Here is a 115,343-nt window from a genome sequence, read left to right on the forward strand (position 1 = left end):
TCGCGCGATCGTTCTGCGAATAACGAAATACGAGCGCACTCGGTCGATAGCTTCCTTCCAATCCAATCGGTATATCTTCAAAAGGAATCTGGTCCGCGGTCATCTGAACCTTGGTCATCTGCGGATACGTCTCCAGAAAACGTCGACTTACCAGTGCAAGAAATCCTTCCACCGTTGCCCCTGTGTATTCCGCTGCATGTGTGAGAATGAAATTCTTCATCGAATCGGTCGCCACCACCAGCGAATTATCCCCTTCTGCAAAAGAAGGCAAGAATTCATCGCCCTGCACAGCGACCTTAATGTTCAATCCAAACAGAATATTACTGCGTCCCATGAACGGAGATTCCGGGATCGACTGTATGCCCGTCAGCGGCTTGGCGTAGGAACGATACATCCACACATCCCCTTTGCCGTAATACATGGTCCGCTGCTGCACTGCGGCTGGCTTGCTCACGAACTCATGTTCATGACCGATCTGTGCGAGCCACTGCTCCAAGCGAATGCCTGCAATTTTGAATACTTCCTTCAAGGCAGTCTCGAATTCTTCTTCCCTGCTTCGGCGATGACGTTGCCGCATGGATTCGAGGATGGAACTTGCGGTATGGCCTTTGACGGCCAATATGAATGGAAAGCCAAATTGGCTTGTATATGCTTTGTTTAATTGTTGAAGTTCGTTGAATTGTTCCTGTGAAAGTGAATTTAGCCCTGCACCAGCTTGTTCCTGTACGGAATTGCTGCTCATGCTGATTCGCGCCCCAAGATCCGGGTGATTTCGAAGCAGTTGCAATTTCACCTGGTCATCCGATGCCTGAACCACACTCGTCATAACATGCATCATCTGTTCAAACGAATCGAAAGGTCGTGAAAGCCCGGAACGCTCAGCTACCCACGGTGATTCCTCAAATAAGCCGCCAAACGTATGCACGAACTGTGTGATAGACCAGTTGTTAACAAGTTTAATTAAGTCGCTCATGTTAGAACCTCCGGTCTGTTGTGGATTATTGTTCTTCATTCTAAGTGTCGTTCAATGTCGCGACAACAATATTTACGCAATTTTGTAATATAACATAACATCAGAGTTGCGATTTGTTTGCTATGCACGGCAAGGACATCTTTCGTTATCCTCAAACATAAAGAAACCGCACTCCATCAAGGGAATGCGGTTCTTGGGGGTCTGACCCGTAGTATTGTCATGTTGCACAATGTGCGGTCTAGAGTTGGACATTGTGCGGTCTTGCAGCGGCTTTATCCCGAACAAACTTGCGGAAGGTGAATACCAGCTTCAACTTCAGCAGATCATTTGTCTTCTTAAAGTCCATTTGCAGCAAGCTGCCAACTTTCTCCATACGATAAGTGACCGTGTTGCGATGCACAAACAACTGCTTGGCAGCTTCATTGATGAGTCCGTCATTCTCGATAAAGGACTCCAATGTATTCATCAGCACCTGATTGGGATCACCATCCCTGGCAAGTAACGGCTCAAGTACTTTATTGCAGTAGTTCTCCATGATGTTATCCGGTACGTGTTGGAACACGTAGGCAAATTCGAGCATTTCAAATTGTAGCGCACGATCTTTCATGCCGAACCGGCGAGCCAGTTGTCGTGTATCCAGGCACTCCTGGTACGCTTCACGGAGCGACTTGGGCTCATGTTTCATTTTGCTGATCCAGAACCGCGGAGCCGGTGCTCCTTTCGCTTCTTGCGCTGCCAGAACATCACCGAACCGGCTCAACAGAAAACTTGACAGCTCCTCTCCATAATCTCGCCCTGTTGGACAGGTGTAGATGGACAGAATGCCATCCTCGATCTGAAAATGCTGTGAGGCCGTGAATTGCATCAGCGGATTGTATTGCAATTCGCGATGAATCTGTTTAAGTAGCTTTCCCTCGGCAAATACAGTGGGTTCAAGCGTGATCAGCACACACTGATAGGTTCCCTGGAACAGATGGACACCTTTGTTCTCACTCATGGTGGTTAATTCCTGAACGGTCATTTTGTTATCCAAATACTGTGTAAGCAGTGTGCGCATCTCATCCTGCACGGTCGGATTAATGTGCTCACGATAGGTCATATCCATATAGAAGGCCAGTACATCGGCAGCCTGCTGGAACAATTCTTCTTCTGCTCGAAGCGATAGGGCTGAATCCGTAAATACAAGCAACGATCCGTATTCTTCATCATTTTGCTTAATCGGTACGCGGTGACAGCTTCCTTGATTCCATTTCACGCGATGCATGACGGATTTCCATGGCCATCCCTGAGTTACCGCACCCCCTGCAATGCCTTCACTGCCATAGAGCACATGTCCACGAGAACCAATGACTGCAAGCGGATAGTTCAACACTGTGGCAAGTTCGGCAAACACATTCCGGTGGGGTTGCTGTTGCAGCGCAAACTGCATTAATTTCTTCTGCTTCTGCACGACCTCATGCAGCAATCGGTTACTGCGTTCATGCTCAGCCTTGAACAAGGCATTCATCTGGTCGGAGAAGGTAAATTGAAAGGGAAGTTCAAGGAGCGGCAATCGAAGTCGATCGGCTTCCTCGACAATACCTTGGGGAATGGACTGCCAGAAACGTCCCAGCTTAATGCCGAGTCCTGCACAGCCGCGTTCATTCAAGCGTCGCATCAAACGTAATGCATCCGTCTCACTGTCTTTCATAATAAAAGCGGTGGTGAATAGCATCTCTCCGGATTTGATCCAATCCGCGATATCAGGAGCGTCCATGACATTAACGGATTTCATCATCCGTGAAGTCCCTTCTCCACCCGCAACCAGTTTGGCCTCTGACAACGGGTATACCTGTAAAGCCTCTTTAACCGTAAGTTGCATGGACACTACCTCCCATATATATAACACAACATCGTGTTATTGTCGTTTCCACAGCTTAATTCTGGATTTTATTTCTAATTAAATCTATATTCAACCATTCAACTTTGTTGATTGTTAAGTATTATAACATCAAATTTCAGAATAAAGCTTACACGACAAAAAAATAAAACCTATGACCTAATTACAGCGCACCTCCTGTAATCGGCATAGGTTTTTATAATTTTGTTTCTGCAGGAGATCTGATTTAGTTCAACTACGATCAGATCTCCAATGTTTCGTGATTCATCCATAATTTCATGCGGGATAATACTTCTTTGATATTCAGCGGTTTGCTGAGATAGTCTGAAGCACCTGCTGCAATACATTTTTCCCGATCCTCTTTCATGGCCTTGGCTGTCAGCGCAATAATCGGAAGCTGGGTCATGCCAAGTCGTTCACGGATCTGGCGAGTGGTCTCATAGCCATCCAGTTCCGGCATCATGATATCCATCATGATGAGATCAGGCGTTGCTCCTCCGCGCTCCAACAGTTCCAGACACTCGTATCCGTTCTGCGCTGAAATAACATTCATGCCGTATTGCTCAAGAGCGTTAGCTAGGGCGTATACATTACGTATATCATCATCAACGACAAGCACTTGGCGTCCGCTCAGCAACGCTTCTTCCAGAGGTGTTAATAACACATCCGATGGAGCCGTGGTCAATGAAGGGAGTTTGTTGATTTCCGGGGTGGTGCTAGCCACCTCATTCAGGAACAACCGGGATGTGTGCATGGTCTCAGGCTCATCCATTCTCAGTGGCAGGAACAGCGTGAATACACTGCCATGCCCTTCACGGCTTGTTGCTGAGATAGAACCCCCCAGCAGAGTCGCAAGCGATTGAGAGATGGACAAGCCGAGCCCTGTCCCCCCGTATTTACGAGCTGTTGCTCCGTCCGCCTGCTTGAAGGCATCGAAGATCTGCAAGAGTTTGTCATCCGCAATCCCGATACCCGTATCACTAACGGAGAAAGCAATCACATCTGTCTCTTGGCCTTTGGCTTCCGGATGAGCCAGACTCATGCTGGAGATCGTTAAGGCAACTTCACCCTCACTGGTGAACTTAAATGCGTTGGAGAGCAGATTTCGAAGAATCTGGTGCAATCTCATCTCATCAGTCACGATCGTTTCCGGCAAAGGACTTTGGAGCTGAATTCGGAAATCTATTCTTTTCTGCTCCGCTGTTTTCAAGAAATACTGATTCATGACTTCTGGCAGACTACCCAGATAGACATCATCGAAATCCACTTCCATCTGCCCGGCTTCCACCTTGGATAGATCCAGAATATCATTGATCAGATTCAGCAGGTCTTTACCTGACTTGTGAATGACTGAAGCATAGTTCTGCTCTTCATTATTCAGGTTTTGATTTTTATTTTCAGACAATATTTCGGATAAAATCAACATGCTGTTAAGCGGAGTCCGCAGTTCATGGGACATGTTGGCCAAGAATTCGGATTTGTACCCTGAACTAGTTCGCAGCTGATTTGCTACAACCGAGAGTTCATTGGCTGAGGTCTCTGCAGCATTCTTCTGTAATTCCAGGCGTTCATTAAGCATATGAAGTTCTTCGGTCTGCATTTGCAGCTCCTCCGTCTGAGACAGCATCTCTTCGGTCTGAGCCTGAAGTTTCTCCGATTGTGCCTGTAATTCTTCATTCAGAACTTGTGACTCGTCATACAAATGCTGTAACTCCATACGAGTGACGGTGGAGTGTAGTGAAACACCAAAAATCTCCGTCAGTTCTTGCATCAACTTCATGTCTTTCTCTTGCAGCGGATTCATTGATGCAAGTTCAATTACCGCAATCGTTCTGCCTTCGAACAGGACCGGCACAACAGTAAGTGATGTGGCAGATGCATGTCCAAGACCCGATGAGATTTGGATATAGTTTTGAGGCAGATCATTCATGCGCAAGACTCGCTTCTCGACAGCACTTTGTCCGACAAGTCCCTCACCCGGGGCAAGCGACACTTTTCCGAGCGAACGTTCTTTCTCTCCATCCGCAGCATATGCAGCTACCCGAAGCAGTCGATTGTCTTTCCAGTAATATAGAACGCTATAAGGCACTTCAAACTGGATGGCAAGTTCGTTCAGGAACAAACGTGACAATCCCTCCAGATTGGTCGGGTTCTGCAAGAGTGTAGCGATCCCCGTAATTTGATCCTTGATGCGATTCTGTTCCTGCACTTCATCCAGCAACTTGTTGGTTTCATGCCCCAGATCACCCACTTCATCATGGGTTCGCACCTGAATTCGCTGTTTCAGGTTCCCACCCTTGGAAATATCACTGATCGTTTGCATAACATCACGTAACGTTTTGACAATATTGCCTGAAATTACTAACGCGGCGGTGATTGATAATGCTGCAATTATCCCCCATAACGTATACATTATCGTCAGTAGTGTGGAACTTCGTCTGGCGAGATCGGTTACTCTTGCTTCCGTCAGAGCAATTTCTGTGTTACGGAAGCTCGTAAGCTGAGATCTCAGCAGATCGATTTCCGTTTTACCCGGGTCAGATTGGAAGAACGCAATAACCTCGGCTTGATCACCTTGCTTTTTTAAGTTGACCGACGGTTCCCCAGCGATCTCAATCCAGCGTGTAATATGTGCTTTGATATTCTCCAGACTCTGCTGCTGTGAAGGATTGTCACTAATGAGAACATTCAACTGATCATAGTTGGAATTCCACTGGGAGAGGCCTTGGGAATAAGGCTCCAGGTAGCTTTCATTGCCTGTAATCATGAATCCACGCTGTCCTGTTTCCATGTTCAAGACATTTTTTTCAATCGCGTTGGTCAGATTATGTACTTCCAGATCATGATGACTGATAAAATCATTTTCCTTCTGCAAGACATTAATTTGGGCCGTAAGAACCAGCAAGACAGCACCAAATAAAACCACAACAACAAGATAGCCCAAGAGAATTTTGGAGCGTATCGTAAATCTTCTCGTTTTTGACAACGCGGAAACCTCCAAATATATACGAATCCTATTCAATTTCAATACACCTGTTGCATATGTAGTTTATATGTATACGTATAGCCTGACAAGCTTTAAGTTCATCGATTTGCATTAGAAAAACGACCTGCTTATGCAGGTCGTCTTCATCAATGATTTTTATTCCTCATTTAGGCTGATTTTAGGCCTTTGGAGCGATCATTTTGGCTGGATCGACATACTGATCAAATTGCTCTTCGGTAAGCAGGCCCGTTTGTAACGTTGCCTGTTTTAAAGACAAGCCTTCTTTATGTGCAAGCTTCGCGATTTTGGCTGCATTCTCATAACCAATGTGCGGATTGAGCGCTGTAACCAGCATAAGCGAATTGTTCAGATTATGTTCAATCTGATCCAGGTTAGGCTCGATGCCTACCGCACACTTGTCATTAAACGCAATTATGGAGTCCGCCAGCAGTTGCACGGATTGCAGGAAGTTATAGATGATAACCGGTTTGAATACATTCAGTTCAAAATTACCCTGGCTTGCCGCGAAACCAATCGCTGCATCATTCCCCATGACCTGCGTCACCACCATGGTGATTGCTTCGCTCTGAGTTGGGTTAACTTTACCTGGCATAATGGAGCTGCCTGGCTCATTCTCCGGAATCCGGATCTCTCCCAATCCACTGCGAGGACCACTGGCTAACCAGCGTACGTCGTTGGCGATTTTCATCAAATCTGCTGCAAGCGCTTTAACGGCACCGTGCGCATATACAACTTCATCATGACTTGTAAGTGCGTGGAATTTGTTGGGTGCAGATACGAAATCTTTACCTGTATGCTTGCCAATCTCCTTGGCAGTGAAATCCCCAAAGTCAGGATGTGCATTGATTCCGGTTCCGACAGCTGTACCGCCGATCGCGAGCTCCTTCAGATACTGCACACTTTCACGAATCATGCGCTCGCTCTTGCCCAGCATGGCTTCCCAACCACTGATCTCCTGGCCCAGAGTAATCGGTGTAGCATCCTGAAGGTGAGTACGTCCAATTTTGATAATATCCTTGAATGCATCCGACTTGTCTGCAAAAGTGGCTTTCAATACCGCAATGGCCGGCAAGAGTTGATCTTCAACAGCCAAAACACCTGCGACATGCAGAGCTGTTGGGAATGTGTCGTTGGAGCTCTGGGACATGTTCACGTCATCATTTGGATGCAAACGCTCTTCCTTGCCCTTCTGCTCCAGCAGTTGGTTACCCAGATTAGCAATGACCTCGTTCACATTCATATTGGATTGCGTTCCGCTACCGGTCTGCCACACAACCAGAGGGAAATGGTCATCAATTCGACCTGCAATAATCTCGTCTGCTGCATAAGCAATCGCATCTGATTTGGCCGCAGATAATTTACCTAATTTATGGTTACTGGCCGCAGCACTTTTTTTCAAAATGGCAAGAGCACGTATAACTTCCATCGGCATATGTTCACGGCCAATCGGAAAGTTCTCCTTACTGCGCTGCGTCTGAGCTCCCCACAGCCTGTCAGCTGGTACTTTCATTTCGCCTAACGTATCTCTCTCAATGCGGTATTCCACTTGCTTGTCCTCCTCCAAAAAAATGGTTTGGGTCTCTACAAAGCTTGTGTATCTCGTCATATTATACATGATTTACGAGCAGGTTTTCACCTTTTCGACAAAATTGTAAGCGCAACGCAAAACGAGCGTGAATTTATTTTTGTGACGCAATTGGATACAGTCGGCTTGTCTGTTCGAACAATTCGCCTGGCTCCAGACCAATCAAACCGATTTCTTCCGCCGGGATGCCTTCAACATTCGGGGCATTAACCAGGTTCATCTGAGGTTCTGGACAGAAGAAATCACCACCCATGTTATTGTTCCAGATCATCCAGTGCTTGTAAGATGTACCCACATCATATATAAGTTTGTCTCCAGTACGATGATCCGTAAGTTCCATATAGTTACGTCCATTCTGAGGCTCTGCGGTGTAATGATTATCCATAGCTGCAAAGAACGGACTAACTCCATCTTTCTTCAACTGTTCTTCTTCTGGTGAAAGCGGTTGAAATTGTCCTGTTGGCAGGGAACGCTCATTCAATTCACGACGTTGTCCAATCGTAATTTTGGCCGTGTAATCCGAGGATTGGCTATCCGGTGCAAATGGTACAGCAATCGCGGTGTGGAATGCAAACAGATTAGGCATGTATTCCTTCCCGTTGTTACGAACGATCAATTGCTGCTGAAGTCCTTGGCTGCTCAAAGAGTAACGAAGCGTTACCGTGAACGTAAACGGCAGGTACTGATGGAATGTATGTCCTTCCTTCACGTCCTGGCTAAGCAGCACATAACTCTCCAGCTGGTCCGATCCATATCCTTCTACCTTCCACTCGGCATCATGTAAGAACCCATGCAAATGGTTGCCTGTTGCAGGTTCGTTCACTGGCAGTTGATAGACTTTACCATTCCAAGGAAAACGTCCATCTTCATAACGGTTCGGTGGAGAAAGAATCGGAATTCCATAGACCGCAGGTGCAGCCATAAACTCATCCATTTGATCCTGATCCGGCTCTCTCAAGTAACGGAATCCTTTTTCTGTATCACGGAAAGCGACGAGGTTGGCACCCACGCTTGGAATAACTGCCGCTTCAAATTGATTAAAACGAAGCCAAACGGCCGGAATCCCTCCAAATTGTTCTTCAAATGCTGCATTTTGCTGTGTCATCGTTATATGTACCTCCTGCATACTAAGGTTATATTATACGGCTCGACTATATCATGCCCGAGCACAAAATACCAATCTATGATAGAGAACAAATTCATGATGGAAACACAAAAAAGGCTGAAAAAAGACAGCTGCAATCCGCTGCGGCTGTCTCGGGTACCATTCATATCAGGGTTCAATCAATCCACATATTTGCCGTGTTCCGGGACCGTGCTCTCTTCAAAGTCCAGATCAAGCTGCTTCAGGGATTCACTCAGCATATCACCGCTTAAAGCATGCCCATGCCCGGTAATCACAAGTTTCGGCTCGAGATGCCTTATATGCTGAACCGATTGATGAGCAGCATGCCAATCGGTGGTGAAATAGGACGGTGGGCCGTGCAACTGTTTGTCCTGAAGCAACACACTCCACAGCGATTCCTGCTTCACTGTGATGATCGCATCTCCCGCAATCAGCAAACGATCAGCTTCCCGAAAAAGCGACACATGTCCAGGGGTATGACCTGGCGTATGAACCCATTCCCATCCGGATACGCCAGGGACGGAATGATCTTTGGGTAAGCTGAATATCCGATCATCCAGATTGATTGCCTCATTGGGATAAGCGAATGACAACCTGGACATTAGACCTCCACCTACAGAAGGGTCCGCTGGCGGGTAGTCTTTTAACCCCGTTAAATACGGAATTTCAAGCGGGTGAGCATACACAGGCACACCCCAGAATTGTTCCAGTTCGATAACGGTTCCTACATGGTCGAAGTGACCATGAGTCAATATGATCGCAGACGGTGGACCTTGAAAACGTTCTGCTGCAATCTGAACAATATGATCAGTGAATTTCGCCATTCCGGTGTCCACGAGGACCCAGTTCCTGCTTCCTGGCTCTCCGATGAACACGACATTAACGAATAGTGTGCGCAGACTCAGGATATCGGGCGCGACTTCTTCAAGCCCCGTCAACCCTTCTGTTATCAGATTGTCAGATGCCATTCACGGTTACCTCCCATTAGGCGGATTGTCTCTCTGGTTCCATTCATCTCGTAGACTTCCCTTTTCTGGATCATCTATTCAACATTTCCAATAAAATAGACGGTATACACCCTGTTTCGGGCATACACCGTCTAGTATAGTCATCGACACGCCACAATAGAACAAGAACATCTCGGCCTGTTAAGCCGGATATGCTTCCAATGCAGCATCGAGCAATTGATTGTACAAGTCGTCATCATTCTCAAGCAGCTCGTCCATACGCATCAGTTCATCTTCATCTCCGGATTGTTCCGTGAAATGCAAGCTATAGTCCCAGTCTTTTCCGTTCTTGCTCATGAAGGTAATTTCATACACTGACTTTTCGCCTTCTGTACGGAAAACAGTATTCCCCACAAAACTTTTTTCATCTTCACGGCGCATTTCAGCACTTATAATCTCAATATTCACAATCATTCTCTCCTTTAATCTCTCATCTACAGTGGTTCTCCAACATTTTTGGTAAACCTAGTTTGGTAATTATTATTGGTTAATTGTACAATATATATCGTAGCAACGTATACCTTATTCAATGAAGGAACCCTTCTGAGTCCTTACATAGTTGTAATGAGGATTATAATACGTGTTTGAACAACATCTATAATAGCCAACAAGCTACGATATTATTATCACATTGGAGGAAAAAATAGCATGAATACTTTCGAAACGAATCTGCAGCAATATGCTGAACTGGCTGTTCAAGTCGGTGTCAATGTCCACCCTGGACAGACGCTCGTGGTTAACGCTCCAATCTCGGCAGCACATTTTGTAAGACTAATCGTCAAAGCCGCTTACGGTAAAGGCGCCAAATTGGTTAAAGTAAACTGGAGCGACGAATCGGTTACCCGTCTTCATTACGATCTTGCCCCTGATGAAGCTTTCTCCATTGAACCGAAATGGTTTGCAGCTGAAATGACTGAACTCGTTGAAGAAGGCGCCGCAGTACTGCACGTCATCGCTGAGAATCCGGATCTGCTGAATGGTGTTGCTCAGGAACGGATCATTACTAGCCAGAAAGTGCGCGGCAAAGCGCTTGAAAAATATCGTTCTTATCAGATGGCTGACAAATTCAGCTGGTCTATCGTGGCCGTTCCTTCTCCTGAATGGGCAGCCAAAGTGTTCCCGGATCTACCGGAAGCACAGCAAGTGGATCGTCTGTGGGATGTTATTTTCAAAACGGTACGGATCGGTGAGCAGGATGCTGTTGCCGAATGGAAAACCCATTTGCAAAACCTGGATTCACGCGCTGACCTGCTGAATAACAAGAAATACAAAAAGCTTCACTATACAGCTCCAGGCACAGACCTGACCATCGAACTTCCAGAAGGCCATATCTGGGTATCCGGTGGAAGTGTGAATGAGCAAGGACATGTCTTTATTGCCAATATGCCTACGGAAGAAGTATTCACAGCTCCACTGAAAACCGGTGTTAACGGCACAGTGCGCAGCACGAAACCACTGAGCTACGGCGGCAACCTGATTGACGGATTCTCCCTCACATTTGAGAACGGTCGAATTGTAGATTACACCGCTGAGCAGGGACTGGATGCGCTTAAAAACTTGATCGAGATGGATGAAGGTGCACACTATCTGGGTGAGGTAGCCCTCGTTCCACATCAATCACCAATTTCCGATACGAATATTTTGTTCTACAATACCCTGTTTGATGAAAATGCCTCCAACCATTTGGCTATTGGTAATGCCTATGCCTTCTGTCTGGAAGGTGGCAAAACGATGTCCAAAGAAGAGTTGATTGAACGTGGTATGAACTCCAGTCTCACTCATGTAGACTTCATGATTGGATCCGGAGAAATGAACATCCACGGCGTGACCTCCGAAGGCGCGGAAGAGCCGATCTTCCTGCAAGGAAACTGGGCATTTTAAAACGGTTTGATGTGATTAGGAGAGAGGAGTTTTTACTCCTCTCTTTTCCTGCGTCAACAGATCGAAATTCAATCATTGGAGGGAACTCATATGTTAAGTTTTGAACAAAAACTGGATCGTTACGCTGAACTTGCTGTAAGAGTAGGGGCTAACGTTCAGCCCGGGCAAGTATTTGTTATCAGTGCGATGATTGATACCGCTGAATTCGTACGCTTGCTGGTGCGCAAGGGATACGAAGCTGGCGCCAAGCAGGTTATTGTAAAATACGGAGATGAAACCGTAAATCGCTTACGGTTTGAAATGGCTCCTGAGGAATCATTCCAAGAGCCACCCAAATGGCATGCGGCGGAGCTTGAAGAACTGGCAGCCAATAATGCAGCCTTCCTGACGGTATTATCATCCAGTCCGGACCTGATGAAAGGGATTGACCCAGAGCGAATCTCGACCCATCAGCGTACATTTGGTCAGGCGATGACCAAGTACCGTCAGTATCAACAGGCAGATAAAATGAGCTGGACGGGTGTGGCCTGCCCTTCGCCCGATTGGGCAGCCAAAGTATTCCCGGATCTCCCGGCAGCTGAGCAGGTTAGCCAGTTGTGGGAAGCCATTTTTGCTGCGGTGAGAGCCGATCTGGAGGACCCTGTAGCGGCTTGGGAACAGCACATTGAACGACTGGAGACCAAAGCCGTTGCACTGAATAACAAAAAGTACCAGGCACTGCACTTCCTCTCCCCGGGGACGGATCTTACTGTCGAGCTTCCTGAAGGTCATATCTGGGCGCAGGCGGGTAGTGTGAATGAGCAAGGTACACCTTTTGTTGCCAATATCCCGACAGAGGAAGTATTCACCGCCCCAGCCAAGCACGGCGTTAACGGTAAGGTGTCCAGCACCAAACCGCTCAGTTATGGCGGCAGTATCATTGATCGTTTTTCACTCACATTCGAGAACGGACGCATCATCGATTTTCATGCTGAAGAAGGTCAGGATACGCTGGAAAGACTTATCTCCATGGATGAAGGGTCGCACTATCTTGGCGAAGTTGCTTTGGTTCCCTTCCATTCCCCGATCTCCGAGAGCGGCATCCTGTATTACACTACATTGTATGATGAGAATGCGTCGTGCCACCTTGCGATCGGCAGTTCCTATGCATTCAATATCGAAGGTGGCAAAACGATGTCTCCGGAAGAACTTGCAGCTCGTGGCATGAACACCAGCATCACTCATGTGGACTTCATGATGGGCTCTCCCGAGACAGACATCTACGGCATCACGGCAAACGGCGAACGTGAAGCTATCTTCCTTAAGGGAGACTGGGCATTCTAACGGTTACGGATGAGTTCTTTCCCGTAATGTATTTTCACTGAACATTTTGTAAAGGCTGTCTGGCAACCATGTGTTCACGGTTGGCAAGACAGCCTTTTATTAATTTTCTGCAAACTGTCCCCGAGGCTACACGTACTCTCCTCATCTGTTTTTTCTCGGACCAACCTCCCATTGTATCGTTTCCATATTATGTTGTAAAATGTAATGATACCAATGTTTGTGGACTGTTCACCAGAAAGGAGAACAAAATGGCCAATCGGCTCCAGTTACTACTCGCCTCGGATTTCCATAATTTAGGCTCTGCACTTCAGGAAGAAGTGTATTATGAATATTATAATATGGTACATGGTCTTATCGTTTATATCATCAAGGAACGTGCTGCAGCAGAAGATATTATTCAGGAAGCTTTTATCAAAATCATCAAAAACAAACCCCTCTTCGAAGACGAGGTCAAACTGAAAGCTTGGCTCAAGGTCGTCACGCGGAACACGGCTATTAATTATCTGAGAAAAAATAAAAATAACCGTAACCAATTGGACACGGATAGTGTTTTTATAGATATGGAGACGATGAATCAGACAGCAGCTTCCGTAGAAAGCATGGTGGAGACGCAGATGATGGAAGAGTCCATTGAATATTATCTCGGACAGCTCAAACCGGAATATCGTGTATTGGTGGAGTTACGGTGGAAACAAGGTCTCTCCTACCGGGAGATGGCCGAGCTGCTGGACACCTCCGAAGACATTGTGAAGCAACGCTTGTTCAGAGCCCGCGGCAGTATCAAGAAGAAATTACATAAGGAATGGGGTGGAAGCATTGAGCAACGGCAAGTCCGATAAGCATGTGGAGCGATTTGATTCAGAGCTGGAAGACGAATATTTCGACGCTGCGTTTGACTTGGCTTTTGACGAAGCTTTCCATCAGGCTGTCTCTGCCCCTTCCGCTTCCCATACCGAATCTATGAAGCAATCGTGGCAGAAGGTACACAAGGAAATTAACAGAATCGGTTTACGTAAAAAAAGAATACGTACTTTACGACTGTCTGTCGTAGTCGCTGCATCTGTAATGATCGGAGCGGTCATATTCAGTTTGCCTTCTGGAACACAAGCCGTTTCCCCTTTTGTGCAATCCATCAAGGATTGGGGCAATGGCATGAAATCCATTATCATCGAGGATCGCACTACCCATCTGGGGGCTGATCCGTCAACAGCCAAAACGCCTCCACCACCGGAAACCAGCTTAGACGACATTCTTAAAGCACAAGAAGAAGAGGCTCTTAATACACCTTCGTATGAGTTATCGAGCCACCTGCTTCGTCCAGTACTTGTTACGGAAGAGATCGCACGCGAAGGGTTCATGGGTGACTTTCTGTTATCCAAGGCCATTCCCGAGCGATTCAACAAGGTCAAATTCGAACTCGTGCTCGATACGGAAAACCCTGTGAATCCAGACGATTATTATGAGTCCACACAAATGAGAGTTCAATATACCAGTGAAGGCAAGAGCATAGAGGATGAGATCATCCAGTTTGATTATGTCTATGTCATGCCTGGGGAGAAAATTGAAGGGGCCATGCTACGTGATATGAGCACCGTAAAGCTGGCGGACGGCACGGAAGCACTGATGTATATCGGCCCACCCTATAACTCCTTTCAGTGGATGATGGGTTCCAACAATATGAGTCTGTTTGGCACTCTTTCGGAAAAAGAAATGACTGCTATTGCCAACGATTTTCAAGAGCAGAAGTTTCCCGGCAGCACCCGTCGATAAGATCAAAATAACACGGTGCCAGAGACATGTTTGCTTGTATCCGTGGTACTTCCATCATACGCTGTATGAATACTGGTAACGCGATAATAATATCCTGGCATAACGGTCCAATCCGATGTGGCATTCAGTAAGTTTGTTTTCGTTGCAGTGTTGGAATTGGTTTTGAAAGTTACCCATGCTGTTCCTGTCCAGCGCTCCAATCGATAATCTACAGAAAGTGTCTTCATTGCTGTATATGTCGTGGTCTTTGTATTGACAATGGCGGACAGTCCTCCTCCAGGGATGACTGCACCGACCGCCTGATAGATATGTCCTCGTTCCCGAGTGGTAGCAAACGATTGGATGGATGGTTCTGGCGGCGGTGGAGGTGTAAGTGCACCAGAGGACACGTTAATAACCGGACTTGCAACGGCTGATTCGGCCGTAGATATAGCCAGGATCGCTGGCACCATTAACAAGGCAGCAAGGGTTATTCTTAGTATAGATGATGCACTCTTCGTTTTCATTTTCCGCATATTGATCCATCCTCCGCTTCCATACTTGATTTTGTGTAAGGGTATAAACGGACGGATCGGGTGACAGGTTTCAAAAAAATTTAGACGCTCCGATATTTCTGTCGGAAGCGTCTTTTGTCTTTTTTATACATCTCCAGCATTGTGGAACCTAAATTATTCCAGTCCGTATGTATTGGGTAATGTATGCACGGAAGCATGTTAACCAACGAGACCTGCAAATGAGGTGTATAACTTGAGTAAACTTCAATCCAAATCCAGAAGGCATCGTCACAGCTCCAATGCAAATGAATTACACATCGAAGTTTCCAGCTCGTTCAAACGTCGGCTTGTTATTCTGATGAGTGTGCTTACCGTCGGGACCTTAATATATTTCTTAGCTACAGCCCGAGAAAGCTGGATAAGCATGGGGATTGACCGCTATGTATTGCCCTTTATGATCTGGGGACTTGTACTGTCCCCCATCCTTGCTTTTCTTTTCCTCAAAAAGAGTGGGCGAACCCTCTCCCATGTCAAAACCTTACGTGTGTTCGGGATTGCTTTCTTCCTTCTGCCTCTGGCACTTCTGTTTTATGTGTTACCCGTAATCTACTCGAAAAAAATTGAATATCCAGCATGATCTCGCTCCTGGAGAGAATGTTTACGTCACTTATAAACGAATTTATATTAAGAATAGTTTTGTCACAGAGAACCGTTACGCCGATGTTGTCATTCATGCCCCCAAAGATTCATGAGCATGCAAAGAAGCTGTACGATGACATTGCGTCACCATACAGCTTCATTCATTACAATTTCGATCTGGCTAAGCGCCTTCCTCTTCAACCAACAGTTCAAGCTTAATCACATTGACACGAGAAATTCGCTTATGCTCTGTCTCTTGAATGACAAATACATACCCACCATACTCAACTGATTGACCGATCTGGGGTGGGATCGCATCTACTCTAGAGTATAGCCAGCCTCCAATGGTATCGTAATCGGCACGATCCATCTCCAGTCCGAATCGTTCGCTGACTTCTTCAATCAACATCAATCCATCAATGGAGTATTCCATCTCATCCACTTGCTCGATGACAGGTCGCTCCTGATCGAACTCATCCTGAATCTCGCCTACAATCTCTTCCATGATATCTTCCAGTGTGACAAGCCCGGAAGTTCCCCCATATTCATCAATCAGTATAGCAATCTGTGTCTTGCTACGCTGCATACGCTTGAGCAGATCACTGATCAGCGTGGTATCTGGCACAGCCAGAATGGGCCGGATTACGGAGATGGTATCCGTAAGTTGGGATCGCATCAGATCTTTAATGTGGATAAAGCCGATAATATGATCCTTGTCTCCGTTATATACCGGATACCGGGTTCTCATGCTTTCACTGGCAATCTCCAGATTCTCCAGCATGGACTGATTGGCATTCAGACAGATCATTTCCGTCCGCGGAATCATAATTTCACGGGCGGTTGTATCCGTAAAATCAAATATATTATCAACAAGTGCTAATTCAGTGTTGTCAATTAAACCGCTCTTATTGCTTTCTTTCATCAGAATACGTATTTCATCTTCGCTATGCGCATCGTCAACCTCCGAAGCAGGTGCCATTCGGAACATTCTCAGCAAGCCATTAGCCATACCGTTCAGTGCCCATATGAATGGATACATTAACTTATAGAAGAACGTTAGCAGGGCTGCAGACCACAGCGTGATTGTCTCAGACTTGCGAATCGCCATCGTCTTGGGAGCAAGTTCGCCCAGTACAATATGCAAGATTGTAATAATTACAAATGCAATGGCAATGGATATCCCATGTACATAGACCGGACCCAATCCCAATGCGGTAAACATAGGTTCTAACAGGTGTGCAATCGCCGGTTCACCCAGCCACCCAAGTCCCAGTGATGCCAGAGTTATACCTAATTGACAAGCAGACAAGTACGCATCCAGATTGCGTACGATATTGGAAGCATAGATGGCATTTTTGTTGCCTGTTTCCACCAAAGCCTCAATCCGGCTTCCACGAACCTTCACCATCGCGAATTCCGCCGACACAAAGAAACCATTCATTAATACAAGTAAACCAATTAATACTAAATTCATAATACTCGGTAAGGGGTCACTCAAATTGTCATCCTATTCGCCGTCATTCTTCGGCAAATAGGTCCACCTCCTTCGAAAATGTAGGATATTTGCCATTCTGCCGTTCATATGCAGTTTCAACTTCCCAATGCTTCCACCTCCACCGTGTTCTGTCGAATAACAAAGATATGCTTCTTTTATTATATAATTCTACACTACACAGTCAATCCGTGTCCTATGACAACGAAATGGCACAAACGCCTTATTTCTTTTACAAAAGTCTCGATTACGCTGTTTTTTTAACATTTTAGAAACAAAGTAACGGATTTCTCACCTTAGGTTTTAATCACATGTCTTGAGATCCAATCCATTCATCAGTATCAAGGGCTCACTTGCTCTAAGAATGCCGCTAGTGCTCAACGAAAAAGGAGCAGCCTATCAACCTTTAGACTGCTCCACGATTTTCGTACTCCTGTTTCCCTTAGATGAACACATGATTTCTGTACTCAGTTGCCGTAAGTGATTACTCTTTGAGGTTAATTCTCCATTCTTCATCCGGATTTTTTGTAGTGTAGTTCCATACGTACAGATCTAGATCTTTGCCCTTAAAATCTTTGTACATCTCGATATGCTTATTGTCCGAGTCAGTGAAATATAGCGGTATTAAGTAGTGCTTTTCTTCCCTATCAAGAAAATAAGTTTGGTTAATCCCGCCGAAATTGGTATCTGGACTTTTAGATTCTACGTACAGGTTGCCGTCCTTAATATAATAGGTCCAGATTAAAGGATACCCTTCATAATTGCTTGTAACGGTCTGTGAATGCGTAGAAATATCCGTTAGACGAATAGAAGCCTTACTTCCTGCATGCTCATCCACTCGATCCTTAGCGATTAGAGTCATCGGTTTTCCTGATAGAGAGCTTACATCCATGAGAATGGAATCCGACTGCTCAAACCGCAGTTCTGTTCGATTCGGATCCATCTTACCATCAAGAGAAACATAGCCATCCATAATCTCGCCGTTGACTTCCAATTGATAAGTCCGGTAAGGCAACCTATAATAGTCTTCCTGATGATCAATCGTTACTCGAATTTGTGTTGGTGTTACTACCAACCCACTTATACTTGCCTCCTCCGGTAAAGAATGCAATGGAATATCCATCTTCTCCTTATATGTGCCCGTATCCATCTGTTGACGTGATAAGGATAGATTCAAGCTCCATGTGCCTTCCGTCCGTTCTTTTTCATGAGTATATGCGAAGGTGAAACGGTCCCCTTTTTTAAACTGCTGTTCGTTAAATATCTGTCTGCTAGAGTACTCACTCGATGCCCCCCCTGTACCATAGACAGGACTTTCTATTTCCTTTATAACGTCTTCTTTTTGATCATAAGCCATGATTCTTGCCCAGGTCTGTCCTTTCATCTCTGGATCTGTGAAGGTTACTGCGGAATTAATCATAATTTGACCTTCAGCATATTCAAAAGATTGAACTTCTACTGCTTCTATCCCATTTTTTTGTATATTAAACTTCTGCGTGCTCGAATCTTGAGAATTTAGGGTAATCTCCTCCTGAAGATCTTGCAAGTACCGAACATCTGTAATGGAGAACTGAAGGTCAGATTGTTTCTCTTCCATAACCCAGTCTGTCTCGAAATATCCTTGAAACACGCCCTGCTCTTCGTTCCATTGCTGATAGTAGTGCCCTTCGATAGGCGTTCCATGGCTATCCTTAAGGACCATTTGATCATATCTGATCTCTTGTCCTTCTGTTTTTAATTCTGGTTTCACTGTATACAGGAGTACGGTCCGGTTATCATCTACAAACGCGTTATGTACCGTCAATGTAACTCCGTGAGCTGTTACGCTTTGTTCAATGAGCTGGCCATACCCAGCTTGAAGAGACGTATTAATACCTGACTTGTTGGACAAGACATCACTCCAATCGTATTGGAAGGCTGCATATACGGGAGTTGCCATGACAGCTACAGATACACCCAAGACGATCGCTGCCTTCATGTTCCGTCGTTGCGGCCTATTAGTAATCTCATCGATTAGTCTCGGCTCTCCCATTTGAATACTGTTGAACATTTTATCGAAATCCGGATACTCCAATGGATTAGAATGCTTCATATGATTTTTAACTTTATATTCTATTGAATTCATAAGTACTATCTCCTCTCATTTTAACCTTCTCGTAGTTCTCCAGTTTTTTTCGCATCAGCTTAAGAGCCTTGTGCAGTCTTGTCCGAACAGTACCTTGACGTATCTTTAAAGTCTCTGCAATCTCGGCAATAGTGAGATCACCAATATATCGCAAGATTACTACACTAAGCAGCTTGTCTGGTAATTTCTGTAACTGTTCCTCCAATTCAGCAAATGAAAGCTTAGCCATCACGATCGTATCAACCGGATCTGTGGTAAGGACTTTTTGTTCATGCAGCAATTGTAGCTTGTTTCGGTTCTCATTTTTTACTTTGTTCTTTCGAATGATGTTAAGACAATGATTCATGGCGATACGCATAATCCAAGTTTTTAGATACGTTACATTTCTCCAATCCTGACGGAATACAGTAATAAACACATCATGACATACATCCTCTGCATCTTGGATGTTCTTCAGCATATACAGACAAGTGCGATATACATCTTTGTTATAGTTATGGAATAGTTCATGCTCGGTCACCCCCGGCACTCCTTTCTTGTTGAGATATATTATAGACACATTAGAATGGACAATTATTCACTTTTTTTTAATCGTGTCTATTCTAACTCGCTAGACTCCAGTTAAATACAAAAAGAGAGCTTATTGGCTACCTTCTAATTTATATATGAAAGTAACCGAAAGAGAGTATCCCACGCATGCTTCATCATGGCGGGATACTCTCTTTTTTTGTGAAACTGTTCTTATGCCTCTTATCTCTATTCCTCTATATTGACTCCATCTCCACTACGCTCTCCGAAGCTGGATTCCAGCGCCAGCGGGCTTGTCTGCCACCTTCAATATGCAACCCGCCGATCCATAACTCTTCCTGCTTCAGCAGAGCCCAATCGACTTCTTCATCCAATACCTGAATACCGATTTCCGTCAGCTCAAAGACGGCTTCACCAAATTTTTCATCATGCTGTATGAAGCTTGGGAAAGTGGTTTTCCCAGTTAACCGAAGCAGGGCTTGAGGTCCTTCTGTCATCCTCCTGAGATGTGCCCAGTATTCAAGGTCGCCCATTCCGAGAATATGCAGCTTGTCCCCTACCTCACGAAACAAAGGATGTGGACGATCTACACCCGCTCTAATGGTCTCCAGTGTCGTCTGCTCAATGACTCCTAGGCCATTCGACACAGATGGCAGACGGGACAAGTGGGCCTTGAATGCTGCATCTGCAAAGGGAAGTACCGTATTATCTGCTCGCAAGTAATCCAGATGCTGCCGGATATCATTAGACGTATAGGCCTCCCAGAACTGTGCACCTGCTTGTAGCTCGTCTGTGTCAATCACATGCCAGCTTCCGGACAGGCTTCCGATCTGTGTCGAGGTAAGTTGACCCAGTCCCCTAAAGTGCTCGATCTCTGGATACGAGTCAATGCAGAGCAGATTAAGTTTCGTATTCTGAAGCGCTTGTCCTTTGAAATAATGCAATAGGTAAGATAACATCGTCTGATCATAGAGATCGTATTCGAACCATAAGACAATTTCCTTATATTGTTGAAACGAATGTAACTTGCGTTCAAGCTCCTCGATCTGCAAATATTCTATCTGTGGGATGCCCAACTGTTGCTCTAGCACGGATGCCCGGTTTTTCCTCTTCTTCGCAACCGACATATCTTTGGCAACCGGGCCGAACGTATACAACTCTCTCCACACCAGGATGTCTCCCTGAATTCCACTCTCTCTTAAACGATTGGCGGCGTGATCCCCATTCATAATGTGCAGCATACCTTTTCCCCCTTCATACAAATCGTTAAACATAGAGACCAAATTCCTCACTGGCATAGAGCGCTTGAGTTTGGAACGTGCATCGAACATTCTCTTCTTTAATGCAGCTACGTTGACACCTAGAAATTCTGATATTTCCTTCAGCGAGTATCCCTCTAAATAAAACAGTTCAACAGCAATTCGCATCGATGATGGCAGCGCTGCAATAGAATCACGCAGCGTACGATGCATTTCGTTTTGCATCGCTTGTTCTTCTGGATTATGCGCCTGATCCTCTTCCTGGAATACATGCTCCAGCTCCTGAACGGGAATCGTGGTATGCTGCTTGCGCCTTAGCCAGCGATAACACTGCCTCTCCACGATCACCTTGAACCATCCAGGAAAAGCCTCCGGGACCTCCAGCTTGGACAGATTGCCAAAGGCTTCAGTAAAAGCCTCCTGTACGACATCTTCAGCCCAAAATGTATCTCCTAAACGATTGTAGGCAACAGCAAGAGCCATCCCGCGATATTGGGATACCAGTTGTTCGTATGCTTCGGGTTCGCCTTTCATTGCTGCTTCAATCCATGACTTCAATGCTATGGACTCCTTTCATATAGACATGCTGCTTGTTCCATTCATATATAAGTGCCATGTTATTATCCAAAGGTTACGTATGACTTAATCATTTATGTAAAAAGCCGTCCCGTCTGTGGAATACCTCCACATTCAGGACAGCTCGTAGTTCATTATGTGTTATCCATATCAAATATCAATCAAAATGATGAGGCGCCAATGATCATCTGCTTGGAGCTTGTGGGTAATTGCCTATCACTCCTGGATATTGATACAACAATGGCTCATCAAATGTAGCATAATCGAAGTTGACCATCAACAGCATGATCCGTCTTCCTGTCTTCGGGTCGCTGATGATAATATGGTCACGGCCCGCTGCTTCAATAATACCTTGGAATATGCGAGCATTCCACTCTTTGTTGCCTTCATATGTCATGTAGAATGTACCGAATTTCCCGAGATTCAGTCGCAAAATATTCTCAATGTATGACTGCTCAAACTGTGGAGCCGTTGTCGTAATCACTGCACCCGTCGGTGTCATTGGGCTTCCACTGGATACGAGTGGGGGTACACTTGTGGAGCTGGGTGATACCATCCCTGGCGTTGGTGACATGGCAGGCATTCCGTTACCGATTTTGTAAGACGTACCTTGAACCTGAGAATTGGCTTGTTGACCCAGAACAGAATTCGCTTGCTGACCCAACGTTTGAGTCATAGGTTGATAAGGCTGATTAATCATGGTGATTCCTCCCAAAATTTAATATACTTCCGGACAGTCTTCGCCTGTCGGACTGAAGAAACAATGCGCTTTGAAACGTCCTGTATTTGGCTGGTCATACCACGTTGGTGGGCAGTCGCCCACAGGTCGGAAAAACCACAATGAATTGCTCGCTGGCCAGATGCGCTCTCCATTGATCACCCGTTGTGCGAGACGAATCTCGGACTGTCTTGCCCGTTGGTAAAAGTACCCCTTCTGTGTGGACTCGTAGCCTCCTGGATTCTGGAATACCATACGATTGATATCGCGAATATCCTTAAAGTCCAGACAATCCACCAGCACCCGGTTCACACCTACATTGCCCACAAGCAACATACCCTGTTCGCCGTCACCTTCAGCCTCTGCCCTCATGAGCCTAGCCAATAACTTGACATCCTCTGAGTTGGCTTTAATAACAGCCATAGTCGTTACCTCCCTTGTTTCAGCTGTTCATCACCGTACATCGTATTGTGCAGGAGCCCATTTGGTGACACGATCCATCTTTTTTCCATAAAAAAAAGCCCGGAACCTCACTCAAAGTGGGGTCCCGTAGCAAGTTATTTCTTATATTACTCGCCTGTTCAAGGCTTGGCTTCAATCCAGTAATCATAGGCATGTACAATATTGCCTTGGTATGCCTGATATTCAGCCAGCAGATCCGGAAGCTTGGCAAGTTGAAGTTCCATCTCTGCCGCCCCCTTCTCATAAAATGAAATATGAGGACCTTCGTGGTTCTCCTTCATTTCCACCGAAATCATCAACCTTTTACCCAGACGATCGGCGATCTCCATCTCCTGACCCACTATAGCAGCAATGCCATTGGAACCTTCCGCTTGGTTACGGAATGCCATCATCGACACATGATCGAGTGTATCAATCATAAACTCCGTCACTGACATATCTTTACCCGGCAACGGGAAAGTATCTAGCCATACAGCAAGATCTGCACTCGTTTCGAGATCACTATCCTTCTTCGTCTCTTCCTGGAAAAATGTAATATTGGCAGCCCAATCGGTCAACAGGGTATCCCGATTGCTCTCCCATTCCGGCAAGGTGTAAGGCTCAATATCCAGATGGATTCCTTCAAATTGTTCATCCGGCTCGGATTCAGCGTTGTAATTTTTCACATAATCAATCAAGCGCTGTATCCGTGGACGATTCTCCTTTTTACCCCAGATCGGGTGTCCCCCCATCGCGTGTATTTCAATACCTTGGGCTTTTGCCCGCTTCACAAAACCGCGGTAACTGGAATAGGGTTGATCCAGATCCAACCGGACATACAGCCAGTTTATGTTCTGCTCTCTCGCAAACTCTAGTATGTGTTCCCCTCCGTCATTCGTCACCTGAGAGGCCTCCCAGATATATGTTCCCCGAATCTCTGGCTGATTGGATGGAATCTCCGGTGATGGTAGTTCTGTCGGTTCCAGTTGTCCCCAGTATACAATGTCATGTACAGCTGAACCGGCGTAGGAAGTATGCTCGCCAAATGCGGAGGCAACTTCTCCAATGACAGCTTCCAGTTGCGTTGCACCTTTACCAGCAAATGTCGTGAACTCTTCACCAGGCATAGGTTTCGTGTTCAAACCCACCGTGACACTCGTATTGCTCGCATCCGCCCAGTTCATTTCCTGTTCAATTAAACGAATGATACCATTGTTCCCTTTCGCGTTATCACGGTAAGCCAGTAAAGTGACATGATCCACTCGATCAATAAACCAACGTGACAATGATTCGTTATCTGCATCCTCAGAAGTTCTATTACCTGTGACGGTGTACGAATCAAGCCAAAATGGCAGGTCAACATTCACTGCAACTGCACCATCCTGCCTCACTTGATCAAATAACAGATTCATATTGGCCACCCAGGATTGAACCAGCGGCTTGGCATCTTCTTTCCAGGCTGGTAACACATAGGGCTTGATATCCAGATGTATGGCCTCAAATCGCTCATTGGACTCCACAGCCTGATTGTACTCACTTACCCATGAGGCTAACATGAGCATGGGGCCTTCACGCCCATTGACCGCCCAGGATGGATCGCCGCCCAGCGCTTCAACTGCAATACCCGCACGACTTGCTTTGGATATAAACGTCTTGTATACCTCCTTGGACAGCGTCATGTCCACATTCACGTACAGCCGATTGATCTTATGTTTAGCTGCGTTCTCCAGCAGCTCGTCTCCGTTGCTAACAGACTGCGCCTGCCATACCCAGGCCGCCCGTATATCCGCGCCGTCAGCTTCAGCAGGTGACTCGTTCCCTGTCATTATCATCCCTCCGATCAGCAGTAACAGCCAAAATACTTTCCGGGATTGTTTCCCGAACATATACTCCCTCCATTCTTATACTGTTGTAAAATCACATTTATTATAGCAACCGGGTTATTAAAAACAAATAAGCCCAAGTGCTTAACTTGGGCTTATTACTCTTAAATTGGGACATCGTGGAGCTCGCCCGGCTCTATCCCGGTTCTAGTCCTCATATATCATTTTTCGGGTCATGCCTCCATCAATAACGAGGTTGGTCCCTGTGACAAAGGTATTGCTTGGGTCAGATAAATATAGACAAGCACGGGAGATATCTGAAGGAACACCCACACGACCGGATGGATGCTGTTCATGATCCTCCTTTTTCAGTTTCTCCACGTCTCCTGTCTCAATCCATCCCGGACTGATACAATTGACCCGAATTTGGTCTTTGCCCAGTGAGACTGCCAGCGCATGCGTCAGGGCTACAATCGCCCCTTTGGATGCAGCATAGGCTTCGGTATCCGGCTCGGACATCAGCGCACGGGTAGAGGCCATGTTGATAATGGCACCCCCATGTTCATTGCTTTTCATATGTTTGGCCGCTTCCCGACTCGCCAAAAAGCAACTTCTCACATTGGTATTGAGCACATCGTCCCATTCTTCCAGCGTTAATTCATAGGGAGACTTCCATTTTGCTAGTCCTGCGTTATTCACCAGAACATCGATTTGCTTGAATTCCTCCACAGTCGTACGAAAAAGATTCGTAATATCCTGCTCACTCCGAACGTCACATTGAACAAAGATGGCTTCTCCACCTTCATTGCGAATGGAAGCTGCGGCTGCAGCACCCTCGGCTTCCTTGTGGTCGGCAAGTACAACTTTAGCTCCAGCGACCGCATAAGCCTCGGCCACACTTCGTCCTATTCCCTGAGCGGCACCGGTTACAACAACGACCTGATCTGTAAATGACATATTGTTTGCCTCCTCTATAGTAATGATCTTCGATCATAATCTCTTTAAGCCTCTTCTTATATAAAAACACGTTAGGACCATTTAGAAACGCTTGTCCGATAAAGAATCAAAAAAAGCTCACGCCTTCCTGGCGCAAGCTGCTCAGTTTACCCGCGTAGGCGTTCGGAATACAAGCGATTGTATCGCTCGAAGCCTATGTAACGCGTCCCTTTGAATGAGAGCCGTCCTTCATCCCCCTCAGCGCACAAACCATATTCTTCGCCATTGACTTTGAATTCGAGCCGATCTCCGCTCTCGACTTCAAAGGTGACGTAATATAGTGTTCGTGCTGTACTGCCTGATTCAGATTGCGACTGACTCATCTTCATCCGTCTGCTGGTGATTCGGGAGGGTACGGTCAGCAGCGGCTCGGAGTTATTGCGCCCCCACCTCCATATCTCTTTTCCCACTGACAGAAGGACAATGCCTATGATTAGAACAAATACAACCGGAAAGACTGTTCCAAACAAATCAAACATCCAGGATGATTCAATGCCCATGTCTCTCCCTCCGTTCATACAACTTAGGACAGCCGGAGTCTTGACCCGTCTCCTGTAATGTATATGCGGACGAACACGAAACTTGTTATCCGGATTCATGCCCGAATAGCATGAACGAAGATCTATATGTAAGCACATCTTCTATCACACTCTTCATAACATTATCGGCTCCGACTGAGATGACCGCCTTATTGAAAGACGGTTATCTCAGTCTAATCGCCAATGTTTGCTTCTGGAAGCAACGGATTTATTAAGTCAGAAGGCAACCCGAATCGTATTTAACAGATCTTATGCTAGTTGAGTAATAACAAGATGAGCCGATACAGGTCTTGTTCCTCCTGCAAGAGGTGTGATTGTTAATGCAGTCGCATTACCAGCCGGGTTTCGTACAGTTAAGATCGAATTGATGACGGTTGTTTGTACCAAGGCAATGCCTACAATCTGAGATGTTCCAGTTGCTCGCCCAACTACTGTTGGAGCCAAATCAGCTCCATTAAGAGTTAAAATTAGTTGACCCGCTTCATTAATGCTCACTTGGAACAAAATCTGATACGTACCGATCGCTGCCAGATTGAATGCACTAGGTCCAGTGCGGGCAATAGTTGTTCCACTTGTTGGTCCATTCTGAGGGAAGCTGACATCTGTGCCTGGAGCAACCGTTGCAGCATTATCAGGTGGCATCAGCGCGAAAAAGTCAGCAAATCCCAGTACGCCTCCCGCTGTTCCTGTGGCACCTGTCGGGCCTACTGCTCCAGCTGGACCTACCGCTCCTGTTGCACCTGCTGGGCCTGCCGGGCCTGCCGGGCCTACTGCTCCAGCGGGGCCTACCGCTCCTGTTGCACCTGCCGGGCCTGCCGGGCCTACTGCTCCAGCGGGGCCTACCGCTCCTGTTGCACCTGCTGGGCCTGCCGGGCCTACTGCTCCAGCGGGGCCTACTGCACCTGTTGCACCTGCTGGGCCTGCCGGGCCTACTGCTCCAGCGGGGCCTACCGCTCCTGTTGCACCTGCTGGGCCGGAGAAACCTTGCGGTCCGATGGCACCTGCAGGACCTGGATTACCTTGCGGACCTTGTGGCCCTACGGCACCTGCTTCTCCCGGAATCCCCTGAGCTCCCATGGGTCCAGCGGGTCCCACCGGTCCTTGAGAGCCTACTGCTCCAGCGGGACCGGGCTGTCCTTGAGGCCCTTGTGGTCCAGGTGGTCCCCCCGCTGGTCCTTGAGCTCCAGGTGGCCCTTCCACCCCTTGTTTACCTTGAATACCCTGTACGCCTTGTAAACCTTGTGGTCCTGTTGGTCCAACAACAGTAGGAGTAGATATATTCACTTCTGGAGGCGGACATTTTACTTGAACGAACTTTTTAACCACTTTCAATCGGCGTTCTTTTCTTTTAACTTTGCATGGATACACTGTTGCCTTTTTTCTCTTCATACGCTTCTTCACTTCTGAATGGCTCACGGTGTGGACACCTCCCTATAGACATAGTTTAACGTACGTATGTGATGGGTTAAATGCATGGACGAACAACCAATTCCCCCCTAAAGTGAAACCCATTTTCATGAAAAAGGGCGAATAACATCGTAGAATAGCCTTTATTTGAATGCTACAAACTAAAAAAACTCTATCGGCGCTGGCCTACAGAGCTTAGTTGTTTATATTTATTGGTTCTACATTCCAACTTAAATTGAAAGTGTGATGTACTTACCAGTTCTTCAAGATCCATTCTTTAATTTGATCAGCTACTTCTTTTGCTGATAATTCTGAAGTATCAATTGTTGGCATTTCCGGATCAAATGCAGTTTTCGAATTTTGGAGTAACCAATTAGCAAAATTCTTGTGATCTTCGATTGAATTCTCATCCCACCCCCGTGATTTCAACCTCGTCTCACGTGTGACATCATTACAATGTAAGTTCATATATAGAATCCGATCAAATCGATCTTTGTAGTCGGACGATGCAATGTTTTCTGGCACCATCGTTCCACATAAAACAGTCCCTCGTCCACTTAGCGATATACTATACGCAATCCTCAACCAATTCTCTTTGGCAATCTGCCAATCCACATTATTGATGATATCCATATCAAAGACGTCAAAATCCGGGAGTAGCTTGCGAACATGTGACGAGACCGTTGTTTTCCCTGTTCCACTTGCGCCTGTCACTATAAATAAAGGTAATTTATTCATGGATGTCCTCCTTGTTAAAAAGTCAGCTTTTAAAGTTTTCTCGCTTTGATGACAAAGGTTACAGGTAACATCTTCGCTCTTTTAAGGAGATTATCGCTATGATCATGTAATTGCATGATAGCCTCATCGGATTCTTCTATCATTTGTTCAATAACAAACCCTGCTTTCGCTAACGCATTGACATAGGTTGATATTTGACGATCAGCTAAAACTAATTCTCCCTGACAAAAATCAGGAGACACCGCATACCAAGATTCATCAGAATAAGGTTTTTTAAATACAAATCTATTGTTTTCTTCAACAACATTTCGATGAATTGGATGAGACCAACTGAAAATGAAAATACCATCATTCTTTAAATAAGAAGCGATCTGGCGGAAAGTACCTCAAGATCGGTTGTCCAACCTATGGCATAAATCGAATACACAGCGTCAAAATAATTCTTAGGAATACCACATTCCTCTTCCATGGGTGAACAAATCAATGTTGCCGAAAGACCACACGTGGTGAGATGTTGCGCTGCCTTTTCAATTTGTTTCTCGGAGATATCCATTCCCCACAGTTCACCTGCTTTGCGATCCCCATGATATTGCAGGGATTGACCATTTCCACAGCCTACCTCTAACATCTTTAATCCTGAGACATCACCAAAAAGTTGGTGTTTCTCTTCTGTAACAAATGCTCCATAATGAGGAAGCACGATTGCTCTTAAAAATTCATTTCCTTTTATACCCCAATAGAAGCTGTTTGTTTCGTATACACTGTGCTTATTCACCGTAATGCCCCCAATTAAAAATGTATACCACTACCTCCAGAACATCACTTGTTACCCTCGTTGAAATATGTAATCTCATTGCCACCAAGTAAGCTTTTAAAGCCATTCTTATAATAAGGCATTAGTTCATCTGCCTGTTCTATATCCAACCATGCAATCTCAGAGATTTCGTCTGGTCTTGATATCTCTTCTCTTCCTCCGACGATTTCCGCTCTGAATGTGGTGAAAATGACATGCTCTTTGATTTCTTCAAACTTACACTCATTGATTGCTACAATGCCATGAACGGTAACATCCAGTCCTGTTTCTTCATAGGCTTCTCGAATAGCTGCTTGTTCCCATGATTCATCGGTTTCAACAGCTCCCCCAGGCAGCGACCAGCTTGAACGCCCTACATTTCTTACGGCAAGCACTTTAGATTTGGATGGATTCGTTAGTAATGAGTAAACAACATCGACTCGTTTCATTGAATGAACTTCCTTTCTGGAAACTTTTAAATATTATTCTTATCACTAAACTCAATACAAAAAGGTTGCAGCTCAGGCTTTAAGCAATACTCTATTCTTTCTCTAAAGTTTTTCCATTCGACTTTTAAAAGTGCTTCTTCGATCGGAAAGAAACCAGACTCTAGGCTCTCCGATGTTGTCGTTAATTCTCCTCCTATTGGTCTTGCTAAAAATAACGTGTTACATATTGAATTTTCGATATTTTGAAATATTCCACAGAATTTGATGATTTCAATGTCGATTTCAGACTCCTCTTTGGTTTCTCTGATTGCAGCTTGACTTAGGGATTCTCCTTCTTCTACTTGACCACCTTGCATTTCCCATCCTCTTCGTGGTCCTCTAATAAGTAATAATTCATTTTTTTCATTGATCACGATTGCAGCGGCAGATACGATATGTTTTGGAGGGCTCATTTTTTCGACTCCTTCTATAGAAATTGGATATTAGTTTGAATAGCATGATTCAAAACCAGACTAAAAGAAGTTATATATCCCGTCTTCAAAATAATTGTATTCTTCATCCGTTATTCTTGACTTTCCATATCCGTTATAAAATATTTCTCGATCTCTTTCATTATCGAAAGCATTATGTTTCGGTCTAATAGCTAACGCTACATCATATCTTGGATCCCCGTATGCTGCTCCTGCCCAATCAATAACTCCAACAATATTGCAATCATTAACAAGTACATTATCTATGGTAAAATCACCATGAATGAAAGTGTTAGCGATTGGTTCTGGTCTTCCTTCTTTCAACTGTTGAAGTAGTTCTGCTGATCCGTCTACAGCAAAGTGAGTTAGATTATATTCTGCTTTACTAAGCATTGTATCTAACCAAGGACTGTCATTGTTCAATAATTCAACAGGACAAGAGCATTCATGTATTTTCTTTAAACAACGCCCAAAGTTAAAAATCGCTTTTTCTTTACTTTGAAGATCAGGCATCATAGAGAGAAATTCTCTTAAACTTATTCCATCAATATAATCCATCAAAAGCCATCTCGATCTATCCTCAATATGAAATGAATATGTCTTCGGAACAGGGAGTCCCGTATGGTAGAGGTATTGAAGCACCTTATATTCATCGGATAACCATTCATTATAAAGATCGTTTTCTGTCTTCTTGATGATGTACTGTTTATCGAGCGTATCCAGAATAGCTACAGTAGAAGTATGACCTTGCTTAGGAAAAGTGATGTTCTGGACTTTCCCTATCTGTTCTATTATCTCAATTGGGAGATCCTGAATATTCATGTTTTCATCCTTTCTACTATTTCGTGTCCTTTCTGAGGAAGTCCTCTATGAAAATATCAGCTCTTATGCCAATAGAACGTATAATGTGAATGCTGTTGAAAACCTAATGAAGTATAGAAATGGTTATCAGAAATAACATATGCTTTGTTCGCACCTAAGGAGCGACCTCTTTTCAAAGCTTCTAAAACCACTGCTTTGCCCAGGCCCTTATTCCGATAATCCGGAATTGTACATACAGGTTCAATATAAACATAATCTGTTTTCGAGCTATACCATAAGCCGCAGTAAGCTACATATTCCCCATCTTCATTTTCAGCAACAACATGTAGGAATGAATTCAGATGCGCTGCCGACAACATCTCCTTCTGTTTACTCAACGTAGTTTCATCAACAGGTACAGGTCCTTCGTTTTCAAATGCCCTCCAAAGCATATGATGAAGTCTATATACGTCATTCTGTATATCTATATTTTTTAGTGCGATGCCTTCAGGAATGGTGTAATCCAGGCTAACATTGTTCATTGTAAGTTCCAGGATATTTTCAGTCAGATCATTCTTCACGAAATGGTTATTGTGCAACAAATCTAGAGTCTCAGTATCCCTATCATTCACCGCAATTCCAAGACCATTTTCATTACTGAACGTTGCAATGGCGTATTCTACTATATCTTTATTTAGTTCTCCAAACCCTTGTTTAGTCGCAAAAAATGCTTCGCCGAAATAGTGGTCATACGTTGCAATACCTACTAACTCGTCTTTACAATACCACAAGCCAATCTTGTCCATTAATTCGCGATTAAACTCAGGATGGAAAAACATCCACTCCCACCTTGCCCAATTCCAATTAATATGACGACGGTTATCTGCGGATATTTCAATCAAGAAATCACAAACTTGTTCATAATAAGAATCATCAAAATTTCTAAATTCAATTTTCATTGATATCCTCCATATATTACAGTTGATTGTAACGCCAAAAGAATTTTAACTTTCCTAACCTTCTAAAAGTACAAATCCCATCCCACAATAAAAGCAGCAAGCAGGAAAGCTGACATGCCAGACATGATGTATACCGCCTTTTGCTTGTTACTGTAACTTCTCTTCAGAAGTTTGTAGAACATCAAGACAAGGTACGCCACAGCTATAATGACATAAACCAGGTTTAAGAGGAGATGTATGCGTAATGAAGAATAGGGGGAGAAGCCTAAGGCGCGCATGAACAATAGGATCGTATTCAAAATTAATGCCAGACTGGCAATATTAATGGCAATATGATATTTATCAAATCCTGTGCCGGGTCTTTCCCAGTTTTTTAATTTGTATTTGGATACCCGAATAAAATAACCAATTGTAGCTCTCAAACTGAGTAGGATGGCTACTGCAAGAGCAATAAAAGATGCTTTGATCCAGTTTATCGTTAAGTTGGATACGGGCAAAAAGTCATTATAAGACATAGAGACCTTCTCAACAGTGCCGTTACGTTCAACAACATTTGCAAAATTACTAAGGTCAAATGTTGTATACTTCTGCAGACTTAACATCGAATATGCCTTCGTAAAACCGGAAACGACCCGTCGCGCAGGCAGATAATGTCCTCCACTCTCAGATGTAACTGAATTCGTGCTGAAACTACTTCCAAACACCTTCTGGACAAGACCAACGCTATAAGCCATTTCATTTGACTAGTTTGTCATGACCACCAACCCAAAATTAGACTCCGGATCAAAAACAAATCTACTTGAAAATCCCGCCGTACTTCCAGCGTGTTCCAGTGCAGGCACCCAGTACTCAACTTCAAAGAAGCCATGCGCAATTCGAGGAGTAGAAGTTCCATCATAATATAGACTGGTTGAAAGCATCTCGTCTAACGTGTCCTTGTTTGCGAATAATAAATTGCTACGATCCACAGGCATTAAGGCTGCAAGGAATTTAGCTGCATCCTCTGCTGTGCCAATGGCCCCCGCCGCAGGGTACAAGCTTATGTATGCTCTGTTATTAGGGATGAGTTTCAGATTCGTAGTGTATCCTTGAATCTCATTTCTCCTTTTTAAGACGTCTAGATTATCATACTGTGACGGGTGAATCGAAGTGTCTTTCATATTCAGCGGTTTAAAAATATGTTCATTGACATATTTGTAAAAGGGTTGTCCGCTTTGCACCTCAACGATATAAGCAGCCATAGCCGTACCATAGTTTGAATAAGCAACGACACTCCCAGGTTTATCGATCTGCCTCGGTTCAAATTTTTGTAAAGCTTCTTCTAAATCCACAATGTCTTTCTCGGATGAATACCATAAATCGATCAATCTATCCTCCCATCCTGCGTTATGATGCATAAGGTTCATTAGAGTAATGGGAGTATCGTATTCAAGCTTCTTTAGAAATCCTTCCGGCAAATATTCCTGAATATCGGTATCCAAATCAAGCTTCCCCTGCTCGACAAGTTGCATAACACTCGTCCAGACCAATAGTTTAGAGGTTGAACCCCATTCAAATACAGTAGAGGTGTCTGCCCTTCTCTGTTGCTCAAGATCTGCGTATCCATAGGCCTTATTCACAATGGTCTCACCGTTCTTGATAGCTACAACCGAAACGGCAGCGGTGTTCTTCTGATTCGTAGCCACATATGAATCTATCGTTTCCTCTAGCGAAGACAACGCAATCCTGGAGGGCGTAGTCTCCACATTCTCTACCTCAGCGTACACAGGTACCGCACATGTCACAATGATTAATGCGAGCACCAGAACACCAACGATTACTTTATTAAGACCGCGATATCTTAAATTGATCTGCATTAGCCACTCTCCTTATCTTTCTCCTATAGTTTTCGTGCCTTTATCACAAAGGTTACAGGGAGCATCTTTGCTTTATTGGCAAAATCATCATTTTGCAGTTGTATCAATTCATCATCAGATTCCTCAATCAATTGCTCATAAAGATAAATACACCGTCCTACAATTTGATTTTCCGATAGGTCCGTCCCCATAGTTCAGTAGCCACCTATCATGTTTGTTCTAACTGGAGAACTCTTCTCCATGTCATGATCCTCCTAACTAAGATTCAATTTAAATTAATTCCACATTTTGAGTAAATTACCTTAATTATTTCTATAATAACCCATGCTGCAATATTTGCGAAGTACATTTAAAAGCGCATACATTTCACTCCAAATCAAAAAGAACCCTCCCGCAGGAGCGTTCTCCGTGAATGATTAGCCTATGCGTACATCAGATCCATAAAGCCGCGAGTTACGTCTCCGCCTTCGGCTGGTTCGGGCTGGTCTGCCTGTGCGTGTTCTGCCATGCAAGCCTTCACTGCTTCCTCTGTTGTACAACGATTGGCATCGTCACATGTGTAGCATAATTGAAGCATATATCTGGTTAATTCGTCCGCCTGCGTGAATTGAGTCTGACCGTTGGTTCTCATCTTCATCACTCCCATCTCTTGTTGAGTTAAATATATCACCTTCTAGTGAATTTATTTGTGATTTATTTCACAAACTAATTAAAAAAGAAAAGGAACCCTCCGGCTCCTCTACTTTCCTATCTATTCACATCTATACACATTACTCTTAAAGTACTTTCCAATGTACACCGCCGTCTACCGTTTGCAGTAACAACGACCTTTTGGCATCCGTATTTTCAACCAATATCCAGCCAAGCTTGGACGTAACCATCTGAATCTTCACAATCTCCGGATATTCCTCGAGAATTTTCTCCAGTACACTGCTTGCAGGAAGTGCGCTCCATGTTTTGCCTGCATCCTTGGTGTGGTAGGTTATCCCCTTTTGCATCGCCCAACCTTCTGATGCGTTCAGGAATACTGGTGCAAGATTGCGATTCGTACCCGTTTGTTTGTTCAAACTGAAGTTGGACAGCTTCCAGCTCTTTCCGCCATCTGTTGTGAAGAAGCCATTGAAAGTCGTGCTCTCCCCTTGGGAACAGGACATTGACATCCAGGCAGACTGTACTTCACGTCCAAAAAATTGTGGTGAACTGACACTGAAATTACCACACCCGTTGAATTTGTTTCGATCAAAGAAAGATGGTCCAGTGTCCCAGTTCTCTCCCCCGTCCGACGTTACATACAACTTCGGTGTGCCGAACTCAAGCGCTGTTAAGAAACCATGCTTCGGATCTGAGAAAGTCATCCCTGTTGTGTATCCACGTTTGGAAATCTCTTCTGCTTCCTGTTTGCCGTCTTCATCACTGGATGACATCCGATTCCAGGTGATTCCACCATCCTCGGTAAAGTAAAGTTTCTTCTCCTGTTTACCAATAGCGGTATCCACGGTGGTAAGAATCCAGCCTTTTTCAGGAGATACAAATGAGATCGCAGTCACTTTATCCGTTTTGGACAGAGAAGACAGACTCCAACTTACGCCTCCATTGTTGGTACGAAGCACCATGGTATCTGTTCCACCCATGCCTTCACGAACAATCCAACCGTGCGCACGATCTACAAAATAAATGCTTTGTCCATATTTAGGGTTAGCCGGAAACTGTACATTTTCCGAAGGTGAAATATTGATCCAGGTCTTTCCCTGATCCTGCGTGTAGTACAGACGCAGCGCATTTCGTGTTACCCCCCATGCCAATCCTCCGTTGTCATTGAGCAACTGAAAATCAGTCAAACGGGTCTGTATTTGGTACTTGGCCATATCCGCAGATTCCGTACTGTTCACCGGGGGAACGACGGTTAACGTCTGTCCTGTATTCCCAGCGTCCTCCTGCTGTTGTGGAGGTTCTGCTTCTGGCGGTTGATCTGAGTCGGTGCAGGCAGCCAATAAGGCTACTATACCTATAGACAGCAATGCTGTCTGCGCGATTTTAATCCCTTGCCAACGCAAGTGGGTTCCACCTCTCTCATCCAATATACAGGCGCGCATGCCTGTCCTATGGCGTTTTATTTACGATTCATCAGAATCCACTGCTCCTATTCTACCACAAACCATGTGTAAAAGGCTCATTGCCCACTCATAGCCTGCGCTTCATCCCTTTTCATCCTATTATGTTTTTCGACGGAATAATTGGTAAAAAGACATGAAATGTGAACTATTTTATAGACAACACTCGCTTTATGTTCTCTAATCCCTTAATATGGATGGGAGTATAACCCAAAAGGAGTGGATATGAACATGACAAACAGTGCAGCTCTGAAACCAAGTCGTGTCGTGATTGTAGGCATGGGTGCGGTGGGAACAACAACGGGATACACGCTAATGTTGAGACAGCGTTCGTCCGAGTTGGTATTTGTGGATGTGAATCATGATAAGGCAACCGGCGAAATGCTGGATATGAACCACGGTCTTCCGTTTACGGGTGGCGTGAAAGTGTGGGCTGGCGATTACTCCGACTGCAAAGATGCGGATATCATTATTATTACAGCGGGTGCCTCCCAGAAACCAGGCGAGACCCGGATTGATCTGCTGAAGAAAAATGCAAGCATTTTCAAAGATATTATTGAGCGTATTACTGAAGTGAATTCTCATGGTATTTTGCTGATTGCGACCAATCCTGTAGATATTCTGTCCTATACTTCATGGAAACAAAGCGGATGGCCTGCTTCCCGTGTGATCGGTTCGGGTACATTGCTTGATAGCGCACGTTTCCGTTACCTGATTGGTAAAAATAAAGGAATCGATCCGCGTAGTATTCACGCCCACATTATTGGTGAGCATGGCGATTCCGAAGTTCCGGTATGGAGCCTGGCTAACGTTGCAGGAACAGATCTGGAACTGGATGAAGAAACACAACAGGATATCTTCGACCGTACCAAAAATGCAGCGTATGAGATTATTAATGCCAAAGGCGCGACTTCCTATGCAATCGCTCTTGCTCTGGACCGCATTGTAGCTGCAATTCTCGGCAACGAAGGCTCCGTTCTGAACGTGTCGACGTTCCTTGAAGATTACAATGGCGTCTCGGATGTCTACTTGGGCGTTCCATGTGTGGTAGACCGCAACGGTGTGCGTGAAATTCTCCCTCTTCCGTTGAATGAAACCGAGAAGGTGGCTTTCCAGGCATCTGCTAACAAATTAAAAGAACAGATCGCTGGACTGGAATAATCCAACCAAGCAATCATTCATGTCGTGAACAATTCAGCACGTTAAACGTTGTTCATTAAGATATTTTTCATAGCCAAAAGGGCCATTTGTTTCTTCTAGAGAGAAGAGACGGATGGTCCTTTTGGCTATGATATTCAGATTACTATTCTCATGGGAAGATGGATTTAAGATTTCATTTAAAGCATGTTCAATCTATTGGTTTACATAATAAATATTACGTAATATTTATTTTCTTTTTGTAACATTATTCTATATTTCTGTTATTTCCTTTTTTCAACTTATCTTTTAATAAATAACTGGAAATGTATGAAGAGTCCAAATAGTTCACAAAAAAGAGAGGATGAATCCTTGGATTCTACCCTCTCTTTCCTTTTTCGAGACCTCTCGGCCACCCTAAATGGACTCTATTAGCATACCTCCGACAATCCCTGCTACAACAATGACCCAGGGTGGACATTTCCAGAAGGTAAGCATGATAAACAATATGCTTAGTAACGAGAAATCAGCTGGGGTGATGATCGCTGTCGTCCACAATGGTTGATATAGCGCAGCCAGCAAAATGCCTACAACGGCTGCATTGACCCCAGTCAGAGCTCCTTGAATATGCGGATTTTTACGCAGAGCACTCCAGAAAGGCAGCGTTCCGATGATGAGTAAAAAGGCGGGCAAAAAAATCGCTATAGTAGCAACGATTGCACCTGTAATCCCCATTGTTATGGCACCAAGATAAGAAGCAAACGTAAAAAGTGGACCTGGCACAGCTTGAGTAGCTCCATAACCAGCCAGAAAATCATCTTTGCTTAACAACCCTCTGGGTACCAATTCCTGTTCCAGTAGAGGTAGAACGACATGTCCTCCACCAAATACCAGTGAACCCGATCGATACATATAATCGAATAAGGATAACCACTCGACCCCCGTAACTTGACGCAATACCGGGAGTGCCATAAAGAGGCCGAAAAAGGTGATCAAACACAGCACGGCAACGGTTCGGCTTATCGGAACTACAAGATCAGGAACCTCTGAAGCGGGTGATTTTCGATAGAGCCACCACCCAACTAATCCTGCTAACAGAATGAGTACCACTTGACTGTATATGGCTGTCCATAATAAAGCAACAGCAGCTGTTATTACAGCAAGTGTAACTCTCACTTTATCAGGTGTGAGTTTCTGTCCCATTCCAAGGATCGCATGAGCAACAATAGCTACAGCTACAATTTTCAATCCGCTAAGCCATCCGGCGTTGCCGATATCATATCCTTTTAATAGGAAAGCGAATATCACCAAAGCAATCACGGATGGAAGCGTAAATCCGATCCAGGCGATAAGCCCTCCAGTAATACCAGCACGAATGATGCCAATGCCCATGCCAACCTGGCTACTCGCCGGTCCAGGGAGGAACTGACACAGCCCCACAAGATCCGCATAGCTTCGCTCATCCATCCATTTCCTTTTGCGTATATATTCATTGTGAAAGTAACCCAAGTGTGCAGTCGGTCCCCCAAAGGACGTTAAGCCGAGCTTTGTTGATACCAAGAACACCTCCCATAGGGAGTGTATTCTCGAAGGTGGGGTATCTGGCACCAAACTCTGCTTCTCCTCTTCCATACTGATGCATCTCTCCTAATCATGAAGTAGTTGTGTCATCACCTTGCGTTCGGAAGTTTAACGTCCAGCAAAGCCATAGCCTCTTCTTTCTCCCTACTGGTGACGTGAGTGTAAACGGTTGTCGTTTGAATCGACGCGTGACCAAGCAGCTCCTGCACCGTACGCAAGTCGGCTCCACGCCGTAACATCATGGTTGCGAAGGAGTGACGCAGCTTATGACTTGAATAGTTTTGGCGTTGATTAGCTGGTGATTCCTGCTGGAAGCGATCAAAGGTCTCGGTCGATATAAGCTGGATGCTACGAATCGAAAGTCTCTTCCCTTTTTGCGAGACAAATAACGCTTCCTCTTTCGGCCGCCAAGGGTCCAATCGCTCAGCCATAGCTTGAGATAACACGTCTGCCACGGTTTCCGGTACAGGAAGTGAACGCCACTTCCGGCCTTTACCGAAGACATCTAGTGTACGCCGCTCCGCATTATAGTCTTTGCAATTCAAGGCATGCACTTCTCCCACCCGTAATCCCATATACCCCATCAGTAGAAAAACAGCCAGATTGCGTGTCCGATACTTGCCATCTACCGACTCCAGAAAACGCGTTAGGCCATTTTCATCGAGGAAAACCGGTGCACGGTTTTTCTCGGTTTTGGATTTCTTAATCCCAAAAGCCGGATTATTCGTTAATACTTCAAGTTCAATGAGGGACTTGTAAAAACAGTTCACCGCCGCATGTTTGCGATTTCTCGTGGCATCACTAACCCCACGCTCCCGGGCACGGGATAGAAAAGACAACACATGCAGCTTTTTGACCTGCTCCAATGACTTGCCTTGAATGGAGACCAGGAATTCTACCACGTCACCTGTGTATGATTTTACAGTATGTCCTGTATATCCGGCGTCCTTCATCCATATGTGAAAAGCTTCAAGCTCGTCCGCATATTGCTCCTGGATCTCCTCGGTTATCATCTGTCTACGTCACCTCGATTCAGTTCTTTATAAGTTGACTAAATTTTTTACACTGACACTGCGATGACAGAACAAGCTTACTAAGCTGAACAGAGAACTTATTCCTCATCCACTATAACAACGTCAATCAGCGGAATAATCGCCTCGGGCTTGCCCTGACTGCGGGTAAGTACAAACGATGGCAATGGATTCTCGTGCAGCCCATTCACGGATTCACAGATCTGAGTATACAAATTCATATGCAACGTCTCGCCTTCACCCGCCACATCAATAACAGGCCAATCGTTCTGAACACAGGCAGGCCAATAAGCCAGTTCGTTCGCCGGTACGATACTTAACTGCTGAATGGATGGATCAATATGGTAGATACCTTTCCGTTCAGGTTCATCGCCCAGCTTGTCCACGGCAAGCATTCGAGCGGATGGCTGGTCTGGTGCAGAATAGAGTGAGTAACACCAGGGAGTCACGCCCCAGGCGATCGCCATTAGACCTTCTTCCAGCAACGTATCCGACAGTTCCCCTTCAGCAAATTGTTCGATCAGATTATGGTTACCTGGTCCAATCAATTCCTCCACACGCTTAGCGAGCCGAGGCAGGTCAGCGAGAATGAAACCTCCTCTGCCATAGGAATCAAATACATGATGGTTCCTAGTCCATACAGGTTGAGATGGCAAAGCTAACGACGCTGTTTCTGCCGGGAAAAGTGATATATATACGGTGATAACCTGCGCATACTTAACCATTGCAAGTTGTTCAGGTTCGAGCGCACCCTCAGCAATACGAGGTGTTTTCATATGCAGAGAGATTCGAAGTTCGTATTCCCCTTCTGCCAATGCTGACCAACCCAGATTAACAGGCTGTTCCACGCCTTCGATAGAAGCAATCGAAATCGTGCTATCCTTTTTCAGGTCAACAGCATATTGTACATATGCCAGCTCCTGACCATAGATGATATTGGCATCTTGACGATCGACGGGTGATTCTAACGGTTGTGCAATGACAGATACTTTACGACCATCCTTCATGAGACGCTGCGGATCAATATCCAACTGTAGGTCATCTGCACCTCCTGGTTGTGAAACAAGTAATTTCGCCTCTGCTAGTACGGATGAGTCAGCTAGTGCAAATCCAAAAGCTGCATTTTGATGATCTGAATTCGTATGTAATGGTGTGTTCATGATACATCCCCTCTCTTATGTCTGATGGCATGTCACAACCCCAAATATATTTCATATTTGGCTTAGCCGCAACCCCGGCTCCTTAATTATATCGGTACATACCCCTTATTACTTACCCATATAAGAAGAAAATTCCAACCTTCCTCTGCTGTTATCCCCCTTATCTTTCTATATAAAAAAATTTCCCCATCCCGCCTCGCCTGAGCGATACGAAATGAGGAAAATGGATAATATTCTCGGATGAAGATGTTCTCGTCTTGTCTACTTATCCTTCGATCGGAAAGCACTGGAGATCCGGCGTGCCGGATTTAGATGACTGTAATGACGTCCATACGCAAAGTAGATGATCAATCCGATGATCAACCAAGCAAAGAATGTAATCCATGTCAGCGCTGCAAGGCGTGTCATCAAGTATACACAACCCAAGGCACTCAGGATTGGAATCAGTGGCACGAGTGGAACGCGGAAGCCGCGTTTGAGATCCGGGTTATTTTTGCGCAACACGATAATGCCCAGACTTACGACTGCAAAAGCAAACAACGTTCCGATGTTCGTGAGCTCCGCCAGATGTCCCAGTGAGATGAACCCGGAGAACAGAGCCACAATAATGCCTGCAACCCATGTTCCAACCGCTGGTGTTTGGCTATTACCACTAATTTTGGAGAAGACCGGAGACAGCAATCCGTCACGAGACATGGAATAGAGCAGACGTGTCTGACCATACATCATGACAAGCAATACCGTCGTAATACCCGTAATCGCTCCAAGGGACACAATCCATGACAATCCCTTCAATTGAACAAATTCAAATGCAAACGCCACCGGATCACTTACGTTCAACATGTTATACGGCACGATGCCTGTGAGGATCAACGATACAACGATGTAGAGAACCGTACAGATTGCCAGTGACGCGATGATGCCAATTGGCAAATCCCGTTGTGGCCGCTTAACCTCTTCTGCCGCAGTGGAGACCGCATCAAATCCGATGTAGGCAAAAAATACTGTCGCTGCTCCTGCAGTTACACCGGAGATGCCAAAAGGCAAGAAAGGCTGCCAGTTGGTTGGCTCTACATAGAAGACACCTACACCAATGAAGATCAATACCACGATAATTTTAATCGCTACCATGATGCCGTTCGCACGAGCCGCTTCTTTCACCCCTCGGGTGAGCAAGAAAGTAATGATTAGAGTAATGACCGCAGCCGTGATGTCAAAATAGGTTCCCTTTTCCCGGCTGAACGCACTCGTTAGCGCATGGGGTAACTCCAAGCTGAATCCGGATAATAACGTTTGAAAATAGCCTGACCATCCGCTGGCTACCGCCGCACTCGCGAATCCATATTCCAATATCAGATCCCATCCCAGAATCCAAGCAATCACTTCGCCAAATGCCGTATAACTGTACGTGTACGCACTACCCGATGCCGGTATGCTTGATGCAAATTCCGAGTAACATAATGCCGCGAATGCACATATGATACCTGCCAGCAAAAAGGACAGTACAAGTCCCGGGCCAGCATACGTTGCAGCAGCTACTCCCGTCAGCACGAAAATCCCTGTACCAATTATGGCACCTACCCCGAGTGTGGTTAAGTCCAATGGACCAAGCGCCCGTTTCAACGCACTGTTGTTATCACCCCCAGAGGCAATTGGTTTTTTACGAAATAATGAAGATCGCGGTTCGTTGTTACGCATGGTCATGTTCCTCTCGTCATGAATCTTGAATGTGTTATGGATGTAAATGGAGATTGGATGGTTTTCCATCTGTTCTATGAGAAAGTCATTTGTTCTATCTTATCGATCACCTATAAAAACCTAGCGAATTCTACACGTTATCGCGTTGCTTGGTTAAATTTATTTTGAGAGATCACTTATTTTGTTCTTTTTTCGCGAATATTATCATGATCTGTTGCACGTGGATGAATATGAAAATGGATTTAAAACAAAACTGCGTATAATTTATATTATGCGCAGTTTTTATGAGTCTTAATTTCTAAGAATAAGCTCCTTAATTCTCTGTTATATGAAGTCAAGCAAATGAGAGCTCTTTTCGTCTTTTTCCGCTGTCCCTTTCTACCTTATCCTGTCTAATTCGACGATACGAAGGCACGTTAAAGAGCCACATAGCTTATGCGGCCCTTCATTTCGTAATATTTGTGGTGTATGTGAGAACAATTCACGAAAAAGTAATTCTCTCCGCGTCTGACATCCGGTATTGGGATAACAAATAATCTTTGCTCTGCATCGCAGTACGGCGGATTGCATCCAGATCAACATGCAACAGTTTGCCCTCTCGCTTCACGAGCCTGCCTGCCACAAACACCGTATCCACATTGGATGGATTGGCAAATTGCACGACAGCACCGATCGGATCATGAACGGGGAACAGATTCAGATCGGTGGTACGAATCATGATCAGATCTGCTTCCTTTCCTGGGGTCAGCGTTCCAACCTTCTGCTCTAGTCCCAATGCTTGAGCACCAGCTGAAGTTGCAAATCTCAGTACTTGGCTGGACTGCAAATTCAACTCACCAGGCATCTCACCCTGCTGCAGAAGTTGTTCATTGGCTCTAGATCGTTCCGCCTGAAGTGCAAACTTCATCTGGGAAAACATATCTCCGCCTGTGGACGTCACCACATCTACACCAAGTGTAGGTGTTCCTCCATGTTCGAGAAAATAGCCAGTTGCCGGATATCCATGTCCCATCATCATTTCAACCTCAGGTGTGACCGACAGAGAAGCGCCGCTATCGGCCAACATTTTATATTCATCCATGCCCATGGTGTTACCATGAACGATATTCACTCGTGGACTTAACAGCCCTGCTTCATACAAGTGACTAATGGAACGATCCACCGATCCCCAACTACCAAATCCGGCATGCATGGAACAGATTGCATCCAGTTCTTGGGCCAGCTCGATCTCCTTCACCGTTGTATCCCAATGACTGAACTCCGGACCACGAATGGCAAGTCCATAGGTAAGCAATTGATCCCGTGATGAAAAATACCGTTCTTTGACCCTTCTCACATCATTCGAATACGTGAGTTGGCTATCCCTATTCCAGTAGTTCGTCTCACCAGGTACTCCATGAGCAAATACCGCCCGAATCCCAGCATCCTGAAGTCCACGAATCAATTCATCCGTGTGCTCGGGAGAATACGGCATGCTCCAATCCAACACTGTCGTCACTCCTGCGTTAAGCGCTTCCAAGGAACCGAGCAGATTGGCAATATAACTATCTTCTGGACGGAGCTTGCTTCCCATTGCACCATAATAGAGATTTTGCAAATAGACTGGCAACGACCAGTTGGTTCCCGCTGTTTTGACAAGTGATTCCCACACATGCCGATGCGTGTCCACCAGCCCAGGCATAATAATCATGGATGAAGCATCAATGACCTCCGCATCTGGAAGATCAAGGTTGGGCTGGACCGCCGTGATCAGTGAATCCTGAATCAGGACATCCGCCCTTTTATACTGTCCAATTCGAGCATCCATCGACAACACACAGCCATTTTTCAACAGATAACTTGTCCGCACAAGACACATCTCCCATCTTATTTGGTTTGAAAGACGATCATATTATGCATACGAATCCGAACGGCTTCTGACTGTTTTTTCGCTAGTATATATACATTATATAGTTATTGTTAATATTTATCAATTTTGGGTTTTTCGTTTCGCTCGAAATCTTCTGACCTTCATCAAGTTCCCGCACATCTTATCATCACAATACTTCTGTGTTCTGCTTCGGGTATCATCATAAAACATCCAGCGGCAATCCGAATTATCACAGATCCGAATCCTGCCCGCTTCTCCCTCCACCAAAGTCACAGCAAAATCAGCAGCTACCTCAGCCATAACCTGATGCCAATGAACTTCTGTCGGAACAAGTTGAATTTGTAATTCCTGATTCATTGAGGTCAATCTTCTTCTTATCGTTCCTGCTTCCATAACAGAGTTCAACCATTGTCTTTCCTCATCTGTTAATGATACTCCGGAAGAGAGTCGAGCTCCCAGGGTCAGTAATCCATCCCTGAAATTTCTGATCTCCAATTCATCCTCAAAGGATGCGGGTACAGGAGCTTGCAGCTTCCATCTAGCCAGAAAGTCTCGCTGCCAGTCTGCCTGCCCCAGCCTGTCCTCCGATCGATCTCCCCCACGCCAATCGTGATAATCACTGTTTACAAAATCGGTCCATAGTCTGTCCATATGTGCCTCCGTTTATGTAACCACCTTAAATCGAAAAAGATAGTTACACTCATTCGTTGTTGTGTTATATTAAGTGTAACCTCAATAAGCAATTTTAGCTAGTTACACCAACCATAATAGCATTCAAGGAGGAATAAAGGCATGACGAAAACTACAGCATTAGATGTGTTACTTATTCAAAAAGATGAAACCTGGGATCAGTGTAATTGGATTGTACCTTTGTCCAAATCCCTGGAAGGTCTTACAGCAGAACAAGCAGCCTGGATTCCGCCTTCAGGAGGATTAAGCATCTGGCAGTTGGTTAACCATATGTATTATTACAACCATCGCTTATTATGTCGCATGCAAGGTAAGGAACCCACCCTTCCCGCTGTAGAATCCAATGAATACACGTTTGGGAATTCTGGAGATGCAACGGACACAGAAGGATGGAATACACTGCAACAGGGTACAACTCGATTAGCTCAACAGTTGCGAGATCAATTGGCGGCGCTGCAGGAGTCAGATCTGGAAGCTACCTATATGGACTCTGAAGAGAAGTGGGCACACGAACTTGCCCGCTGGGTACTCCATGATGCGTATCACGCAGGTCAGATCGTGCTTCTTCGCAGACAGCAAGGGAGCTGGAATATCATTTTCTGAAAAAAATGCTTGAACTGCTAGCGCTTACAGGAATAAGATGAACTTATTAATGTTACAGCTTGTTCAACACACTATATAATTGAATAGGATCTTCGGGGTAGGGTGCAATTCCCAACCGGCGGTGATGTTCTTCGGAACCAGCCCGCGACTCGCTATTTGTTCTTAACGAAGGACATATAGCGACTGACTTGGTGTGAATCCAAGGCCGACGGTACAGTCCGGATGAGAGAAGATCAACACATTGACATGCCGTTCACGGGAAGGCCTCTTTCCTGACGCATGTCCTTGGATGAGCCCCCGTTTATTTGGTATATACCAAAACGGGGGCTTTTGTCGATTTTGCCAACTGAAGATTCCGTGTTCTGACGAAGGAGTCCTGAATATGGAAAAGACATCATCAGCATCAACGGTTTACCGCAAGGAACGAAGTAATACCGGATTCTGGCTTGTTGTTCTCGGCGCCGCCCTATGGGGTGTGGATCCACTCTTCCGCATTATTTTGCTTAATACAATGACATCCACGCAGATTGTACTGGTGGAGCATATCATCGTCAGTCTTATAGCCATTCCCGTGCTATGGAAATTCCGGGCGGATCTGAAGAACTTGCGCGCTCGCCACTGGATTGCCGTGATCTTTATCTCATGGGGTGGTTCAGCACTCGCAACGGTATTGTTCACCATGGCACTTACACATAACGATCCCAACACGGTACTTTTATTGCAAAAAATGCAGCCACTCTTCGCTATCGTTCTGGCTAAGCTGTTATTGAAAGAGACATTGCCTCGTCGCTTTGGCGGACTGTTCTTCATTGCACTTGCAGGAACATATTTGCTTACTTTCGGCTTTACACTGCCACTAGGTAACTGGGACAACTGGATTCATGCAGGTAGCCTCTTATCCCTTGGGGCTGCCGCCTTATGGGGAGGTTCAACCGTAATGGGCCGATTGATGCTGGGACAGGCGCGTTATGAAACTGTCACCTCTCTTCGCTTCGTCGTTGCTCTCCCGCTCCTGATCGTTATGACGTGGAACGAAGGTGCGGCATGGACATTTCCATCCGGAACGGGTGAACAGACTGCTGTTATCCTCAATATTCTCGGTCAGGCATTGTTACCAGGTTTGCTAAGTCTTCTGTTGTATTACAAAGGTCTGTCGTCAACCAAAGCATCTGTTGCAACACTCGCAGAACTTAGCTTCCCGATGGCGGGTGTGTTGGTGAACTGGATTGCTTTCCGTACACTGATTACATGGGAGCAGCTGCTTGGTTTTATCCTGATCTGGGTGGCCCTCTTCGCTATTTCCAGACAGCAGGAACGATCATCAACGGCGTCCGATGCGGCACCGAAGCTTCGTACAGAGTAAGTGGATGTTTTATTAAAGGTTTATCAAAGGATCAAATATAAACATGAAAGCACTGCACATCGAATTCGATGAGTAGTGCTTTTTTTCTCTTCATTACTCGATACTCGATCATTTTTGTCTTTTATCTATTCCGGTGGTACGATGACATATGGAATAACAGATGAACTATATTCAGAGAGGAACGATCATCATGTCTTCATTCTCATATACCTCCTACGATGCCGTAGGTTTGGCTGAACTGATCCGATCCCGGGAAGTATCTCCGGTTGAATTGCTGGAGGCGGCATTTGCACGTCTTGAAGAAGTAAATCCGCAGCTTAATGCAGTTATTCGTACATATGAAGCTCGTGCGCGGCAAGAAGCGGGCTTGGTTCGCCCTGGAGAACAACCTTTTGCCGGTGTTCCCCTGCTTCTGAAAGATATTTCCCAATCCTTGGAAGGTGAATTTCTGACCTCTGGCTCACGCCTGTTCAGCGAGCATCGTGCATTGCGCAGTTCTAATTTTGTCTCTCGACTGCGTGATGCAGGCTTTATCATTATAGGCCATACCAATACGCCAGAATTTGGTTTAAAAAATATTACCGAGCCCCGTCTTCATGGTCCAACTCGCAATCCATGGAATATCAATCACTCCCCAGGTGGGTCAAGTGGCGGCGCTGCCGCGGCAGTAGCTTCAGGGATTGTCCCGCTTGCCGGAGCCAGTGACGGAGGCGGTTCGATTCGTATCCCGGCTTCCTTTAGCGGCTTGTTTGGATTAAAACCAACGCGCGGACGGACACCTGTGGGGCCTGGAGTTGGTCGTCAATGGCAAGGCGCATCCATTGATTTTGCCCTGTCCCGCTCGGTTCGGGACAGCGCCGCCCTCCTCGATACTTTGCAAGTCATTCAGCCTGAAGCTGCGTTTCATGCTCCACTATTTCCAGGCAGTTACTTGGCAGATATGAGCTATCCTCATCAACGCAAACTGAAAATTGCGTACACAACAGATTCACCTGTAGGTACACCCGTCAGCGCAGAAGCCAAAGAATCTGTGCACAAACTCGTTCGCTGGTTGGAAGACCAAGGGCATCTTGTTGATGAAAAGCTGAGTCCGGTTAACGGAGTCCGGTTGATGGAGAACTACTATATGATGAACAGTGGAGAAATGGCGGCAATGATCTCTTCCATGGAACGTTCCATGGGCCGAATTCTTACCTCAGATGATATGGAGATTGAATCCTGGGTTCTGGCTGAAGCTGGCAAAAAGGTGTCCGCTGCGGAATTCGTGCATAGTCTGGCTGAATGGGATGTAGCCGCTGCTCAGATGTCCACTTTGTTTGAGCGTTACGACTTCTACGTCACACCCGTTAATGCATTTTCTGCGCCCAAAATTGGAGAGTTAACACCTCATGATGAACAGATCCGTAACCTGATGCGCATCAGCGAACTGGACAAGACCCAGCAGCAACAACTCATCTATGAAATGTTTGAGCCAAGCCTTACGTATACTCCGTTCACCCAACTCGCGAATTTAACAGGCCAACCTGCGATTAGTGTGCCTCTTCATATGACACCAGAAGGTTTGCCAATGGGTGTTCAGGTGATGGCAACCAAGGGACGTGAAGATTGGTTATTACATCTGGCTGGACAGCTTGAAAAGTCAGAATTATGGATCGGGATGAATGGTAACCCACTTTTTCCAGTCTAAAAATATATGTTGCACTCCCACCAGCAGACCTGTTCTGCTGGTTTTTCCTTTTTGAATAACAAGATAAAATAGTTTAGCTTCGTTTTGGTTTACATAATAAATATGATGTTAATCTATATAACACCCTCCATTCCCTGTTCAGTGCATAATTTTATAGAATACAGGCGATCATAAGTTGGTGGTAAATTAACATACTGGAGGGAAATCAAATCATGGGTATTCTAAGTGGCAACCCCAAGAACGAGCCGATGCATTATGGTGAAATCTTTAGTGTATGGCAATGTTCCACAATAGCCAAAGGCGCTGTGTCTTGCTATCAAGCTTATATGAGTCATGCAGGAGATAAAGATTTAAAGAAAATCTTGGAAGATCTGCTGGACCAAGCCAAACTCGAAATTAAAGAATGCGATACACTATTGACTGAAAATGGTATTGCCCCTGCACCAACACTGCCGGAAAGACCACATGTTGAGTTTGAGGATATCCCGGCTGGCGGAAGATTCACAGATCCTGAGATTGCTGCAAAAGTAACAGCCGATACCGCCATGGGTCTGGTTGCTGCAAGCCAAACGATTGGGCAATCGATCAGAGAAGATATTGGCGCGCTATTTGCTAAATATCATGCAACCAAAACAGCTCTAGGCCTCCGAATTCTTCAAATGAACAAAGAAAAAGGCTGGCTCATTCCCCCACCGCTTCAAGTCAAAAGACCGGATTCAGAATAGAGTTCATTGGACGACGTCTAACCATATGTTGTAGTGAAATGATGAGACAAGGCAGGAGAAGCTTCCATTCTCCTGCTTTGTCTTTTTGTTGTTTTGTTGTTTAATTTCCAATAGACAGGTTAATAAAATTTTGAATTTATCAGAATTTTAAGACATCTTTATTGGAGGGATTCACATGTTTCGACATCAGAAAGAGTTGCAATTTGAAGTCAAAGTAGATCGTCCCGATCCCGTGCTTGCACGTCAGGTTCAAGAAGTGTTGGGAGGACAATTTGGCGAAATGACCGTCATGATGCAGTACCTTTTTCAGGGATTTAATTGCCGAGGTGAAGAGAAATATAAAGATATGCTCATGGATATTGGCACCGAAGAAATTGGACATGTCGAGATGCTCTGCTCATTGATCAGTCAGTTGCTGGATGGTGCTACTCCTGAGGAACAACAACAAGCCGCTGAGGATCCTGTGACAGCTGCAATTATGGGCGGTATTAATCCGCAACATCTGCTCGTCAGTGGTCTTGGTGGCTTACCAACCAACTCAAACGGTGTTCCGTGGAATGGTTCGTATATCGTGGCAAGTGGTAACTTGCTTGCAGACATGCGTTCTAATCTGCATGCCGAGAGTCAGGGTCGCCTTCAGGTAGCAAGACTGTACCATATGACAACAGATGAAGGCGTACGGGCTACTTTTCGTAAAATGTTAGCACGTGACCGTTATCACCAGTATCAATGGATGGCAGCTATTCAGGAACTGGAGGAAAAAAACGGAGTCGTTGTTCCAGCTTCTTTCCCTCCAGAAGCCGAGCAAGAATCTCAGCCGCAGGCCTATGAATTCTGGAATCTCTCCGAGGGAACTGAATCCGCCGAAGGTTTATGGGCTACAGGAAGTGCACCTGATGGAAGCGGAGACTATGTATATATCTCGAGCCCTGTTCCAAAGGGACAGATACATGAGCCCGTCAACCCTGCCACAGAACTTCACCACGACCTGGATACAAAAACAACAGACAAATAAAGTATTAATTTCTATTTTTTAAAATATTTTGAATTAATCCTGTTTATATGCTTTATAGCAGGGTACTAACATAATAGAATAATCAATTCTTGGAGGTGCTTAATGATGGCAACTAAGGAACTTGCATTACATGAGAAACTCGAAGTACATGAACTGCTAACCCTCAAAACTTCGTGTGCCACCAAAGCCGTAACGATGCTGGAACTCGTAAAAGACGACACACTAAAATCCTTAATCGAAGAAGATTTGGACAACTCTTCCAAAGCTATTGAGGGATTAAAATCCCTATTAAAATAAGGAGGTTGCTCTTATGACTACAACCAAAACGAAAGAAATGCTCGTTAAAGCCGTTGCTCCAATGGATGATTTGGCCATTGCCACCGATATGCTCCTCTCTGCTAAGTCAGCGGTACGTACCTATGCGATAGCTCTTACCGAAACTGCAACCCCCCGAGTTCGGAAAGTCCTTAAAGCTCAATTGGATACTGCAATCGAAACCCACCAAAAGATCGCAGACTATATGATCAAAAATGAGATGTATCATCCCTATAGTATAGAAGAGCAAGTTGAACACGATTTGCAGAAGTCAGACATGGCGTTAAAATTGTTGGATGATAACTAAGGGTTAACGCTTAAAAACGACTCAGTTTACGACTGAGTCGTTTTTTGATTCCAGAGCATATTGCACTCATATTTTCCACTAGTTTTTTTCGTTTTTCTGCATACCTTTCTTTCTCAATAGGATGACAACCAATAGTAAAACGGGTAAAAAGATCTGAAATACAGGAGAACTATAATTCAACGTGAATCCTCGCCCTATCTCAATATGTTCTGTAAATGTCGGTGATAAAAAAGACAACCCATATAGAACAAGCCCTACTGGAAACACCCATTTCCTATAGTTCGCTCCCGTTATTCTTTCGAGTCCAATCACGGCTCCATGGAAAAATGCAGCCATTTTAATACCCAATCCGAGGAAAAGGAGTAAAGTGAACAAGGCATCCATCCGTTCAAACACTTCAGTCAAATTGATTAACTGTACTGTCTCCAAAAGCGGGAGTGTACTATAGGCAGCAATCTGAGGACCCAAGACAAAAATGATAAGTTGATTGATAAATGTTAAAGCGAGAGCCGTTAGGATATAGGCGATGATCACCGCTCTATTAAGATTCCTGCCTTTCCGAGCATAGGGATAAAAGACCAGGAATAAGACAACCTGCCCAAATGGAAAGGATACGATCTCCGGAAAAGCAGCTTGAAAAATCGGCTTCCACCCATTCTCCATCACGGGCAAGGCCAGATCTGAGTGAAAAAGACCTGTCGTTGGGATTAAGAAACTGATTAACGCATAGCCCAGTGCCATGAGTGGAAACAGAATCATACACATGAGAAACAGTACACGATATCCATATCGTACGGTGTTGGATACAACGATAATGGTGATCATGCTGATGATCCACATCGACGTTCTGTTTAGTAAGGTCAATTCAGTGACTTCACTGATGTCACGTAGATTTCGTGAAGCTTCATAAGCAAAATAACCTACAAATGAAAGGCTTACGATTGTCCCTAATATTTTCCCCATATAGCGGCGACACAGTAGAAACAAATCCAATTCAGGTTCCTGATGATGAATAGCCAGATGAAGGAGTAGTAACACCAAGCCACCAGCAGCCCCGGCGAGCATGGCTAACCATGCATCCTGTTTGGCATCTCCACCTATCAGAAACAAGGTTGTACTGCCAACTTCAAATAAGGAAAGACAAACAGCCAATTCGGATACGCGAAGCTCCCTAGACAATTTCATGATTGAACCTCTCCTTGGTGTTAGTCTTTCTGTTCGCCAAGCAACTTGCTGAAAGAATCTTGAAGCAGACCTACTCGTTTCAAAGTTACGTTTACGTTTATGTTAATATCCATCTGTGCCAATTCACTAGACCAGTTTTCTTTTAGAACTTTCCACTCTTTGGGATGTCTTTGATGTATTTTGTTCGCGATCCCCAACATATCGACATGAAGCCGCTGGTTCCCTCTCCATCCGTCCAATATCTGTGCTTGAATGACTTGTTCAGCCTGTCGCTGCAATTCATGAATGGTATGTGTTCTAACTATATCCTCACCAGATGTGCTCTCATCCAGCTCAGCGTCGACCTTTGCATCTACCTGAACAGCATAATGAAGCCCCTTTTTCACAGGAACGACCTTAACTTTTGCTTTTCGCACAAGAAAAGAGTTAACCTCCCCCTTTGCGCCTTTATAGGTCAAGTTGGTCCAGTTCACCCTGTCTGTCAGCCAGACGATCCCCATACTTTCTTTTTGGTTCAGAACTCCGATCTTTTTGTCTTTGAGAAATACACTTAATCCTTGAAGTCTTAAATTCCCGGGTATTGATGTCTCCTTAAAAATATCAATTGAACTCTGTTTGTTATCGCCCAGTGTATCTGTTGTAACACCAGGAATTCCGGCCGATCCACTGTCTGAAGTGATTTTCAGACCAACTTCATGTATGTTCATCACGGGATAGTACGACCCTTTTTCATTATTCCGTACCAAAATCTCGGATAAAGCACGGCCAGGCTGTTTTTCTGGAGGAATCAATTTTTCGAGATACTCCCTTGCTTGACCATCTGCAATAATAAGTTTGGCAGATTCCCGAGAACCAATATTTCGATAATAGTGATCCATGATCTCCGCAATCCCGTATCTTGCCGCTTCTTCACCAATCAGAACGACATTGGTATGTGCAAAATATAATCTTTTGGGATTCTCTACGCTGCTTTGGGCAACAGCTTCCCGAATCGTTTTGCCTTCTGATGAAAATGTGTTCACAGGCGATTGAGATCCACCAGACGACGATCCGATTGAACTACTCGCTGGCGGTACAATAATCTGATAGGTAATGATCCACTTTCCGTTTTTTCGGTCAAATCCTGTTGCTGTTGCGATGCCCAGATCATTTAATTCTGTGCGATTTCCACAACCAGCAGTGATCAGTCCGACCATGAGTAAGATTAATATGGACTGCAAGCGAATCATATAAATCGCTCCTTATTCGTTCTCAGCTTCATTAATACGGTCTACAATGTTATCCGATCCTGACGGATATTGATGAGGGGCTTGTCTCGTCTTATTCGTATTCGACTTCTCATCAGGTCTAGTCTTCATAGCCCACCAGGGTACTCTCAACCACAGATCCTTCATATTTGACTTGAAAAACGGACTGTATGGCATCAGATAGTCAACGCCAAATGACTTCAGAGATACCAGGTGTGCAAGTAATGGGACGGCTCCGGCCAATATGCCGTACAGCCCCAGCGTACCTGCCAGTACCATAAACGGAAAACGTAATAGCCTTACTGCTGTGGCCATACTGAAATAGGGTATAGCAAAATTCGCTATTGCTGTAAAGGAAACCACAATGACCATCGCTCCTGAGACCAATCCCGCCTCTACCGCAGCTTGTCCGATGACCAATGCACCAACAATGGAGATTGCAGGTCCAATGGCTCGCGGCATTCGCACTCCAGCTTCACGAATGACCTCGAACGTAATTTCCATAAGCAAAGCCTCAAGTAATGCCGGAAAAGGGACCCCTTCCCGTTGTGCGGCCAAGGTGACCAGTAACGTAGTTGGTATCATTTCCTGCTGGAATGTAGTTAGTGCGATGAAAGTCGAAGGTAGCAACAAAGATACGAGGAAGCAGATCAACCGTATAATCCGCAGAAAGGTAGAGATATCATAACGTTGATAATAATCCTCGGGCGTTTGAAAGAAATTAAAAAAAGTAACAGGTGCAATCAAGGCAAATGGCGTACCATCTACCATAATGGCTACTTGACCATCCAATAGACTGCCTGCAACCGTATCTGGGCGCTCCGTATTGATCATGGTCGGAAAAGGCGTAAGCGGTGCATCCTGAATAAATTCTTCTATGTAACCACTTTCGAGTATACTATCAGTGTTGATAGCATTTAAACGTCTGGTAACTTCTTCAATGACTTGTGGCTTTGCAATACCCTGGATGTAAGCCAGTGCAACCACTGTCTGGGTGTACTCTCCAATGGTATGCATCTGGAATTTTAAATCAGGAGTTCGTATTTTTCGTCGAACAAGAGTAATGTTAGTCGTTAGTTCCTCTGTGAATCCTTCCTTTGGTCCTCTGACCACCGTTTGGGACGTGGGTTCCTCTACAGATCTTCTGGCTCCTCCGGCGATCGGCACTGCAAGAACATTCTTTACACCATCAATAAGTATAACGACGTGGCCTGTTAATAAAGCTTCATAGATAAGTTGCGACGAATCTAAATTTCGGATATTCCCGGAGGGTAAGATTCTTTTCACTAACACATCTTTAGGCTGATCTCCCGGAAGCAGATCCGTATTCATCCATTGAATGATATTGTCCATAAGTTCAACCAACAGCGTAGAATCTGTTAATCCTTCCATGTAACATACAGCTAGAGCAGTACCCTTCTCCTCTAACATAGGGAACTCACGAGCCACAAAATCAGGACTGTACTCAAATGCCTGGATAATACTGCTAAGTTTATCTTCTAGCACAATATCCAGACTTTGAGAATGCTGTGTTCGTTTATTTAATGTTTCTCCTTTCTTTTGTGATGTGAAAATTTCCTTTATCCAACGCATAAGCACACAATCACCCCCTTTATTTTCCGACTAATATGAATCATTTGTTCAAAAAGTATACATCCACGAATAATCATGTCCTATAAAACCAATGTGAAGAATATGCTGTTACAGTATGGGAAGGAGGACAATCTTATTTATATTATGTTAGGTTATGTGATCCTGGGGCTATCACTTTCAGCCCCTATTGGACCCATCAATGCTGCTCAATTGGACAAGGGTATTCGAGGTGGGTTCATGCCTGCCTGGTTTGTTGGACTAGGAGCCATCGCAGCTGATATCATTTACATGCTGCTGGTGTATTTCGGCATTGTACATCTGCTTGAACTTCCGTTTGTAAGGGTATTCCTCTGGATGTTTGGTTGTTTTGTACTGATCTATACGGGTGTGGAAAGTATTAAAAATGCAGGAACCCTTGCCCCTTCTCAAATGAGAGGAGATGATTCGGAGCTTGCCAAGTCATTTCTTCAAGGATTCCTGATGTCTCTGTTTAACCCTCTTTCCATCATGTTCTGGCTAGGCATTTACGGCTCTGTTCTGGCGAAGGCTGTAAATGACTCTCCTATGGATCAATTGTTGATCTATAGTGGAGCTATCATCTTTGGCGTACTTCTGTGGGATCTATTCATGGCGACTGCCGCGAGTTTTTTTCGCAAATATCTCACTTCTACTGTGCTTAAAGGAATTGCTCTCATTTCCGGACTGTCTTTAGTCGGTTTTGGCTGTTACTTTGGATTTAAAGCCATACAATTTCTCTTCTTTATTTGAGTTTGTTTTTTTTGCGTAGCCGAATACCCGTGATGTTATAACTGCTTATATCCATAGAACGCTGCTCATTTTCTTGACTTTCATCCTTCTCGTCATTTGATGATGTATTGGTCGCAGGCTTCTTCTTGCGAATCCGTTGTACAATGACGTCACTAATGGCAATGAGAGAGACAAGCAATAAGCTAATATAGAACCCTGGTCTGCTGAGCGCATGAAAAAGCGTTCCTGTGACTGCAGTAGCGATCAACAATAAGCCAATCCAGCGTTTGATCACATCGAACTTGCCTGATTTCAACAATTTACCGGAGGATAACAAAATAAACGACCAGTTGTACAGAAGCATCAGACCAGCTGCAGTCGTGATGTATTCATATACTTTGCCTGGGAGTAAGAGAGACATGATGATCGTACCAACTAACCCACAACCAATGAGGGACAAGGCAAATAACGGATACTTCGTTTTCCACTTTCGAGAAAATAACTGCGGGGCGTCTCCCTCCTGAGCGAGGGTAATAATCATAGACGTCACCGCATAGAGCGAAGCTGTCATCGTTGAAAATCCGGCTACAATGAGCACCCCGTTGAACAAATGTGGGACAAAAGCAAGGTGATCACTACTGAGTGCCAGTACAAATGGACTCTCCTTGGGATTGAATGCATTTAAAGGAACCATAATTAAAGCGAGTCCAATGGATACAACATATACGGTGGATAGCGCAATGAGCATGACTTTTCCTGCCTTTGGGGCATCCTCCGGTTTTTGAAGCCGATATGACATAATGCCAAGCACTTCAATACCTCCATAAGCATAGAACGCAAAAAGAAACGCAGACCACAATCCGATGCCACCCTTTGGAAAAATCGCTGCCATATCCAGCGGTACTTTGTGTTCATACTTGGTTCCCCCAATCCATCCTGCGAGAAGAGCGATGGCAAGCACCAAGAACATGATGATAGCTGCAATTTTAATGATAGCCAGTACATTTTCAACCCGGTCAAATCCCTTGTTACCGAAGAATACAATACAAAGACCCACAATTCCGAATCCTGCAGCAAAGATCCAGAGCGGAACAGCCGGAAACCAAAACCTGGAGAAAATGGACAATGCGGTTAGCTGACTCCCCATAATGAGCAACTCCGAAAACCAATAGAACCATCCGCTTGCAAAGCCTGCCCAACTTCCAAAGGCTTTTTTAGCATATGAACGAAAAGATCCTTGTTCCGGATGGTCCGCTGTCATTCTCGCGAGCGCATCAAAAACTACATATGTACCCAAGGCCGCCAAGATATAGGCCAGCAGCACAGCTGGACCACCAATCGATATCGCAATGCTGGAACCCAGGAAATACCCTGTACCAATTGTTCCTGCCACACCTAGCAGACTCAATTGCCACCATTTCAGTTTCTTTTCTTCTGTAGCGTTAGTCGATGCTTTACTCATGTTGTCATTCCTTTTCTGTATCATTTTAGGTCACTAAAGGTAGCCTTCCCAATCCACAGCGAATCATGTTCATAAATTAATCCTTATTTCAAATAAACTGGATATATTGAATAATTCTTGAGACCTCATTAAATAATACACAAGTACATCAAAACACATAGGAGGTTTTACACTTGAATCAGTTCTCTCAATCGCAGCAAATAACGCAGTTGGCTCAACAACTTACACAACAAACACAACAGGCTTCGATGCAATACCAACAACTACTTAGACAAGAACAAAGCAACGCTCAACAACTGGAGCAATTGGCACAACGCGAGCAACAAGCTGCACATATGATCCAGACCGCACTACAAGGACATCAAACCGCTATCCAGCAATTACAACAAATCTCCAATCTTGCACAACAACTTGCACACTCATCTTCACAGCACGTATCTTATTTGGAGCAGCCATATAACACTCCTAATATCTCAACTAATGGTCAATCCTTTGGTTCGTATTCGAATCAAAACCGCCCGCAATAACATTTTCATGTAAACATAAAGGAACCCAGCATTGGGTTCCTTTTTTGTTCGTTCTTACCATGAGTTTCATATCCGTCCTATACTATAGAGTGCTTGTTCATACTTTAGGCATTAAGATCATGTATTCCTGGGCTATGCTCATTTGGAAGTTCAGGCATATAAGGAAGTGGATATCCTTGTGGGGGATCGATTACCTGCAGTTCCCCACCATTACGACTTGGCGTTTGACCACTGAAAATCTCAGCAATGCGTGTATTATCTAAACGGAAATTAAACTGCGCATTGTGGAAGCCCATATCTACATATTTCCGGCATTCGGGATATTTATTAATATCATAGTTGGGAATCGGGAATATTTTGCCCCAATTCACACCCAGGGTCTCCAGTGCTTTGGCAAATGCATTTTGATGCGCATTATCACGAACAATCAGGAAACCCAGCGTTTCACGGAATGCTTTGTTGGTACTCATTTCATATATTCTTGATTTTTGCAACACACCCGTAGACTCCAACACAATATTATCAAGTAAGTTGCTTACCAGATTCCCATGATCGTACACATAATTCCCAAGCCATGGATTACCTGCAGCATCAACAGGCAATGAGCTCTGAGCCCCCATGATGTAATGATGCGGGTTGGCATGTTTAATCGCTTCATCCAATGGAGCACCGTCGACCCCTGCATTTCCCGCGCCCTCTGCACCGGCCCCCGTTAATAACTGATTAATGGTTTGTTGCACCAGTTCAATATGGCTTAATTCCTCAATAAATACACCACGGATCAGGTCTCTATACTGCGTAGCATTCCCCCGAAAATTACTGCTTTGAAAGAAGAATTGCATCATCGTCCGCATTTCACCAAATTGGCCGCCAAGCGTCTCTTGCAATACTTTTGCTGCCGCGGGATCAGGCTTGTCTGGTACGATCATATTGATCAGATCTTCACGATAAAAAAACATGGTTGTCCTCCATTCTGAATTAACTTACTATTCTAGTTTTTACGATCTTCCTGTTATTATGTAATCGCCTGTTTGTCAAACCTTGGTTAGAACATCTCTATTACAAAAATAAGTTGAACTGTCACCATTTTATCCTTGGGTTATATCCTATAGATAAAGGAGGACTGTTCATGTCGTTGTTGTTTTCATCTTCTGATATTGAGAATGAGGAGATCCCTCTCGAAGCCTGGAAAAGAGATGCTTACCGTTTATTCTCTTTCAAAATGAGTGAACGGGAGGCTCGATTCCCCTGTATTCCGGCTACACAGGCCTTTGCCCTGGGTCACCTCCGATACGGCTTTGTTTCTAATTTGGGAGACGAGTCTGCAGAACGTAATGTATCAGACATACTCAAGGAATATGGAGATTCCTCTCGTTCATTCGGAGAATACTCTTCATTGATTTTATTTTTTGATAAGGAAAAAGAGATCCGGGATGTATTGGCCTATGAAAAAGCCTTCTGGGATTTATTAAGCCAGATTAGACACTTGGATAATAAGCCTTGGCCAACAGATATTCCAGAAGATCCGGAGCACCCCATGTGGGAGTTTTGTTACAATGACGAACGGTATTTTGTCTATTGCGGGACGCCCGCCCACATGTCACGACAAAGTCGCAACTTTCCTTATTTCATGTTAGCTCTAACACCGCGCTGGGTACTCGATATATGGAACGCACAATCTCAGAAAGCTGCAGCGATTGCACCGAGAATCCGCGCACGCTTGGCTGCCTACGATACCATACCGGCACATCCTGAATTAAAGCAATATGGATCACAAGGCAATCTGGAGTATAAACAATATTTTTTGCGCGATGACGATACCGCTCCTTCCAAATGCCCGTTTCTTCGATCCCTTCAGCAGGACAAAGTAAAGGAATAGCTTAAGTCGATTCTAAAAATACTCTCCTCCGAATAAACTCTATACCACCCATTTATAGGAGGAGAGCCCTGTGCTCCATACTCGCTACAACTACATAAGCAACTGGACAAGCCCTATCGAAATAAGAATTCATAACAGACGGAAAGGAAATGACAATGGAAATCTATATTAAGTTCGTCCTGATTGGTCTCGCCATTGCCATGCCAGTGGGAGCAATTACTGTAGAGATGACCAAGCAGGGATTGAGAAATGGGTTTATCCATGGATGGGCTGTGGGTCTTGGAGGCATGACAATTGATGCTGGTTTGATCCTGGCGATGTACTTCGGATTTGCTTCCGTCTTATCTCTTCCTTATGTACAAATTCCACTATGGCTTGCGGGAGCTGGATTTCTGGCCTTTCTGGGATACGATTCGATCCGGAACTCAGATCTGGATATGGCAACATCAGATAATACGAACGGAAAAATCAAAAAATCGTTCTGGAGGACATACCGCAATGGCTTATTGGTAGCTGTCTCCCCTGGTAATCTTATTTTTTGGATATCTGTTTTTGGTGTTGTATTGTCCGATTCATACCAATCTACCGGTAAGCTGAGTTTTATCATTGCAGCATTTGGCGTACTGTGTGGAATTCTCATTCATGACCTGGGTCTGCTCTCCATTGTATCTGTGACACGAAAAGTAATGAGCAAAAAAATGATACAAGCAGTCTCTGCCATGGCTGGAGTCCTTTTGCTGGGTTTCTCGTTCTACTTTTTATATAAATTTATATTGGCCCTGTGGCTTCTATTTCAGTAGATTTTTTCGAGAAATTAAGGTTGTTCCTTCTGAAAAAGGGACAACCTTTTCTTTGATTCCTTTCACATACGCTGCTGCAGGTACTTTCCTGGAATATCCAATTTTTTTGTTAATCAGAAATCATTTGACTTTCACAGTGAAGGATGGCAGTTCATTTAGTCGTGGGGCGTGCTGAATCGTAACTAAAAGGTAGGTAGTAACAGCGGTATGTGTTCTTTTCTATTGTGAATTTTTCATATGTTGAAATATTATAGCGGTGACGAATTAACTTTTAATGCCAACACAGTTATCGTTTATCGTTGTCTCAAAATTAAAGTAGTTTGCTTAAGATGATTTGGACATTTTACGAAATAGTTAGAATGTTTAGTTATTGTGAATTTTTCATATGTTGAAAATATAAGGTTGATGATAAAAAGAAAGCTGCCTATAGGCAGCTTCGCAAAATTAAATCCATTTGGTAAATGCAAAGAATCAGGTCCGGCCAGTCCAGTCTGGTCCGGCGATTTCTTTCCATCGAGCTCTAATCTCATCATACAGTTCCTGTGGAAGTGTGCCTTTAGCAATAAGGTCCGCATTTTGCTGCCAGCGATTTGGCTTGGCTGTTCCTACAATCGCGGTGTCTACGCCTTCTGTACTTAGCGTAAACCGCAGTGCTGTTTCCACCGCTGCCTGAGCATCTTCACCCAGGAAACCATAGTTTAGTTCACTTAAGCGTTTCCAGTAAATGAAGGGGTAAGCCTCTTCCGAAAGTGTTTCATACGTCCAGGCCGCATTGGCAATAGGTCTTTTGGCGATTACACCCATGTTTCGCTTTCTCGCCTCAGGCAAAGTCAGTTCAATCGCTTCCTGATCTGCGATATTTAGGGACGTCTCCAGACTGTCAAATACTCCGGTCTGAATCGCATATAGCGCATCCGTTGTATCCCCACTGTATCCGATAAATCTGGTTTTCCCTGCTTCCTTGGCACGCTGGAGCACTTCAATAACTGCTCCTTGTCGAAGTACTTCTTCTGAACAACTATGCAAATGGATAACATCCACATAGTCCGTTTTCAACCGTTTCAGGCTACGGTCAATCGTTTGCTCCAGCACTTTGGCATCCCAATCCGGACCTTCGATCCCGGCAGCATGTCCACATTTGGTGAACAAATAGTAGTCATCACGCCGATGTGACAGCACCTCACCAATTAACTCCTCGCTGTCACCGTAACATTCAGCCGTGTCAATTACGTTTAATCCCGCATCCAAAGCACTATTCAGCAATGTCTCTACATCCGATTTGGATACATTTTTGCCTATTTCCGCTCCGCCGAATCCAAGTGTACTTACGTTCATGCCCGTGTTTCCGTAAATGCGCGTTTCCATGGTTATCTTCCTCCAAGTTCAGTGAATTGGGTACAGATAAATAGAAATACAGATTAACATCCCTTATGTTATTACCCATGTGTTGGTAATGCCACCCACTTTTTCAATCCACTCATTTAAAATCCATAGATGGACATTCCACCGTCAACCAATAACGTCTGACCCGTTATGTATCCTGCTGCATCTGATGCCAGGAATACGACCGGCCCCACCACTTCTTCCAGTTCTCCCACTCGCTGAAGCGGTGTACGACTTACAATCTCCTGCAGATACTGGGGATCATCCAGCAGTTTTTCGGTCAGAGGTGTTCGGAAATACCATGGTCCTACTGAATTGACACGGATTCCATACTTGCCCCATTCCAGTGCGAGCACTTTGGTCATATGAATTAATGCAGCTTTGGTTGCACCATATACAACCCCTGTCCGCAAAGCCGTATGCCCGCCTACCGAGGAGATGTTGATGATCTTCCCAGCCCCACGTTCTTTCATGTGCTGACCCGCCAACTGGGAAGCAACGAATGCCGACTTCAGATTCGTCTGCATGATCGTCTCCCACTGCTCATCCGTAACTTCAAGTGCTGGTGTCCGGATGTTCATTCCCGCGTTATTCACCAGGATGTCCAGGCTGCCCATCTCCGAGATTGCCTCTCGAAACGTCTCTTCCAGTTGTTCTCTTGATGTCACATCCGCAGTTAGAGCGAGCGCTTTACGCCCTGTTTGTTCATAGATGTAGGCAGCTGTCTCCTCAATTTCTCTCATCGTTCGGGATACAAGTACAACGTCACTGCCTGACTGGGCAAATCCAATCGCGATTGCTTTTCCGATCCCTCTTCCTGCACCTGTCACCAGTGCTGTCTGTCCATCGAGATGGAATGTAGGTACGTTCATGTTACTCACTCCTTCTTCAGATTCTTTATTCTATATAAGTTGAACTAAAGATTATTTACACTGACACTGCGATGACAGAATAACCTTCCAATCGCTGTTATCCCCAGATTTTTTGATTCCCTTTTCCGAAGGGGAAAATCCGGAGATAGCTTATGCTTCCGATGCAGCTTTCTTTCAGAAAGCTTTTAGGCGAACGCTTCACTTTTTCAGGTTTTTTCTGTCCTCTCCGTTATCGTGTAAATGATTAGTTCAACTTATATCGCAATCATGCAAATGCTTATATGTAAGTGAAGCCCCAATCGGAATCAGGTTACAAAATACTGGCTTGGATTGCCCAGCTCCGGATGGAACTTCTCTCGAAAGCGTCCTCCCGTATATTCCCCTATAATTTTTCGCCAGAACGCCTGGGCAATGACATTGTTCCGAACCTGAGTCACTTTCCATCTCCCAGGAAAACGTTTAAACAATTCATATGCTGCCTGAGTGCCCACTCCACTGCGCCGATATTTTTGCATCACAAAAAATTCAGTCAAATAGTAATCATTATCCTTACTTCCAGGCTCCATTTTCTCCACCAGAGCAAATCCTGCAGGTGCTCCATCACTTGTAATCAAAAAAGGGAACTTACGGTCCTCCTCTGTCCAAAAAGCTTCCAGACCGGGATATTCGGGGAAAATACCGTTGCGATCTACATCAATATTTAGATACTTGGTAAAATCATATAGATAAAATTGCATTAAATGCCGAATCACCTGACTGCGTTCCCGGGGAACCAGTTCTATTTGCATATTCATCCGGTTCACCTCCTCTGTTCTACGTATACTGATTACTTTAAAGGTTTACACGCTGAAGGGCAAGAAAGCGTCCGCTACCTTTTTCCTACTTCAGTGAACAAGCTGTGAGCATGTAAATTATGGTACACTAGAGCATAGAATATTAATTTCATATGTTTTTCACATGGAGGTGCCGAACTTGACCAACGTGCAAAAAGAGATCGATCGACGCAAGCTGGATGACAAGCTACCTTCCATGCCTTGGTTCGTTCAGCAATTTATGGACTATAAGCTGCCTGATCTGTCCCCCTCTACTCTGCTCGAATATATAAGAGATTACGAAGCTTTCTTCGGTTGGTTGCGAGCAGAAGGGCTGTCCGAGGCAAGCTCTAATAAAGAAGTTACGTTGTCTGAACTGGAAGTCCTTCGCATGGATTCAGTTACTGCCTATCGGTTATTTCTCACAACCAAGCGAGAAGGAACCAATTCGAGAGTTACCGTCTCTCGCAAGCTCTCTTCCCTCCGCTCCCTTTTTCATTACCTGAGCCAGATTGCGGAAGATGAAGATTTCTACCCTCTGCTGAAACGAAATATTATGGCCAAAATTGAGATCAAGCGTACCCATAAACCCAAGGACACTGCTGCCAAACTCAAAGGCAAAATTCTGGAGGAAGAGGAACTTCTCGAATTTATCGGATACATCCTTGAAGGTTACGCTGTCGATATGGAGAAGAACAAGCAGGCGCTGTATTCTCATGAACTCAACAAAGAACGTGATGCCTGTATTGCCAGCCTGATTCTCAATTCAGGTTTACGGGTGTCGGAAGTCGTGAATCTAAACGTCGATGACCTCGATCTGAATAATAAGCTCTTGTATGTCTATCGCAAAGGTAACAATGATGAAACGTACAAAACACCTGTATATTTCAGGGAACAGGCCAAGGATGAGCTCGCGACCTATATGAATCTGCGGCAATCACGTTACCGTACGCCCAAGCGGGAGAAGGGTCTGTTCATTGCATTGCGAAACGGAGATTCAGAAGGTAGCCGAATGACCAAAAGAGCGATCCAGGCCATGATCATGAAATACGCCAAACGTTTTGGCAAACCTTATCTGACCGTGCATAAATTACGCCACTCATTCGCTACTGACTATTATCTGCAAAATGATATCTATAAAACGAAAGAGCAGCTTGGACACGCTTCTACGGAAACGACCGAGATCTATGCTCACCTTACCGATAAAACGATGTCCGAAGCCATCGAACGTCGTACAGAAGACGGGATGTAACACGCTGAACGAACGAAAAGCAGCAAACCGCATCAAGGATTTCGATCCGAGAAAGGTCTGCTGCTTTTTTTATGGATTCTTAAGGAGATAGAATGATATCTGTCGCCAAAGCAATGCTATAAACAATTTAAGTTTACATAATATAAATTATGTTTATCATGTTAAGTCTATCATCAACATTAAGTACTTACTTACCCTTGTCCATCTCTAACAAGGATTTAGCTATGTGTTCGGGTTCATGAACCGAGAACCACGTTATGTCTCTGCTTACAATGCCCGGCTCCATTACTTGATCTGAAGGTAACCATGAGATCATCCCCACTACCCCTTCAAGGCGGTCAATTAGGTTCAGGTCTTTTTCTTCTCGAACCATCACGAATTTGGGATAAGAAGCCTCTTTGAATCCTTCAATAATAATCCAATCATACCCGGACAGATGGCTTAGCATATCCTCCAGCCTGGTTGCCTGTCGTTCCATAATTGCTGTTCGTTTCTCCGACATGACAACGACCGCCGAGGCCCCTGCCTCCCCAAAACGATACGAATCCGTTCCTTCTTGATCCATCTCAAAGTGGTCGTGTCCATCATGCTTAATCGCCGCTACCTTAAGTCCCATAGAGGAAAAATGCCCGATTATCGCGGCAGTCATGGTCGTTTTGCCTGTGTTCTTGTAACCAACAATCTGTATAATATGTGGTTTTGTTTCACTCCATATACTCATCTATCAACTACCTCACATGACCCGAGGGCAGTTTGAGGATTCGCACTTGTTCACCTGCAGGAATACCTTTTTTCTCAGGTGGAATAACAATCAGACAATCACTGTCCTTAATGGTAATCATCACGCTCGATTCATCTACACGGGCAGCAGCGGGTATCGCGTACACCATGCCGTTGCGGATTGTAGTGCGTCCACGTACGAATCGTGTAAAATTGTTTACTTTGGTGTAGCCTTCTTCCAAAATCGCAGTCCATTCTTCCAAATAAGGATGGGCATCCGCTTGCATGGAACGAATAGTAGGACGAACAAATAGACCAAAACCCACAAAACAAGCACCCGGATTACCCGAAAGCGCAAAAAGCAATTTGTCTTTGTACACAGCTGCTGTGGTTACACTGCCTGGTCGCATCGTCACTTTGTTAAACAACATCTCCACATGTTCTTCCAGAACAAGTTCCCCCATAATATCATAATCCCCGACGGATACACCGCCTGTGGTCACTACGATATCATTATCTTGAATGGCTTCTTCCAGTTTGGCCCTGGCTGTATTCACATCGTCTGCAATGGAACCGTACATCACCGGCTCTCCTCCCGCTTCTACGACCAATGAACGCAGCATGTAACTATTGCTGTTTCGAATCCGACCTGGTTGCAGGGGCTCGTCTACATCAAGCAATTCCGTGCCTGTTGCGAATATCGCTACCTTAGGACGTTGAAATACGGGGACTTCTGCAATGCCAAAAGTAGCCAACACCGACTGCTCTCCCGCTCTGATGATCGTTCCTGCTTCAAGCAGTTGCTGACCCTCCTGAACTTCCAGTCCAATGGGTGTAATATTAGCACCAGACATTATCTGGCGTTTCAATGCAATCCACTGTTCTCCGTTCTCTTCTTTGCTCTCGGTCATCTCCATCATGACCACCGCATCCGCACCTTCTGGAACCTGTGCACCCGTCATGATGCGAGCAGTCGTACCTGATACAATGGTGTGGTCCGAGGTATATCCACAGGGAATTTCATCAATTACACGAAACCAGATTTGTTGCTCACTTGATGCATCTGTAGTATCTGTACTTATAATCGCAAAGCCATCCATGCCCGATCTCCGGAAGAACGGATACGGGTGAGGTGCCTGAATAGTCTCCGCAAGTGTACGTCCATGGGCAGATTCAAGGCGAACTTTCTCTATGGGACCCGAAGTCACGCGTGCAGCTATTTTGGCTTGGGCATCCGGTACCTGTACAGCTGTACGATTGAACTTGGCAGTTGTCATATCATGTGAATGTGAGTTCAGTTTCAAAAGTGTTCTTACCTCCTAGGGACATCTTATCGTTTAAGAAAGTGTAGCCCGAAAGCTGCTCGATGACAAGTACATCGCTCACTGACTCCTGTCACAAGATTTTAATTCTTACGGATGCAGCAGTTCAAAGGCCTACATCCAACATGAAAGCCAGCGCATTTGCTCATAATATCATTGATACAAGGAGGCGAGAACCATGAGTGACCAATGTGAATTATGCGGAAGAGAACCTGTAGACACGACCATCCATCATCTGACACCCAAAGAAATGGGCGGAACATTCCTGCCAACAGCCAACCTGTGCATACCCTGTCACAAACAGATTCATTCGCTATACACCAATCGTGACATTGTAACCCTTGGTCTCACTGACCTCCAATCCTTGAGACAAGATGAACGAATGATTCCATTTATCCGCTGGATTCGCAAACAGCCTGCTTCAACGATTCCCCGCGTACGCAAGTCCAATCATGTTCGCAAATCGTAAACCAAAAAGAACAGCTCCAAGGTAATGTGCCGGCAGAGGTGAATCCGCCTTCCCTTGTCACTGTTCTTAAATGAACTTTGCGTTTAGCAGCCACGCTTATGATTAGATGCTTATTATCTTCGCCTCTTAATCCGGCCGCCGCCCACTCTGGTTTTCGGTTTTTTGTAGGATTTCTTAGGTGAATCAAACAACCCACCACTGCTCTTGTTGCGATCAATGGTTCCCTTGCTCTGATCTTTGTTCCGGTTGAATAATCCGCCGCCAGATCCCACACTAGAATCTTTATCGCTTCCGCGCCTTGTAATCGTACCTTTCCGATCCACTGTAATGGGTGGAGCAACTTTCTTGTCATTACTCGTTGGTGTACGGTAAGATCCTGCACTCGGTTTATACGTATCTTTATTGGTATATCCCCGATATTTACCATACCCCCGCCCGCCAAAAGAATCGAACAGATTACCGATTAACGTAGCGGTCAGATAACCTTGTAAAAAAGATGAATCGTAGTTCTGTCGAACATATTCCTTTGAGTCCACCTCAACCAAGGTATCCTCCGGTTTGTTCGGATCTTGTTGCAGATGATAATAATCGTCCTGATACACCAGGAACATACGCTCCGTATTCTCTGCCGAGATCTGATCCGGTTGCCTTTGCTCAGACAATTCCTGAGCCACTTCCGGAACCGTACGGTCCGAAGCCCGGTACACATAGGACGTTGAGTTACCACTGCCACTAACCGATTCAAGCGGATATGTGTCCTGAACAGAAGGTGCTCCGCACGCGGACAACAGAGACATCACAAGGCTGAGGACCAGCATTAATTTTAATCCATGTGCCAAGCGTTTTTTCATTGGAACCTCTCCTAGCTCGAACGAATCACTTTGATATCCGCAGGAAGAATGGACTCACCCTCATACAGTGTAAATCTTCTGTCTTGCCACTCCACGCGGAGAAGCATATTATCATCAGACTGATACTGCCATACCAATTGTTCTCCAGCCTGGCCATAGGGAGTTCTGCCTGCCGTCGATACCATGCCTCCATATTCTTCCTCCAGATGATATGCACGGCCATCCAGGTCGAGTAATGTAGGCACCTCATCAGGTGCATCAAGCCTGCCGTCAATCGGTGTGTATAAGGCATAACGGGTGATTTCCCGTTCTTCAATATGCAAATATCGAAAAGCGGTACCATCCTGCAGCGTAAGCACAACTGCATTTCGAGCGCGATTTTGTACCCGACCAACGACTTCATAAGTGACGAGAGAAACCTCACAGATATCACCAGGTGCAAGCTGTAGCATGGTTTTCTCTGCCTGCGGTGGTTCAGGTTTCGTTAGTATTCCTTTAATACGTTTCCATACACTCATGATAATTACTCCTGTTCCTTATCTTATAAACAAGCTGCAATAATCAGTGCGCCCACGATATGTAAAGCGCCAGAGAACAACCCGTATCCTGTCTTCCCTTGCTGAATTCCGGTATCCAGATCCAGAGTGGCCCATTTGCGAATCATAAAGTGTACGACACTCTCCAGAATCAACAAAATGATAAAGGATACAACGGAGACCAACAGTGCTTCTCCCAGATGACCAGCCGTAGAAATGGACGTAGCGAGTACATACCCTTGCGCAAATAATTTCATCACCATACGTGTAGTAACGGCCATATTGCCAGCCTTAACTTCAGCAAAATCCTTATATTTCGTGAACAGTGAATCAACATACATCAAAACAAACAGCAAAACCGCACCAGATCCGGTCCAGACCAGCATCGCCAAAATGTTCAAATCCATTTACACAGCCCCCACATATCAACATGAACCGCATTTAAAAGCGAAGGAGAAACGCTCTTCTCCTCCGCTGGTTAACCCTGCTGACAACCAAGGTGTTAGTTTTTATTATCGTATTGTTTCATCAATGCTGCGAGTTCGTCTTCAACAGCCTGATCTTTACCCAACTTCTCGAACTCTTCATCAAGCGACTTGTCTTTGGATGACATCTCGTTGCTTGCTTCAGCTTGAGCTTCCATTTGCATCATTTTCTCTTCCATACGCTTCATGCCGGCACTTGCCGTATCCGAGCCAAATCCATTCAACGCTTTGTTGATTTCCGTTTGGGCTTTTGCTGCATTGTAGCGGGCTACCAATGTTTCGCGTTTGTTCTTCATTTGAGTCAACTGCTTACGCATCTCATCGAGCTTGCCACGCAGGTTATCTGCAGAAGCCTTGTTCTGATCATAGCTGGTTTTGTACTCAGCCATCTTCTCTTCAGCAACCTTTTTCTCTTCAAGAGCCCGGCGAGCCAAGTCCAGGTTCTGAGCACGTGCCGCCGTGTGCGCCTGTTCTTCACGTTTCTTCACAAGAGCTTCCTGCTCTTCGAACAACTGCTTGAATTTCTTCTCAATGGCGATCTGTGCGGCTACTGCTTTCTCCGCATCCTCCAGGTCCTCTTGCATGTCACGGATATATTGGTCCGTCATCTTGATTGGATCTTCTGCCTTGTCAATAATGGCATTAATGTTAGACATCGTTAAATCACGCAATCGTTTGAAAATGGACATTATGGTATTCCTCCTAGTCGATATTACATCGTATATATTTATACATACGTAACAATCTACAACTCGTTTCAATTTTAGCAAATAAAATCAAAACATGCGATTGCTCTTACGTCAGGAAGATTGTTTATCCTTATTCAGATGATCCTCCATCAACCTCTCTGCAGTCTGCACGATTTCGTCGATCTGCATCCGTGTAATGGAATCAAAATGGATACCCATAATTACCGTAACGGTTACTTTCAGCTGCAGGGCAGCCTTTCGGGCAAGCCGCTCACAGAGCTCTTGTTCCTTATGACCCGGAATATGTACCGTAGTCCCACTAACCCGCTCATGATCCACATAGAACGTGGCTACAGCGCCAATATGCGCCTTTCCTCCAGTAACGAGAAAAACCTTATCCTCTCCTGCTTCAATCACCTGTAAACGTATCGATTTCAAATCATATGTACTCATAGCCATCCACCTATCCTTCTCTATATGTTATATATGGAGGAATTATGGCTTTCATGAGCTACATCGGCAATGAAAATTCTCACACTACGCATAACTTATGGATACCCCGGGCATACCAAAGAGAACGTCATTTTGGAAAAGGAGGCCGTTATTATGCGCGTACGCCTCATTATGCTGATGGTTATCGTTATTTTTCTCGGAGGATATCATGCTCCAGTTGTTTCATCGCGGGATGCTTCAAGCCCGCCAAGTGAGTCGGTATCAGGTTCAGATTCCGCGGAAGAAGAACAACTGACATTGGGACAATTACGTCAAAAATATGCCGATACGTTCAAAACCAATGGTCCTTCAACCAAGCAGGTTGCACTGACTTTTGATGATGTGCCCGATCCACGATTTACTCCGCAAGTGCTGGATGTATTGAAAAAATACAAAGTCAGAGCTACCTTCTTCATCGTGGGTAGTCGTGCTGAGAAACATCCAGATCTGGTAAAACGCATGGTTAAGGAAGGACATATCGTTGGCAATCACAGCTACAATCATCCGGAATTCAGTAAGCTGTCGATGAATGCCTTTCGCAAACAAATTTTACATACCGGCGATATTATTCATCACCTCACGGGACATACCCCCAAAATGATACGGCCACCTTATGGTGACATTAATGAGGAACAGCTGAAATGGGCTGCCAGACAGCATTATAGCATTGTGAACTGGAATGTGGATTCGTTGGACTGGAAAGGCCTCTCCAAGGAAAAGGTGAAAGATAATATCCTATCTGCCGTGAAACCTGGTTCCATCGTTCTGCAGCATGCAGGAGGCGGTGTGGGATCTAACCTGAACGGTACTATTGAGGCTCTGCCCGAAGTCATTGAGGAACTGCGTCACCGCGGATATGAACTGGTCACGTTGGACGAAATGTTGGGATTGCCTAAGGCCAAAGATTAGAATGTCCATAATCCGTGTTGGGAAATGATTGCGAATGTTAAAAGGTGCCTGTTCAATCGCAAGTTAGCGACTGACAGACACCCTGTTTGAATTCATTAGATGTAATTTACTTTCTACTTCAGAATGAAGAGCTCGATATCCTGAAAACCAAATGTGCTTACGGACTGCTTGCTACCCGGAATGAAGATATCAATCCGGTGACCCTTGATTGCACCGCCCACATCACGTGCTGTGGCTACAAAAGCCTGTTTGGGCAATCCCGGATGGCTGTGACCTGTGACCAATACTTTGGTTCCGAGCGGAATCACACTTGGATCAACTGCAATCGTACCCAGTTCAAGATCATTGCCGAAGTAATCCACAGGACCCCAACCTCCATTTTCGGACGGATCTGCAGAGTATGCCGTTGCTTTCACATTGACTGCTTTACTGTAATCAAACGTTTTGCCCCAGGCTTGAACCACTTTGTTATCTGCGTTAACGTCCAAGCTTGCTGTGGTAATCGTCTTCGCTTGAGCCTTGCTTTCCGTAGCGACAGCAGCAACTTTGTTTGCTTTGCCGGGGATTGTAATTTTCAAACCACCATAAATGTTGTAAGGCGAAATGTCGTTATTTGCTTTAACCAACGTGTTAAGTGCTATTCCATATTGTTTCGATAAGGTGTAGAAGGTATCCCCCTCTTTGGCCACATGAACTGAATCTGCGTGAGCCGGAACGGCTTGAATAAGCATTGCTGTTGTCAATAATGCTACTGCTGTTTGGGCTATACGTTTCTTGTTAATCATGGTCTTCCTCCCTCATTTTGCCTGCGAAGTTAGTTGTCGGATTCGGATGAGGAGCCACCCTATAGGTTCTTCGTTACATTCGGAAACATTATGTACCCCTAATTCACCCCAAGCAGTGTGCCGTAGATCTTCCCCCTGCACGATCTGCATTGTTACATCCCCCGCACTCCCTGTCCGGAAGTTTCGGCAGAGTTCAATATATCACAATTTTGTAACCTGAACTTGTAGTAATTCTTACCAAATGATTTTCAATCATCTGTAAGAATACTGGATAATTTCGAGATGTTGGATGCACCGATTCCTTAATATTAAGTTACAGAAAAGTTACTTTTCGACTCTGTTAATGTTTATTACGCATAAAAAAATAGCGTTACCGACATGAAGTCAGCAACGCTATTCGATCCATGAATTTAGAGTACTTTAGCAAGAAAATCACGTGTCCGTGAATGTTTCGGTGCTCCGAACACCTCGTCTGGTGTTCCCTCTTCCACAATAACCCCGCCATCCATGAACAGGATCCGGTCTCCCACTTCACGTGCAAAACCCATCTCATGCGTCACGATGACCATGGTCATCCCGCCTTCTGCAAGACGTTTCATGACATCCAATACTTCACCGACCATCTCAGGGTCCAGTGCCGAAGTAGGCTCGTCAAACAGCATGACATGCGGTTGCATGGCCAATGCTCTTGCAATGGCGATCCGCTGCTTCTGTCCACCGGACAGCTGATTCGGGAATGTATCTTTCTTATCGTACAAGCCCACAGTGTTAAGCAGATCAGCAGCAATTTTCTCCGCTTCCTGCGTGGATTGCTTCTTCACTTTGATTGGGGCAATTGTAATGTTTTGCTGCACCGTTTTGTGTGGGAACAGGTTAAAATGCTGGAACACCATCCCCATTTTTTCACGAGTCGCGTTAATGTTGTGCTTGGGGTCCGTAATTGACACACCTTCAAAATCGATTTCACCTGATGTAGGTTGTTCCAAGAGGTTCAGACAACGCAAGAATGTACTTTTACCTGAACCGGAAGGACCGATGACCACGACAACCTCGCCTTTGCCAATCGTCACGTTAATGCCCTTAAGCACATCGTTATTTCCATAAGATTTGTGTAATTGTCTAACGTCTATCACTTGCACTCAACTTCCTTTCCAGTCGTCCCAGCAGCTTGGACAAAATGAACGTCAATACAAAGTAAATGGCTGCCGCAATGACAAACGGACTCATTCCTTGGTACGTAATGTTTTTGACAACACTTGCCTGATACATAATGTCCACCATACCGATAACAGAGATAATGGAGGATTCCTTGATGATCGTTATGAATTCATTACCAATTGCTGGCAATACGGCCTTGAAAGCCTGTGGCAATATGATGTAACGCATGGCTGCACCTCTGCCCATTCCGAGGGAGCGAGCTGCTTCCAACTGGCCACGATCCACCCCTTGAATACCTGCACGGAAAATTTCCGCAAGATAGGCACCACTATTGATGGAAAGTGTGATAATACCCGCTTGAAGGGGACTAAAATTAATACCAAATGTCAGGGCCAATCCGTAATAGATTATCATCAATTGCACTAGCATCGGAGTACCCCGAATGACTTCGACATACGCTGTTCCAATCCAACGCAGAATGGCTACATCATGCAGACGGAACAAACAGATGATCAGTCCGATGATAACCCCAAATATTACACCAAGTGCAGATAACAGGAGCGTGTATCCTATACCTGTTGCATAGAAGCTCTTGTATTGCCAGAACACTTCAAATATATTTTGTGATTTGTTCACTTTATCAGCCATCAGGAGACTGGCGTCTGTGACCATTTGTTCGATCTTATTTTCACTTTTCAATCGCTCGAGCGTTCCATTTACCGCACTTAGCAACTCTGTATTACCTTTACGGATTCCAATTGCTGCTTCTACCTGTTCTTCATCAGGAACAGCAGGAGCAAGTGCAATCACATCGTCCAGATATCCCGCAGCAACGGTATCTTCAACGATTGCTGCATTTATACGATTCGTTTGCAACTGCAACACAATATCAGAAATTTTATCGAGCGCAGTAAGCTTCGCTCCTGGGATATTCTGTCCAATCGTCTCTTGAATGGAACCCTTCTGCACCCCTATTTTTTCATTCTCCAGTTCTGCCATCGTCGGATATTTGTCTTTATCCGCACTGCGAACCATGATTACTTGTTTGGACTTGTAATAGGTGTCGGAAAAATCAATACTTTGCTTCCGCTCATCGGTTGGTGTCATGCCCGAGATGACCAGATCCACACGACCGCTCTGCAATGCAGGCAGGAGTCCGTCGAAGCCCATATCTTCAATGACAAGCTCAGCGCCAAGGTCTTTGGCAATTTCTTTGGCAATGGCAATATCAAAACCAACAATTTGATCTTTGCCATCGATCACTTTATGGAATTCATAGGGTGCAAAATCGGCACTTGTACCGAGCACCAGCTTTTTACTGCTTGAATTGTCTGTAGTCCCACTTGCAAGTGCCACAGGAACGGCAGCCGTCAGCAGAACGACAAAGGTCAACAGCATCATAGTGTAACGACTTATCAATTTCAACCTTGTTCTCTCCCCTTACAATACTTTGTATGCTTCTCATGTTGATGACTGAGTCATTATAAAGTACAATGCATGATTATGCAATGCATTTTGACATTACAAATCTTGACTTGTTTCTGAAAAAATGAAGCAAACATGATATAATCAATGAATTATTTTCATTTTTGTATAAGGAGTTTACTAATGACATCTAACAAATCACAGATCCTGAAGCTTATTGATCAATATGCTTCCCGTTTTAAAGCCATTTCATCATATATCGGTGCCAACCCCGAACTGGGAAATGAAGAGTTCCTTGCTTCTGCTCGTCTAAAAGAAGAACTGGTCTATCACGGGTTCGCTGTAGAGGCTCCAATCCTTGGACTGGACACAGCTTTTATTGGAACCTATTCAGCCGCCAAACCCGGCCCTACCATCGCATTACTGTGTGAGTATGACGCGTTGCCGGAGATCGGTCACGCTTGTGGTCACCATCTGATCTGCATGATGAGTCTTGGGGCTGCTGTTGGGCTAAAATCCATTCTGGATGAAGTCGGCGGAACAATTAAAGTGTTTGGTACACCCGCTGAGGAGACACGTGGTGCCAAAGTTCCTATGGCTGAAGCAGGCTTGTTCGATGACTGCGATGTCGCTCTGATGGCGCATCCATATTATGCCTATGAAAAATCAGGCAGTTCACTGGCTATTGATGCTGTACAATTTGAATTCCATGGCAGATCTTCACATGCTGCTGCAAGTCCACATGAAGGCATTAACGCACTTGATGCCGTTATTCAAACGTTCAATGGAATCAATGCATTCCGGCAACAAGTGAAAAGCACCGTTCGTATCCACGGTGTGATCAACAACGGGGGTCAAGCGGCAAACATCATTCCTGACTATGCTTCCGCGCAATTTTATGTACGTGCAGCAACCAGAAAAGAGCTGAATATCCTCACGGAACGTGTGATTCAGATCGCTGAAGGCTCTGCTCTCCAGACAGGCTGCAAGCTGGTGACGTCCAACTATGAAACGTCCTATGACGAGATGGTCACCAATGAAGCATTCTCAGCTGCATTTAGTCAAAATCTGATGGAACTGGGCATCCCTCAAGAAGAGATTGTGAGTGGTAACGATCATGGCTCCATGGACATCGGTAACGTTTCCCTGAAATGTCCTGCCATCCATCCTTACATTCGTGTTGTAGACGAGGTGCACACACTGCACTCCATAGCCTTCCGTGATCTTGCACTCCAAGAGCGCGCCCTGGACGGGATGATTCTGGGAGCCAAGGCACTCGCTACAACAGCCTACGACGTCCTGAGCCAGCCGGAACTGCTTCAATCCATCCGTACTGAGTTCGAGCAAGCTATTCGTTAACATTTGTTTCAGCACGTTGCATAGGGGTACCCTGAGAGGGCTTGAATTTCAAGCTTGTTCCGGGTACCCCTTTTCGTAATAATCTGTAAGTATATCCAGTAAGAAGCTGGATATGCTATGAAAAAAAGCCTTGAAAACACTGAAAATAATACATTTTATTACAGCAAATATGGTTCATTTGCTGGCTAACTTGGTTATATATTGCTATAACTTATCCTATATTCAGGAGGTGCTGTCATGCTGCTCGAAGCCATGTATCATGTCCCTCGTGACAAGTGGGCTTACGCCTATAATTCGTCTACCATACATCTGCGCGTAAGAACCAAGCGCAATGATGTGCAATACGTGACTGCACTGACCGGAGATAAGTACAATTGGAACGGAACCTACAAGGAAATTCAACTGGAGAAAGCTGCTTCCGATCGCATGTTTGATTATTGGGAGGCTGCCGTCAAGCCACAATTCAAACGTCTCACCTATATATTTCGGATAACCGCCGGTTCAGAGGATGTGTTTCTTGCGGATAATGGAATTCATTATGAGACCCCCTATCCCACCGGAGGATACTATGAGTTCTCTTATATACACGAGATCGATGTGTTTAAGGTGCCCGAATGGGCCAAAGAAGCCGTCTTTTATCAGATCATGACTGAACGATTTGCCAATGGAGATCCCAAACTGAATCCACAAGGAATACATGACTGGGGTGGCAAACCTGAGTTGGACAATTATTTTGGTGGAGATCTGCAAGGTGTGCTGGATCATCTGTATGACTTGACTGAACTTGGCGTGAACGCCATTTACTTTACCCCGTTATTTCAGGCTAATTCCTACCACAAATACGACACCATCGACTATAAAAAGGTAGACCCCCATTTCGGTGATAACGCCATGCTCAAACAAGTGACAGAAGAATGCCATCGCCTGGGTATACGTGTCATGCTTGACGCGGTGTTTAACCATTGCAGCGAAGACTTCCCTCCTTTTCAAGACGTACTCCAACATGGAAAAAACTCAAAGTATGCTGATTGGTTCCACATCAATGAATATCCGTTGCAGATTAAGGACGGTATACCTACCTACGATACGTTCGGGTTCTATGGCAACATGCCCAAATTCAATACAGCCAACCCAGAGGTTAAGGCCTATCTACTCGATGTAGCTGAGTACTGGATCAAGGAGATCAAGCTGGATGGCTGGCGATTGGATGTAGCGAATGAAGTGGACAATCATTTCTGGCGTGATTTCCGCAAGGTTGTTAAGGCAGCGAATCCCGAAGCCTATATTGTAGGTGAAGTATGGAGCGATTCCTTGACCTGGCTTATGGGAGATCAATTCGATTCCGTCATGAATTATCCTTTTGCCGACAAAGTGCTTCAGTTCTTCTGTGGTTCAATGGATGGGTATAATTTTGCCAACGAGATGGGTTCATTGATTATGCGCTATCCGCAACAAACCAACGAAGTAATCTTCAATATGCTCTGCAGCCATGATACCCCTCGCCTGCTCACCCGGTTAGGAGAAGACAAACGCCGATTAAAGTTATCGGTTGTATTTCTCTTCACCTATATTGGCACACCTTGTATCTTCTATGGAGATGAGGTTGGAATTAGTGGTGGTGCTGACCCGGATTGCCGAAAATGCATGGAATGGGACCCTGCTAAACAAGACAGAGAACTCTACGATTTCTATCGTCTGATGATCGATTTACGCAAAAGCAATGAAGCCCTGCGCAAAGGACGCTTCCGTTTCCTCAAAGCTGATCATAACGATCCCTGTATCGTGTACGAACGTGTAGATGACAACCTCCACTTTACTGTATGGATGAATAATACTTCTCAAGATCGTACGCTCTCTCATCCCATGGAAACCAAAGACTGGAAGGATGCTTTAACGGAAGAGTCTGTGTATCCAACCGATGGCATGATGAATGTTAAGCTTGACCCCTACGGGTACCGGATTTTGTACAGGCAGCTTGATCCGGCGACCATTCATTTTAAAATCTAAGTCAAAACATGCTCATTACAAAAGAAAACACTTCTACCGCCTCAGATGAATGTAGTGCGTTCATTCTGAAGTTTCGAAGTGTTTTCTTTTGCGTAAAAAAGCCACAGCATCATATGCCGTGGCTCATTGACAACTGCATCAATTTGCAGGTGCGAGTGTAATTCGACGGTAAATATCCATATATTCCTCAGCAGAAACATTCCAGCTGTATTCTCCGCTCATTGCATTTCTCACAATCTTCTTCCAGTGTTCTGGCTGTTTGTAGATCTCCTCCGCACGTCGAATGGTATTCATCATGTCATGCGCGTTAAAGCTTGTGAATGAGAAGCCATTTCCTTCACCGGTAAACTCGTTATATGCCTGCACAGTATCGTTCAGACCACCTGTTTCTCTTACAAGAGGCACACTGCCGTACCGTAGAGCCAGTAACTGACTAATGCCACACGGCTCGAACCTGGATGGCATCAGGAAGATATCACTGCCTGCATAGAACCGACGGGATAACCCATCGTTGAACTTGATCTGGGCAGACATTTTGAGTGGATAACGATTCGCGGCTTCACGGAACCAGTGTTCATAGGAATGCTCCCCTGTTCCAAGTACAGCGAATTGAATGTCATCATAATACAACAATTCATCCAGGATACGGCAGACCAGATCAAGTCCTTTAGAATCCACGAGCCTTGTGACCATGACCATAAGAGGTGCATCTGGTCGAACAGGCAATCCAAGTTCCTTTTGCAGCTCGATTTTGTTTTCCGTTTTCTTGGACAGACTTGTTCTGTATTTCACCGGGATCTTAGTGTCTGTAGCCGGGTTGTAGCTCTTGGTATCAATGCCATTTACAATCCCGCTGAATCGATCTCCAAGTGAACTGAGCAGTCCGTCCAGCCCGTATCCGTAATAAGATGTTTTCACTTCCTGTGCGTAAGTTGGACTAACGGTTGTCACATGGTCAGCGTACACAATTCCAGCCTTCAGGAAGTTGACATTACCGTAATACTCGGCTCCATCCACGGTGAAATATCGATCGTCAAGCTCCAGGATTTCACTGAATAACTGATGCGGGAATACCCCTTGATACAACAAGTTATGTATGGTGAATACCGTTCGCATATCACTGTAGAATGAATCGTGTCTGTAGTGTGCTTCGAGCAGCAAAGGAATCATCCCTGCATGCCAGTCATGACTGTGCAGCACGTCAGGCTTGAACTCAATCTGTGGCAACACTTCGAGCACTGCACGGTTGAAGAAGGCGAAGCGCTCGCCATCATCCATATATCCATACACCCCATCACGCCCAAAATAATACTCATTATCCACAAAATACACTGGAATCCCATCATGAACCATCATTTCTACTCCACAATAAGGTCTCCGCCAGCCAAGAGGCACATCCGTTGTAATTACGGGCTGTAACGCGTCTTTATATTCATCGGGAATCCCCTTATATTTAGGCATAATCACCCGCACATCTGCCCCGCTCTTCTTCAATGCAAGCGGGAGAGCACCGATTACGTCGGCAAGGCCTCCTGTTTTGATAAATGGATGTACTTCAGCAGCAGCAAATAGAATATTCATGCCTTTGTCCTCCTTTTCGGTTTGAGCGTATTACTTTCATTCTTATTCTTCGTTTTTGAACTGACGGAAGTTATACTCGCAGGCGATTCATCCGTTTTCCGACGCGTGTTCTTTTTTAGAATCACGATGCTCAGCGGAGGTAAAACCAATTCGAGACTATGTGGATGCCCATGAAAAGGAATCTTTTCGGTAGGTAGCTGCATATCATTAGTAATGCCTGAACCGCCGTAAACGGAATGGTCACTGTTCAGAACTTCGGTATACATACCGGGACGCATGACACCAATTCGGTAACGCTCACGCTTGACCGGCTGAAAGTTAATGAGCACAAGGAGTGTATCCGCAGGTTTTTTTCCTTTGCGTACATATGAAATGACACTCTGGTCCTGATCATCCGGAGTGATCCATTCATAACCGTCCAAGGAATGATCAAGCTCCCACAAAGCTTTTTCACTCAAGTACAGGTTCGACAGTTCACGCTCAAACTTATGCAAATTGCGGTGACTGTCATAGTCCAGCAAGAACCAGTCCAGTTGATCCTCATCTTTCCACTCAATGAACTGGCCAAAGTCCCCACCCATAAACAACAGTTTTTTCCCTGGGAAAGTCATAAAATAGCCCAGAAAAGCACGCATGCCGGCAAATTTCTGTTCATAGGTTCCTGGCATCTTGTCGAGGAGCGACTTTTTGCCATGAACAACCTCGTCATGAGACAGAGGTAGCACATAATTTTCAGCAAAGGAGTATACGACCGGGAAAGTCAGCAAATGATGTTTGGAAGGACGCTCATGAAAATCAGATTCCATGTAATCAAGCGTATCGTTCATCCAGCCCATGTTCCATTTGTAATTGAAACCCAGACCGCCTTCATCTACAGGTAACGTTACCATTGGCCATGCACTGGATTCTTCAGCCATCATCAATGCATAAGGGAAATACTTGAACACCGTCTCATTCAGTTGCTGCAAAAAGGCTACAGCTTCCTTGTTCTCAAGACCCCCTTCATCATTGGTTCGGTATTGTCCTGGCTGCTTCTCAAAATCAAGCCGAAGCATACTCGTAACCGCATCAACACGGAGTCCGTCAAAATGATACATCTCCATCCAATACAATGCGTTGGAGATCAGAAATGAACGAATCCCGGGTTTCGAGTAGTCAAAGCTAAGTGTACCCCAGCCTGGCTTCTCTGCTAACATCGGGTCTGCATACTCATACAAAGGCGTACCATCAAACATACGCAATCCATGAGCGTCTTTGGCAAAATGCGCGGGCACCCAATCCAGCAGAACACCAATTCCAGCCTGATGTAGTGTATCCACCAGATACATCAGATCTTTGGGCTGTCCGTAACGGCTTGTTGGCGCGTAAAATCCAGTGTTTTGGTATCCCCACGAAAGGTCATAAGGATGCTCACTAAGAGGCATCATCTCAACATGGGTATATTTCATTTCTAATAAGTAAGGAACGAGCAAGTCAGCCATCTCGCGGTAACTATAAAGGCTGCCATCTTCTTTGCGCTTCCAGGTTCCCATATGCATTTCATAAATATGTAGAGGTTTGTTATACAGCCCACGTTGTTTGCGTCTCCAAGCTCCATCATTCCATTTGTAACCTTCGATTGAACTGGTGACAGAGGCTGTCTGAGGTCGAACCTCCGCATGAAACGCATAAGGGTCCGCTTTGAGCAATTCTGTTCCATCTTCCGTTAATATACGGAACTTGTATAAAGTTCCTTCACTAATTTCCGGAAAAAAACGACTCCAAAATCCTGATTCGGGTATCTTATATAAAGGTTCCTTTTCGCCTTTCCATTCATTACGGTCCAGAGCCAATCCTACTTCTGCGGCATTTGGTGCCCACACGGTAAAGCGATACCCCTGACGGCCATCGCAGATCTCAGGCTGTGCGCCCAAAATTCGATAACTGTGATGAAGGTTACCTTCATGAAATAAATAAATATGCTCCGGCGATATGTCCGGGCGTGCCAACGGTTGAATGGCCAAGAGATCACCTTCTTCTCAAGAAAATAGATATAACAGTAACCATTACCCCATTCTAGCCAAGTTGAAAAGAAAAATGCGGTGCGTTAGAAAATGTTGTCTTTTTTCTGAATTTTTACAGTAACAATCGTTTCATCTGCTCTACTTTGCGTTAATGATGTACTACAATGCACAATATTTTGGGAGGGAAACGATTATGTTTAATAAAGATTGCATCGCTATGCTGTTGGCGGGAGGAGAAGGGAAGCGATTAGCCCCTTTAACCTCAAGTATCGCAAAACCCGCTGTACCGTTTGGCGGGCACTACCGGATCATCGATTTTCCTCTCAGTAACTGCGTAAACTCAGGGATCGATACTGTAGGAGTATTAACGCAGTACCAAGCGGAATCTTTGCATGATCACATTGGTCAAGGAGAACCATGGGGACATGGTAACTCAAGTCAGGCAGGAATTTCCTTACTTCCATCTTATCATACAGGAAATGACGAATACTTGGGAACGGCGGATGCTATTTATAAAAATATTGACTATATTGATCAGCAAAACCCCGAAAATGTTCTAATTTTGTCGGGTGATCATATTTATCATATGAATTATCGTGAAATGTTAGAGGCTCACCAGGCCAACAATGCGGCAGCAACCATTTCGGTGATGGAAGTTCCGTGGGATGAAGCACATCGCTTCGGAATTATGGCTGCTGATGCTAATTTACGTGTAACCGAGTTTGCCGAGAAACCAGCTGAACCAAAAAGTAATCTGGCTTCAATGGGCATTTACATGTTCAAGTGGGATTATCTGAAACGCCATCTCTTGGAAGATGCAGCCAACCCTGAATCCAGCCACGACTTCGGCAAAGATGTTATTCCTCAAATGTTAAACGAGAATAATCCCCTCTTTGTTTATAACTTTAATGGTTATTGGAAAGATGTAGGCACGGTTAAGAGCCTTTGGGATGCACATATGGATTTGTTGCACAACGATGAAGACTGGAGTCTTCAAAAAGAGAACTGGCCGATGTTTACCCGCGACTGGCGCTCTAAGCCAAGTGCTTACAAGGCTAGACACGCGAAGATTGAACATGTGGCTTCCATGATTCACGACTCTTGCGCCATTGAAGGTCGTGCTGAACGTTCTGTGATCTTCTGCGGTGCTGAAGTAGGTAAGGGTTCAGAGGTAAAAGACAGTGTTGTTATGCCGAACGCACGCGTAGGTCGTGGAGTTCACATCGAGCGCGCCATCATCGGTGAAGGTGCGATCATTAAAGACGGTGCAATCGTTAAAGGTACGGCAGATGAAATTGTTGTCGTTGGTCCTAACGAGATTGTCTCTGCCAGACCGGCTGTCCGTACACAACCTGTTCGTATGTTGAAAGAAGCTTATGAAAAAAGTGGGCGCTTGCGCGCTGGTGAACTTTCTTCATAATCATAGACCAAAAAAGGCGAGCCATTGTGGCTCGCCTTTTTTGGTCTTATACAACCTTAAGACTTTTCTGGATCCAATTTTACATCGGTCGCTTCTCTTACTTCAGTATCATCAGGCTGCGTTACAGATTCCTCTGTACCCATCTCTTCTGCCACAGCCGGTAACGTGACCGTAACCGTTGTACCAGAGCCGAGTTCACTCTGCATTGTAATGGTGCCCTCATGCAGTTCTACCAGTTCCTGCGTAATCGCAAGCCCCAGCCCAGTTCCCCCATTTTGATGATTTACCTGGAAGAAGCGATCTCTTACTTTGATTAGGTGTTCCTCACTGATTCCAATACCGGTGTCCTGAACAGCTGCAATGATCTGACCATTCTCCTCTTTGACGGACAAGAAGATCCATGAATTCTCATGTGAAAATTTGATTGCATTATCCACAACGTTCAGGAAAACTTGTTTCAATCTGTTCCCGTCTCCATGGACATTATAAGCACGAGTCTCGTCCGTTTCCAACTTGAGATGAACCTGTTTTTGTTCCGCTTTGGCCCAGACATTCAACATCGTTTCCTGCACAATTTCACGTATGTTGACGGTTCCTTTGACCAGCTTCATCTGATTCTGCTGTAATTTGGAGAAATCCAGCATTTCCTCAACAAGTCCAATCAGTCGTTCAGTTTCCTTGGAGATAATACCCATTCCGATGCGGGTTTCTTCCGGATCATAACCACCTGAATCCAGTGTCTCACTCCAGCCCTTAATACTGGTCAAAGGTGTTCTTAATTCATGTGAGATCGAAGAGATAAAATCATCCTTGATCTGATTACTGCGCACGATTTCATGTGCCATGAAGTTAAGCGTCGAAGCCAATTCGCCCAGTTCGTGCTTATAGTTTCCTTTAACCCTGACATCCAGCCGTCCTCTGGCCATCTGAGCCGATACAGCAGTGATGTTGTTGATTGGACGCACAATGGAATTCGCCATACCAATACTGATAATCAGAACAATCGCAAGCACGGCAACACCGACGGCAGCGGCAAGTAGTCCCATCACTAGCAATTTGGAATTAACCAGGTCAAGAGAAGTCAAATATCTTACAATGTAAGTATTCTCTCCTCCGAGGTCCAATTTATGGGATACTGCCATCACTTGCTCTCCTGTAATTGGTTGTCTCCCAACCCAGCGACCTACATTTCCGTTCATTGCCTGCGATATATCACTAGTCTGAAGAACGGCATGCTCTGACTCAAATGCCGTGGAACTGGCCAGTACTCTTCCATTCAAATCGAGAATTTGTAGCTCTGTATTATCAAGTTGAAGATTTACAAGCAAATACGATAGATTATTGCCATCTTCTGCCCCATTCACGAGAGACAACGGTTCTTTAAAATCATTTGTCATCGTAATCCGCTGATTTATAGTGTTATAAATGCTTTCATAGTAGTATCTCTGCACTGCAAGCATAAATATGAATTCAACCAGTACCAGAGCAAGAAATACTACGATGAAGTAGTGTAATACAATCTGTCGCGTAATGCCTTTTTTAATCATTGATCCCGGCCCTTCCATTTGTATCCGTGACCCCATACGGTTTGCAGGTATTCCGGCTCGGAAGGGTTGTTCTCAATTTTTTGGCGCAAGCGACGAATATTTACGTCTACGATCTTAGGATCACCCATGTACTCTTTGCCCCAGACGTGATCTAGCAACACATCACGGCTGAGCGGAGTATTTTCTTTTTCCAGGAAAAATTGAATTAATGAAAATTCCGTTGGGGTTAACTCGATCGCTTCATGCTGTTTCTTAAATTGCTTCGAGATCAGATCTAATGAAAATGGCCCTGATTGGAAAGTAACCTTCGCTGCCGTTTCCCGATGTACGTTCACACGGCGTAACAACGACTGAATACGCGCAATCAACTCTGTTGGACTGAATGGCTTGCTTACGTGATCATCTGCACCAACGGAGAGTGCGTATACTTTATCCTGTTCCTGAACTTTGGCAGTCAAGAAGATGATACCCAGACGTTCATTGGTTTCACGAATCCGTCGACATACCTCGAAACCATCAATACCGGGTACCATAACATCCAGCAGAGCCAGATCAATGTCCGGTACGGTTTGCAGTATGCGAAGCGCTTCATGCCCGTCTCCAGCTTCAAGCACTTCAAATCCGTTTCTTTTCAAATTGATTACGATAAAACTGCGGATGGATTCTTCATCCTCAAGAATAAGTACTTTACTCATTAAGTTCTTCCTTTCTATTTGTCTGCGATAAATTTTCTAGCAGTCCAGGGTTCGCATCGAGTTGAGAACCACGTGAAGCAATAATATGATCATTGTTCCGGGTTATTTCTTTCCAACTCTTCCCCTTCTCCTGTTCCCACTGCGAAAGAGTGAAATATTTAATTTCACCAACCGTTTCATCGGTGTCAATCTTTTTAAAGCGAATATACTTTTCTTTTTCTGATTTAGTATCAATAGTTATTTTCCCATACCAATCCGCTTTGAGATTTAGGTGGAATGAATTTGCATCGTCTCGATACTGAAAAGAGACAAATTTCTTCCCATCTTTTCCATCCCATTGGTAAAAAGTATAGAACCACATTCGCTCATCAAAAACATAATGCTCCCAGCCTTTGGGTGTTTCTTTTAATCCAAACTCAATAATATCATCATTATTGACATCACTACTTAAAATTTTGTCATCTCTATATGTTTGATCGGGTGATTTGAAAGCATTTATTAATTTATCGTCTTTTACATACATGATCTGCGAAAACGTACTTCGATCGTCTAACTCAGCATCCAATATAATCCCCATTTTGTTCTCGGCAATTTGTCCGCCAAGTGCGCTATATATTTCTTTCACAGTATAGTCAGTCTGTATGCGATCTGCTTCTTTAAAACTACCCTCATTAAATTGATATAAGGCAACTGAGGCAAAACCACTCGTATTTAATGTCACTATCACAAAATCACTTTCGTTGTCCCCATTTAAATCCAGCGCGTTTCCTTGAATATCGTCAATAATAAATTGATTGTAGGGCACACCACCCATTACCTGTTCTAGGGCACCTCCTTTATAGGAGTAGGCCATTAAGGCTTTCTGGGCTTCAACACTGACCCCCAGAACAATGTCTGGATTTCCGTCATTTGTAATATCCAATAATTTAAACGATTGCAAGCTATTCCCTGGAACATCAAATGTAAGTTTTTTCACCCATGTATCGCCCTGTTCCTCTAAGAGCATTCCATGAATCCTCACATTCTCATTAGGGGTTTCATAGAAGACAATAGCCTCACGGGTACCATCACCATTCAGATCCGCAACACGAATCATGCTTGTATTATTCAGGTCTTTGGGCCTAATTAGCTTACTCTCCGGTGGTTGCTCCTTCTGTACAATCGTATATAATTTTTCCTTGTCCATGGACATCATAGGTTGCTTCATTAGAAGCTTTGGGTCACTTATGACTGTGCATCCGCTTAGAACAGAACCAAGCATAATCGCCATTGTTCCTGCTGCTACAAAGCGTCCCCACCGTGAATTAAACAATCTCATCACTCTTTTCAATAGTTTAAATCTGGTTTTTTTCTTGCTGTGTCAATCTTCGTCCACGAATATCAAAAGCAATCTTGCCGTCTGCCAATCCCCAGATTCGCGTGGCATGTTTCTCAGCAAGTTCAATAGGCAATACTGCAATGACTGTTGCACGTTCTTCTTCACATAATTTGCGCAGGGTTTCCAGCACGGAATCTGCTGTGTGAGGGTCAAGACCAATTACAGGTTCATCGGCCAGAACCACTTTGGCACCATGAGCCAGCGCTCTTGCAATGGCAACCCGCTGCTTCTCTCCACCACTCAGCTTCTCTGCTATTTGATGTGCTTTATCAAGTAATCCCAATCCTTCGAGATAGTCCATAGCACCCATATAATCATCGGAACGTACCATACCGGTTACCATTCTCCATACGGGAGTCTGACCCGATCGTCCGATTAATACATTTTTAAGAGCCGTACGTCTAGGAAATAATTCTGGATTTTGTTCCAAGTATGCCCATTCCCGTTTGATTTTCCGTTTTCCGGACCAGCCTTCTTTCAAAATCTCGGCGCCATCCACCGTAAATCGGCCTGAATCCCATTTCTCCATCATAGCCAGACATTTGAGCAGCATGCTTTTTCCGCTACCGCTTGAGCCAACTACAGCTATCATCTCACCTTGTTGCATATCAAAACGAATATCCCGTAGAACGGGAACGCGGTCCACGCCAACGGATTTACTCAAGTTCTCTACTCTGATCATCGCGATGTCTCCTCTTGTCCATGTTTTTCCCTACCACTAGTGTACTCGGAAATGGACATCAATTTCCATGCGAACACCAGCTTCTATTTTAACACAGATTCCAACTCCGGTTTACGACGAAATAATATACCTGCCGCACCGAATAGAAGGTACATGACTCCCAGTAAGGTAAACATGCTTCCGGGCGAAATCCAGTTAATCATCTGACCGCCCAGATTCGGTCCGATAATGCTTCCAATCGTGAAATGAAAGGAAGCCACAACGTTCGCTGCAGGCAGCAACACTTTAGGTAAAATATCTGCGGCATAGGCAAGGCCCAATGAGAAAAAGGAGCCGACCAGGCCACCAGCGATCGTTAACAATACAAGCGTCCACCAGAAATGCGTACCTGCGACTGGAACCAGCATGAAGATGATTCCCCCGCTGATGCCCGCAAACATCAATATCTTTTTACGCCCGTATCGGTCACTCAACATCCCCAGAGGCAATTGAAGGAACAAACCTCCAATACCGATAAAGGGAAGCAGCGACGAAATCTGATCGGTGTCGAACCCAATACGCAGGCCATACACGGGGAAGTTACTATTCATGCCGGCCTCCATATACCCGTATAAAAGAGCAGGTAACAGTGCGTACCAAGCCCATGCCAGACTACGACGGAAGCGCCGTTCAGGCAGCTGGCCATGCTGTGCTTTTTCCGGATTCGTATTCGGAAGCTTCATTAATACCAACAAAAGTACTGCTCCCATACATACGAACAATACCCAGAAAGGGACAGCATCACCGAATCCAAGCAACTTGATTCCCAGCGGACCAATGCTGAATCCCAGACCGTAGGACATGCCATATAACGATATGTAGCGTCCACGTTTCTCAGGTGCCGTAACAAGCAGCACCCAGAGCTGAGCCGCGTAATGCAGTGCGCTGTCTCCTATTCCAACGATCAGACGCAAAATGAACCATATTTTAATATCTGGTAAATACGGAAATAGTATTAAAGGGACCATGACCAATATCAGGCCACCCACAATCAATTTTTTGAACCCGAGTGCTCCTAATAGTCGTTCCGCAACTAGAGTCATGGCAAAAGAGCCAATGTACAATGCAGCAGCGTTTAATCCGTTTAAACCTGGTGAAACCCCTTTTTGCTCCAAAAAAATCGAAAGCACAGGCAGCAAAAGCCCCTGACTAATTCCAGCTACCACAATAACCGTAATCAAAATCAGATAATTGGCTGTCGAGTGTGATAGTTTGGGGCGAGTAATCGATGACAAGAATTCATTCCTCCTGCGAGCACACAAAGAAAAATCGCCATCGCTGACGACTTTCGTATGGTATACATATGGTTTTGAACTGCTATTCTTGAATCAGGGCTTTGCCCCGGACTTGAACATTATAGTGGACAACGCCCTGCAAAACAAGCCATAATAGTACTTAAGTCGCTGCGTACACTTAGATGTGACGGGAGGATTCTGCAACAATATGACTTATCATGTTAAAATTGATGTTTCACCGATATATGAAATGCTCAACAGCTTTCTGGTTTATGTTACGAAAAAATGGATTCAGCATTTGGATATAGGTCCTGAATGGATTCTGGAAGTGGAAGGCAAACTAAGTTCCAATGTACGGGCTGCGCTCGCACCTGCTGCCACTTGGCCTTTTGATGATTTTGATGTCCTGTTTGCATGGGCTGCGTATCAAAATGATACGAAGGAGAATCGTGAATTTCTGGACATGCTTGCCGGAATGACAGCGGATGACCTGTATGCACGTGTGTCTCCTCTTCTGCCCGCCCTTACTATAGAAGAATCTACGCGTATTCGGAACAGCTATGTCCCATTATTGCGACTATGGGATCAACACTACTGTCAGAATATGAGTGAAGATCAGCGTGTATGGCTGGAAGAAGATGCTGAAGAAAAACGCGTTTTGCTTGATAAAATGGGATCTGAACTGCTTATTGAATATGCTACAGCAGGCGTTCTTGTTGAACCAATGCCTGGATTGAACGAAGTTATCCTGTTTCCAACGGTGCACAATCGCCCTATTAATATGTACTGCTTCTATGAGGGGATGATGATCATGCAGTATCCCGTAGATGCACCTGAAGAGAACGAAGACCAGCCGCCAACATGCCTTTTACGTTTCACCCATGCACTGGCTGATCCCGAAAGACTTCGCCTGCTTCGTTACGTATCGGATGAACCCAAATCCCTCGCTGAAATGTGTGAAGAATTGGATAAAGACGAAGACACTGTCAAAGATCAGGTGATGGCGCTACGCATCGCAGGTCTTCTACGGACTCATCTGCTCGGAAGTAACCGCAAAGAGAAATACAGTATTCGGCCGGATGGCGTATCTGAATTGAATATGTTCCTGGAATCCTACATTCGCATTTAATTTAGTTGAACCATTGTGGAGTTACTGGCTACAAGGAGTGAGTTAGATCATGAAAATAATGAAACAACATATTTTGTTTGACCTTGATGATACACTCGTATATTGCAACAAGTATTTTAACCTGATTTTGGGAGAATTTTTTGAGAATATGCAGGAGTGGTTTGACGGACATTCACTAACGACGCAAGAGATCCGCGAAAAACAACTGGAGATTGATGTAACCGGCGTGAACAAGCTTGGCTTCGCTAGTCATCACTTCCCGCAATCCCTGATTGATACCTATCGTTACTTTTCCCGGAAGTTCGCCAGATCAACTTCTCCCAGAGAAGAAAATTATCTGAGCAAGTTGGGCATGAGTGTGTACGATCAGGAGGTTGAACCCTACCCTCATATGGTCGAAACGCTTGAGAACCTCAAAGGTGCTGGACATTCCCTCTACTTATATACAGGTGGAGAAACCGTGATTCAGCAGCGCAAGATTGATCAGATGAAACTCTCGGCTTATTTTGATGATCGGATCTATATCCGACAACACAAAAACATCGAGGCCCTGGAAGGAATTCTATCTAACGGTCCATTTGATCGTCGAACAACATGGATGATTGGCAACTCTCTTCGGACAGATATTATGCCCGCAGTAAAAGCCGGAATTCACAGCATATACATCAAACAGCCAAACGAATGGCAATACAACATTGTAGAACTTCAGCCTAATCCGGAAACATCGATGTACACCATCACTGCATTGGAAGAGGTACCGAAGGTCATACACGAAAATATACAACAGCAGCAACAGAAAAGGACCCTTGGTTAAGGGTCCTTTTTACTTTTATGTTAACTAAGTTCACGCATCCTGCTTCTCACCAGATAACTTGCCTGTTACCACGTCCTGCAAAATAATACGTGCTTTCACCGTACTTCCGTCTTTCCGTTTGAAAGACAGTACTTGCGTACTCCCCTTCTCAATCAGCGATTTTAACATCGTACTGGTGATTTTTTTGCCGGCATACTCTTTCCAGACTACAAACGAGCAGCCTTCCTTGAAACGTGAACATCCATAGCCCTTCTTGCCCTCTATGATCTGGCCTGTACAGCCGGGCGAAGGACAGGGTGCCAGTAACTCTCTCACTCCTGATTGGTTCGCAGTTGAAGATGGCGCCTTGGTAGCAGTACTTGTCCTACTGCTCGATCTTGACGAAGATGCCGAAGACGGACGTGACGTCTTTACAGCTGAACCGCCACTAGTTGTCTTGGCAGATGTCCTCGTATTGCCAGCCTGGCTTTTGGCTCCTTTGCCTTTCCCCCTGCCTGCACGCGAATCTTCTCCAAAAGCATCTGCTGGCGCTGGAGCTTGCACACGTACTTTCTCAATGATGGACAAGGTGAATTTCTTGACGTTCTCCATGAACTTGTCCTGACCCGCCTCACCTTTGGAAATCTGATATAATCTTCTTTCCCATTGACCTGTCATCTCAGGTGAAGTTAACAGATCCACGCCTGCTCGGCGAATCAATTCAATCGCTGTTCTGCCTTTGAGGGTTAACTGCATTTTCTTCCCCTGCAGCGTAATGTAACCTACGTTTTTAAGGCGCTCAATCGTAGCCGCACGTGTAGCCGGGGTACCCAGGCCACTGTCCTTCATCGCGTCTCGCAGCTCTTCATTCTCGATCTGCTTGCCTGCACTTTCCATCGCTTTCAGAAGCGTTCCCTCTGTATAACTCTTGGGGGGCTGGGTCGCCTTTTCCTTAAACTCACTCTTCGTACATTGAACAGGTAAGTCAGGCTGTACGGCAAAAGCCTTGTCCGTCCATTCCTCGGCTTCCTCTTCTTCATTACTGTTCTTTTTAGTCTTCTTCTTGCCTGCGCCACCCTGTTCCTGATCTCCAGAACCGAGCACCACTTTCCATCCGAGGGACAGCAGCTCTTTGACAGATGTCTTAAACTGATGCTTCTCCACTTCGGTGAGCACCGTATGCTGCTTATACTCCGCCGGAGGATAGAAGTGAGACAAGAAGCGTCTTACAATCAAATCATAAATGTTCTGTTCATCCTTGGATAACGTACCCGGTCGCTTCAACGTTGGCAAGATTGCATGGTGATCCTCAACTCTGCTTGGATTACATACCCCTTTATTGTTCTTATGAACAAGCTCCGGCTTGGCCCCTTGTGCAAGCTCACTATACGTCCCATTCTTGAGTAAGTTCAGCGTTTTGTGCATACCTTCAATATTCTGTTCTGTAACATAGTTGGAGTTCGTCCGTGGATACGAAATCACCTTGTGTTTTTCATACAAGGCCTGCGCGATATCCAGTGTTTTTTTGGCACCATAACCGAACTTGGCATTGGCTTCACGCTGTAAAAGGGTCAGGTCATACAAACGGTACGGATACTCCTTCGTTTGCTTCGCTTCGTATTTGGCAATCTGCCCTGTCTTGCCTTTCACACTGGCTGCAATGGCTTCTGCTGCCTCGGCATCAGTCAGCTTATCACCTTGACGCAACCCCCGGTACTCGACACCTTCCTGCCTAAACCAGGCGGCCGCTTCATAAAAGGTCTGCGACTGGAATGCTTCAATCTCTATTTCCCGATCGTAGATTAGCGCCAGTACTGGCGTCTGCACACGGCCTACAGACAGCAAAGCATTATGTCGAGTAGTAAATGCGCGTGAAGCATTCATACCAATCAGCCAATCAGCTTCACTTCTGGCGCGAGCTGCATGGGTTAAATTTTCAAATTCAGATGCATCCTTCAGACCATCAAAACCTCGTCTGATACTCTCAGCCGTCAAATCCGATATCCATAGACGCTTTACAGGCTGACGCAGCTTCAACTGCTGTTGAATGAGGGCGAAGATATACTGCCCTTCTCTCCCTGCATCGCAAGCATTAACGATCGCTGAAGCCCGTTTCGCCAGTTCTCCAATCATTTTGAGCTGATCTTTCGTTCTCGGATTGGGTACAATCTTGAACTGATCAGGTATGATTGGCAGGTCCGCTATATTCCAGCGCTTGTACTTCGTATCATAGGCATCCGGTTCAGCCAGTCCAAGCAAATGCCCAATCGCCCAAGTGATGATGTAATGTTCACCCTCCAGATACGTGCGATTGTTCTTGGCCTTTGGTTCTATGACGGCGGCAATGGTTCGACCCATGTCGGGTTTTTCCGCTATAACCAGTGTCTTCATCCGTCCATCTCTCCTCCTTCACCGTCCGCATGACGGCAAAAAGGGGCCTTCCGCCGACGGAAGCCCCTTGCTTCTGAAACTTATTATATCAGATTTTGGATTCGGGAGCACCCTCCCAGAATGAATTAACCTGCTGCCTGTTCTTTCAGTACATGCTTTTGTCTGCACTCTTTGCATACACCCTGGAAATCCAGACGATGATCTGTGACAGCAAAGCCATACTGACGCTCGATTTGTTGTTCCAAACGTAGCAGGCCATCTTCCATGATCTCTTCTACTTTTCCACATTCTGTACAGATCAAGTGATGGTGGTGATGAGACCCGTCCGTACTCCGTAGATCGAAGCGAGCAGCGCCATCGCCAAAGTTAATCTTTTCAACGACCTGAAGATCACTCAGCAGTTCGAGCGTTCGATATACGGTAGCCAAGCCGATCTCAGGAAATTGCTCTTTAACCAGCAGAAATACTTCCTCTGCACTAAAATGATCCTTCTCATGTTCAAGCAACACACGTACGGTAACTTCCCGTTGTTGTGTTAACTTATATCCTTTTTCAACCAATTGATTTTTAATGTGAAATATCTGTTCTGAAATGGACTTGTCCCGGTTACTTGCCATAGCAGGTCGCACCTCCGGTTTATTATTCATTAAATTTTACTTTTAACGTACGAATTTCTTGGTTTCAGTAAATCCTTATTTATAATCATTATAATATAATAATAAATCTTTATCACTTAAAAAGCAATGCTATTGCTCACACTTACGTGAAATATGTAGTCTTTTCTATTCAATAGACAACAAACAACCCTCGCTGAACGCGAGGGCTGTCATTTATAATCTTATTACAGTTATGAATGTTTAGTATTCGTATTAATCCGCTCTTTTTGTACCTCGTTACACCAGAACCGAAGCACCCATCAAGTATTTGTCCACTTCACGAGCAGCCTCACGGCCTTCATTAATTGCCCATACAACCAAGCTTTGACCACGACGCATGTCACCTGCTGCAAATACTTTATCCACATTGGTATTGTATTTGCCGTAACGTGCCTTAACGTTTGTACGACGATCTGTTGCAAGACCCAGTTGCTCTACCAACGTTTGTTCAGGTCCATCAAATCCAATCGCAATCATGGCCATCTGAGCCGGGAATACACGCTCTGTACCTGGAATTGGCTGATAAATCTTGCGACCAGTCTCATCCACAATACGCTCGATCTGTACCGTGTGCAATTCTTTGAGGTTACCCTCATCGTCTCCGACAAATTTGGTTGTCATGATCGAGAATTCACGCGGATCTTGACCAAATAACGCTTTGGCTTCCTCTTGTGCATAATCAAGTGTGTACACGTTCGGGAATTGCGGCCAAGGGTTGTTGATGCGATCCCGCTCCATAGGCGCTTGTGTATGCGTACCGAATTGAGTGACAGTACGACAACCATGACGCAGCGATGTAGCTACACAGTCAGATCCTGTGTCACCACCACCAATGACGATAATATCTTTATCCTTAGCGGACAGATATTGACCATCTTCCAGATTGGAGTCCAGATAGCTCTTGATGCTGCCATTGAGGAAATCCATGGCGTAATGAACGCCTTTCAAGTCGCTGCCTTCAATATTGAATTCACGCGGCTTGGTTGCACCACCGCACAATACAACAGCATCATAATCATCCACCAGTTGTTGTGCTGCAATATCTTTACCAATCTCGGTGTTCGTAATGAATTGGATACCTTCTGCTTCAAGCAGATCAACACGACGTTGAACTACCTTCTTATCCAATTTCATCGTCGGGATACCGTACATCAGCAATCCGCCGACACGGTCCGAACGCTCATATACTGTAACCGAGTGCCCTGCTTTATTCAACTGAGCCGCAGTAGCCAATCCCGCTGGACCTGAGCCTACCACAGCAACACGTTTACCCGTACGTTTTTCAGGAGGTTGGGGAACGACCCATCCTTCTTCGAAACCTTTTTCAATAATTGCTTCTTCAATGGTTTTGATGGTTACAGGCTGACCGATTAAGCCAACTGTACACGATCCTTCGCAAGGAGCAGGACAGACTCGACCTGTAAACTCTGGGAAATTATTCGTTTTGTGAAGGCGCTCAAGAGCTTCTCTCCACAGTCCGCGATATACAAGATTATTCCATTCCGGAATCAGGTTATGCACGGGGCAACCTGACGTGCCGCCAATCATATCTATACCTGTATGGCAATACGGGGTACCACAATCCATGCATCGTGCACCTTGTGTTCTGAGCTCTTCTTCTGCCATATGTTTATGAAACTCTTCCCAATCCTTAATCCGCTCCGCTGGCTCTCGATCCGCTGGCAGTTGACGTTTGTATTCCATAAATCCAGTAGGTGTAGACATCTTACGTTTTCCCCCATCCGTTCTTGTCTTAATCCCTTCATGTGCATGGTTCTATATGAAATGGATTACTCATTACCTGAGTTTTTGTCTATTGTATCACAAAATCTTCTCGAAGATATTTCAATTATAGTAGCATTTACTGTGCTGAATATTAAATGGATTATCCGCATAATTATTTGTATTTTATACATCATATCGTTCAAGTCTACCTATGGTCAATACCCTTATTTTGGTCTCAAATGTGCTTTTTCACTGCGAAATCTGGCAAGAGTTGAAGGAATAAAAGGTCGAAACGTTATATAAATGTCAGATAATTTGTCATCATCCCCAACAATTTTGCTACAAACCGCTCTAAAACCCGAATATTAGACCTGTTTTAGGACTTCACAACGTTAAAACCCCAAATCTTTTACACTTTTTTACTATTACAAGCTAGTTAACGTGCATAATATACATACATGTCAATCCAACATGTCATATTAATGTAATATGCGCTACATTCCCAAATAAGTGACTCATTTTTTCATAAAAAAAAGACGCTGTTCACGAATAATTCGCAATCAGCGCCACTCCTATACCAGTAAAAACTCAGCCAATATTTAATTATGAAGGATTTACCGTTTACGTTCGTAAAATTCGAATGTATACGCGTGAACATTTTTTTCATCCTGTTCGCCTTCAATCTGTTCGATCAGTTCCCATTCAGACCAATTCACCTCAGGGAAAAACGTATCTCCCTCAAAATTCTCATGAATTTTGGTCACCACAAGACGATCTGCAAGTGGCAAGAACTCACGATACACTTGGGAACCTCCTATTACGCACAGTTCCTCACCTTTGGTTACGCTCAGTCCTTCTTCAATCGTATGCACAATTTCAGCTTGTTCCACCTTATAGTTCAGATCTCTTGTCACTACGATATTACGGCGCTGAGGAAGCGGCTTACCGCCAAAAGATTCCCACGTGTTACGCCCCATGATAATCGTTTTGTTCAGCGTACGTTGTTTAAAAAAGGCCATATCTTTGGGTAAACGCCATGGAATCGAATTGTTTAATCCGATCACACCATTCTCCCCCATTGCCCACACAAGTTCAATACTCAAGGGTAATACACTCCTTCAATCCAAGTCTCTTCTAGAGGTTGAACACGTAATTAGACTGCAATTGGAGCTTTAATGCCCGGGTGATGCTGGTAGTTTTCAAACTCGAAGTCCTCGAACTTATAATCGAAAATAGAATCCGGCTTACGTTTGATTATTAGCTTAGGTAAAGCATAGGGTTCACGCTCCAGCTGCGTTTTAACCTGGTCCACATGGTTGGAGTAGATGTGAACATCCCCTCCAGACCAGATGAAATCGCCCACCTCCAGATCACATTGCTGAGCAATCATATGAGTCAAGAGCGCATAACTCGCGATGTTAAACGGCAACCCGAGGAACGTATCTACGGAACGCATCGTAAGCATACATGATAATTTACCCTCTGCAACGTAAAATTGAAACGCGAAATGACAAGGTGGGAGCTTCATATTATTGATTTCTGCCACATTCCATGCACTGACAAGATGACGACGTGAATCCGGATTATTTTTAATCGAATCAATTACTGCAGAGATCTGATCAATTTTTTCTCCGTTTGGTGCTTCCCATGTACGCCACTGCGAGCCGTATACCGGTCCGAGATCCCCATTTTCGTCCGCCCAGTCGTCCCAGATCTTCACACCGTTTTCTTTCAAATAAGATATATTGGTATCGCCACTCAAAAACCACAACAGTTCATGAATAACCGATTTGAGATGAATTCGTTTGGTTGTTACCAGCGGAAATCCTTCGGAGAGATCATAACGGAGTTGTCTGCCGAATACGGATTGTGTTCCTGTTCCGGTACGGTCTCCCTTATGCACGCCGTTGTTCAGAATATCCTGTAATAAATCGAGATAGTTTTTCATGTTGTTATCTCCTCGCACTCTTATTTCATACTAAACCAAAGAATATTTACACTTACCACTGCGATGACAGAACAACCTTCCGATCGCTGTTATCCCCAGATTTTTTTGATTTCCTTTTCCAAAGGTAAAATCCGGGGATAAAGGCGAACACTCCGCTTCTTCAGGTTTTTTCTGTCCTCTACGTTCTCGTGTAAAAGGTTAGTTTAACTTAAATACTAAATATATAGACCGTAATTGGCTTAGAGCCACATCATGACTGATCATTACTACAGTGTACCACAATTAAGTTGTTGGATAAAATCAATTCACTGAAACTTATAAGCGTGTAACTTTTCATCATATACATACACGTGTATCTTAAATTTCTCGGCTCTTGCTCAGAAAAAAGAGACGAATAACGCGTTAGCGTCACTCGTCTCTTCTGATTTACGTATAATGCCGGACGAATCCGAAGCTTAGATGATCTTAACGGGAGATGATGTGGATCGGATGACCCATAACCAATTCCGCAGCTTCCATCACGATTTCGCCCAAAGTTGGGTGAGCGTGAATAGTCAGAGCCAGATCTTCCAAAGTAGCGCCCATCTCAATTGCCAAACCAAGCTCAGCAATCAGGTTGGAAGCTTCCAGACCAACGATTTGGCAACCCAATACGAGGCCGCTTTCTTCGTCAGCTACGATTTTCACAAAGCCTTCAGCGTGGTTCAAAGATACAGCACGGCCGTTACCCGCATAAGGGAATTTACCTGCTTTTACTTTGTGTCCTTTTTCTTTAGCTTCTTTTTCAGTGTAACCTACGCTGGAACACTCTGGATCTGTGAACACAACAGCCGGCATACATTTGTAGTCAACTACAGATGGTTGTCCTGCGATTGCTTCAGCAGCCACTTTACCTTCATAAGAAGCTTTGTGTGCCAGAGCCAAGCCAGATACGATGTCACCGATAGCAAAGATGTGAGGAATGCTGGTACGACCTTGGTGGTCAACTTTGACAAATCCACGCTCGTCAACGTCAACACCAATCATGTCGAGACCAAGTTCTCCATCCGTGTTTGGACGACGTCCAACAGTTACCAGCAAGTAATCTGCAGTAACTTCTTTGGATTCACCATTAACGGAATATTTAACAGTTACGTCTTTGTCCGTTTGCTCAGCACTTTCTGCTTTTGCACCCGTAACGATTTCGATACCTGTTTTCTTCATGTTTTTAGCCACGAGGCTAGTCATGTCTTTATCGAAACCTGGCAGTACTGTATCCAAACCTTCGATGATTGTTACTTTCGCACCGAATTTGGAGTACATTTGACCAAGCTCAGCACCGATATATCCGCCACCGATAACGATCATGCTTTTTGGTACTTCAGGCAAGTTCAAAGCTTCTGTCGAAGACAGAATGCGTCCGCCAAACGGGAAAGGCTTCAGTTCGATTGGACGGGAACCTGTTGCAATAATTGCATTTTTAAATTTGTAACGCGGAGACTCGTGGTCATTGAATACACGAGCTTCGTTTTCGTTAATGAACATGCACTCACCGTTGAAAACTTCAACTTTGTTGCCTTTGAGCAAACCAGCTACGCCGCCAGTCATTTTCTTAACAACGCCGTTTTTGAATTCTTGAGTTTTGCTGAAGTCCACTTTTACGTTCTCAGCAGAGATACCAAAAGCTTCACCGTGAAGTGCAGACTCATATTGGTGTGCAGCAGAGATCAGGGCTTTGGATGGAATACATCCACGGTTCAAACAAACACCGCCCAGTTCGGATTTGTCTACGATCAATACGCTTTGGCCCAGTTGAGCAGCGCGGATGGCAGCTACATAGCCGCCAGGACCCGCACCAATTACTAATGTGTCGATATTGAGAGAAGCGTCGCCTACTACCATATCTTACACCTCCATAACAAGCAGCTCAGGGTTAGCGAGCAGCTGTTTAATGTAATTCATAAAGTTTTGTGCTGTTGCGCCATCGATGATACGGTGGTCAAAGCTCAGGGAGAGAGCCATTACAGGTGCTGCAACGACTTCACCGTTTTTGATCACTGCTTTTTCGCTGATGCGTCCTGTTCCGAGAATAGCAACTTCAGGGAAGTTGATGATTGGTGTGAAGAACATACCGCCAGCAGAACCGATGTTACTGATGGAGATTGTGCTTCCTCTCATTTCGTTCGCGCTCAATTTGCCATCGCGGCCACGAGCTGCGAGATCACGGATAGAATCAGCGATGATCCAGATGGATTTACGATCAGCATCTTTGATAACAGGAACGATCAAGCCGTTGTCTGTATCTGTAGCGATACCGATGTTGTAGTATTTTTTGTAAACAATTTCGTTAGCTTCTTCGTCAATCATAGCGTTCAGAGCCGGGAATTGGCGGGAAGCCGCAACCAGGGCTTTAACGATGAATGGCAGATAAGTAACTTTTGTTCCTTTTTTCTCTGCAATTGGTTTCATGCGAGTACGGAAAGCAACCAACTCAGTTACGTCCACTTCGTCCATGATTGTAACGTGAGGTGCTGTGTAAGCTGATTTAACCATTGCATTAGAGATTGCTTTACGAATACCTTTGAATGGTACGCGCTCTTCTTCAACGTGTTGATTAGCTGCAGCCGCTGCTGGAGCTGCGGATTTTTTCTCTTCTTGAGCCGGAGCTTCGGAAGATGCCGCTGCGGAAGAACCGCCACCGTTTTTGAAGGATTCAACATCTTCTTTGGTAACTTTACCGTTGTTGCCAGTACCGTTAACCTGAGCGATGTCTACACCTTGTTCACGAGCGAATTTGCGCACGCTTGGTGTTGCCAGAACGTCTTTGGAAGGTACTGCCGGAACGCTGTTGTTGCCGCCTTCTTTAGCTGCATCCGAGCTGGAAGCTGCTGCAGAAGAACCGCTTGTGTCGGCTCCGCCTTGAGCTGCATCTTTCTCTTGCTCGCCTTGATCGCCAGCAGGAGCGTCGTCTTGCTCAGGAAGTTCGCCTTCTGCATCAATGATGGCTACAACTTCGCCAACGTGGCAGATTTGACCATCTTTAGCGAATACTTCTGTAACTGTTCCGTTAACCGGACAAGGTACTTCAACCACCGCTTTGTCGTTCTGTACTTCCATGATGATGTCGTCGTCAGTTACTTTGTCACCGACTTTGATGTGCATCTTGATGATTTCGCCTTCGTGTAGGCCTTCGCCCAATTCAGGGAATTTATATTCAAATTTAGCCAACTGAAAAACCTCCTTGATTATGTGCTCAATCCTGAAAACAACCCTTAACTCCAAGAAACAACTGTTACTGCTAATGCAAATAACTGTTACTCAAGGGGCTAATGGCTGTTTACAGTGCAGCTTGCGCTGCGGTGTGAATCACCATACTGCGCCTTGCGGCATGTCAGATGATTAAATTAGAAATTTACGACTTTATTAACCGCAGCAACGATACGTGCCGGGTTAGGCAGCCAAGAATCTTCGATTTGTGCAAAAGGATATACAGTATCCGGACCAGCTACACGCAGAACCGGTGCTTCCAAGTGCAGGATTGCTTTTTCATTGATTTGTGCAATGACTTCAGCTGCAACACCTGCGCTCTTTTGAGCTTCCTGTACAACAATCGCACGGTTTGTTTTCTTAATAGAAGCAACGATGGTATCGATGTCGATCGGGCTAACCGTACGAAGGTCGATAACTTCAACTTTGATTCCTTGTTTTTCAAGTTCATCTGCTGCTTTCACAGAAGTGTGAACCATCATACCGTAAGTAATGATCGTTACATCGGAACCTTCACGAACAACGTTCGCTTTGCCCAACTCAACAACGTAATCTTCTTCAGGCACTTCTGCACGGAAAGCATGGTACAGGTTCAAGTGCTCCATGAAGAATACAGGGTCGTTATCGCGAATAGAAGCGATCATCAAACCTTTTGCATCATAAGGGTTAGAAGGAACAACTACTTTGATACCTGGTGTTTGCGTAAGCAGACCTTCCAGGGAATCTGTATGCAATTCTGCCGCTTTTACGCCACCACCGAATGGTGTACGGAATACGATTGGAGAATTGTATTTTCCACCGGAGCGGAAACGCATACGAGCAGCTTGCACGACCATTTGGTCAAGGGCTTCGAAGATAAAACCAACGAATTGGATCTCAGCAACCGGACGGAAGCCTTGTACACCCAGACCTACAGCCAGACCACCAATAGCGGACTCAGCCAGTGGTGTATCAAATACACGCTCTTCGCCAAACTCTTTTTGCAGACCTTCCGTCACACGGAAAACGCCGCCTACATTACCTACGTCTTCACCGAAAAGCAGAACGTTAGGATCACGTTTCAACTCCACGCGAAGCGCATCACGGATTGCTTCTTTCATGTTCATTTGTGCCATTTGCTTCATTTCCTCCTTAAACATTGACAGTTCACATTTGAATTCGTACATGTATACCGGGACATTCAAGTCGCGGATGTTTATGCTTTATCGGAAAAAACTTATTGGAAATCAGCTTTTTGCTCTTCCAAGTGCTTAGGCGTTTGTTCGAACATGCTGTCGATCAAGCCTGAAATCGTCATTTTCTCGGTTTTTTCCGCTTTTTTGATCTCTTCATTTACTTTAGCTTTTGCTTCTTCTTTCACACGTGCTGTATCTTCTTCAGTCCAAAGACCTTTTTTCTCCAGATATTTAGCGAAACGCGCGATAGGATCTTTAGCAGACCATTCTGCCTCTTCTTCTTTAGTACGATACTTGGAAGCATCATCCGAAAGGGAGTGAGGACGGAAACGGTATGTTACTGCTTCGATCAATGTTGCGCCTTCTCCGTTACGTCCACGCTCAGCAGCTTCCTGAACAGCTTTGATAACAGCGAAGATGTCCATACCGTCAACTTTAACACCTTTGATACCTGCTGCTACCGCTTTGTGAGCGATGGAAAGAGCTGCAGTTTGTTTAGCAAAAGGAGTAGTGATGGCATAACCATTGTTTTGCACGAAGAAGATAACAGGCAGTTTGTATACACCAGCGTAGTTCAGACCTTCATAGAAGTCACCTTCAGAAGAACCACCATCACCTGTGTACGTGATAACAACTTGTTTTTGTTTCTTCAATTTGTAACCCATTGCGATACCCATTGCGTGCAGAATTTGTGCACCAATGATGATTTGTGGCATCAATACATTAACGCCATCTGGAATTTGTCCACCATGCTGGTGTCCACGGGAGTACAAGAATGCTTGATAAAGAGGAAGTCCATGCCATACGAGTTGCGGAATGTCACGATAGCCAGGACATACAAAGTCTTCTTTTTCAATTGCAAATTCACTACCAACCATTGTAGCTTCTTGACCAGATACTGGAGCATAGAAACCAAGACGACCTTGACGGCCCAGGTTTACTGCACGGTCATCCCAAGTACGGGTAAATACCATGCGGTACATAATTTCTTTTAATTGATCATCGGAAAGTGTAGGCATCATGTCTTTGTTAACAATTTCGCCGTCAGGAGACAGCACGGACAGAGCTTCTACATCCTCTGTATACACTTCATAAGGAACCTTGCTCATTTTTTTCTTCACCTCAACAAAAAATTTGAATATCAAGTTCCGCTGTTATAATATTATTATACACCTGTTTCACTCCATACGTCAAAGAAATCCGTAATTTTTTTATGTTTCCTGCCGGATTGTATGTATAACAGGGGTTTAATATTGGTATAACAGCATAATACATGTTTGCGTGTTTGACCTAACCCCGCACAAGGGTAATCTTACCGTATTGCGCGGTCGAATGCAAAAAATTAACCGAGAAAGGTGACGTTTTATGACGGATTCCCGCTATTTGAAACGCACGATTGTGAAGGAAGAGATTGAAAGTCGCTACCTCGGAGAGAAGCGAACGCTCCGTATTTACCTTCCTCCGGGCTATAACGAATTGCTTAGCTACCCTGTGGTTTATTGTCAGGATGGCGAAGAATTTTTTAATTTCGGACGAATTGCTACAACAGCTAACCAAATTATTCTGGACGAAGGAGCCGAACCTTTCATTATTGTAGGGGTTCAGGTGGATGTGTCTGTGAGAACGCAGGAATATGCCCCATTTGGAGATCGGTTCAAGGCATATACCGCTTGCTTCGCTGAAGAGATTATTCCCTATATAGAAGAGAAATATCCTGTACGCCCTTCTCCGCAGGAACGCATTCTTGCCGGAGACTCGCTCGGTGGCAGTGTTTCGCTTCATCTTGCTCTGTTATATCCGGATCTGTTCACACGTGTCATTAGTATGTCTGGTGCCTTCTACTCTGCTTCACAGGAAATCTATGCCGCGGCTGAAGATCTGTCTTGGCTCTCGATCTGGATGATCGTTGGTCTGCAAGAGACTGATTTTGAGGCAGACACGGGTACGTATGATTTTGTTCAATTAAACCGGGATACTCGAGACTTGCTGGAAAAACGTGGTGCCCTCGTCTCCTACCAGGAGAAAGACGGAAAACACCAATGGGGCTTTTGGCAGAAGGAATTGCCAGAAGCATTACTTTATTTTCTCCAGGAAAGATAAAAGGACCACATCAACAAGCGGCTGAAATGCCGCTATTGTTCTTTTCCGTAATGATACCGCTTACAATTATAACCTGAAAAAGAAGCAGGATATCCTGCTTGCTTGAGTACCCTACTCCTGCTTCTTTGTCCGATTACAAGTAGGTATGAGATCATGTTACTAGGCTAACGAATGCTCCTCTTCAATCTTTCTCAATAGAACATCACAGCCTGCATTAACCAGCTCGTACACCTCTTCGAAATTGCCTGTGTGATACGGGTCAGGTACTTCTCTGAGTTTTTCTTCCGGAAGCATGTCCATGAACTTGATGATTTCCGCCTCAGCTCCGCCTGGAACGTTGCGCACATTATCTGCATTGGAATTATCCATACACACAATGTAATCAAACTGAGTAAAGTCTTCGCTGGCGAATTGTCTCGCTGCCATGTTGGCGTAAGAAATCTGGTACGAATCCAGCAATTTCCGAGTCCCTTCATGTGGAGGTTTGCCAACGTGCCAGTCACCTGTACCCGCTGAGTCCACACGAATCTGGTGTTCAAGCCCCTTCTCCACAACTTTCTGCCGCAGGACGGCTTCAGCCATTGGTGAGCGACATATATTGCCCAGACATACAAACAAAACGTGAATCATATTATTCCCCCTTGCTTAGCGTACCTTGAAGTACCGACGATGTTGGCTGTGTTACGATGCTCTCCGGCTGAGGATTGACGTCCACCGTTCCTGATGGCACCAACGAACGACGGGGTAGCTTCCATTTATAATGTACAGAACACATCCGGAAGAACACAACGGCTGCGAAACACAGTAACAGCCCTACATTCGTTGTTAACCAACCCATACCTATAACGAAACCGGCTGTCATTGCCCATACAGCATAAATCTCATCACGTAATACAAGCGGTTTACGTCCAGCGAGCACATCACGAATAACGCCTCCACCAATACCAGTCATTACTGCTGCAACGATAACTGCGCTAATAGGATGTCCCATGTTCGCCGCGTACAATGCGCCCTGAATTGCAAATGCTGCGAGTCCGATTGCATCAAATAACGCCTCTGTTCGCTTCCAGTGACCAATCCACTTAAGAGGCAGGATAAACGCAATGGCTACAGATACCAAAGCCAACATAATAAGTGATCCCTGACTCCATAGTGTCGTTACAGGTATCCCTATAAGTACATTACGGATAATACCGCCTCCGAATGCAGTCACAAGTCCAAGTACCAGCACGCCCAAAATATCATATTCCTCTTCCATTGCCACGAAAGCACCAGACATTGCAAATGCGATGGTACCTATAATACTGAATACTTCAAAAACGTGTAAGTCCAACCTGTTCAAACCTCACTTTTCAAGTCATCTCCGTGTCGCTCTACCCATTGTATCCGCGAGCACTGAAATTGTGCAACCACATTTTGTGGATTATACTGGTTTGGTGAAAGAATTAGGAAGGATGAAATGAAATGACGATAAAACGAATTGTTATTTTTACAGGCGGGAACTTATCTGTGGAATTACTTCAGGAAATACAAGAAGATGACATGATTATCGCGGCCGATCGCGGTGCACTATTTTTGATTGAACACGGCATTCAGCCTCACATTGCAGTGGGTGACTTCGACTCTATTACCGAAGAGGAACTTACAATTGTAAGTAACAATAGCATTAAATTCATTACATGCGACCCAGTTCATAAGGATCTTACTGATACAGAAATGGCCTTTGAGACAGCACTAGATCACGAACCTTCTCACATCTTAATGTTTGGTGCTACAGGTACACGTATGGATCACACACTCGCCAATGTACATATTATGGTTCGCGCGATGCAGCATCACATCTCCTGTGTCATACAGGACAAACACAACTACATGACACTGACAACATCCAGAGCTGTGGTTGAGCACCGTGACTATAAATATGTTTCTCTGCTCCCCTTGACTCATGAAGTTACAGGAATAACTCTGGAAGGTTTTATGTATCCACTGGATCAAGCCACGATTCGCATGGGACAATCCTTGGGTGTTAGCAACAAACTATTAGGTACTTCGGGTACAGTCACCATCGATAGTGGCTTACTACTGATTATTCAGAGCAAAGATTGAATCTATTAGCATGCTTTATCGTTATTTATTACGTTATTGTAACCAGTGATTCATTGAAGAAAATAGGTTCACACGTAATAAAGACCCTTGATATTCAAGGGTCTTTTCTATTTCATCAATTTGTGTCATTCGTCAATGATTAATTTTTTGACATTTTTAATTGTATTTTAATAAACATACCCAATCCACTGTGGCGCAAGGGATTACACTCCCCTATCCAATTTCTAGGCTGTTACAAAGCTGTTATACTCGCTCTAGCAACTTAACGAAAACGAATTTTGGAGGTACTAACTAACATGAAAACAAACATCTTTGTCCAAAAGGCCGTAACCGTCGGGTTGTGCGCTACACTAGGTTTTGGAGCTGTACTAATGACTAACGCACCTGTTGCACAGGCAGCAACTGCTTCTGTATCCACAGGTCAACAGATTGTTAACTATGGCAAAAAATTCACTGGAACTCCATATAAATTTGGTGCTTCAACTTCAACAACCAAGGTTTTTGACTGCTCTTCTTTTATGAAATATATTTTCAAAAAGTATGGTGTAGATTTGCCGCGCACTTCCGTGAAACAATCCAAAGAAGGTAAAGCTGTGTCTAAAGCTAATCTTCGTGTCGGAGATCTGGTGTTCTTCTCCAGTGGCAGCCGTTCCACAGGTTCCAATGTCACTCACGTAGGTGTTTATGCCGGGAACGGCAAGATTCTGCATACGTATGGATCACCAGGCGTAACCCTCTCGGATCTGAACTCAGGTACTTGGAAGAGAACATATGTTAAAGCTCGTCGTGTACTTTAGAAACTTATCATAGCTAATCAGTAAGGACCGGAGGTTTCTATCCGGTCTATTCTTTTTACCCTCATTTTGCCACACTCTAAACTGGTGATTCATGGAATTCGCTGTATAATCTAATTTTTGTCGTGAAGCATGTAACCAATCCCACGCACGGTATGAATCAGTTTCACACTTCTACCCTTGTCCACTTTAACTCTCAAATGTTTGATGTATACATCCACTACGTTAGTATCCATTGCATACTCGTAACCCCATACTTCCCGCAAGATATCACTTCGCGTACATGCTTCATTTACATGCAACGCCAAGAATTCGAGCAATTCATACTCTTTTGGCGTTAATGTTAAGTACTCCCCAGCACGATTTACCCTTCTTGAGCGCAAATTCACTTTAAGATCATGAACTACAATTACTTCTTCACCTTCTTGCTTTACATTCGCAAAAACACGCAATAAATTCCGTATTCGGGCCAGCATCACGTTTAAGTGAACAGGTTCCTCCATCACGTCGTTAGCTCCATAATCCAGCCATTCCACGATGAACTGAGGAGATACATTTGAAGTGATAACGAGTAGAGGTATAACCTGACCTTTATCTATCCACTGTTTCAGCTCTTCTTTCTTCTGTTGGCTCCGATAGCCCTGACCCTTTTCACTATCTACCAGGATGATCAGATTGATATGTAACAACGATGGCTCAACGGATTGGTTAAGTTCAGACCATTCCTTACGGTGTACCTCATACCCTTCGGAACATAGTACATCCTGAATAAGGTCAACCTGCTCTCCTGCTCCCATCAACAATATGGCTGTTTTCACTGTTCTCACCCGGCCTGTCTCTATCCTTCTGCTCGCAGCAAAGGTTGGTACAGTTATCATGCCGTAAAATGAAAAAGTCCATTCCCTCAAGGGAACAGACTTTGCTTCATTTTTGCCTCAACCAAAGTAGCGGTGAACGAGTGTACGAGCTTCAGCTGTATCTTTTGTTCCGTGAACAAGAACACGTCCATCCTGGAAAATGACCATTCTATGAGCTCCTGTTGTAAAAGAGACCAAAAAAGGATTGGATTCCACTTTTCCTTCTTTAAGCCTGTCCAGGCGATCCGCTGTATGTTGAAGATCCAGATTCATGCGCCGTGCAGGTCGGATCTGAACGGTATCCCTGCCACACAACACATCTGTTTTCTCCAGATTGGACGCAGAAAGATACGGATAGGTTGCCGAATCGCTGCAGGAAGGGCAGTCTTGCTTTTTCGCACCATCCACATTAATGGATATGTATTCGTTCCTCCACACGTCAAATGACAACAACTTGCGTCTCAGTGCACCCCGGTTGCCGCTAAGCAACTTCATCGCTTCTGCTGTCTGATTCGCCGTTACCATCTGTACCGCTTGAGGAATAATGCCAGACGTATCACAGGTATCTCCCCCAAGAGGGACTTCTCCCAGCAAACAGTTCAAACATGGCGTGTCTCCAGGCATAAACGTATAGGTAATGCCGTAACTGCCCACACATCCACCATATATCCAGGGAATACGGTATTTCTGTGCCATATCATTCATGAGTAGTCTGGTATCAAAATTATCCGTTGCATCCATGATCAAGTCTGCATGTTGAACGAGTTCTTCCAATTCATCTACTCTGACATCCAACACTTTGCCTTCCACATGAACGGTGGAATTAATGGCAGATAGACGTTTTTCCGCTGCCATCGCCTTCGGCATCCGCTCAATCGCGTCCTGTTCGACATATAATTGCTGACGTTGCAGGTTACTCCACTCCACATAATCACGATCCACGATCGTTATGTGCCCGATTCCTGAGCGAACTAACGTTTCAGCAATTCCTGTTCCGAGTGCGCCAGCGCCCACGATTAAAACTCTACTGTCGCTTAATTTGGCCTGGCCTTCCTTGCCTAGCGGCGCATAACGTTCCTGTCTGGAATACCGATCGGCCTGCTCGGGAGATGTTAATTGATCTGTCATGTATGAACCATTCCTTCCACCGGACTGCTGGCTGCTGCATAACGCTTCACGGGAATCATGCCTGCCTCATATGCGAGTCTACCTGCCTCTACCCCCATTCGCATCGCTTTAGCCATGCTCACCGGATCTCCTGATCCGGATACGGCTGTATTCAATAATACGCCATCGGCACCAAGTTCCATGGCATAAGCAGCATCTTTAGGAGAGCGCAACCCTGCGTCCACAATTACAGGTACATCGGCCTGCTCAATGATGATCTCAAGGTTATAGGGATTAATGATGCCTCTACCAGCTCCGATGGGAGAAGCGCCAGGCATTACAGCATGCACGCCAAGCAATTGCAGCCTTTTGGCCAGAATGACATCATCCGAAATATAAGGCAATACAGTGAAGCCCTTTTCAAGCAAAATTTCGCAAGCCTTGTACGTTTCAATCGGATCTGGGAGCAACGTCTTTCCATCTCCGATAACTTCGACTTTTATCATATCACAAAGTCCAGAAGCTCGTGCAAGCTCGGCAATTCGCACCGCCTCTTCCGCAGTGGAAGCTCCAGCTGTATTCGGCAGAAGAGTGTATTTATCGAGATCCAACGTATCCAGGAAATGCTTCTGGTTACGCTCCTCCAGATTCAGACGACGAACAGCAAAGGTTAGAATCTCCGTCTCAGATGCTTCCACAGCCTGGCTTTGCACTTCAAGATCAGAAAATTTGCCTGTTCCGAGCAACAATCTGGACTCAAACGTATATTTACCAATATTCAACATCATCAACCGCCTCCTACAAAATGTACAATCTCGATTCGATCGCCTTCTCTTAATGCCGTCGTTTCATGATACTCACGTGTTAAAATATGCCTATTCAGCTCAACAACTACAGTCTTGACTTGCAGATCAAAAGATTTAAGCAGTTTGTCCACACGATTCAATCCGTCTTCAATCTCCATCCGTTGACCGTTTACTATGATGTTCACTGCACCACTCCCTTTCTGTTCAATCGCTCAGGACTCAGCTCCTCGATCCCGAGTTCTTCTGAGCTATTGCCCTCAAGCAATTCAGCCATTAGTCTGCCTGTTATTGCACTGAGCAAAATACCATTGCGATAATGCCCAAAGGCGGCGAACAAACCGGGAACACTCTCGCAAGCACCTATATAAGGCAGTCCATCCGGAGTGGCTGGTCTCACGCCTGCCCATGCTCGCAAAAATCGAGCTTCTTTCAGTCCAGGTACCCAATAGGTAGCTGCTGTTAGCAGCTTCTGTACACTCTGGACTGAAACGTTCAGATCCGTTCTGCCAGGCAGACTGGTTGCCCCAAGCCAAACTTCTCCATTGGCTTTCGGAACAATATAGATGTCTTCGGCATACACCGTTCTGTCAGGTCTGTACCCTGCATGTTCAGCTGAGAACTGAACGGCGGCTATTTCTCCTTTTACCGACCACACAGGCAAGCTCAGATTTACATGTCTCATTAATTCTTCACTCTGTAATCCAGCCGCTATAATGACATGTTTGCATGTCATCTCACCGATCGATGTGGTGATCCCCTGTACACCATGTTCGTTTGCTTGCACGTGTATATCCTTTATCCCTTCCATCACCCGTGCTCCCATTGCTTGAGCTGATGCGGCGTATGCCTTTGTTAGATGGACAGGAAGAATTTCACTCTCGCAAGGCCTGCAGTAGGCTCCATACGTATCTCTATTAAGCCATGATGCCTCCTGTTGCACTGTGTAACGATCCCACCATACCTCATCAGCAGACAAAGCAGAACTTCGATTGTTCTTATAGCTGCTTACTTCACTGTATGAACGAAATGGGGTCAGGAATCCTTGGCGTTGCAGACCAACCTCTACCTCACTGAGGGTAGCCATTAGTACCGTTTGCTCATGAAGTAACTGCCTGCTCTGCCTGGCAAGCTTAGCCATCAAAGGATGAGCAAAATCTTCACTGTCTGCTGCCAGCATTCCAGCCGCGGCGCACGAAGTTCCTCCCGCGATTGCTGAACGCTCTACCAACAGTACATCTTGTCCACGAGAGGCAAGCTCATAAGCAATGGCACAACCAACGACGCCTCCACCTACAATAATGGTTTCGGCATGAATCTTATCCGGTCTATACGTAATACTTTTACTTGTTGATTCCGGTTCGGACTTCAGTTGATGACTGAACTGATTTCTGTTCTGACCCGTTATGTTCTCTTTCATCATCTCATCTCCTTGATTCAGCGCCGCAGACTTTCTGTATTAACGATAGCCTGTCTTAATGATGCAGCAGCTCGATCCGGTGAATCGTTCCCCCATAAGTACGAGATCACGGCAACTCCTTGTGCTCCCGTTGAGCGGATCGCGCGAATGTTCGCCGGTTCAATGCCCCCAATCGCAATGACAGGAACGGAGACACCAGAGCACACTTCAGCAAGAGCATGCAATCCTCTTGGGTCAAGGTCAGGCTTACTATTGGTTGCATAGACATGCCCGAAGAAAAGGTAATCGGCTCCCCGTTCTTCAGCGATTTTTGCCTCATCGATTGAATGAACAGATACACCCAGACGAAGTCGCTGCATATTGTTTATGACAGAAGTGTTGTACCTAGGCATAGCCTCTTGCCCCCAGTGCACACCGCCATAGATGTCATTCTGTGGGAACAGCTCTGAACCATTGATAACGATGCGGCAAGATGGAACTCCAACACCACGCAAACTTTCAGCCCAACCGATTTTTTCTTGCCATGTGAGTTGTTTCTCTCGTATGTGAATATAGTCCACCCACGGCCAGACCTCCTTTGCTGCTTTCACAAAAGAGGCTTGATCTCCAGCCCCCGTAGATACAACATGCAGTTCAAATGATCCGTGTACATGTTCATGAGAAATTACCGTGCCGTTCATCTCCTTCCATGCGTGAATGCTATGAAAATACAAAAAAAGCCACTCCCGTAGGGGAGTGGCTGCGTATTAATGATTGGAGCAGATGACTGACTGATGCATACAGTTCATTTCGTACAAAACAGCTATGGAACTTATACCCATAACTTATACAAGGAACTGCATGTTTCAATTCGCTAAGCAGACAGTTGAAATTCCTTCGAATTTCCGTTTGCTCAGGTCATTTACTGAAACGCGCGCGCCACTTCCCTACGCTGGTATGATCCAGATCAGGTGCAAAGGGTCCAGAATCGCATTCTTCCATCTCAGCCGCATCGTGCGGCCCCCCTAGTGTTCATATGAAGTTGTAGTTTATGTTACCATAGACGGTTTTTTTTGTCACCGTTCAATTCTATTAAACGTTCCCTGAATCGTCTAGTTCTTCTCAGACCATTCTTCGACATTCCATGTTTTGGTAACCCAACCCTCATAGAAATCAGGTTCATGAGATACCAACAACACTGTTCCCTTGAATTCTTGCAAGGCACGCTGCAACTCGGCTTTTGCTGTGACATCCAGATGGTTCGTCGGCTCATCGAACAGAATCCAGTTGCTCTCACGCATCAAGAGCTTGCACAAACGAACCTTGGCTTGTTCTCCACCACTCAGCATGTTAAGAGGACGGGTAATATGCTCATTTTTTAATCCACAGCGAGCGAGATGCCCCCGGACTTCATTCTGTGTCAAATGTGAGAACTCATTCCAGACATCCTCAATCGGTGTGATATTCCCAGCACGAACTTCCTGCTCAAAATAGGCCGTTTCAAGATAATCTCCCAAAAAGGTCTTTCCACTGAGTGGAGATATTTTCCCCAGAATGGTTTTCAGCAGTGTCGATTTACCCACACCATTACAGCCTACGATGGCAATTTTTTCACCGCGTTCTATCGTCATCGTCATTTTAGGAAGCAAAGGATACGTGTATCCAATTTCAAAATCAATACCCTCAAAGACCGTTTTGCTGCTCGCTCGGGCATCCTTGAATTTGAACGTTGGTTTGGCCGCTTCATCTGGACGATCAATACGTTCAATCCTGTCCAACTGCTTCTCCCGGCTCTTCGCTCGACCTGAGGTGGAAGCACGTGCTTTGTTCCGCTGAATGAAATCTTCCTGCTTCTTAATGTATTCTTGCTGCTTCTCGTAAGCATCAATATGTTGGGCTTTATTCATATCCGCCATCTCCAGGAACTTGTTATAGTTCGCTGCATATCGCGTTAATTTGGCAAATTCCAAATGATAAATGACATTCACGACTTCATTCATGAATTCCGTATCATGGGAGATTAGAAGAAAAGCGTGCGGGTAGTCCTTCAGGTATCGTGACAGCCATTCAATGTGCTCTACATCGAGATAGTTGGTCGGCTCATCCAGCAAAAGAGCTGTAGGTTTCTCAAGCAGAAGCTTGGCAAGAAGCACCTTGGTACGTTGTCCACCACTTAGAGCAGCAACATCCCGATCAAGACCAATTGCGGACAAACCAAGACCATTGGCCATCTCTTCCACTTTTACGTCAATCAGGTAGAAGTCGCCCTGCTCCAATTGTTCCTGAATATCGCCCATCTCTTCGAGCAACTGCTCCAGCTTATCTGGGTCTGCATCTGCCATCTGGTCCGTAATATTCATCATTTCTTTTTCCAATTCAAGTAACGGAAGAAATGCATCCTTAAGCACGTCACGAATGGTTTTGCCTGGCGTAAGCTTCGTGTGCTGATCCAAATATCCATAACGGACCTTAGGTGTCCATTCCACTTTTCCACTGTCTTTAAGCAATTTACCTGTAAGAATGTTCATTAGTGTGGATTTACCCACGCCATTGGCACCAACAAGTCCTACGCGCTCTCCGGCGAGTAAGCGAAACGATACATTTTTAAATAACGTGCGATCTCCAAAATTGTGACTCACGTTCTCTACTGACAATAAACTCATAAGATGAGGTTGCTCCTATCTATTAGACATTACTTTTGATATTGTTCCGAAACCCTATTCTAGCACAGGTCCCTTCTTTTCTGAAAGTAATGTAAACAGTTCAGGAACCTCTTCCATGATTTTGTCATGCAGGCTCTTCTAACGATTAGAGCAGTTATACTCAAAATAGCCTTGCGCAGCTGCTTGTTTTGCATCTGTGAACACTTCTTCGGCACGGTAACCATTACCACATGTGGAGGGGTAATAGTACTTGATACCCGTTGAAGGATCTACCCCACCTACGATGGCCGTTTTCTTCACAAGTCTGCCTCCACCAATCGCATAATTGTTGATCTTCTGATCCCCCACGGCTATTCCCTGGATAAAAGCCATAATCCCTGTATCATTAATGGAGTTATACCAATCCTCCTGTGAAATCAGTGGTATCGTAAACGTATAGGAAATACCGTTCTTTCTGGCAAACTCATTGTGACGGTTCATCACATCAGCCAGATCATCCTGCACAGTGGTTACAATTCTGGTTCGTCTAACTTGCTCAAATACATCAGCATCCTGAAGCAAAGAAATCTGAGTGCTAGAAGCCAGTTCTTTTTGAAATCCCTCTATCCATTTTCCTGCACTTGCATCGTAGGCATATACGTAGTCGTCCAGTGTGAAGTTAATACTGCTACCGTTTGAATCTGAATATGTATAAGGTTTCTTGGGACTCCATACTTGCTGAAAAGAATCTTCGCGGTTACCTGTCATCTCTATTTCTGTGGAAAACATATAATAGCCGTCGTAATCCAGGATAACCAAGGCCGGAATGTAATTAAACATACTTCGAATGGCTGCGGGATCATCCTGAATGCCCATATTTAAAGCCATCGTCTGAGTAAATGTTAACAAAGCAAGCTCTTTGTCCGCTTTAACAAACTTGGTTGAATCATAACCCGCTTCATCATTTTGCTTCTCATTCTGATGCATCACTGCACCTGCATCCATGACTGCGGTTTGAAGTGCAGATCTGTATCGATGACCCAGATACTGGGCCTCTTCAGCATCCTGGGTATGGAGTGAGATGATCCAGAAGAGCGGGAAGAAGATCAGCACGAATACAATAGATAGTTCAGTAATCTTCATTAAGGACCATACCTCCGTATGTTACAAATACAGCTGAAGCCTGAGCTGTACCACTCAACCATTCACGAATGAGCATGGAAGGTGTACGATTTGTATTTTGGAGCGTCACGGTGAAAAAATCTCCTGTCGTCACCATATATCTTCGGCCAGGGTCATCAAGCGGTATCACACCTGAGGACGGGAATAGCCTTTCCCGAATCTGAGATGAATAATATCCATCCTGTACAACCTCGTATGTCCCGGTAAAACTGTTATTGTCCATCGGGTCTGTATAATGAGGTACATATTTTTTATGCAAGTGTTCCATCGACACCTCATACACATTGCCCGTCTGGGCCAATTGCTCCTCAAACTCAGACAACATCCGAGGTGAAATGTACCCTTTCGTTCGGACAGCATCAACAAAACGTGTTACATTCTGAACAGCCGTCATACGTGCTATATCATCCTGCCGATCAGCAGTTTCAGCAGCTGGATACACATAGAGCAGAAGGACTGCGAGTAACACGGCAAGCAGCTTGGATGCGGCATTAATCAATTCATACTCGCCTCCTTCCAAAAAACAATTTTCAGCAGTTCTCCAGTTTCACTTCGTATAAACTCAGGTCTGTAGGTAGCATCGAGCTGGACAGGAATAGTCGCTGCTTTGTTGACAAGCGGATCGATCACATACGAAGTCCCATCTACCTCCACAGGAATGCCAGTGCCTGTCATCTGCCTCACGGTATGCAATACTTCCGCACCCTTATACTGATTCGGATTAGTGGTATGCAGTGTTGTTATCAGCCGACCTTCCATACCTGTTGTTGTCTGTACTCTGTCGTTCAAAGCCGCTG

General features: G+C 44.9%; 107 protein-coding genes, 2 pseudogenes and 3 riboswitches (2 of these 112 cut by a window edge). Of the genes and pseudogenes, 28 read left to right on the forward strand and 81 right to left on the reverse strand.

The annotated features are described in order from the left end of the window. The 7 genes from pucL to FS628_RS11225 all read right to left on the reverse strand — a co-directional run. A protein-coding gene (pucL, locus tag FS628_RS11195; protein ID WP_145321915.1) for a factor-independent urate hydroxylase crosses the window boundary here: on the reverse strand, positions 1–973 show its 5' portion. The gene continues 533 nt to the left of window position 1, outside the view; the window shows 973 of its 1,506 coding nt (coding positions 1–973); the start codon lies at positions 971–973; its stop codon lies off the left edge, out of view. A gap of 238 nt (positions 974–1,211) precedes the next feature. Further along, the gene (locus tag FS628_RS11200; protein WP_145321917.1) at positions 1,212–2,834 is read right to left on the reverse strand and encodes a PucR family transcriptional regulator; all 1,623 of its coding nucleotides are present in this window, start codon (positions 2,832–2,834) and stop codon (positions 1,212–1,214) included. 259 nt (positions 2,835–3,093) lie between these two features. Continuing rightward, a complete protein-coding gene (locus FS628_RS11205; RefSeq protein WP_260871011.1) occupies positions 3,094–5,838 on the reverse strand; it encodes a CHASE3 domain-containing protein in 2,745 nt (914 codons plus the stop codon). Between the two features lie 178 nt (positions 5,839–6,016). Next, the gene (gene fumC, locus FS628_RS11210) at positions 6,017–7,405 is read right to left on the reverse strand and encodes a class II fumarate hydratase (protein WP_145321918.1); all 1,389 of its coding nucleotides are present in this window, start codon (positions 7,403–7,405) and stop codon (positions 6,017–6,019) included. Positions 7,406–7,538: 133 nt separating this feature from the next. Continuing rightward, positions 7,539–8,549 carry an aldose 1-epimerase gene (locus tag FS628_RS11215; protein WP_145321920.1) on the reverse strand — a complete coding sequence of 337 codons (1,011 nt, stop codon included), beginning with the start codon at positions 8,547–8,549 and terminating at the stop codon, positions 7,539–7,541. 179 nt (positions 8,550–8,728) lie between these two features. Continuing rightward, positions 8,729–9,538: an MBL fold metallo-hydrolase gene (locus FS628_RS11220; protein ID WP_145321922.1), complete on the reverse strand. Its 810-nt coding sequence runs from the start codon at positions 9,536–9,538 to the stop codon at positions 8,729–8,731. Positions 9,539–9,718: 180 nt separating this feature from the next. Further along, a complete protein-coding gene (locus tag FS628_RS11225) occupies positions 9,719–9,991 on the reverse strand; it encodes a hypothetical protein (protein WP_145321924.1) in 273 nt (90 codons plus the stop codon). Between the two features lie 234 nt (positions 9,992–10,225). On the opposite strand from FS628_RS11225, the gene FS628_RS11230 reads away from it, so the two are divergent. The 4 genes from FS628_RS11230 (at position 10,226) to FS628_RS11245 (ending at position 14,551) form a co-directional block, all read left to right on the forward strand. Then, entirely contained in the window at positions 10,226–11,458 is a 1,233-nt protein-coding gene (locus FS628_RS11230) for an aminopeptidase (RefSeq protein WP_145321925.1), read from the forward strand. A gap of 90 nt (positions 11,459–11,548) precedes the next feature. Continuing rightward, positions 11,549–12,781, forward strand: coding sequence for an aminopeptidase (locus tag FS628_RS11235; RefSeq protein ID WP_145321927.1), 1,233 nt, complete (start codon positions 11,549–11,551; stop codon positions 12,779–12,781). A 248-nt stretch (positions 12,782–13,029) separates the two neighbouring features. After that, positions 13,030–13,620 (forward strand): RNA polymerase sigma factor, encoded by a 591-nt coding sequence (locus tag FS628_RS11240; protein ID WP_145321929.1) that lies wholly within the window; start codon positions 13,030–13,032, stop codon positions 13,618–13,620. Continuing rightward, entirely contained in the window at positions 13,598–14,551 is a 954-nt protein-coding gene (locus FS628_RS11245; protein ID WP_145321931.1) for a hypothetical protein, read from the forward strand. The genes FS628_RS11240 and FS628_RS11245 overlap by 23 nt, the downstream gene beginning before the upstream one ends. 2 nt (positions 14,552–14,553) lie before the next feature. On the opposite strand, the gene FS628_RS11250 is transcribed toward FS628_RS11245, so the two are convergent. Continuing rightward, the gene (locus tag FS628_RS11250) at positions 14,554–15,066 is read right to left on the reverse strand and encodes a hypothetical protein (protein WP_145321933.1); all 513 of its coding nucleotides are present in this window, start codon (positions 15,064–15,066) and stop codon (positions 14,554–14,556) included. A gap of 232 nt (positions 15,067–15,298) precedes the next feature. Between FS628_RS11250 and FS628_RS11255 the strand changes: the two genes are divergently transcribed. Continuing rightward, positions 15,299–15,682 carry a hypothetical protein gene (locus FS628_RS11255; RefSeq protein ID WP_145321935.1) on the forward strand — a complete coding sequence of 128 codons (384 nt, stop codon included), beginning with the start codon at positions 15,299–15,301 and terminating at the stop codon, positions 15,680–15,682. Positions 15,683–15,865: 183 nt separating this feature from the next. Here the strand turns inward: FS628_RS11255 and FS628_RS11260 are convergent, their stop codons facing one another. From FS628_RS11260 to FS628_RS11360, 21 genes and pseudogenes are all read right to left on the reverse strand, one after another. Next, positions 15,866–17,158 carry a hemolysin family protein gene (locus FS628_RS11260; protein ID WP_145324090.1) on the reverse strand — a complete coding sequence of 431 codons (1,293 nt, stop codon included), beginning with the start codon at positions 17,156–17,158 and terminating at the stop codon, positions 15,866–15,868. A gap of 502 nt (positions 17,159–17,660) precedes the next feature. Next, complete coding sequence (locus FS628_RS11265) at positions 17,661–19,301, reverse strand: DUF4179 domain-containing protein (RefSeq protein ID WP_145321937.1); 1,641 nt, start codon at positions 19,299–19,301, stop codon at positions 17,661–17,663. After that, positions 19,282–19,821, reverse strand: coding sequence for an RNA polymerase sigma factor (locus tag FS628_RS11270; RefSeq protein WP_145321939.1), 540 nt, complete (start codon positions 19,819–19,821; stop codon positions 19,282–19,284). The genes FS628_RS11265 and FS628_RS11270 overlap by 20 nt, the downstream gene beginning before the upstream one ends. Before the next feature lie 244 nt (positions 19,822–20,065). Then, on the reverse strand, positions 20,066–21,646 hold the full coding sequence (locus tag FS628_RS11275; protein ID WP_145321941.1) for a sigma-70 family RNA polymerase sigma factor: 1,581 nt from the start codon (positions 21,644–21,646) through the stop codon (positions 20,066–20,068). Between the two features lie 202 nt (positions 21,647–21,848). Beyond that, positions 21,849–22,364, reverse strand: a complete 516-nt coding sequence (gene gerQ, locus FS628_RS11280; protein ID WP_145321943.1) for a spore coat protein GerQ — start codon at positions 22,362–22,364, stop codon at positions 21,849–21,851. An 18-nt stretch (positions 22,365–22,382) separates the two neighbouring features. Next, a complete protein-coding gene (locus FS628_RS11285; RefSeq protein ID WP_145321945.1) occupies positions 22,383–22,805 on the reverse strand; it encodes a cell wall hydrolase in 423 nt (140 codons plus the stop codon). Positions 22,806–22,963: 158 nt separating this feature from the next. Next, positions 22,964–24,709, reverse strand: coding sequence for a hypothetical protein (locus FS628_RS11290; protein WP_145321947.1), 1,746 nt, complete (start codon positions 24,707–24,709; stop codon positions 22,964–22,966). 144 nt (positions 24,710–24,853) lie between these two features. After that, the gene (locus FS628_RS11295) at positions 24,854–25,603 is read right to left on the reverse strand and encodes a glucose 1-dehydrogenase (RefSeq protein ID WP_076250310.1); all 750 of its coding nucleotides are present in this window, start codon (positions 25,601–25,603) and stop codon (positions 24,854–24,856) included. Between the two features lie 146 nt (positions 25,604–25,749). Then, positions 25,750–26,142, reverse strand: coding sequence for a DUF2500 domain-containing protein (locus FS628_RS11300; protein ID WP_145321949.1), 393 nt, complete (start codon positions 26,140–26,142; stop codon positions 25,750–25,752). A gap of 288 nt (positions 26,143–26,430) precedes the next feature. Further along, positions 26,431–27,597: a collagen-like protein gene (locus FS628_RS11305; RefSeq protein WP_145321952.1), complete on the reverse strand. Its 1,167-nt coding sequence runs from the start codon at positions 27,595–27,597 to the stop codon at positions 26,431–26,433. A gap of 243 nt (positions 27,598–27,840) precedes the next feature. Then, positions 27,841–28,326: an AAA family ATPase gene (locus FS628_RS11310; RefSeq protein WP_145321954.1), complete on the reverse strand. Its 486-nt coding sequence runs from the start codon at positions 28,324–28,326 to the stop codon at positions 27,841–27,843. A gap of 29 nt (positions 28,327–28,355) precedes the next feature. Further along, a pseudogene (locus FS628_RS11315) lies at positions 28,356–29,101 on the reverse strand (class I SAM-dependent methyltransferase). Between the two features lie 44 nt (positions 29,102–29,145). Continuing rightward, the gene (locus FS628_RS11320) at positions 29,146–29,568 is read right to left on the reverse strand and encodes an NUDIX hydrolase (RefSeq protein WP_145321956.1); all 423 of its coding nucleotides are present in this window, start codon (positions 29,566–29,568) and stop codon (positions 29,146–29,148) included. Positions 29,569–29,594: 26 nt separating this feature from the next. After that, positions 29,595–30,020 carry an NUDIX hydrolase gene (locus FS628_RS11325; RefSeq protein WP_145321958.1) on the reverse strand — a complete coding sequence of 142 codons (426 nt, stop codon included), beginning with the start codon at positions 30,018–30,020 and terminating at the stop codon, positions 29,595–29,597. A gap of 60 nt (positions 30,021–30,080) precedes the next feature. Continuing rightward, positions 30,081–30,860, reverse strand: a complete 780-nt coding sequence (locus FS628_RS11330) for a phosphotransferase family protein (protein ID WP_145321960.1) — start codon at positions 30,858–30,860, stop codon at positions 30,081–30,083. A gap of 56 nt (positions 30,861–30,916) precedes the next feature. After that, positions 30,917–31,798 carry a GNAT family N-acetyltransferase gene (locus tag FS628_RS11335; protein ID WP_145321962.1) on the reverse strand — a complete coding sequence of 294 codons (882 nt, stop codon included), beginning with the start codon at positions 31,796–31,798 and terminating at the stop codon, positions 30,917–30,919. A 62-nt stretch (positions 31,799–31,860) separates the two neighbouring features. Beyond that, positions 31,861–32,502 (reverse strand): hypothetical protein, encoded by a 642-nt coding sequence (locus tag FS628_RS11340; protein ID WP_222125226.1) that lies wholly within the window; start codon positions 32,500–32,502, stop codon positions 31,861–31,863. 39 nt (positions 32,503–32,541) lie between these two features. Continuing rightward, a complete protein-coding gene (locus FS628_RS11345) occupies positions 32,542–33,654 on the reverse strand; it encodes a serine hydrolase domain-containing protein (protein ID WP_145321966.1) in 1,113 nt (370 codons plus the stop codon). Positions 33,655–33,677: 23 nt separating this feature from the next. Further along, a pseudogene (locus FS628_RS32615) lies at positions 33,678–33,800 on the reverse strand (class I SAM-dependent methyltransferase); the annotation flags it as partial. Between the two features lie 275 nt (positions 33,801–34,075). Then, the gene (locus FS628_RS11355; RefSeq protein WP_074095432.1) at positions 34,076–34,285 is read right to left on the reverse strand and encodes a hypothetical protein; all 210 of its coding nucleotides are present in this window, start codon (positions 34,283–34,285) and stop codon (positions 34,076–34,078) included. A 145-nt stretch (positions 34,286–34,430) separates the two neighbouring features. Beyond that, entirely contained in the window at positions 34,431–35,708 is a 1,278-nt protein-coding gene (locus FS628_RS11360; RefSeq protein ID WP_186327796.1) for a WD40/YVTN/BNR-like repeat-containing protein, read from the reverse strand. Between the two features lie 288 nt (positions 35,709–35,996). Between FS628_RS11360 and FS628_RS11365 the strand changes: the two genes are divergently transcribed. Continuing rightward, the gene (locus FS628_RS11365) at positions 35,997–36,926 is read left to right on the forward strand and encodes an L-lactate dehydrogenase (RefSeq protein ID WP_017688122.1); all 930 of its coding nucleotides are present in this window, start codon (positions 35,997–35,999) and stop codon (positions 36,924–36,926) included. Between the two features lie 393 nt (positions 36,927–37,319). On the opposite strand, the gene FS628_RS11370 is transcribed toward FS628_RS11365, so the two are convergent. From FS628_RS11370 to FS628_RS11395, 6 genes are all read right to left on the reverse strand, one after another. Further along, complete coding sequence (locus FS628_RS11370) at positions 37,320–38,534, reverse strand: chromate transporter (protein WP_145321970.1); 1,215 nt, start codon at positions 38,532–38,534, stop codon at positions 37,320–37,322. Between the two features lie 38 nt (positions 38,535–38,572). Next, a complete protein-coding gene (locus tag FS628_RS11375; RefSeq protein WP_145321972.1) occupies positions 38,573–39,496 on the reverse strand; it encodes a tyrosine-type recombinase/integrase in 924 nt (307 codons plus the stop codon). Between the two features lie 98 nt (positions 39,497–39,594). After that, positions 39,595–40,674 carry a hypothetical protein gene (locus FS628_RS11380; RefSeq protein ID WP_145321974.1) on the reverse strand — a complete coding sequence of 360 codons (1,080 nt, stop codon included), beginning with the start codon at positions 40,672–40,674 and terminating at the stop codon, positions 39,595–39,597. 261 nt (positions 40,675–40,935) lie between these two features. Continuing rightward, positions 40,936–42,372, reverse strand: coding sequence for an amino acid permease (locus FS628_RS11385; RefSeq protein ID WP_260871012.1), 1,437 nt, complete (start codon positions 42,370–42,372; stop codon positions 40,936–40,938). Positions 42,373–42,853: 481 nt separating this feature from the next. Next, positions 42,854–44,221 (reverse strand): amidohydrolase family protein, encoded by a 1,368-nt coding sequence (locus tag FS628_RS11390; RefSeq protein ID WP_440131277.1) that lies wholly within the window; start codon positions 44,219–44,221, stop codon positions 42,854–42,856. Positions 44,222–44,341: 120 nt separating this feature from the next. After that, positions 44,342–44,893, reverse strand: coding sequence for a CGNR zinc finger domain-containing protein (locus FS628_RS11395; protein WP_145321978.1), 552 nt, complete (start codon positions 44,891–44,893; stop codon positions 44,342–44,344). Positions 44,894–45,034: 141 nt separating this feature from the next. On the opposite strand from FS628_RS11395, the gene FS628_RS11400 reads away from it, so the two are divergent. The 7 genes from FS628_RS11400 (at position 45,035) to FS628_RS11430 (ending at position 50,947) form a co-directional block, all read left to right on the forward strand. Then, positions 45,035–45,535, forward strand: coding sequence for a DinB family protein (locus tag FS628_RS11400; protein WP_145321980.1), 501 nt, complete (start codon positions 45,035–45,037; stop codon positions 45,533–45,535). Between the two features lie 84 nt (positions 45,536–45,619). Continuing rightward, positions 45,620–45,773, forward strand: a riboswitch (FMN riboswitch). A 144-nt stretch (positions 45,774–45,917) separates the two neighbouring features. Next, positions 45,918–46,898 carry a DMT family transporter gene (locus FS628_RS11405; protein ID WP_145321982.1) on the forward strand — a complete coding sequence of 327 codons (981 nt, stop codon included), beginning with the start codon at positions 45,918–45,920 and terminating at the stop codon, positions 46,896–46,898. Between the two features lie 190 nt (positions 46,899–47,088). Then, complete coding sequence (locus FS628_RS11410) at positions 47,089–48,585, forward strand: amidase (protein WP_145321984.1); 1,497 nt, start codon at positions 47,089–47,091, stop codon at positions 48,583–48,585. A gap of 212 nt (positions 48,586–48,797) precedes the next feature. Further along, a complete protein-coding gene (locus FS628_RS11415; RefSeq protein ID WP_145321985.1) occupies positions 48,798–49,310 on the forward strand; it encodes a DUF3231 family protein in 513 nt (170 codons plus the stop codon). 175 nt (positions 49,311–49,485) lie between these two features. Further along, positions 49,486–50,325 carry a manganese catalase family protein gene (locus tag FS628_RS11420; RefSeq protein WP_145321987.1) on the forward strand — a complete coding sequence of 280 codons (840 nt, stop codon included), beginning with the start codon at positions 49,486–49,488 and terminating at the stop codon, positions 50,323–50,325. Between the two features lie 105 nt (positions 50,326–50,430). Beyond that, the gene (locus FS628_RS11425; protein WP_145324094.1) at positions 50,431–50,622 is read left to right on the forward strand and encodes a spore coat protein; all 192 of its coding nucleotides are present in this window, start codon (positions 50,431–50,433) and stop codon (positions 50,620–50,622) included. A 13-nt stretch (positions 50,623–50,635) separates the two neighbouring features. After that, positions 50,636–50,947 (forward strand): spore coat protein, encoded by a 312-nt coding sequence (locus tag FS628_RS11430; RefSeq protein WP_145321989.1) that lies wholly within the window; start codon positions 50,636–50,638, stop codon positions 50,945–50,947. A gap of 78 nt (positions 50,948–51,025) precedes the next feature. Here the strand turns inward: FS628_RS11430 and FS628_RS11435 are convergent, their stop codons facing one another. The 3 genes from FS628_RS11435 to FS628_RS11445 are packed head-to-tail and all read right to left on the reverse strand — an operon-like array spanning position 51,026 to position 54,972. Beyond that, a complete protein-coding gene (locus FS628_RS11435; RefSeq protein ID WP_145321991.1) occupies positions 51,026–52,132 on the reverse strand; it encodes a GerAB/ArcD/ProY family transporter in 1,107 nt (368 codons plus the stop codon). Between the two features lie 20 nt (positions 52,133–52,152). Further along, positions 52,153–53,361 carry a Ger(x)C family spore germination protein gene (locus FS628_RS11440; RefSeq protein ID WP_145321993.1) on the reverse strand — a complete coding sequence of 403 codons (1,209 nt, stop codon included), beginning with the start codon at positions 53,359–53,361 and terminating at the stop codon, positions 52,153–52,155. Positions 53,362–53,373: 12 nt separating this feature from the next. After that, positions 53,374–54,972, reverse strand: coding sequence for a spore germination protein (locus tag FS628_RS11445; protein ID WP_145324096.1), 1,599 nt, complete (start codon positions 54,970–54,972; stop codon positions 53,374–53,376). A 135-nt stretch (positions 54,973–55,107) separates the two neighbouring features. On the opposite strand from FS628_RS11445, the gene FS628_RS11450 reads away from it, so the two are divergent. After that, positions 55,108–55,740 (forward strand): LysE family transporter, encoded by a 633-nt coding sequence (locus tag FS628_RS11450; protein ID WP_145324098.1) that lies wholly within the window; start codon positions 55,108–55,110, stop codon positions 55,738–55,740. Here the strand turns inward: FS628_RS11450 and FS628_RS11455 are convergent. Beyond that, positions 55,733–57,181, reverse strand: a complete 1,449-nt coding sequence (locus FS628_RS11455; protein ID WP_145321995.1) for an amino acid permease — start codon at positions 57,179–57,181, stop codon at positions 55,733–55,735. The two genes, FS628_RS11450 and FS628_RS11455, sit on opposite strands and share 8 nt — an antisense overlap. 173 nt (positions 57,182–57,354) lie before the next feature. Between FS628_RS11455 and FS628_RS11460 the strand changes: the two genes are divergently transcribed. Next, positions 57,355–57,708, forward strand: a complete 354-nt coding sequence (locus FS628_RS11460; RefSeq protein WP_145321997.1) for an AMP-dependent synthetase and ligase — start codon at positions 57,355–57,357, stop codon at positions 57,706–57,708. A 104-nt stretch (positions 57,709–57,812) separates the two neighbouring features. Here FS628_RS11460 and FS628_RS11465 read toward each other — a convergent pair whose 3' ends face one another. Further along, positions 57,813–58,667, reverse strand: a complete 855-nt coding sequence (locus tag FS628_RS11465) for a manganese catalase family protein (protein WP_145321999.1) — start codon at positions 58,665–58,667, stop codon at positions 57,813–57,815. Between the two features lie 170 nt (positions 58,668–58,837). On the opposite strand from FS628_RS11465, the gene FS628_RS11470 reads away from it, so the two are divergent. Further along, positions 58,838–59,587, forward strand: a complete 750-nt coding sequence (locus FS628_RS11470) for a YqcI/YcgG family protein (protein WP_145322001.1) — start codon at positions 58,838–58,840, stop codon at positions 59,585–59,587. A gap of 155 nt (positions 59,588–59,742) precedes the next feature. Further along, a complete protein-coding gene (locus FS628_RS11475; RefSeq protein WP_145322003.1) occupies positions 59,743–60,387 on the forward strand; it encodes a LysE family translocator in 645 nt (214 codons plus the stop codon). Between the two features lie 471 nt (positions 60,388–60,858). Here the strand turns inward: FS628_RS11475 and FS628_RS11480 are convergent, their stop codons facing one another. The 3 genes from FS628_RS11480 to FS628_RS11490 all read right to left on the reverse strand — a co-directional run bounded on the left by FS628_RS11480 (position 60,859) and on the right by FS628_RS11490 (position 63,436). Beyond that, positions 60,859–61,752 carry an aldo/keto reductase gene (locus tag FS628_RS11480; RefSeq protein ID WP_145322005.1) on the reverse strand — a complete coding sequence of 298 codons (894 nt, stop codon included), beginning with the start codon at positions 61,750–61,752 and terminating at the stop codon, positions 60,859–60,861. A 116-nt stretch (positions 61,753–61,868) separates the two neighbouring features. Continuing rightward, complete coding sequence (locus FS628_RS11485) at positions 61,869–62,642, reverse strand: SDR family NAD(P)-dependent oxidoreductase (protein WP_145322007.1); 774 nt, start codon at positions 62,640–62,642, stop codon at positions 61,869–61,871. Positions 62,643–62,947: 305 nt separating this feature from the next. Beyond that, complete coding sequence (locus FS628_RS11490; protein ID WP_145322008.1) at positions 62,948–63,436, reverse strand: GNAT family N-acetyltransferase; 489 nt, start codon at positions 63,434–63,436, stop codon at positions 62,948–62,950. A 163-nt stretch (positions 63,437–63,599) separates the two neighbouring features. Here FS628_RS11490 and xerS point away from each other — a divergent pair, with 163 nt between their 5' ends. Continuing rightward, positions 63,600–64,706, forward strand: a complete 1,107-nt coding sequence (xerS, locus tag FS628_RS11495) for a tyrosine recombinase XerS (RefSeq protein ID WP_145322010.1) — start codon at positions 63,600–63,602, stop codon at positions 64,704–64,706. A gap of 187 nt (positions 64,707–64,893) precedes the next feature. Here the strand turns inward: xerS and mobB are convergent, their stop codons facing one another. Next, positions 64,894–65,427, reverse strand: a complete 534-nt coding sequence (gene mobB, locus FS628_RS11500; RefSeq protein ID WP_145322011.1) for a molybdopterin-guanine dinucleotide biosynthesis protein B — start codon at positions 65,425–65,427, stop codon at positions 64,894–64,896. A gap of 7 nt (positions 65,428–65,434) precedes the next feature. Then, complete coding sequence (locus tag FS628_RS11505) at positions 65,435–66,703, reverse strand: molybdopterin molybdotransferase MoeA (RefSeq protein WP_145324100.1); 1,269 nt, start codon at positions 66,701–66,703, stop codon at positions 65,435–65,437. Positions 66,704–66,926: 223 nt separating this feature from the next. On the opposite strand from FS628_RS11505, the gene FS628_RS11510 reads away from it, so the two are divergent. After that, on the forward strand, positions 66,927–67,217 hold the full coding sequence (locus tag FS628_RS11510; RefSeq protein WP_145322013.1) for an HNH endonuclease: 291 nt from the start codon (positions 66,927–66,929) through the stop codon (positions 67,215–67,217). 113 nt (positions 67,218–67,330) lie between these two features. On the opposite strand, the gene FS628_RS11515 is transcribed toward FS628_RS11510, so the two are convergent. From FS628_RS11515 to FS628_RS11535, 5 genes are all read right to left on the reverse strand, one after another. Continuing rightward, positions 67,331–68,068: a DUF4247 domain-containing protein gene (locus tag FS628_RS11515; protein ID WP_145322015.1), complete on the reverse strand. Its 738-nt coding sequence runs from the start codon at positions 68,066–68,068 to the stop codon at positions 67,331–67,333. An 11-nt stretch (positions 68,069–68,079) separates the two neighbouring features. Then, on the reverse strand, positions 68,080–68,586 hold the full coding sequence (locus FS628_RS11520; RefSeq protein ID WP_145322017.1) for a DUF4178 domain-containing protein: 507 nt from the start codon (positions 68,584–68,586) through the stop codon (positions 68,080–68,082). Between the two features lie 23 nt (positions 68,587–68,609). Beyond that, positions 68,610–69,011, reverse strand: coding sequence for a DUF350 domain-containing protein (locus FS628_RS11525; RefSeq protein WP_145322019.1), 402 nt, complete (start codon positions 69,009–69,011; stop codon positions 68,610–68,612). 95 nt (positions 69,012–69,106) lie between these two features. Then, the gene (locus FS628_RS11530; RefSeq protein WP_145322021.1) at positions 69,107–69,778 is read right to left on the reverse strand and encodes a PspA/IM30 family protein; all 672 of its coding nucleotides are present in this window, start codon (positions 69,776–69,778) and stop codon (positions 69,107–69,109) included. Between the two features lie 111 nt (positions 69,779–69,889). Continuing rightward, positions 69,890–70,231: a hypothetical protein gene (locus FS628_RS11535; protein WP_145322023.1), complete on the reverse strand. Its 342-nt coding sequence runs from the start codon at positions 70,229–70,231 to the stop codon at positions 69,890–69,892. Between the two features lie 153 nt (positions 70,232–70,384). Here FS628_RS11535 and FS628_RS11540 point away from each other — a divergent pair, with 153 nt between their 5' ends. Next, positions 70,385–71,179 (forward strand): polysaccharide deacetylase family protein, encoded by a 795-nt coding sequence (locus tag FS628_RS11540; protein ID WP_145322025.1) that lies wholly within the window; start codon positions 70,385–70,387, stop codon positions 71,177–71,179. Positions 71,180–71,292: 113 nt separating this feature from the next. On the opposite strand, the gene FS628_RS11545 is transcribed toward FS628_RS11540, so the two are convergent. The 3 genes from FS628_RS11545 to FS628_RS11555 all read right to left on the reverse strand — a co-directional run bounded on the left by FS628_RS11545 (position 71,293) and on the right by FS628_RS11555 (position 74,520). Beyond that, positions 71,293–71,964, reverse strand: a complete 672-nt coding sequence (locus tag FS628_RS11545) for a 3D domain-containing protein (RefSeq protein ID WP_145322027.1) — start codon at positions 71,962–71,964, stop codon at positions 71,293–71,295. A gap of 2 nt (positions 71,965–71,966) precedes the next feature. Next, positions 71,967–72,163, reverse strand: a riboswitch (cyclic di-AMP (ydaO/yuaA leader). 211 nt (positions 72,164–72,374) lie between these two features. Then, positions 72,375–73,097: an amino acid ABC transporter ATP-binding protein gene (locus FS628_RS11550; protein ID WP_145322029.1), complete on the reverse strand. Its 723-nt coding sequence runs from the start codon at positions 73,095–73,097 to the stop codon at positions 72,375–72,377. Further along, a complete protein-coding gene (locus FS628_RS11555; RefSeq protein ID WP_440131291.1) occupies positions 73,084–74,520 on the reverse strand; it encodes an ABC transporter substrate-binding protein/permease in 1,437 nt (478 codons plus the stop codon). The genes FS628_RS11550 and FS628_RS11555 overlap by 14 nt, the downstream gene beginning before the upstream one ends. 210 nt (positions 74,521–74,730) lie before the next feature. Between FS628_RS11555 and FS628_RS11560 the strand changes: the two genes are divergently transcribed. Both FS628_RS11560 and FS628_RS11565 read left to right on the forward strand, forming a co-directional pair. Beyond that, complete coding sequence (locus FS628_RS11560; protein WP_145322033.1) at positions 74,731–75,906, forward strand: M20 family metallopeptidase; 1,176 nt, start codon at positions 74,731–74,733, stop codon at positions 75,904–75,906. Positions 75,907–76,143: 237 nt separating this feature from the next. Next, complete coding sequence (locus FS628_RS11565; protein ID WP_145322035.1) at positions 76,144–77,913, forward strand: alpha-glycosidase; 1,770 nt, start codon at positions 76,144–76,146, stop codon at positions 77,911–77,913. A 138-nt stretch (positions 77,914–78,051) separates the two neighbouring features. Here the strand turns inward: FS628_RS11565 and glgA are convergent, their stop codons facing one another. Then, positions 78,052–79,494 (reverse strand): glycogen synthase GlgA, encoded by a 1,443-nt coding sequence (gene glgA, locus FS628_RS11570; RefSeq protein WP_145322037.1) that lies wholly within the window; start codon positions 79,492–79,494, stop codon positions 78,052–78,054. Beyond that, entirely contained in the window at positions 79,491–81,497 is a 2,007-nt protein-coding gene (gene glgB / locus FS628_RS11575) for a 1,4-alpha-glucan branching protein GlgB (RefSeq protein ID WP_145322039.1), read from the reverse strand. The genes glgA and glgB overlap by 4 nt, the downstream gene beginning before the upstream one ends. A gap of 193 nt (positions 81,498–81,690) precedes the next feature. On the opposite strand from glgB, the gene FS628_RS11580 reads away from it, so the two are divergent. Beyond that, entirely contained in the window at positions 81,691–82,917 is a 1,227-nt protein-coding gene (locus tag FS628_RS11580; RefSeq protein WP_145322041.1) for a glucose-1-phosphate adenylyltransferase, read from the forward strand. Between the two features lie 56 nt (positions 82,918–82,973). On the opposite strand, the gene FS628_RS11585 is transcribed toward FS628_RS11580, so the two are convergent. The 5 genes from FS628_RS11585 to FS628_RS11605 form a co-directional block, all read right to left on the reverse strand. Continuing rightward, positions 82,974–84,464 (reverse strand): sensor histidine kinase, encoded by a 1,491-nt coding sequence (locus FS628_RS11585; RefSeq protein WP_145322043.1) that lies wholly within the window; start codon positions 84,462–84,464, stop codon positions 82,974–82,976. Beyond that, positions 84,461–85,159, reverse strand: a complete 699-nt coding sequence (locus tag FS628_RS11590; protein ID WP_145322045.1) for a response regulator transcription factor — start codon at positions 85,157–85,159, stop codon at positions 84,461–84,463. The genes FS628_RS11585 and FS628_RS11590 overlap by 4 nt, the downstream gene beginning before the upstream one ends. Next, positions 85,152–86,489, reverse strand: a complete 1,338-nt coding sequence (locus FS628_RS11595; RefSeq protein ID WP_222125227.1) for a hypothetical protein — start codon at positions 86,487–86,489, stop codon at positions 85,152–85,154. The genes FS628_RS11590 and FS628_RS11595 overlap by 8 nt, the downstream gene beginning before the upstream one ends. Before the next feature lie 4 nt (positions 86,490–86,493). After that, positions 86,494–87,219: a phosphonate ABC transporter ATP-binding protein gene (locus FS628_RS11600; protein WP_091020744.1), complete on the reverse strand. Its 726-nt coding sequence runs from the start codon at positions 87,217–87,219 to the stop codon at positions 86,494–86,496. Positions 87,220–87,302: 83 nt separating this feature from the next. Beyond that, complete coding sequence (locus FS628_RS11605) at positions 87,303–88,493, reverse strand: MFS transporter (protein WP_145322049.1); 1,191 nt, start codon at positions 88,491–88,493, stop codon at positions 87,303–87,305. A 208-nt stretch (positions 88,494–88,701) separates the two neighbouring features. Here FS628_RS11605 and FS628_RS11610 point away from each other — a divergent pair, with 208 nt between their 5' ends. Continuing rightward, the gene (locus FS628_RS11610; RefSeq protein ID WP_145322051.1) at positions 88,702–89,622 is read left to right on the forward strand and encodes an ArsR/SmtB family transcription factor; all 921 of its coding nucleotides are present in this window, start codon (positions 88,702–88,704) and stop codon (positions 89,620–89,622) included. 49 nt (positions 89,623–89,671) lie between these two features. Continuing rightward, positions 89,672–90,436, forward strand: a complete 765-nt coding sequence (locus FS628_RS11615; protein WP_145322053.1) for an HAD family hydrolase — start codon at positions 89,672–89,674, stop codon at positions 90,434–90,436. Between the two features lie 30 nt (positions 90,437–90,466). On the opposite strand, the gene FS628_RS11620 is transcribed toward FS628_RS11615, so the two are convergent. The 9 genes from FS628_RS11620 to pdhA form a co-directional block, all read right to left on the reverse strand. Continuing rightward, positions 90,467–92,806: a type IA DNA topoisomerase gene (locus FS628_RS11620; protein ID WP_145322055.1), complete on the reverse strand. Its 2,340-nt coding sequence runs from the start codon at positions 92,804–92,806 to the stop codon at positions 90,467–90,469. Between the two features lie 125 nt (positions 92,807–92,931). Then, positions 92,932–93,453 carry a ferric iron uptake transcriptional regulator gene (gene fur / locus FS628_RS11625; RefSeq protein ID WP_313958588.1) on the reverse strand — a complete coding sequence of 174 codons (522 nt, stop codon included), beginning with the start codon at positions 93,451–93,453 and terminating at the stop codon, positions 92,932–92,934. 246 nt (positions 93,454–93,699) lie between these two features. Beyond that, complete coding sequence (locus FS628_RS11630; protein WP_145322057.1) at positions 93,700–95,187, reverse strand: glutamate synthase subunit beta; 1,488 nt, start codon at positions 95,185–95,187, stop codon at positions 93,700–93,702. A 614-nt stretch (positions 95,188–95,801) separates the two neighbouring features. Continuing rightward, positions 95,802–96,290, reverse strand: coding sequence for a dihydrofolate reductase (locus FS628_RS11635; RefSeq protein WP_145322059.1), 489 nt, complete (start codon positions 96,288–96,290; stop codon positions 95,802–95,804). Between the two features lie 50 nt (positions 96,291–96,340). Further along, a complete protein-coding gene (gene thyA / locus FS628_RS11640) occupies positions 96,341–97,135 on the reverse strand; it encodes a thymidylate synthase (protein ID WP_145322061.1) in 795 nt (264 codons plus the stop codon). A gap of 465 nt (positions 97,136–97,600) precedes the next feature. Continuing rightward, entirely contained in the window at positions 97,601–99,016 is a 1,416-nt protein-coding gene (lpdA, locus tag FS628_RS11645; protein ID WP_124115257.1) for a dihydrolipoyl dehydrogenase, read from the reverse strand. A gap of 3 nt (positions 99,017–99,019) precedes the next feature. Beyond that, a complete protein-coding gene (locus FS628_RS11650; protein WP_145322063.1) occupies positions 99,020–100,342 on the reverse strand; it encodes a dihydrolipoamide acetyltransferase family protein in 1,323 nt (440 codons plus the stop codon). Positions 100,343–100,518: 176 nt separating this feature from the next. Further along, positions 100,519–101,496 carry an alpha-ketoacid dehydrogenase subunit beta gene (locus FS628_RS11655; protein ID WP_017688073.1) on the reverse strand — a complete coding sequence of 326 codons (978 nt, stop codon included), beginning with the start codon at positions 101,494–101,496 and terminating at the stop codon, positions 100,519–100,521. Positions 101,497–101,597: 101 nt separating this feature from the next. Continuing rightward, positions 101,598–102,665 (reverse strand): pyruvate dehydrogenase (acetyl-transferring) E1 component subunit alpha, encoded by a 1,068-nt coding sequence (gene pdhA / locus FS628_RS11660; protein ID WP_017688072.1) that lies wholly within the window; start codon positions 102,663–102,665, stop codon positions 101,598–101,600. Between the two features lie 256 nt (positions 102,666–102,921). On the opposite strand from pdhA, the gene FS628_RS11665 reads away from it, so the two are divergent. After that, on the forward strand, positions 102,922–103,656 hold the full coding sequence (locus tag FS628_RS11665; RefSeq protein WP_145322065.1) for an alpha/beta hydrolase: 735 nt from the start codon (positions 102,922–102,924) through the stop codon (positions 103,654–103,656). A gap of 159 nt (positions 103,657–103,815) precedes the next feature. Here the strand turns inward: FS628_RS11665 and FS628_RS11670 are convergent, their stop codons facing one another. Both FS628_RS11670 and FS628_RS11675 read right to left on the reverse strand, forming a co-directional pair. After that, positions 103,816–104,286: a low molecular weight protein-tyrosine-phosphatase gene (locus FS628_RS11670; protein WP_145322067.1), complete on the reverse strand. Its 471-nt coding sequence runs from the start codon at positions 104,284–104,286 to the stop codon at positions 103,816–103,818. A 1-nt stretch (position 104,287) separates the two neighbouring features. After that, positions 104,288–104,989, reverse strand: a complete 702-nt coding sequence (locus tag FS628_RS11675; RefSeq protein WP_145322069.1) for a trimeric intracellular cation channel family protein — start codon at positions 104,987–104,989, stop codon at positions 104,288–104,290. Positions 104,990–105,120: 131 nt separating this feature from the next. Between FS628_RS11675 and FS628_RS11680 the strand changes: the two genes are divergently transcribed. Next, positions 105,121–105,762: a thiamine diphosphokinase gene (locus FS628_RS11680; protein WP_145322071.1), complete on the forward strand. Its 642-nt coding sequence runs from the start codon at positions 105,121–105,123 to the stop codon at positions 105,760–105,762. Positions 105,763–106,058: 296 nt separating this feature from the next. Continuing rightward, complete coding sequence (locus FS628_RS11685; protein ID WP_145322073.1) at positions 106,059–106,559, forward strand: C40 family peptidase; 501 nt, start codon at positions 106,059–106,061, stop codon at positions 106,557–106,559. Positions 106,560–106,669: 110 nt separating this feature from the next. On the opposite strand, the gene FS628_RS11690 is transcribed toward FS628_RS11685, so the two are convergent. The 10 genes from FS628_RS11690 to FS628_RS11735 form a co-directional block, all read right to left on the reverse strand. Next, entirely contained in the window at positions 106,670–107,434 is a 765-nt protein-coding gene (locus FS628_RS11690) for a response regulator transcription factor (RefSeq protein WP_222125228.1), read from the reverse strand. Between the two features lie 57 nt (positions 107,435–107,491). Beyond that, positions 107,492–108,541 carry a ThiF family adenylyltransferase gene (locus tag FS628_RS11695; RefSeq protein WP_145322077.1) on the reverse strand — a complete coding sequence of 350 codons (1,050 nt, stop codon included), beginning with the start codon at positions 108,539–108,541 and terminating at the stop codon, positions 107,492–107,494. Continuing rightward, positions 108,538–109,305 (reverse strand): thiazole synthase, encoded by a 768-nt coding sequence (locus tag FS628_RS11700; protein ID WP_145324102.1) that lies wholly within the window; start codon positions 109,303–109,305, stop codon positions 108,538–108,540. The genes FS628_RS11695 and FS628_RS11700 overlap by 4 nt, the downstream gene beginning before the upstream one ends. A gap of 2 nt (positions 109,306–109,307) precedes the next feature. Beyond that, positions 109,308–109,511 (reverse strand): sulfur carrier protein ThiS, encoded by a 204-nt coding sequence (thiS, locus tag FS628_RS11705; RefSeq protein WP_145322079.1) that lies wholly within the window; start codon positions 109,509–109,511, stop codon positions 109,308–109,310. Beyond that, a complete protein-coding gene (gene thiO / locus FS628_RS11710; protein WP_186327798.1) occupies positions 109,508–110,743 on the reverse strand; it encodes a glycine oxidase ThiO in 1,236 nt (411 codons plus the stop codon). Before thiO ends, thiS begins: the two co-directional genes overlap by 4 nt. Before the next feature lie 17 nt (positions 110,744–110,760). Then, a complete protein-coding gene (locus FS628_RS11715) occupies positions 110,761–111,456 on the reverse strand; it encodes a thiamine phosphate synthase (protein ID WP_145322083.1) in 696 nt (231 codons plus the stop codon). 193 nt (positions 111,457–111,649) lie between these two features. Next, positions 111,650–111,759, reverse strand: a riboswitch (TPP riboswitch). 75 nt (positions 111,760–111,834) lie between these two features. Next, entirely contained in the window at positions 111,835–113,385 is a 1,551-nt protein-coding gene (locus FS628_RS11720; RefSeq protein WP_036613631.1) for an ABC-F family ATP-binding cassette domain-containing protein, read from the reverse strand. Positions 113,386–113,523: 138 nt separating this feature from the next. Continuing rightward, positions 113,524–114,507 carry a hypothetical protein gene (locus FS628_RS11725; RefSeq protein ID WP_145322086.1) on the reverse strand — a complete coding sequence of 328 codons (984 nt, stop codon included), beginning with the start codon at positions 114,505–114,507 and terminating at the stop codon, positions 113,524–113,526. Continuing rightward, a complete protein-coding gene (locus FS628_RS11730) occupies positions 114,494–115,045 on the reverse strand; it encodes a hypothetical protein (RefSeq protein ID WP_145322088.1) in 552 nt (183 codons plus the stop codon). The genes FS628_RS11725 and FS628_RS11730 overlap by 14 nt, the downstream gene beginning before the upstream one ends. After that, on the reverse strand, positions 115,042–115,343 hold the 3' portion of the coding sequence (locus FS628_RS11735) for a hypothetical protein (RefSeq protein WP_145322090.1). 97 nt of this gene lie beyond the right edge of the window; 302 of the gene's 399 nt are visible here — the last part of the coding sequence; the start codon falls outside the window, past its right edge — the gene reads right to left on this strand; it ends in the stop codon at positions 115,042–115,044. Before FS628_RS11735 ends, FS628_RS11730 begins: the two co-directional genes overlap by 4 nt.

Origin of the sequence: Paenibacillus xylanexedens, assembly GCF_007676705.1 — a bacterium.
Taxonomy (GTDB): Bacteria; Bacillota; Bacilli; order Paenibacillales; family Paenibacillaceae; genus Paenibacillus; species Paenibacillus xylanexedens_C.

What these genes read in the sequence shown, in the direction of transcription:
- FS628_RS11615 (WP_145322053.1), top strand. Translation starts at nt 89,672, where the DNA reads ATGAAAATAATGAAACAACATATTTTGTTTGACCTTGATGATACACTC.
- FS628_RS11510 (WP_145322013.1), top strand. Translation starts at nt 66,927, where the DNA reads ATGAGTGACCAATGTGAATTATGCGGAAGAGAACCTGTAGACACGACC.
- FS628_RS11465 (WP_145321999.1), bottom strand. Translation starts at nt 58,667, where the DNA reads ATGTTTTTTTATCGTGAAGATCTGATCAATATGATCGTACCAGACAAG.
- FS628_RS11720 (WP_036613631.1), bottom strand. Translation starts at nt 113,385, where the DNA reads ATGAGTTTATTGTCAGTAGAGAACGTGAGTCACAATTTTGGAGATCGC.
- FS628_RS11225 (WP_145321924.1), bottom strand. Translation starts at nt 9,991, where the DNA reads ATGATTGTGAATATTGAGATTATAAGTGCTGAAATGCGCCGTGAAGAT.
- FS628_RS11590 (WP_145322045.1), bottom strand. Translation starts at nt 85,159, where the DNA reads ATGAGTAAAGTACTTATTCTTGAGGATGAAGAATCCATCCGCAGTTTT.
- FS628_RS11345 (WP_145321966.1), bottom strand. Translation starts at nt 33,654, where the DNA reads ATGCAGATCAATTTAAGATATCGCGGTCTTAATAAAGTAATCGTTGGT.
- FS628_RS11670 (WP_145322067.1), bottom strand. Translation starts at nt 104,286, where the DNA reads ATGATTCACGTTTTGTTTGTATGTCTGGGCAATATATGTCGCTCACCA.
- FS628_RS11220 (WP_145321922.1), bottom strand. Translation starts at nt 9,538, where the DNA reads ATGGCATCTGACAATCTGATAACAGAAGGGTTGACGGGGCTTGAAGAA.
- pdhA (WP_017688072.1), bottom strand. Translation starts at nt 102,665, where the DNA reads ATGAGCAAGGTTCCTTATGAAGTGTATACAGAGGATGTAGAAGCTCTG.
- thiO (WP_186327798.1), bottom strand. Translation starts at nt 110,743, where the DNA reads ATGAAAGAGAACATAACGGGTCAGAACAGAAATCAGTTCAGTCATCAA.
- lpdA (WP_124115257.1), bottom strand. Translation starts at nt 99,016, where the DNA reads ATGGTAGTAGGCGACGCTTCTCTCAATATCGACACATTAGTAATTGGT.
- FS628_RS11475 (WP_145322003.1), top strand. Translation starts at nt 59,743, where the DNA reads ATGGAAATCTATATTAAGTTCGTCCTGATTGGTCTCGCCATTGCCATG.
- FS628_RS11480 (WP_145322005.1), bottom strand. Translation starts at nt 61,752, where the DNA reads ATGGAAACGCGCATTTACGGAAACACGGGCATGAACGTAAGTACACTT.
- FS628_RS11560 (WP_145322033.1), top strand. Translation starts at nt 74,731, where the DNA reads ATGACATCTAACAAATCACAGATCCTGAAGCTTATTGATCAATATGCT.
- FS628_RS11405 (WP_145321982.1), top strand. Translation starts at nt 45,918, where the DNA reads ATGGAAAAGACATCATCAGCATCAACGGTTTACCGCAAGGAACGAAGT.
- FS628_RS11655 (WP_017688073.1), bottom strand. Translation starts at nt 101,496, where the DNA reads ATGGCACAAATGAACATGAAAGAAGCAATCCGTGATGCGCTTCGCGTG.
- FS628_RS11580 (WP_145322041.1), top strand. Translation starts at nt 81,691, where the DNA reads ATGTTTAATAAAGATTGCATCGCTATGCTGTTGGCGGGAGGAGAAGGG.
- FS628_RS11300 (WP_145321949.1), bottom strand. Translation starts at nt 26,142, where the DNA reads ATGGGCATTGAATCATCCTGGATGTTTGATTTGTTTGGAACAGTCTTT.
- FS628_RS11320 (WP_145321956.1), bottom strand. Translation starts at nt 29,568, where the DNA reads ATGAAACGAGTCGATGTTGTTTACTCATTACTAACGAATCCATCCAAA.
- FS628_RS11420 (WP_145321987.1), top strand. Translation starts at nt 49,486, where the DNA reads ATGTTTCGACATCAGAAAGAGTTGCAATTTGAAGTCAAAGTAGATCGT.
- FS628_RS11365 (WP_017688122.1), top strand. Translation starts at nt 35,997, where the DNA reads ATGACAAACAGTGCAGCTCTGAAACCAAGTCGTGTCGTGATTGTAGGC.
- FS628_RS11695 (WP_145322077.1), bottom strand. Translation starts at nt 108,541, where the DNA reads ATGACAGATCAATTAACATCTCCCGAGCAGGCCGATCGGTATTCCAGA.
- FS628_RS11540 (WP_145322025.1), top strand. Translation starts at nt 70,385, where the DNA reads ATGCGCGTACGCCTCATTATGCTGATGGTTATCGTTATTTTTCTCGGA.
- FS628_RS11425 (WP_145324094.1), top strand. Translation starts at nt 50,431, where the DNA reads ATGGCAACTAAGGAACTTGCATTACATGAGAAACTCGAAGTACATGAA.
- FS628_RS11700 (WP_145324102.1), bottom strand. Translation starts at nt 109,305, where the DNA reads ATGTTGAATATTGGTAAATATACGTTTGAGTCCAGATTGTTGCTCGGA.
- FS628_RS11230 (WP_145321925.1), top strand. Translation starts at nt 10,226, where the DNA reads ATGAATACTTTCGAAACGAATCTGCAGCAATATGCTGAACTGGCTGTT.
- FS628_RS11620 (WP_145322055.1), bottom strand. Translation starts at nt 92,806, where the DNA reads ATGAAGACACTGGTTATAGCGGAAAAACCCGACATGGGTCGAACCATT.
- FS628_RS11250 (WP_145321933.1), bottom strand. Translation starts at nt 15,066, where the DNA reads ATGCGGAAAATGAAAACGAAGAGTGCATCATCTATACTAAGAATAACC.
- FS628_RS11545 (WP_145322027.1), bottom strand. Translation starts at nt 71,964, where the DNA reads ATGATTAACAAGAAACGTATAGCCCAAACAGCAGTAGCATTATTGACA.
- FS628_RS11215 (WP_145321920.1), bottom strand. Translation starts at nt 8,549, where the DNA reads ATGACACAGCAAAATGCAGCATTTGAAGAACAATTTGGAGGGATTCCG.
- FS628_RS11330 (WP_145321960.1), bottom strand. Translation starts at nt 30,860, where the DNA reads ATGAATATTCAGGATCTCCCAATTGAGATAATAGAACAGATAGGGAAA.
- FS628_RS11505 (WP_145324100.1), bottom strand. Translation starts at nt 66,703, where the DNA reads ATGACAACTGCCAAGTTCAATCGTACAGCTGTACAGGTACCGGATGCC.
- FS628_RS11380 (WP_145321974.1), bottom strand. Translation starts at nt 40,674, where the DNA reads ATGAACACACCATTACATACGAATTCAGATCATCAAAATGCAGCTTTT.
- FS628_RS11415 (WP_145321985.1), top strand. Translation starts at nt 48,798, where the DNA reads ATGGGTATTCTAAGTGGCAACCCCAAGAACGAGCCGATGCATTATGGT.
- FS628_RS11525 (WP_145322019.1), bottom strand. Translation starts at nt 69,011, where the DNA reads ATGGATTTGAACATTTTGGCGATGCTGGTCTGGACCGGATCTGGTGCG.
- FS628_RS11240 (WP_145321929.1), top strand. Translation starts at nt 13,030, where the DNA reads ATGGCCAATCGGCTCCAGTTACTACTCGCCTCGGATTTCCATAATTTA.
- FS628_RS11235 (WP_145321927.1), top strand. Translation starts at nt 11,549, where the DNA reads ATGTTAAGTTTTGAACAAAAACTGGATCGTTACGCTGAACTTGCTGTA.
- FS628_RS11490 (WP_145322008.1), bottom strand. Translation starts at nt 63,436, where the DNA reads ATGAATATGCAAATAGAACTGGTTCCCCGGGAACGCAGTCAGGTGATT.
- FS628_RS11395 (WP_145321978.1), bottom strand. Translation starts at nt 44,893, where the DNA reads ATGGACAGACTATGGACCGATTTTGTAAACAGTGATTATCACGATTGG.
- FS628_RS11690 (WP_222125228.1), bottom strand. Translation starts at nt 107,434, where the DNA reads ATGATAACTGTACCAACCTTTGCTGCGAGCAGAAGGATAGAGACAGGC.
- FS628_RS11430 (WP_145321989.1), top strand. Translation starts at nt 50,636, where the DNA reads ATGACTACAACCAAAACGAAAGAAATGCTCGTTAAAGCCGTTGCTCCA.
- FS628_RS11485 (WP_145322007.1), bottom strand. Translation starts at nt 62,642, where the DNA reads ATGAACGTACCTACATTCCATCTCGATGGACAGACAGCACTGGTGACA.
- FS628_RS11600 (WP_091020744.1), bottom strand. Translation starts at nt 87,219, where the DNA reads ATGATCAGAGTAGAGAACTTGAGTAAATCCGTTGGCGTGGACCGCGTT.
- FS628_RS11515 (WP_145322015.1), bottom strand. Translation starts at nt 68,068, where the DNA reads ATGAAAAAACGCTTGGCACATGGATTAAAATTAATGCTGGTCCTCAGC.
- FS628_RS11385 (WP_260871012.1), bottom strand. Translation starts at nt 42,372, where the DNA reads ATGCGTAACAACGAACCGCGATCTTCATTATTTCGTAAAAAACCAATT.
- FS628_RS11335 (WP_145321962.1), bottom strand. Translation starts at nt 31,798, where the DNA reads ATGAAAATTGAATTTAGAAATTTTGATGATTCTTATTATGAACAAGTT.
- thyA (WP_145322061.1), bottom strand. Translation starts at nt 97,135, where the DNA reads ATGAAAAACTATCTCGATTTATTACAGGATATTCTGAACAACGGCGTG.
- FS628_RS11455 (WP_145321995.1), bottom strand. Translation starts at nt 57,181, where the DNA reads ATGAGTAAAGCATCGACTAACGCTACAGAAGAAAAGAAACTGAAATGG.
- FS628_RS11725 (WP_145322086.1), bottom strand. Translation starts at nt 114,507, where the DNA reads ATGAAGATTACTGAACTATCTATTGTATTCGTGCTGATCTTCTTCCCG.
- FS628_RS11665 (WP_145322065.1), top strand. Translation starts at nt 102,922, where the DNA reads ATGACGGATTCCCGCTATTTGAAACGCACGATTGTGAAGGAAGAGATT.
- FS628_RS11375 (WP_145321972.1), bottom strand. Translation starts at nt 39,496, where the DNA reads ATGATAACCGAGGAGATCCAGGAGCAATATGCGGACGAGCTTGAAGCT.
- xerS (WP_145322010.1), top strand. Translation starts at nt 63,600, where the DNA reads ATGGAGGTGCCGAACTTGACCAACGTGCAAAAAGAGATCGATCGACGC.
- glgA (WP_145322037.1), bottom strand. Translation starts at nt 79,494, where the DNA reads ATGAATATTCTATTTGCTGCTGCTGAAGTACATCCATTTATCAAAACA.
- gerQ (WP_145321943.1), bottom strand. Translation starts at nt 22,364, where the DNA reads ATGATTAATCAGCCTTATCAACCTATGACTCAAACGTTGGGTCAGCAA.
- FS628_RS11410 (WP_145321984.1), top strand. Translation starts at nt 47,089, where the DNA reads ATGTCTTCATTCTCATATACCTCCTACGATGCCGTAGGTTTGGCTGAA.
- FS628_RS11445 (WP_145324096.1), bottom strand. Translation starts at nt 54,972, where the DNA reads ATGCGTTGGATAAAGGAAATTTTCACATCACAAAAGAAAGGAGAAACA.
- FS628_RS11400 (WP_145321980.1), top strand. Translation starts at nt 45,035, where the DNA reads ATGACGAAAACTACAGCATTAGATGTGTTACTTATTCAAAAAGATGAA.
- FS628_RS11265 (WP_145321937.1), bottom strand. Translation starts at nt 19,301, where the DNA reads ATGAATTCAATAGAATATAAAGTTAAAAATCATATGAAGCATTCTAAT.
- FS628_RS11520 (WP_145322017.1), bottom strand. Translation starts at nt 68,586, where the DNA reads ATGAGTGTATGGAAACGTATTAAAGGAATACTAACGAAACCTGAACCA.
- FS628_RS11610 (WP_145322051.1), top strand. Translation starts at nt 88,702, where the DNA reads ATGACTTATCATGTTAAAATTGATGTTTCACCGATATATGAAATGCTC.
- FS628_RS11260 (WP_145324090.1), bottom strand. Translation starts at nt 17,158, where the DNA reads ATGAATTTAGTATTAATTGGTTTACTTGTATTAATGAATGGTTTCTTT.
- FS628_RS11290 (WP_145321947.1), bottom strand. Translation starts at nt 24,709, where the DNA reads ATGTTCGGGAAACAATCCCGGAAAGTATTTTGGCTGTTACTGCTGATC.
- FS628_RS11440 (WP_145321993.1), bottom strand. Translation starts at nt 53,361, where the DNA reads ATGATTCGCTTGCAGTCCATATTAATCTTACTCATGGTCGGACTGATC.
- FS628_RS11470 (WP_145322001.1), top strand. Translation starts at nt 58,838, where the DNA reads ATGTCGTTGTTGTTTTCATCTTCTGATATTGAGAATGAGGAGATCCCT.
- FS628_RS11535 (WP_145322023.1), bottom strand. Translation starts at nt 70,231, where the DNA reads ATGAGTACATATGATTTGAAATCGATACGTTTACAGGTGATTGAAGCA.
- FS628_RS11325 (WP_145321958.1), bottom strand. Translation starts at nt 30,020, where the DNA reads ATGAGCCCTCCAAAACATATCGTATCTGCCGCTGCAATCGTGATCAAT.
- FS628_RS11530 (WP_145322021.1), bottom strand. Translation starts at nt 69,778, where the DNA reads ATGTCCATTTTCAAACGATTGCGTGATTTAACGATGTCTAACATTAAT.
- FS628_RS11685 (WP_145322073.1), top strand. Translation starts at nt 106,059, where the DNA reads ATGAAAACAAACATCTTTGTCCAAAAGGCCGTAACCGTCGGGTTGTGC.
- FS628_RS11355 (WP_074095432.1), bottom strand. Translation starts at nt 34,285, where the DNA reads ATGAGAACCAACGGTCAGACTCAATTCACGCAGGCGGACGAATTAACC.
- FS628_RS11565 (WP_145322035.1), top strand. Translation starts at nt 76,144, where the DNA reads ATGCTGCTCGAAGCCATGTATCATGTCCCTCGTGACAAGTGGGCTTAC.
- FS628_RS11285 (WP_145321945.1), bottom strand. Translation starts at nt 22,805, where the DNA reads ATGGCTGTTATTAAAGCCAACTCAGAGGATGTCAAGTTATTGGCTAGG.
- FS628_RS11555 (WP_440131291.1), bottom strand. Translation starts at nt 74,520, where the DNA reads ATGCTGTTGACCTTTGTCGTTCTGCTGACGGCTGCCGTTCCTGTGGCA.
- FS628_RS11680 (WP_145322071.1), top strand. Translation starts at nt 105,121, where the DNA reads ATGACGATAAAACGAATTGTTATTTTTACAGGCGGGAACTTATCTGTG.
- fur (WP_313958588.1), bottom strand. Translation starts at nt 93,453, where the DNA reads ATGAATAATAAACCGGAGGTGCGACCTGCTATGGCAAGTAACCGGGAC.
- FS628_RS11310 (WP_145321954.1), bottom strand. Translation starts at nt 28,326, where the DNA reads ATGAATAAATTACCTTTATTTATAGTGACAGGCGCAAGTGGAACAGGG.
- FS628_RS11630 (WP_145322057.1), bottom strand. Translation starts at nt 95,187, where the DNA reads ATGTCTACACCTACTGGATTTATGGAATACAAACGTCAACTGCCAGCG.
- FS628_RS11200 (WP_145321917.1), bottom strand. Translation starts at nt 2,834, where the DNA reads ATGCAACTTACGGTTAAAGAGGCTTTACAGGTATACCCGTTGTCAGAG.
- mobB (WP_145322011.1), bottom strand. Translation starts at nt 65,427, where the DNA reads ATGAGTATATGGAGTGAAACAAAACCACATATTATACAGATTGTTGGT.
- FS628_RS11370 (WP_145321970.1), bottom strand. Translation starts at nt 38,534, where the DNA reads ATGGAAGAGGAGAAGCAGAGTTTGGTGCCAGATACCCCACCTTCGAGA.
- FS628_RS11295 (WP_076250310.1), bottom strand. Translation starts at nt 25,603, where the DNA reads ATGTCATTTACAGATCAGGTCGTTGTTGTAACCGGTGCCGCTCAGGGA.
- FS628_RS11435 (WP_145321991.1), bottom strand. Translation starts at nt 52,132, where the DNA reads ATGAAATTGTCTAGGGAGCTTCGCGTATCCGAATTGGCTGTTTGTCTT.
- FS628_RS11585 (WP_145322043.1), bottom strand. Translation starts at nt 84,464, where the DNA reads ATGATTAAAAAAGGCATTACGCGACAGATTGTATTACACTACTTCATC.